At 62.4% G+C, this 113,798-nt stretch carries 102 protein-coding genes and 2 pseudogenes (1 of these 104 running past the window's edge); 58 read left to right on the top strand and 46 right to left on the bottom strand.

Annotated features, from left to right (window positions below; genetic code table 11):
* On the bottom strand, positions 1–256 hold the beginning of the coding sequence (locus tag CNQ84_RS14640; RefSeq protein ID WP_096005585.1) for an AraC family transcriptional regulator. The gene continues 539 nt to the left of window position 1, outside the view; 256 of the gene's 795 nt are visible here — the first part of the coding sequence; it begins with the start codon at positions 254–256; its stop codon lies off the left edge, out of view.
* A 94-nt stretch (positions 257–350) separates the two neighbouring features.
* On the opposite strand from CNQ84_RS14640, the gene CNQ84_RS14635 reads away from it, so the two are divergent.
* Positions 351–1,337: a bile acid:sodium symporter family protein gene (locus CNQ84_RS14635; RefSeq protein ID WP_096005584.1), complete on the top strand. Its 987-nt coding sequence runs from the start codon at positions 351–353 to the stop codon at positions 1,335–1,337.
* 9 nt (positions 1,338–1,346) lie between these two features.
* On the opposite strand, the gene CNQ84_RS14630 is transcribed toward CNQ84_RS14635, so the two are convergent.
* Complete coding sequence (locus tag CNQ84_RS14630; RefSeq protein ID WP_245841413.1) at positions 1,347–1,832, bottom strand: Lrp/AsnC family transcriptional regulator; 486 nt, start codon at positions 1,830–1,832, stop codon at positions 1,347–1,349.
* A 141-nt stretch (positions 1,833–1,973) separates the two neighbouring features.
* On the opposite strand from CNQ84_RS14630, the gene CNQ84_RS14625 reads away from it, so the two are divergent.
* From CNQ84_RS14625 to CNQ84_RS14575, 11 genes are all read left to right on the top strand, one after another.
* Entirely contained in the window at positions 1,974–2,585 is a 612-nt protein-coding gene (locus CNQ84_RS14625) for a LysE family translocator (protein ID WP_096005582.1), read from the top strand.
* Positions 2,586–2,704: 119 nt separating this feature from the next.
* On the top strand, positions 2,705–3,550 hold the full coding sequence (gene yghU, locus CNQ84_RS14620) for a glutathione-dependent disulfide-bond oxidoreductase (RefSeq protein WP_096005581.1): 846 nt from the start codon (positions 2,705–2,707) through the stop codon (positions 3,548–3,550).
* 219 nt (positions 3,551–3,769) lie between these two features.
* Positions 3,770–4,987, top strand: coding sequence for a zinc metallochaperone GTPase ZigA (zigA, locus tag CNQ84_RS14615; RefSeq protein ID WP_096005580.1), 1,218 nt, complete (start codon positions 3,770–3,772; stop codon positions 4,985–4,987).
* Positions 4,987–5,886, top strand: a complete 900-nt coding sequence (gene folE2, locus CNQ84_RS14610) for a GTP cyclohydrolase FolE2 (protein WP_096005579.1) — start codon at positions 4,987–4,989, stop codon at positions 5,884–5,886. The genes zigA and folE2 overlap by 1 nt, the downstream gene beginning before the upstream one ends.
* Entirely contained in the window at positions 5,886–6,548 is a 663-nt protein-coding gene (locus CNQ84_RS14605; RefSeq protein WP_217350107.1) for a DUF1826 domain-containing protein, read from the top strand. Before folE2 ends, CNQ84_RS14605 begins: the two co-directional genes overlap by 1 nt.
* 88 nt (positions 6,549–6,636) lie before the next feature.
* Positions 6,637–10,155 (top strand): type I restriction-modification system endonuclease, encoded by a 3,519-nt coding sequence (gene hsdR, locus CNQ84_RS14600; RefSeq protein WP_096005578.1) that lies wholly within the window; start codon positions 6,637–6,639, stop codon positions 10,153–10,155.
* A 65-nt stretch (positions 10,156–10,220) separates the two neighbouring features.
* On the top strand, positions 10,221–11,405 hold the full coding sequence (locus CNQ84_RS14595) for an AAA family ATPase (protein ID WP_096005577.1): 1,185 nt from the start codon (positions 10,221–10,223) through the stop codon (positions 11,403–11,405).
* 6 nt (positions 11,406–11,411) lie between these two features.
* The gene (locus tag CNQ84_RS14590) at positions 11,412–11,942 is read left to right on the top strand and encodes a hypothetical protein (protein WP_096005576.1); all 531 of its coding nucleotides are present in this window, start codon (positions 11,412–11,414) and stop codon (positions 11,940–11,942) included.
* Between the two features lie 182 nt (positions 11,943–12,124).
* On the top strand, positions 12,125–13,249 hold the full coding sequence (fic, locus tag CNQ84_RS14585) for a protein adenylyltransferase Fic (RefSeq protein WP_096005575.1): 1,125 nt from the start codon (positions 12,125–12,127) through the stop codon (positions 13,247–13,249).
* 7 nt (positions 13,250–13,256) lie between these two features.
* Complete coding sequence (locus CNQ84_RS14580) at positions 13,257–14,834, top strand: class I SAM-dependent DNA methyltransferase (RefSeq protein ID WP_096005574.1); 1,578 nt, start codon at positions 13,257–13,259, stop codon at positions 14,832–14,834.
* Positions 14,827–16,254 carry a restriction endonuclease subunit S gene (locus tag CNQ84_RS14575; protein WP_096005573.1) on the top strand — a complete coding sequence of 476 codons (1,428 nt, stop codon included), beginning with the start codon at positions 14,827–14,829 and terminating at the stop codon, positions 16,252–16,254. The genes CNQ84_RS14580 and CNQ84_RS14575 overlap by 8 nt, the downstream gene beginning before the upstream one ends.
* Before the next feature lie 418 nt (positions 16,255–16,672).
* Here CNQ84_RS14575 and CNQ84_RS14570 read toward each other — a convergent pair whose 3' ends face one another.
* Together CNQ84_RS14570 and CNQ84_RS14565 are read right to left on the bottom strand one after the other, a co-directional pair.
* Positions 16,673–17,080, bottom strand: a complete 408-nt coding sequence (locus tag CNQ84_RS14570; RefSeq protein WP_096005572.1) for a PIN-like domain-containing protein — start codon at positions 17,078–17,080, stop codon at positions 16,673–16,675.
* Positions 17,077–17,664: a DUF433 domain-containing protein gene (locus CNQ84_RS14565; protein WP_245841428.1), complete on the bottom strand. Its 588-nt coding sequence runs from the start codon at positions 17,662–17,664 to the stop codon at positions 17,077–17,079. The genes CNQ84_RS14570 and CNQ84_RS14565 overlap by 4 nt, the downstream gene beginning before the upstream one ends.
* Positions 17,665–18,153: 489 nt before the next feature.
* Between CNQ84_RS14565 and CNQ84_RS14560 the strand changes: the two genes are divergently transcribed.
* The 4 genes and pseudogenes from CNQ84_RS14560 (at position 18,154) to CNQ84_RS20785 (ending at position 21,015) form a co-directional block, all read left to right on the top strand.
* Positions 18,154–18,780 carry a hypothetical protein gene (locus CNQ84_RS14560; RefSeq protein ID WP_096005571.1) on the top strand — a complete coding sequence of 209 codons (627 nt, stop codon included), beginning with the start codon at positions 18,154–18,156 and terminating at the stop codon, positions 18,778–18,780.
* Positions 18,781–18,896: 116 nt separating this feature from the next.
* A complete protein-coding gene (locus tag CNQ84_RS14555; protein WP_096005570.1) occupies positions 18,897–19,883 on the top strand; it encodes a cation diffusion facilitator family transporter in 987 nt (328 codons plus the stop codon).
* 70 nt (positions 19,884–19,953) lie between these two features.
* Positions 19,954–20,358 (top strand): annotated as a pseudogene (locus tag CNQ84_RS20790) (DUF1810 domain-containing protein); the annotation flags it as partial.
* 54 nt (positions 20,359–20,412) lie between these two features.
* Entirely contained in the window at positions 20,413–21,015 is a 603-nt protein-coding gene (locus tag CNQ84_RS20785; protein WP_165771305.1) for a class I SAM-dependent methyltransferase, read from the top strand.
* 82 nt (positions 21,016–21,097) lie between these two features.
* Here CNQ84_RS20785 and CNQ84_RS14545 read toward each other — a convergent pair whose 3' ends face one another.
* The 6 genes and pseudogenes from CNQ84_RS14545 to ccoG all read right to left on the bottom strand — a co-directional run bounded on the left by CNQ84_RS14545 (position 21,098) and on the right by ccoG (position 27,051).
* The gene (locus CNQ84_RS14545) at positions 21,098–23,209 is read right to left on the bottom strand and encodes a TonB-dependent copper receptor (protein WP_096005568.1); all 2,112 of its coding nucleotides are present in this window, start codon (positions 23,207–23,209) and stop codon (positions 21,098–21,100) included.
* A gap of 106 nt (positions 23,210–23,315) precedes the next feature.
* The gene (locus tag CNQ84_RS14540; protein ID WP_165771303.1) at positions 23,316–23,723 is read right to left on the bottom strand and encodes a DUF2946 domain-containing protein; all 408 of its coding nucleotides are present in this window, start codon (positions 23,721–23,723) and stop codon (positions 23,316–23,318) included.
* A gap of 65 nt (positions 23,724–23,788) precedes the next feature.
* The gene (locus CNQ84_RS20520) at positions 23,789–23,935 is read right to left on the bottom strand and encodes a hypothetical protein (protein ID WP_165771302.1); all 147 of its coding nucleotides are present in this window, start codon (positions 23,933–23,935) and stop codon (positions 23,789–23,791) included.
* A gap of 19 nt (positions 23,936–23,954) precedes the next feature.
* Positions 23,955–24,167 (bottom strand): annotated as a pseudogene (locus tag CNQ84_RS14535) (cytochrome C oxidase Cbb3); the annotation flags it as partial.
* A 28-nt stretch (positions 24,168–24,195) separates the two neighbouring features.
* Positions 24,196–25,605 carry a GntR family transcriptional regulator MpaR gene (mapR, locus tag CNQ84_RS14530; RefSeq protein WP_096005566.1) on the bottom strand — a complete coding sequence of 470 codons (1,410 nt, stop codon included), beginning with the start codon at positions 25,603–25,605 and terminating at the stop codon, positions 24,196–24,198.
* 63 nt (positions 25,606–25,668) lie between these two features.
* Positions 25,669–27,051: a cytochrome c oxidase accessory protein CcoG gene (ccoG, locus tag CNQ84_RS14525; RefSeq protein ID WP_096005565.1), complete on the bottom strand. Its 1,383-nt coding sequence runs from the start codon at positions 27,049–27,051 to the stop codon at positions 25,669–25,671.
* A gap of 284 nt (positions 27,052–27,335) precedes the next feature.
* Here ccoG and CNQ84_RS14520 point away from each other — a divergent pair, with 284 nt between their 5' ends.
* Genes CNQ84_RS14520 through CNQ84_RS14505 form a run of 4 tightly spaced genes read left to right on the top strand, consistent with a single transcriptional unit; the run spans position 27,336 to position 30,574 of the window.
* Entirely contained in the window at positions 27,336–29,006 is a 1,671-nt protein-coding gene (locus CNQ84_RS14520; RefSeq protein WP_096005564.1) for a nitrite/sulfite reductase, read from the top strand.
* Positions 29,003–29,521 carry a DUF934 domain-containing protein gene (locus tag CNQ84_RS14515; protein WP_096005563.1) on the top strand — a complete coding sequence of 173 codons (519 nt, stop codon included), beginning with the start codon at positions 29,003–29,005 and terminating at the stop codon, positions 29,519–29,521. Before CNQ84_RS14520 ends, CNQ84_RS14515 begins: the two co-directional genes overlap by 4 nt.
* On the top strand, positions 29,515–29,865 hold the full coding sequence (locus CNQ84_RS14510) for a CidA/LrgA family protein (RefSeq protein WP_096005562.1): 351 nt from the start codon (positions 29,515–29,517) through the stop codon (positions 29,863–29,865). Before CNQ84_RS14515 ends, CNQ84_RS14510 begins: the two co-directional genes overlap by 7 nt.
* A complete protein-coding gene (locus tag CNQ84_RS14505; protein WP_096005561.1) occupies positions 29,858–30,574 on the top strand; it encodes an LrgB family protein in 717 nt (238 codons plus the stop codon). The genes CNQ84_RS14510 and CNQ84_RS14505 overlap by 8 nt, the downstream gene beginning before the upstream one ends.
* A 7-nt stretch (positions 30,575–30,581) precedes the next feature.
* Here CNQ84_RS14505 and ubiM read toward each other — a convergent pair whose 3' ends face one another.
* Positions 30,582–31,754, bottom strand: coding sequence for a 5-demethoxyubiquinol-8 5-hydroxylase UbiM (gene ubiM / locus CNQ84_RS14500; RefSeq protein WP_096005560.1), 1,173 nt, complete (start codon positions 31,752–31,754; stop codon positions 30,582–30,584).
* 236 nt (positions 31,755–31,990) lie between these two features.
* Here ubiM and CNQ84_RS14495 point away from each other — a divergent pair, with 236 nt between their 5' ends.
* Entirely contained in the window at positions 31,991–32,629 is a 639-nt protein-coding gene (locus CNQ84_RS14495) for an isochorismatase family protein (protein WP_096005559.1), read from the top strand.
* Here CNQ84_RS14495 and trhP read toward each other — a convergent pair.
* Positions 32,626–33,909 (bottom strand): prephenate-dependent tRNA uridine(34) hydroxylase TrhP, encoded by a 1,284-nt coding sequence (gene trhP / locus CNQ84_RS14490; RefSeq protein WP_096005558.1) that lies wholly within the window; start codon positions 33,907–33,909, stop codon positions 32,626–32,628. The genes CNQ84_RS14495 and trhP overlap by 4 nt on opposite strands.
* Positions 33,910–34,042: 133 nt before the next feature.
* Here trhP and CNQ84_RS14485 point away from each other — a divergent pair, with 133 nt between their 5' ends.
* Complete coding sequence (locus CNQ84_RS14485; protein WP_096005557.1) at positions 34,043–34,897, top strand: LysR family transcriptional regulator; 855 nt, start codon at positions 34,043–34,045, stop codon at positions 34,895–34,897.
* A 4-nt stretch (positions 34,898–34,901) separates the two neighbouring features.
* Here the strand turns inward: CNQ84_RS14485 and CNQ84_RS14480 are convergent, their stop codons facing one another.
* The 3 genes from CNQ84_RS14480 to CNQ84_RS14470 form a co-directional block, all read right to left on the bottom strand.
* Positions 34,902–36,062, bottom strand: a complete 1,161-nt coding sequence (locus CNQ84_RS14480; RefSeq protein ID WP_096005556.1) for an HPP family protein — start codon at positions 36,060–36,062, stop codon at positions 34,902–34,904.
* 362 nt (positions 36,063–36,424) lie between these two features.
* Entirely contained in the window at positions 36,425–37,651 is a 1,227-nt protein-coding gene (locus tag CNQ84_RS14475) for an acyl-CoA dehydrogenase family protein (protein WP_096005555.1), read from the bottom strand.
* A gap of 122 nt (positions 37,652–37,773) precedes the next feature.
* Positions 37,774–38,208, bottom strand: coding sequence for a hypothetical protein (locus CNQ84_RS14470; RefSeq protein WP_096005554.1), 435 nt, complete (start codon positions 38,206–38,208; stop codon positions 37,774–37,776).
* A gap of 125 nt (positions 38,209–38,333) precedes the next feature.
* Here CNQ84_RS14470 and moaD point away from each other — a divergent pair, with 125 nt between their 5' ends.
* The 6 genes from moaD (at position 38,334) to ubiT (ending at position 42,886) form a co-directional block, all read left to right on the top strand.
* A complete protein-coding gene (moaD, locus tag CNQ84_RS14465; RefSeq protein ID WP_096005553.1) occupies positions 38,334–38,582 on the top strand; it encodes a molybdopterin converting factor subunit 1 in 249 nt (82 codons plus the stop codon).
* A gap of 100 nt (positions 38,583–38,682) precedes the next feature.
* Positions 38,683–39,234 carry a molybdenum cofactor biosynthesis protein B gene (gene moaB, locus CNQ84_RS14460; protein ID WP_096005552.1) on the top strand — a complete coding sequence of 184 codons (552 nt, stop codon included), beginning with the start codon at positions 38,683–38,685 and terminating at the stop codon, positions 39,232–39,234.
* Positions 39,231–40,463, top strand: coding sequence for a molybdopterin molybdotransferase MoeA (locus tag CNQ84_RS14455; RefSeq protein WP_096005628.1), 1,233 nt, complete (start codon positions 39,231–39,233; stop codon positions 40,461–40,463). Before moaB ends, CNQ84_RS14455 begins: the two co-directional genes overlap by 4 nt.
* A 71-nt stretch (positions 40,464–40,534) precedes the next feature.
* Positions 40,535–41,530 carry a ubiquinone anaerobic biosynthesis protein UbiU gene (ubiU, locus tag CNQ84_RS14450; protein ID WP_096005551.1) on the top strand — a complete coding sequence of 332 codons (996 nt, stop codon included), beginning with the start codon at positions 40,535–40,537 and terminating at the stop codon, positions 41,528–41,530.
* Positions 41,531–41,537: 7 nt separating this feature from the next.
* Positions 41,538–42,425: a U32 family peptidase gene (locus CNQ84_RS14445; protein WP_096005550.1), complete on the top strand. Its 888-nt coding sequence runs from the start codon at positions 41,538–41,540 to the stop codon at positions 42,423–42,425.
* Positions 42,422–42,886 (top strand): ubiquinone anaerobic biosynthesis accessory factor UbiT, encoded by a 465-nt coding sequence (ubiT, locus tag CNQ84_RS14440; protein WP_096005549.1) that lies wholly within the window; start codon positions 42,422–42,424, stop codon positions 42,884–42,886. The genes CNQ84_RS14445 and ubiT overlap by 4 nt, the downstream gene beginning before the upstream one ends.
* A gap of 126 nt (positions 42,887–43,012) precedes the next feature.
* On the opposite strand, the gene CNQ84_RS14435 is transcribed toward ubiT, so the two are convergent.
* The 3 genes from CNQ84_RS14435 to CNQ84_RS14425 all read right to left on the bottom strand — a co-directional run bounded on the left by CNQ84_RS14435 (position 43,013) and on the right by CNQ84_RS14425 (position 45,957).
* Positions 43,013–43,378: a putative zinc-binding protein gene (locus CNQ84_RS14435; protein WP_096005548.1), complete on the bottom strand. Its 366-nt coding sequence runs from the start codon at positions 43,376–43,378 to the stop codon at positions 43,013–43,015.
* Positions 43,379–43,519: 141 nt separating this feature from the next.
* Positions 43,520–44,158, bottom strand: a complete 639-nt coding sequence (narL, locus tag CNQ84_RS14430) for a two-component system response regulator NarL (protein ID WP_096005547.1) — start codon at positions 44,156–44,158, stop codon at positions 43,520–43,522.
* Positions 44,155–45,957, bottom strand: coding sequence for a HAMP domain-containing protein (locus CNQ84_RS14425; RefSeq protein ID WP_096005546.1), 1,803 nt, complete (start codon positions 45,955–45,957; stop codon positions 44,155–44,157). Before CNQ84_RS14425 ends, narL begins: the two co-directional genes overlap by 4 nt.
* Before the next feature lie 231 nt (positions 45,958–46,188).
* On the opposite strand from CNQ84_RS14425, the gene CNQ84_RS14420 reads away from it, so the two are divergent.
* From CNQ84_RS14420 to CNQ84_RS14350, 15 genes are all read left to right on the top strand, one after another.
* Entirely contained in the window at positions 46,189–47,451 is a 1,263-nt protein-coding gene (locus tag CNQ84_RS14420) for an MFS transporter (protein ID WP_096005545.1), read from the top strand.
* A 19-nt stretch (positions 47,452–47,470) separates the two neighbouring features.
* Positions 47,471–48,883: a NarK family nitrate/nitrite MFS transporter gene (locus tag CNQ84_RS14415; RefSeq protein ID WP_096005544.1), complete on the top strand. Its 1,413-nt coding sequence runs from the start codon at positions 47,471–47,473 to the stop codon at positions 48,881–48,883.
* Positions 48,884–48,950: 67 nt separating this feature from the next.
* Positions 48,951–52,706 carry a nitrate reductase subunit alpha gene (locus tag CNQ84_RS14410; RefSeq protein ID WP_096005543.1) on the top strand — a complete coding sequence of 1,252 codons (3,756 nt, stop codon included), beginning with the start codon at positions 48,951–48,953 and terminating at the stop codon, positions 52,704–52,706.
* Between the two features lie 11 nt (positions 52,707–52,717).
* A complete protein-coding gene (gene narH, locus CNQ84_RS14405; protein ID WP_096005542.1) occupies positions 52,718–54,256 on the top strand; it encodes a nitrate reductase subunit beta in 1,539 nt (512 codons plus the stop codon).
* A gap of 2 nt (positions 54,257–54,258) precedes the next feature.
* A complete protein-coding gene (gene narJ, locus CNQ84_RS14400) occupies positions 54,259–55,014 on the top strand; it encodes a nitrate reductase molybdenum cofactor assembly chaperone (protein WP_096005541.1) in 756 nt (251 codons plus the stop codon).
* Positions 55,007–55,702, top strand: a complete 696-nt coding sequence (gene narI / locus CNQ84_RS14395; RefSeq protein WP_096005540.1) for a respiratory nitrate reductase subunit gamma — start codon at positions 55,007–55,009, stop codon at positions 55,700–55,702. The genes narJ and narI overlap by 8 nt, the downstream gene beginning before the upstream one ends.
* Positions 55,703–55,749: 47 nt before the next feature.
* A complete protein-coding gene (locus tag CNQ84_RS14390) occupies positions 55,750–56,703 on the top strand; it encodes a peptidylprolyl isomerase (protein ID WP_096005539.1) in 954 nt (317 codons plus the stop codon).
* Between the two features lie 26 nt (positions 56,704–56,729).
* Positions 56,730–57,719 carry a GTP 3',8-cyclase MoaA gene (gene moaA, locus CNQ84_RS14385; RefSeq protein WP_096005538.1) on the top strand — a complete coding sequence of 330 codons (990 nt, stop codon included), beginning with the start codon at positions 56,730–56,732 and terminating at the stop codon, positions 57,717–57,719.
* 816 nt (positions 57,720–58,535) lie between these two features.
* The gene (locus tag CNQ84_RS14380) at positions 58,536–60,560 is read left to right on the top strand and encodes a ribonucleoside triphosphate reductase (protein ID WP_096005537.1); all 2,025 of its coding nucleotides are present in this window, start codon (positions 58,536–58,538) and stop codon (positions 60,558–60,560) included.
* 32 nt (positions 60,561–60,592) lie between these two features.
* Positions 60,593–60,742, top strand: coding sequence for an anaerobic ribonucleoside-triphosphate reductase (gene nrdD / locus CNQ84_RS20935; protein ID WP_096005536.1), 150 nt, complete (start codon positions 60,593–60,595; stop codon positions 60,740–60,742).
* 190 nt (positions 60,743–60,932) lie between these two features.
* Complete coding sequence (locus tag CNQ84_RS14370; protein WP_096005535.1) at positions 60,933–61,652, top strand: anaerobic ribonucleoside-triphosphate reductase activating protein; 720 nt, start codon at positions 60,933–60,935, stop codon at positions 61,650–61,652.
* Between the two features lie 151 nt (positions 61,653–61,803).
* Positions 61,804–64,947, top strand: coding sequence for a TonB-dependent receptor domain-containing protein (locus CNQ84_RS14365; RefSeq protein ID WP_096005534.1), 3,144 nt, complete (start codon positions 61,804–61,806; stop codon positions 64,945–64,947).
* 62 nt (positions 64,948–65,009) lie between these two features.
* Complete coding sequence (locus CNQ84_RS14360; RefSeq protein ID WP_133065907.1) at positions 65,010–65,969, top strand: Slam-dependent surface lipoprotein; 960 nt, start codon at positions 65,010–65,012, stop codon at positions 65,967–65,969.
* Positions 65,970–66,122: 153 nt separating this feature from the next.
* Positions 66,123–67,601, top strand: coding sequence for a surface lipoprotein assembly modifier (locus CNQ84_RS14355; RefSeq protein ID WP_165771301.1), 1,479 nt, complete (start codon positions 66,123–66,125; stop codon positions 67,599–67,601).
* Between the two features lie 235 nt (positions 67,602–67,836).
* Complete coding sequence (locus CNQ84_RS14350; protein ID WP_096005531.1) at positions 67,837–68,613, top strand: Crp/Fnr family transcriptional regulator; 777 nt, start codon at positions 67,837–67,839, stop codon at positions 68,611–68,613.
* Positions 68,614–68,622: 9 nt separating this feature from the next.
* Here CNQ84_RS14350 and CNQ84_RS14345 read toward each other — a convergent pair whose 3' ends face one another.
* The 8 genes from CNQ84_RS14345 to CNQ84_RS14310 form a co-directional block, all read right to left on the bottom strand.
* Positions 68,623–69,870, bottom strand: a complete 1,248-nt coding sequence (locus CNQ84_RS14345) for an NnrS family protein (protein WP_096005530.1) — start codon at positions 69,868–69,870, stop codon at positions 68,623–68,625.
* A complete protein-coding gene (locus CNQ84_RS14340) occupies positions 69,867–70,661 on the bottom strand; it encodes an ABC transporter ATP-binding protein (RefSeq protein ID WP_096005529.1) in 795 nt (264 codons plus the stop codon). The genes CNQ84_RS14345 and CNQ84_RS14340 overlap by 4 nt, the downstream gene beginning before the upstream one ends.
* A complete protein-coding gene (locus CNQ84_RS14335; RefSeq protein ID WP_096005528.1) occupies positions 70,658–71,464 on the bottom strand; it encodes an ABC transporter permease in 807 nt (268 codons plus the stop codon). The genes CNQ84_RS14340 and CNQ84_RS14335 overlap by 4 nt, the downstream gene beginning before the upstream one ends.
* The gene (locus tag CNQ84_RS14330) at positions 71,465–72,472 is read right to left on the bottom strand and encodes an ABC transporter substrate-binding protein (protein ID WP_112220871.1); all 1,008 of its coding nucleotides are present in this window, start codon (positions 72,470–72,472) and stop codon (positions 71,465–71,467) included. It abuts the gene before it with no gap.
* 158 nt (positions 72,473–72,630) lie between these two features.
* Positions 72,631–73,995, bottom strand: a complete 1,365-nt coding sequence (locus tag CNQ84_RS14325; protein WP_096005527.1) for a 4Fe-4S binding protein — start codon at positions 73,993–73,995, stop codon at positions 72,631–72,633.
* Positions 73,992–74,822, bottom strand: a complete 831-nt coding sequence (locus CNQ84_RS14320; RefSeq protein WP_096005526.1) for an FTR1 family iron permease — start codon at positions 74,820–74,822, stop codon at positions 73,992–73,994. Before CNQ84_RS14320 ends, CNQ84_RS14325 begins: the two co-directional genes overlap by 4 nt.
* Position 74,823: 1 nt before the next feature.
* Positions 74,824–75,168 carry a cupredoxin domain-containing protein gene (locus CNQ84_RS14315; protein ID WP_096005525.1) on the bottom strand — a complete coding sequence of 115 codons (345 nt, stop codon included), beginning with the start codon at positions 75,166–75,168 and terminating at the stop codon, positions 74,824–74,826.
* A 2-nt stretch (positions 75,169–75,170) separates the two neighbouring features.
* Positions 75,171–75,707 (bottom strand): iron transporter, encoded by a 537-nt coding sequence (locus CNQ84_RS14310; protein ID WP_096005524.1) that lies wholly within the window; start codon positions 75,705–75,707, stop codon positions 75,171–75,173.
* Positions 75,708–75,915: 208 nt separating this feature from the next.
* Between CNQ84_RS14310 and CNQ84_RS14305 the strand changes: the two genes are divergently transcribed.
* Positions 75,916–76,878, top strand: a complete 963-nt coding sequence (locus CNQ84_RS14305; RefSeq protein WP_245841418.1) for a cytochrome-c peroxidase — start codon at positions 75,916–75,918, stop codon at positions 76,876–76,878.
* A 19-nt stretch (positions 76,879–76,897) separates the two neighbouring features.
* On the opposite strand, the gene CNQ84_RS14300 is transcribed toward CNQ84_RS14305, so the two are convergent.
* On the bottom strand, positions 76,898–77,527 hold the full coding sequence (locus CNQ84_RS14300; protein WP_096005523.1) for a TetR/AcrR family transcriptional regulator: 630 nt from the start codon (positions 77,525–77,527) through the stop codon (positions 76,898–76,900).
* Between the two features lie 197 nt (positions 77,528–77,724).
* On the opposite strand from CNQ84_RS14300, the gene CNQ84_RS14295 reads away from it, so the two are divergent.
* Both CNQ84_RS14295 and CNQ84_RS14290 read left to right on the top strand, forming a co-directional pair.
* Positions 77,725–79,380, top strand: coding sequence for an AMP-binding protein (locus tag CNQ84_RS14295; protein ID WP_096005522.1), 1,656 nt, complete (start codon positions 77,725–77,727; stop codon positions 79,378–79,380).
* Between the two features lie 35 nt (positions 79,381–79,415).
* Positions 79,416–79,850, top strand: a complete 435-nt coding sequence (locus CNQ84_RS14290) for a nuclear transport factor 2 family protein (protein ID WP_096005625.1) — start codon at positions 79,416–79,418, stop codon at positions 79,848–79,850.
* A gap of 27 nt (positions 79,851–79,877) precedes the next feature.
* Here CNQ84_RS14290 and CNQ84_RS14285 read toward each other — a convergent pair whose 3' ends face one another.
* The 5 genes from CNQ84_RS14285 to CNQ84_RS14265 all read right to left on the bottom strand — a co-directional run bounded on the left by CNQ84_RS14285 (position 79,878) and on the right by CNQ84_RS14265 (position 89,810).
* Positions 79,878–81,737, bottom strand: a complete 1,860-nt coding sequence (locus tag CNQ84_RS14285; protein ID WP_096005521.1) for an Lnb N-terminal periplasmic domain-containing protein — start codon at positions 81,735–81,737, stop codon at positions 79,878–79,880.
* Between the two features lie 71 nt (positions 81,738–81,808).
* Complete coding sequence (locus CNQ84_RS14280) at positions 81,809–82,297, bottom strand: DUF3015 domain-containing protein (protein WP_096005520.1); 489 nt, start codon at positions 82,295–82,297, stop codon at positions 81,809–81,811.
* A 219-nt stretch (positions 82,298–82,516) separates the two neighbouring features.
* Positions 82,517–83,701 (bottom strand): MFS transporter, encoded by a 1,185-nt coding sequence (locus CNQ84_RS14275; protein WP_096005519.1) that lies wholly within the window; start codon positions 83,699–83,701, stop codon positions 82,517–82,519.
* A 167-nt stretch (positions 83,702–83,868) separates the two neighbouring features.
* Positions 83,869–88,104 carry a PAS domain-containing hybrid sensor histidine kinase/response regulator gene (locus CNQ84_RS14270; protein ID WP_096005518.1) on the bottom strand — a complete coding sequence of 1,412 codons (4,236 nt, stop codon included), beginning with the start codon at positions 88,102–88,104 and terminating at the stop codon, positions 83,869–83,871.
* Positions 88,104–89,810, bottom strand: coding sequence for a two-component system response regulator (locus tag CNQ84_RS14265; protein WP_096005517.1), 1,707 nt, complete (start codon positions 89,808–89,810; stop codon positions 88,104–88,106). Before CNQ84_RS14265 ends, CNQ84_RS14270 begins: the two co-directional genes overlap by 1 nt.
* 445 nt (positions 89,811–90,255) lie before the next feature.
* On the opposite strand from CNQ84_RS14265, the gene CNQ84_RS14260 reads away from it, so the two are divergent.
* From CNQ84_RS14260 to CNQ84_RS14220, 9 genes are read left to right on the top strand one after another with little or no spacing between them, the layout of a single operon-like run.
* Positions 90,256–91,365 carry a BMP family ABC transporter substrate-binding protein gene (locus tag CNQ84_RS14260; RefSeq protein ID WP_096005516.1) on the top strand — a complete coding sequence of 370 codons (1,110 nt, stop codon included), beginning with the start codon at positions 90,256–90,258 and terminating at the stop codon, positions 91,363–91,365.
* Between the two features lie 8 nt (positions 91,366–91,373).
* Complete coding sequence (locus CNQ84_RS14255) at positions 91,374–92,480, top strand: ABC transporter permease (RefSeq protein ID WP_096005515.1); 1,107 nt, start codon at positions 91,374–91,376, stop codon at positions 92,478–92,480.
* A complete protein-coding gene (locus CNQ84_RS14250) occupies positions 92,473–93,393 on the top strand; it encodes an ABC transporter permease (RefSeq protein ID WP_096005514.1) in 921 nt (306 codons plus the stop codon). The genes CNQ84_RS14255 and CNQ84_RS14250 overlap by 8 nt, the downstream gene beginning before the upstream one ends.
* Before the next feature lie 9 nt (positions 93,394–93,402).
* On the top strand, positions 93,403–94,410 hold the full coding sequence (locus CNQ84_RS14245) for a formamidase (protein ID WP_096005513.1): 1,008 nt from the start codon (positions 93,403–93,405) through the stop codon (positions 94,408–94,410).
* A 3-nt stretch (positions 94,411–94,413) separates the two neighbouring features.
* Entirely contained in the window at positions 94,414–95,103 is a 690-nt protein-coding gene (gene biuH / locus CNQ84_RS14240) for a biuret amidohydrolase (protein WP_096005512.1), read from the top strand.
* 2 nt (positions 95,104–95,105) lie between these two features.
* Entirely contained in the window at positions 95,106–96,647 is a 1,542-nt protein-coding gene (locus CNQ84_RS14235) for an ABC transporter ATP-binding protein (RefSeq protein ID WP_096005511.1), read from the top strand.
* The gene (locus tag CNQ84_RS14230; RefSeq protein ID WP_096005510.1) at positions 96,644–97,318 is read left to right on the top strand and encodes a cysteine hydrolase family protein; all 675 of its coding nucleotides are present in this window, start codon (positions 96,644–96,646) and stop codon (positions 97,316–97,318) included. Before CNQ84_RS14235 ends, CNQ84_RS14230 begins: the two co-directional genes overlap by 4 nt.
* Entirely contained in the window at positions 97,311–97,703 is a 393-nt protein-coding gene (gene hpxZ, locus CNQ84_RS14225) for an oxalurate catabolism protein HpxZ (protein ID WP_096005509.1), read from the top strand. The genes CNQ84_RS14230 and hpxZ overlap by 8 nt, the downstream gene beginning before the upstream one ends.
* Before the next feature lie 6 nt (positions 97,704–97,709).
* Positions 97,710–98,396 (top strand): GntR family transcriptional regulator, encoded by a 687-nt coding sequence (locus CNQ84_RS14220; RefSeq protein WP_096005508.1) that lies wholly within the window; start codon positions 97,710–97,712, stop codon positions 98,394–98,396.
* A 62-nt stretch (positions 98,397–98,458) separates the two neighbouring features.
* On the opposite strand, the gene atzD is transcribed toward CNQ84_RS14220, so the two are convergent.
* From atzD to CNQ84_RS14175, 9 genes are read right to left on the bottom strand one after another with little or no spacing between them, the layout of a single operon-like run.
* Entirely contained in the window at positions 98,459–99,553 is a 1,095-nt protein-coding gene (gene atzD / locus CNQ84_RS14215) for a cyanuric acid amidohydrolase (protein ID WP_096005507.1), read from the bottom strand.
* A gap of 23 nt (positions 99,554–99,576) precedes the next feature.
* Entirely contained in the window at positions 99,577–100,002 is a 426-nt protein-coding gene (locus tag CNQ84_RS14210; RefSeq protein WP_096005506.1) for a DUF3830 family protein, read from the bottom strand.
* A 14-nt stretch (positions 100,003–100,016) separates the two neighbouring features.
* Complete coding sequence (locus tag CNQ84_RS14205) at positions 100,017–100,616, bottom strand: LOG family protein (RefSeq protein WP_096005505.1); 600 nt, start codon at positions 100,614–100,616, stop codon at positions 100,017–100,019.
* A complete protein-coding gene (locus CNQ84_RS14200; RefSeq protein ID WP_096005504.1) occupies positions 100,613–101,395 on the bottom strand; it encodes an ABC transporter permease in 783 nt (260 codons plus the stop codon). Before CNQ84_RS14200 ends, CNQ84_RS14205 begins: the two co-directional genes overlap by 4 nt.
* Complete coding sequence (locus tag CNQ84_RS14195) at positions 101,392–102,261, bottom strand: ABC transporter ATP-binding protein (RefSeq protein ID WP_096005503.1); 870 nt, start codon at positions 102,259–102,261, stop codon at positions 101,392–101,394. The genes CNQ84_RS14200 and CNQ84_RS14195 overlap by 4 nt, the downstream gene beginning before the upstream one ends.
* 59 nt (positions 102,262–102,320) lie before the next feature.
* Complete coding sequence (gene allB / locus CNQ84_RS14190; RefSeq protein WP_096005502.1) at positions 102,321–103,769, bottom strand: allantoinase AllB; 1,449 nt, start codon at positions 103,767–103,769, stop codon at positions 102,321–102,323.
* A gap of 9 nt (positions 103,770–103,778) precedes the next feature.
* On the bottom strand, positions 103,779–104,570 hold the full coding sequence (locus CNQ84_RS14185; RefSeq protein ID WP_096005501.1) for an SDR family NAD(P)-dependent oxidoreductase: 792 nt from the start codon (positions 104,568–104,570) through the stop codon (positions 103,779–103,781).
* A gap of 16 nt (positions 104,571–104,586) precedes the next feature.
* Positions 104,587–105,630: an ABC transporter substrate-binding protein gene (locus tag CNQ84_RS14180; RefSeq protein WP_096005500.1), complete on the bottom strand. Its 1,044-nt coding sequence runs from the start codon at positions 105,628–105,630 to the stop codon at positions 104,587–104,589.
* Positions 105,631–105,632: 2 nt separating this feature from the next.
* Positions 105,633–106,430 (bottom strand): cysteine hydrolase family protein, encoded by a 798-nt coding sequence (locus CNQ84_RS14175; RefSeq protein ID WP_096005499.1) that lies wholly within the window; start codon positions 106,428–106,430, stop codon positions 105,633–105,635.
* Positions 106,431–106,722: 292 nt separating this feature from the next.
* Between CNQ84_RS14175 and CNQ84_RS14170 the strand changes: the two genes are divergently transcribed.
* The 3 genes from CNQ84_RS14170 (at position 106,723) to CNQ84_RS14160 (ending at position 108,925) form a co-directional block, all read left to right on the top strand.
* Positions 106,723–107,610 carry a LysR family transcriptional regulator gene (locus CNQ84_RS14170; RefSeq protein WP_096005498.1) on the top strand — a complete coding sequence of 296 codons (888 nt, stop codon included), beginning with the start codon at positions 106,723–106,725 and terminating at the stop codon, positions 107,608–107,610.
* A 65-nt stretch (positions 107,611–107,675) separates the two neighbouring features.
* Positions 107,676–108,491 carry a hydroxyethylthiazole kinase gene (gene thiM, locus CNQ84_RS14165; RefSeq protein WP_096005497.1) on the top strand — a complete coding sequence of 272 codons (816 nt, stop codon included), beginning with the start codon at positions 107,676–107,678 and terminating at the stop codon, positions 108,489–108,491.
* 26 nt (positions 108,492–108,517) lie between these two features.
* Positions 108,518–108,925: a PaaI family thioesterase gene (locus tag CNQ84_RS14160; RefSeq protein ID WP_096005496.1), complete on the top strand. Its 408-nt coding sequence runs from the start codon at positions 108,518–108,520 to the stop codon at positions 108,923–108,925.
* 1 nt (position 108,926) lies between these two features.
* Here CNQ84_RS14160 and arsJ read toward each other — a convergent pair whose 3' ends face one another.
* The 5 genes from arsJ to CNQ84_RS14135 are packed head-to-tail and all read right to left on the bottom strand — an operon-like array spanning position 108,927 to position 113,331.
* Positions 108,927–110,150 (bottom strand): organoarsenical effux MFS transporter ArsJ, encoded by a 1,224-nt coding sequence (arsJ, locus tag CNQ84_RS14155; protein WP_096005495.1) that lies wholly within the window; start codon positions 110,148–110,150, stop codon positions 108,927–108,929.
* 12 nt (positions 110,151–110,162) lie between these two features.
* Positions 110,163–111,167: an ArsJ-associated glyceraldehyde-3-phosphate dehydrogenase gene (locus tag CNQ84_RS14150; RefSeq protein ID WP_096005494.1), complete on the bottom strand. Its 1,005-nt coding sequence runs from the start codon at positions 111,165–111,167 to the stop codon at positions 110,163–110,165.
* 22 nt (positions 111,168–111,189) lie between these two features.
* A complete protein-coding gene (arsB, locus tag CNQ84_RS14145) occupies positions 111,190–112,212 on the bottom strand; it encodes an ACR3 family arsenite efflux transporter (protein ID WP_096005493.1) in 1,023 nt (340 codons plus the stop codon).
* A gap of 9 nt (positions 112,213–112,221) precedes the next feature.
* A complete protein-coding gene (gene arsH, locus CNQ84_RS14140; RefSeq protein ID WP_096005492.1) occupies positions 112,222–112,938 on the bottom strand; it encodes an arsenical resistance protein ArsH in 717 nt (238 codons plus the stop codon).
* A 21-nt stretch (positions 112,939–112,959) separates the two neighbouring features.
* Positions 112,960–113,331 (bottom strand): metalloregulator ArsR/SmtB family transcription factor, encoded by a 372-nt coding sequence (locus CNQ84_RS14135; RefSeq protein ID WP_096005491.1) that lies wholly within the window; start codon positions 113,329–113,331, stop codon positions 112,960–112,962.
* Between the last annotated feature and the right edge of the window lie 467 nt (positions 113,332–113,798).

Here is a 113,798-nt window from a genome sequence, read left to right as displayed (position 1 = left end):
GCGAGCTGATGACCGCGTGGGGCAGATCGGGCGGCACCAGAATCGCCCGCTGCGGCGGGGCCAGAAAACGCCCGCTGTGGGTATGCACCGACAGTACGCCGGAAATGGCGTAGGACAGCTGTGCCCACGGGTGGCTATGCCAGAGCGTGGTGGTGCCGCGTTGCAGTGATTCGCTGCGCGCATACAGCGGCCGCGGCAGGGCGGGCAGATCGGGTACGGCACGGTGATTCAGGCGCTTTTGTCCGTTTGTCGACATTGTGCTATCCAATCGCGTTAGTCGGTCGTTGGTCCAGACAGTAAACTCCCCTCCTGCACGTCGCAACATTGATAACGAAAAACGAGACATTGCCATGGCACGCCCACGCTTTTTACCTGACAACATGACCCTCTGCCTTATTGCTGTCGTCATTGCCGCCAGCCTGTTTCCCGTGCACGGGCAGGCTGCTGTCGCCTTTGATGGCCTGACCAATGCCGCCATCGCGCTGCTGTTCTTTATGCACGGTGCCAAGCTGTCGCGTGAGGCGATCATTGCCGGCATGACCCACTGGCGCCTGCATTTGCTGGTATTTGCCTGCACCTTCATCATGTTTCCGCTGCTGGGCGTATTGCTCAAACCGGCGCTGGTGCCGCTGGTAGGGGATGAACTCTATCTGGGTATCCTGTTCCTCTGCGCCCTGCCGGCCACCGTGCAGTCGGCGATTGCCTTTACCTCGATTGCCCGCGGCAACGTCGCTGCGGCGGTCTGCAGCGCGGCGACTTCCAGCCTGGTTGGGATTTTTGTCACGCCGCTGCTGGTGCTGCTGCTGATGGGCGCGCAGGCCGGTGAGTCCAACACCCTGGATGCGATCGGCAAGATTGTGGTGCAACTGCTGCTGCCGTTTATTGCCGGCCAGATTGCCCGTCGCTGGATCGGCGACTGGGTCGCACGCAACAAGGGCTGGCTCAAGAGCGTGGATCAGGGCTCGATTCTGCTGGTGGTGTTTGGTGCCTTCAGCCATGCGGTGGTCGAGGGGATCTGGCAAACCGTGCCGCTGACGGAGCTGCTGGGGCTGGTGGTTGCCTGCTGTCTGCTGCTGGCGCTGGTGCTGGGCCTGACCGCCTGGCTGGGTCGCCGTCTCGGCTTTAACGTCGAAGACCGCATCACCATCATTTTCGCCGGCTCCAAAAAGAGCCTGGCCACCGGCGTGCCGATGGCGCAGGTGCTGTTTGCCGGCGGTGCGCTGGGTACGCTGATCCTGCCGCTGATGCTGTTCCACCAGATTCAGCTGATGGTCTGCGCGGTGCTGGCCGAGCGTTACGGCCGGCGCGAAGAGAGCGGTATCGAAGACGTCGCCTGAGCGCGAGGGTCAGCTCAGGCCGCCCTGCGGCAGATGATCGAGCGGCAGCGCCGTCTGCGACTTGACGGTCGAGATGGCGAAGTTGCTGCGGATGTCGCTGACCGCAGGGAGCTTGAGCAGGGTGCTGAACAGAAAGTCCTCGTAGGACGCCAGATCTGGCAGCACCACCTGCAGCAGAAAGTCCGACTCGCCTGACACCACGTGGCAGGAAATCACTTCCGGCAAATCAATCACCGCGGCGCGAAAGGCGTTGGCCGACGCGTCGTGGTGTCGCTCGACCTTGACCCCGACAAACACCGTTAGCCCCAGGCCGCTTTTGCTGCGATCCAGTTCTGCGTGGTAGCCACGAATCACGCCTGCCTCTTCCAGCAGACGCACGCGGCGTAAACACGGCGAAGGAGACAGGCCGACTTCTTCGGCCAGTTGTACGTTGCTCAGTTTGGCATTGCGCTGCAGGGCGTCGAGGATGCGTCTGTCCAGGTTATCCAATTGCATTGGCATATTCTCAATTCATTTTGGCTTTCACTGGCAGTTTATGCCAATAAATAAAACTTTGGCGCACTAACTCGCAATGACCTGTATCGCCATTCGGCCCTAGGATAGTTGTTGAGATGACACGGCCGGAGCGCGCCTGAGATGACGGAATTGTGGATGTTTGTGGCTGCCCTGGCGGTGGCCTATCTGGTGCCGGGGCCGGACATGCTGTTGCTCTTGCAGACCGCTGCGAGCCATTCGCGGCTACAGAGCGCTGCAACCATTGCCGGGCTGGCGTTGGCCCGCGCAGCCCACGTGGCGCTGGCCGGGTTGGGGCTGGCGGCGCTGCTACAGGCGGCCCCCTGGGCCTTTAACGCGGTACGTCTGTTCGGCGCGGTGTATCTGATCTGGCTGGGCATCTCGATCTGGCGGGCGTCATCGCTGGTACCGGAGGACGCTTGCGCCAAGCGTTCGCGGAGCGCGCTCGCGGCGTTCCGGCGCGGGTTGCTGACCAACATCAGCAACCCCAAGGCGCTGCTGTTCTGTTCGGTGCTGCTGCCACAGTTCATTCACCCGCAGACCGGTAGCGTCGCGCTGCAGTTCACGCTCCTGGGCCTGATTGTGCTGCTGGTCGGCGTGTGCTTTGACCTGCTTTACGTCTCTGGCGGCAAGCTGATGGGGGGCATGTTGCGCGAGCGGCCGCGCCTGCAACAGCTGCAGCGCTGGGCATTTGGCGCGCTGCTGGTGGGTTTTGGTGCCCGGCTGATGTTTTAGTTCCGTGACAGTTCCGGGCATGGCTGCGCGAGAATTCGGCATTGACCTGCTGTGCCCGGCTCGACATGCTCTGTCGACTACCCTTTGCTGTCTGGTTTCAGAACACAGGAAGACATCGCATGAGTGACAACCGCTATACACCACCCAAGGTCTGGACCTGGGATAGCGAGAGCGGCGGCAAGTTCGCCAGCATCAATCGCCCGATTGCCGGCCCGACCCATGACAAGGATCGACCGATCGGCAAGCACCCGTTCCAGCTGTACTCACTGGCCACGCCCAACGGCGTCAAGGCCACCATCATGCTTGAAGAGCTGCTGGCGCTGGGTCACAGCGGCGCCGAGTACGACGCCTGGCTGGTACGCATCAACGAGGGCGACCAGTTCAGCAGCGGCTTTGTTGAGGTCAACCCCAACTCGAAGATTCCGGCGTTGATGGATCACGGCACCAACCCGCCGACCCGGGTGTTCGAGTCCGGCTCCATCCTGCTGTATCTGGCCGAAAAGTTTGGCGCGCTGCTGCCAACGGATCATGGCAAGCGCACCGAGGCGATGAACTGGCTGTTCTGGCAGATGGGCTCGGCGCCGTATCTGGGTGGCGGCTTTGGCCATTTCTACGCCTACGCGCCCGAGAAGTTCGAATACCCGATCAATCGCTTCGCCATGGAAGTGAAACGCCAGCTGGACGTGCTCAATCGCCATCTGGCCGACAACCGCTACATGGCGGGCGACGAATACAGCATCGCCGATATCGCGATCTACCCGTGGTACGGCCTGCTGGTGGAAGGCAGTTTGTATGAGGCCGCGGAGTTTCTGTCGGTACACGAATACGAACACGTGCGCCGCTGGGCCGCCGAGATTGCCGCACGGCCTGCCGTACAGCGTGGTCGACGGGTCAACCGCGTGTGGGGCGATGAAGCCCTGCAGGTGGCCGAACGGCACGACGCCAGCGATATTAGCGACGCCTGATCTGCATCGCGTTGCCGCACTCCAAACAGCCTCCGCAACGGAGGCTGTTTGCGTTCCTGCAGGTGTTTTTATTCCTCCCCTGGCCAATCCGGCGTGTCGGGTCCACATTGCCCGACCGGATTAATTGTTATAACGTAACGTCTTTGCGCAGCCTCAATTGAATCGCCCGTCAGAGTGCGGTGGTGAGGCGCGGCTCACGCCTGTCCAGAGGATTACCCGATGAATGATCTCGCCCGGTCTGCGTCCGCAGCCCGCAAACTTCCCGTAACAGTGCTGTCCGGCTTCCTTGGTGCCGGCAAGACCACACTGCTCAATCATCTGTTGAACAACCGCGAAGGCCGTCGGCTGGCAGTCATCGTCAATGACATGAGCGAAGTGAACATTGACGCTGCGCTGGTGCGCGATGGCACCGCTCAGCTGTCGCGTACCGACGAGAAACTGGTGGAGATGAGCAACGGCTGCATTTGCTGCACCCTGCGCGAGGACTTGCTGGAAGAGGTTTCCCGGTTGGCCGCAGAAGGGCGCTTTGACCAGTTGGTTATTGAGTCTACGGGCATTTCTGAGCCGCTGCCGGTGGCTGAGACTTTCACCTTTGAAGCGGAAGACGGCAAAAGCCTGAACGAAGTGGCTCAGCTAGACACCATGGTCACGGTGGTCGATGGCTTCAATTTCCTGCGTGATTACAGCTCGCAGGACAGTGTGCAGGAGCGTGGCGAGTCGCTGGGCGAAGAAGACGAGCGCAACGTGGTCGATCTGCTGATCGAGCAGGTCGAGTTCTGCGATGTCACCGTCGTCAACAAGACCGACCTGATCAGCGCGGAGGAGCGCGACCGCTTGATCGCCATTCTGGCCAGCCTCAACCCGCGCGCGCGCATCGAGATGGCCGAGTTTGGTCAGGTGCCGCTGGATCGGGTGCTGGATACCGGGCTGTTTGACTTTAGCGCTGCCTCCCAGGCTCCGGGCTGGTTGCAGGAGCTGCGCGGCAGCCACACGCCGGAAACTGAAGAGTACGGAATTTCCAGTTTTGTCTATCGCGCCCGTCGCCCCTTCCACCCGCAGCGTTTCTTCACCCTGGTCAACAGTGAGTGGCCGGGCGTGGTGCGTTCCAAGGGTTTCTTCTGGCTGGCCTGCGTGCCGGCCATGGCTGGGCAATGGTCGCAGGCGGGAGCCGTCGCACGGCACGGGCCGGCGGGTTACTGGTGGGCCGCGGTGGCACCCGAGCAGTGGCCGGATGATCCTGAGTCAGTTGCCTTGATCCGCAGCAAATGGGACGAGCAAGTGGGCGATGCCCGCCAGGAGTTGGTGCTGATTGGCATGCAGATGGACCAGAGCGCCCTGTGCGCGGCGCTGGACGCCTGCCTGCTGAACGACGAGGAAATGGCGCAGGGCCCTGCCGTTTGGGAGACGTGGCCGAATCCGTTCGAGGGTTGGGAGTAATGAGCAGCCTGACCTTGCCGGACGTGTCGCTGACCGACACCGCCGCCACCCCCGGTGCACTGCAGTGGGTGGGCATGCAGGGCATCGACCTGCCGCTGAGCCTGGCCCGGGACCAGGTGCAGGTGCATGCCCGCGCCGACGTGCAGGTGGACCTGCCCGACCCGGCCATCAAGGGGGTTCACATGTCGCGCCTGTACCGGCTGCTGGAGCGGCTGGTGCCGCCGGCGGTACTGACCCCGGCGCGGATACGCACGGCCTTGCAGGACATGGTCGATAGCCAGGCAGACTGCCGCAGCACCCGTGCGCGGATCGGGCTGCACTTTGATTTGCTGTGCCGGCGCCCGGCGTTGCTTAGCCCGGATCTGGCCGGCTGGAAGCGCTACCCCGTGCAGCTTGATGCCAGCCTGCAGCAAGGTCAGTTCAGCCTGGAGGTACAGGTACAGATTGGCTACGCCTCTACGTGTCCGTGCTCGGCTGCACTGGCACGTCAGCGCGTGGCGGAGGGTTTTGCCCAGGCCTTTGCCGATGGCGAGGCGCCAACGCCCGCGGCAGTCAGCGACTGGTTGGCGCGCCACGCCTCGCTGGCCACCCCACACAGCCAGCGTAGCGAAGCGCAAGTGACGGTAGCGCTGGATGCGTCAGACGCCGAGCTGCCGCTGCTGGCGCTGATCGATCAGGTGGAGGCGGCACTGGGCACGCCCCTGCAGACCGCCGTCAAACGTGCCGACGAGCAGGCCTTTGCCGAGCTTAACGGGCAAAACCTGATGTTCGTTGAAGACGCCGCACGGCGCATCCAGGCGGCTTTGCAAAAAGGACAGTGGCGTGAGCCCAGGGCGCAGGTATGCCACATGGAAAGCCTGCATCCGCACGATGCCGTGGCCTGGGCGGGAGGTGTCTGATGGGGAGCGTGATGCCGATACTCGCTGCGCAGGAGCAGAATGCTGTGGCTCACTGGGCAAGCGGCCCCGATCTCGCTGTGCTGGCCGAAGTGTTCGACGAGGCCATCACCATTGCCATCATGCAGCGCCAGCTGGGGCCAGCGCTGCGCGCCAGCATCACCGCCCAGTGCGCTGCGCAGCCTTGGCAACTGGCTTGGCGTGGCCCGGCGGATGCAACGCTGGAGCAGGCACTGATCCGCAGTATGCCCGCGCCGCAGCAGGCAGCTGAGCTGATTGCCGACGTGCGCCTGCTGGCCGAGGCGGTGGCCTGTTTGTTCGACGTTGATGCGGTGGGCATTCGCATGCGCCTGCTCGATGGCGCCATGTGCCCGCGCTTTCATTGCGACAACCTGCCGGTGCGCCTGGTAACCACCTACAGCGGCCCCGGCAGCGAGTGGCTACCCGAGCAGGCGCTGGATCGAGCCGGCCTGGGCAAGCCTGAACCGGGTAAACCGGAGGTCGTGCGTGACGCCGGCGCCATTCGGCAATTGGCTGAGGGGGATGTGTGCTTCCTTAAAGGCAGCGGCTGGGTGGGCAATGAAGACCGCGGCATCGTGCACCGCAGCCCGGCGGTGGTGGCAGGGCAAAAGCGCTTGATGCTGACGATTGATCCGCAGTTCTGAACGCGGCGCGCGAACCGAGCGGAGGGCGACAAACCGGGCCGGATGATGCAAAGTAGAGCGCGCGTCGAGAACAGGGAGCGTGAATACAATGCGGGCGGCTGAGCAATCCACCAATTTTGGCTTTCTGGCCGAACACGACCCGCTGTTGGTCGAACTGGCTGGCGCCGCTGAGCGTGCTTTTGCCAGCGACCCGAATACCACCCTGATCAAGCTCCGTCAGCTGGGCGAAGCGCTCGCCCAGCATCTGGCCGCGTTGGCCGGCATTGCCTTTGACGAACAAACCACTCAGGCTGACCTGCTCTACCGCATCCATCGCGAGTTGAAACTCGAGCCCGTTGTGCGCGAGCTGTTCCACACCCTGCGTATCGAAGGCAACAAGGCCACCCATCAATTCAAAACGCAGCACCGTGAAGCCATGAGCGGCTTGATTGTGGCGCGCAAGCTGGCGGTCTGGTTTCACCAGTCCTTTGGTAAGGCAGGCACAGGGTTCAAGCCCGGCCCCTTTGTTCCGCCAGCCGATCCAAGCGAGCAGCTGCGCAAGCTCCAGGCACAAATCAGCCAATTGCAGAGCGAACTGCAGCAAGCCAGCCTGGACCTCGGCTCAAGCCAGCAGTTGAACGAGCTGATCGCCAAAGAGAAAGACGAATACGAAGCCCTCGCCCACGCCATGGACGAGGAATCGCGCGCCCTGGCCGAGCAGGCAGCGGCACACGAGCAGGCGCTGCAAAAACAGCAACACGAATACGAAACCAAACTCAAGGCGTTGCAGGCGCAACTTGCCGCCCAGGACGACCAGACCCAGTCCGCGCAACGTCAGACCCTTAACCGCCACACCCAAGCTGCAACACAGCACATCGTGCTGGATGAAGCACTGACCCGCATCCTGATCGACCAGCAGCTGCAGGAGGCCGGCTGGCAGGCCGACAGCGAAGCGCTGACCTGGAAAAACGGCATCCGCCCGGAGAAGGGCAAGAACATCGCCATCGCCGAGTGGCCAACGCGCTGTAAGGGCGAAAAAGGCCGCGCCGATTACGTTCTGTTTGCCGGTCTTACGCCAATTGCGGTGGTTGAGGCCAAGAAGGAAAACACCAACGTTTCGGGCAAAATCCCCCAGGCCGAGCGCTACAGCAAAGGCTTTGAGGTGATGCCGCCACTGACCGGCGCCTGGGAAGAGGCAGGCCGCACCATCGCCTGGGCAGATGAAGCAGAGGGCCATTACAAAGTGCCCTTCGTCTACTCCTGCAACGGCCGTCCTTTCGTACCGCAGCTGGCAGAACAGTCCGGCATCTGGTTCCGCGACGTGCGTCACCCGGCCAACACGCGCCGCGCCCTGCAGGAATTTCATACGCCCGCCGGCCTGCAGGACCTGCTCAAGCGCAGCAAGGAAGACGCCCAGCAAAAGCTGCAGGCCGAACCCTTTGGCTACCTGAAACTGCGCAACTACCAGCAGCAGGCGATCGGTGCGGTTGAGACCGCCCTGGCCAAAGACATTCGCGCCGCCCTGCTGGCCATGGCCACCGGGACCGGCAAAACCCGCACCATAATCGGCTTGATGTACCGCTTTTTGAAAGCCGAGCGTTTCAAACGCATCCTGTTTCTGGTGGATCGCACCTCGCTCGGGCAACAGGCCATCGACGCCTTTCACGATGCGCCGCTGGAGCAAAGCAGCACCCTGTCGCAGATTTATAACGTCGCCGAGCTGGGCGACATGGCCGCCGAAGCCGAAACCCGCATTCAGGTCGCGACCGTGCAGGCGATGGTCAAGCGCATCTTCATGAGCGATAACCCGCCGCCGATTGACCAGTTCGACTGCATCATCATTGACGAAGCCCACCGCGGCTACACCCTCGATCAGGAAATGACCGAAGGGGAAATCGCCACCCGCGACGCCAGTCAGTACCTGTCCAGTTACCGCCGGGTGCTCGACTACTTCGACGCCGTGAAGATCGCCCTGACCGCCACGCCGGCCAAACACACCAGCGACATTTTCGGCAAACCGGTTTACACCTACTCCTATCGCGAAGCCGTCGCCGATGACTGGCTGATCGACCACGAGCCGCCCATCCGCTACCAGACCCTGCTCAGCGAAAACGGCATCAATTTCGCCAAGGGCGAACAGGTCAGCGCCATCAACACCCAGACCGGCGAAGTGGAAAGCGCCGAGCTGGAAGACGAACTCAACTTCGAGGTCGACGCCTTTAACCGCCGGGTCATCAACGAGAACTTCAACCGCGTCATCTGCGAGCAACTGGTGCAGGAGCTTGACCCGTACGGCGAAGAGAAAACCCTGATTTTCTGCGCCACCGACCTGCATGCCGACATGGTCAAGCGGCTGCTGGACGACGCCTTCAAGGCCCTCTACAACGGCGAATACAACCAGGCGGCGGTGGCCAAGATCACCGGCCAGAGCGACAAGGTCGAGCAGCTGATCCGCCAGTACAAGAACGAGCGCTATCCCAACATCGCCATAACCGTTGACCTGCTGACCACCGGCATCGACGTGCCGCGCATCTGCAATCTGGTGTTCATGCGGCGGGTCAAGTCACGCATCCTTTACGAGCAGATGATCGGCCGCGCCACCCGCCGCTGCGACGAAATCGGCAAAACCGTATTCCGTATCTTCGACCCGGTAGACATCTACGCCGCGCTGAGCGACGTCAACACCATGAAGCCGCTGGTCAAAGACCCGAGCATCACACTGGAACAGCTGGTCACAGAGCTGACCGACCCCGAACAGCTCGAACGCGCGCTTAACGCTCCGGGCGACGCACCCAATGAGAGCCAGGCCGACGTTGTGCTCAGCCAGCTCAGCCAGAAGGTCATGCGCGTATTGCGCAAAGCCGAGAAAAAGGCGGAAACCAACGCCCCGCTGAAACACAAGCTGGATGAACTGCAGGACCTCTGGGGGGTAGAACCGAAGAGCCTGCACCGCCACCTGCACAGCCTGGGCCCGACACAGGCCGCCCAGTTCATCAGCCAGCACAGCGGCTTGCTGAATCAATTGGCGCAGGTAAACGACCTGCTCGGCAGCGAACGCCAGCCGATCCTCTCCGAGCACCACGACGAAATCCGCGAGCGCAGCCAGAGCTACGGCGCACACAGCAAGCCCGAAGACTATCTCGACAGTTTCAACGCCTTCATCCGCGAGCAGCTCAACCAGAGCGCGGCGCTGTCAGTCGTAGTCAACCGCCCCGGCGACCTCACCCGCGAGCAACTCAAGGAAGTGCGCCTGTTGCTCGACGGCGCCGGTTACACCGAAGCCAACCTGCAAAGCGCCGTGCGCAACCAGACCAACCAGGACATCGCCGCCAGCATCATCGGTCATATTCGCCGCGCCGCCATCGGCGAACCGCTGCTGCCCTTTGAGCAGCGCGTCGCCCAGGCCATGCAACGCATCTATCAGAGCCACAACTGGCTGCCGGCGCAACGCAAATGGCTGGAGCGGTTGTCAAAACAGCTGGTGCACGAGGTCATCATCGACCGCGACTTCGTCAACAACCGCTTTGCCGAACACGGCGGCGCCAGGCAGCTCGACAAGGTACTCAACAGTCAACTCGATACCGTGCTGGAAGAACTGAACGAGGCAATGTGGCCGCACGTGGGCTAATCTCTGCTTGATACATACAACCCATAAGCGCAGAATCAACAAAATTTCGTTGAATCGCCAAGAATATGATAAAGAATCTGAGTTTCAGGAACTTCTACAGTTTTGCCGGTGAAGCCATCATCGACTTCGGGCTGGGCAAAAAGCCCACCCCATCCGGTTACGACATCACCGTTGGGAGTGAGCGCTACAACAAGACAGTCGCTGTAGTTGGCGCAAACGGTTCAGGCAAAACCCAGTTTGTGAAGCCGCTAGCGTTCCTGCGCTGGTTCGTAACCGAGTCCTTTCTGGGGGTCGCCCCTGATCGCAATTTGCCATTCTATCCCCATAAATTACACAGCACCGAATCCAGTCACTTTGAGCTGGAGTTTATGCACCAGGGCGTGGATTACCGTTACCAGTTGGAGTTGACCAATACAGCCGTTATTGCTGAGGCGCTCTATGAAAAAACCAGCACGCAGTTCAGCTACGTGTTCAAGCGAGAAAAAACCGCTCATGGTTATAGCTTCAAGCAAAAAGGCTTTCCCTTTGCCAAGGCTCAGGCAGAGAAGCTGCGCAGTACCGCTTCACTCATCGCCGCAGCCCACAGTTATGACGTAGCCGAAGCTCGTCCTTTTATCGAGTTTTTCAATTACATTGAATCGAACGTCATCAGCTCAGGACGCGTGCATTTTCAGCACGGGGCGGTTATTGAGGCGGCAGAGCAGTTCCAGCAGGATCCAGAACTCCAGAAGCAGATGTCGAAAGCAATAAGTCAGTTCGATCTCGGCTTGAGTGGAGTGAGAATCCGCGAGTTGACTCGGATCGATGAGACTGGCAAGGAAGAAAAGCTCTTTGTTCCTTTCGGCCTGCATCAGACGGCAGATGGAGGCAGTTTTGAGCTGCCCTTTTTTGAGGAGTCCAGCGGCACCCAGTCGGCCTTTGTTCTGCTTGAGCCCATACTGAGAACCTTGCGCCAGGGTGGTGTAGCGGTAATTGACGAGTTGGACAATGACCTGCACCCGCATCTTGTGCCGCGACTGTTGGAATGGTTCGAGTTTGACCACAGTAACCCGCATCAAGCGCAACTGATCTTTACCTGCCACACCCCCGAGGTGCTTAACCTGCTACAAAAGCATCAGGTGTATCTGGTCGAGAAACGCAATCAGGCCAGTGAAGCCTGGCGTTTGGACGATATGACCGGGCTGCGCGCCGACGATAATCTGTACGCCAAGTACATGACTGGCGCCCTCGGTGCCGTCCCGACTTTGTGATCCGCCATGGCCAGGAAGCGAAATCACCACAAGCAGCAGCGCCTAGTCAGCAAAACGACCCTGCTGATTGTCGGCGAGGGGGCTGATGACCAAGCCTTTATCAAGCACATGAACCAGCAGATAAATGCTGATAACGACGGCATAAAACCGACCATAGAAAAACAATCCGGCGGCTCGCCAGGCAATATCATCACCAACGCCACAAGAAAGTATGACCACCTGCCGTTTGACCAGAGATATATTGTCCTGGATTCCGATATACCCTTGACCCAGCAAGATCGCGACAAGGCCAGGAAGCATGGCTACCACATCATTGAATGGACCCCGGTGTGCCTTGAAGGCGCACTATTGGAGGTGCTGGGTGAAAGGGTCGCCAACAACGCGCAGGCTGCGGCATTGAAAGCTCGGTTACATCCGTTGCTGGATGGTCCTCACACCGACAGCAAGTCGTACCGACAGCGTTTCTCCAGGGGCGTGCTTGATGCAGCCACAAACACCTCCGTTGTAGCGGTCAGGGAAGCCCTGGGGAAGCGCTGATCCGGCCGGCACCGCCCTCATGTTGAAATAACAGCGAGCGCTATTTTATCAACAGCCTTAACTTGAAATAGCGTGCGAGATTTCGTGTCGAAAATACACAAAAATATCGACACGTTTGCTTGTTGTGTCGATAGCATCGACATACACTGCTCAACCTGTCGACATAACCCGGCTGACTGAACATGACCTGGCACCCCGAGCACCCCTATAACACCCTGCCACTGCTACCACCCGATCCGCAGGCACTAGAAAGCATCCCGGTGCTGAAGGCCTGCATCGGTGCCCGGGCCGCGCTGGCTGAGCTCAAGCAGGCCGGTGAGCTGCTGCCCAACCAGACCCTGCTGATCAACCTGCTGCCCTTGCTCGAAGCCAAAGACAGCTCGGAAATAGAGAACATCGTCACCACGATGGATCGGCTGTTCCAATTTGCCCAGGAAGACAGCGCTGCCGATGCCGCGACCAAAGAGGCGCTGCGCTACCGCACGGCGCTGTACCAGGGCTACCGGCAGTTGCAGCAGCGCCCGCTGTGCGTGACCACCGCGACCGACATCTGCAGCACCCTCAAGGGGCAAGACATGACCGTGCGCAAGATACCGGGCACCGTCATCGCCAACCAGACCAGCGGCGAGGTGGTTTATACCCCACCGGTGGGCGAGGCCGTCATACGTAACCTGCTCGCCAATTGGGAGCAGTTTCTGCACGCGTCGGATGACACCGACCCGCTGATCAAAATGGCCGTGAGTCATTACCAGTTCGAGGCCATCCACCCTTTTCTCGACGGCAACGGCCGCACCGGGCGCATCGTCAACGTGCTCTACCTGATAGAACAGCAGCTGCTTACGCTGCCCATCCTCTATCTGAGCCGCTATATCGTGCAGCACAAGCAGGACTATTACCGCCTGCTCACTCAGGTAACCCGCGATGCCGACTGGCAGGCCTGGATTGTCTTTATGCTCAAGGGCGTGGAGGGAACCTCAATCTGGACCTGTGCCAAGATTGCCGCCATTCGCCAGTTGATGGAGCACACCAGCGACCATGTGCGCAACGCCCTGCCAAAAATCTATAGCCATGAGCTGCTGCAGCTGATCTTCGAGCAGCCCTATTGCCGTATCAGTGACTTGGTCGAGCGACAGATCGCCAAGCGCCAAACCGCGTCGGTTTACCTCAAGCAGCTCTGCGACGTCGGCGTGCTAAGCGAAATAGCCGCCGGCAAGGAAAAGCTCTTCGTGCACCCCAAGCTGGTGACACTGATGACCTACGACAGCAATGCGTTTGCGGCCTACCCGCAAACCCACACCCCCGACTGAGACCACCATGACCAACAACGACATCGTGCAGAAACTCTGGAACCTCTGCGACGTACTGCGCGACGACGGCATCAACTACAGCGACTACGTCACCGAACTGGTGCTGCTGCTGTTTATCAAGATGGTGCACGAGAACACCGAAGCCGGGCTGCTGGAGAAGCACCCGCTGCCCGCCGGCTGCCGCTGGACCGATCTGAACGGCAAATCCGGCATCAACCTGCTGAACGACTACAAGCGTATTCTGCTCAGCCTCTCCACCGGCAAAGACGCCGACGGCAATCTGGTGCACCAAGACCCGCTGATCAGCGCCATTTACGCCGACGCCCAAACCCGTCTGCGCGAACCACGCCACCTGGAACAGATGATCCGCACCCTCGACCAGATCGACTGGTTCAGCGCCCAGAAAGATGGCCTGGGTGATCTCTACGAAGGGCTGCTGGAAAAGAACGCCAGCGAAACCAAGTCCGGCGCCGGCCAGTACTTCACCCCGCGCGCGCTGATCAACAGCATGGTGCGCTGCATCAAGCCGCAACCCGGCGAAGTGATTCAGGACCCGGCCGCCGGCACAGCCGGCTTTCTGGTAGCCGCTGACCAGTACATGCGCGAGCAGACAGACAACTATCTGGACCTCAGCGCCAAAGACGCCGCCTTTCAGAAAAACCAGGCCTTCGTGGGCATTGAACTGGTGCCCAACACCCGCCGCCTGTCGCTGATGAACTGCCTGCTGCACGGCATGGAAGGTGATGACGAAGGCGTAGTGCATCTGGGTAACGCCCTGGGCGAAGCCGGCAAAAGCCTGCCCCGCGCCGACATCATCCTTGCCAACCCGCCCTTCGGCACCAGCAAGGGCGGCGAAGCCTCGAACACCCGTGACGATCTGACCTTCAAGACCAGCAACAAACAACTGGCCTTTCTGCAGCACATCTACCGCAATCTCAAGCCCGGCGGCCGCGCCGCCGTGGTGCTGCCAGACAACGTGCTGTTTGAAGCCGGCATTGGCACCGAGGTGCGCCGCGACCTGATGCACAAATGCAACTTGCACACCATTTTGCGCCTGCCCACCGGCATCTTTTACGCCCAGGGCGTAAAGACCAACGTACTGTTCTTCCAAAAAGGCAGCGCCACCGACCCGTTGCAGGCAGAAAACTGCACCCAGCGCACCTGGGTGTTTGACTTGCGCAGCAATATGCCCAGCTTCGGCAAACGCTCCCCCTTCGGCGACACCCACCTCAAACCCTTTGAAGACGCCTACGGCAGCGACCCGAACGGCAACAGCCCGCGCGCCGAGAATGTCGACGGTGTTGGTGAGCTCAGTCGCTTCCGCGTATTTACCCGCGAGCAGATTGCCGAACGTGGCGATTCGTTGGATATCAGTTGGCTCAAGGATGGCGATAGCCTGGATGCCAGCGAACTGCCGGCGCCGGAAGTGTTGGCCGGTGAAGCCATGAGCGAGCTGACCGAGGCGCTGCGCGAGCTGGAGCAGTTGATGCAGGCGCTGGGTGCCGGGGATGAGGCTGAGCAGCAGAAAAGAATGCTGGCGGAGGTGATGGGGCTTTCGGTGGTTCAGGAGACTGGAGATGAGTGAATTGCCCGAAAGCTGGGTTCAGACCACCTTGGGACAGGTTGTGAACTACGCCCATAACGAAACAGTTGATCCAGCTGAGATGCAACCAGAAGCCTGGCTTCTTGAACTTGAGGATATTGAGTGCGATACGGGCAAGGTACTGGAGCGAAAAACCGTTGGAGCGCGCGCGCCGAAAAGCACGAAGAATCGTTTTTATGCAGGTGATGTGCTTTATGGAAAGCTGCGGCCCTATCTGAACAAAGTGGTCAGGGCTGATAAGGATGGGTTTTGCTCCAGCGAAATCATTGCCATTTCGCCCGGCCCCATCGACGCGAATTACCTTTTCTATTCAATGCGCGCCCCGTGCTTCATTGAGTATGTGAGCAGTGTTTCGCATGGGATGCGGATGCCGCGCTTGGGAACTCAGCAAGCAAAAGAGGCACCATTTACTTTACCTCCAGCCGCCGAACAAACCCGCATCGCCGCCAAACTCGACGAGCTGCTGGCTCAGGTCGACACCCTGAAAGCCCGCATCGACGGCATCCCCGCCCTGCTCAAACGCTTCCGCCAATCCGTACTTGCTGCGGCGGTTTCGGGGAGGTTGACGGAGGAGTGGCGGAGCATGAGCCCAGAGCGACGAGCAGAGCAAACCATTAAAACCCTCAAAGCTGCTCGCCCTGCTAAAGAGCAAGAGCACACTCCTGTTTTTTTTGAAGAGCTGCCACACATACCTGAAAACTGGGAATGGGCCAGCCTTGGCTTTTTAGTTTCACCTGATGAGGCACTTTGCTATGGCGTTGTGCAGCCGGGCACTGACGATCCAGATGGGGTTTATCTAATCCGAGCAGGCGATCTCAAGTCAGGTTCTGTTGACACATCACAACTGCGGAAGATCTCTGTAGACACGCATAACGAATACCGGCGCTCACAAGTTAAGGGTGGGGAAATCCTCGTCACTGTCGTTGGGGCTGGAATTGGAGAGACAGCGATTATTCCAGCCGAGTGCGCAGGGTTTAACATTGCAAGAGCGGTCGCGAAACTTCCAATTCGTGAAGTTTCCGCCAAATACGTTTATCTATGGCTCTCCACAAGTTTGGCTTTAAGCTGGATGAAAGGCTCTTCAAGAGAGGTGGCACGACCAACTCTTAATCTTGAGCAACTCAGAGCACTACCAGTCCCGATTCCTGATGGCAGCGAACAAACCGAAATCGTCCGCCGCGTCGAGCAGCTATTCGCCTTTGCCGATCAGTTGGAAGCCCGTGTTGCCGCTGCGCAGGAGCGGATCGACAAACTGACCCAAAGCATTCTGGCCAAGGCGTTTCGCGGTGAACTGGTGCCGCAGGACCCGAACGACGAGCCCGCCAGCGTGCTGCTGGAGCGTATCAAGGCCCAGCGCGCCGCTGCGCCCAAGGCCAAGCGCGGGCGCAAGGCAAAAGCCTGACCCGCCGCCTTCCGGAAAGGTCGAGCTCCCGCTCGACCAGCGGCCCGCCCTTCAGCATCAACGCGCGCGTATCGCCAATCGGGCTAGCTGTTCTCAAGCCCGCAATCCCATAACGCATTTGAGGTCTTGAACAGAAAGTGTCGCCGCGCCAGTGAACGTGAATGCGTGGGAGAGGGTTAAGAAGGAATGGAATTGAAGATTTTTCACCTGTAGAAAGCGAAAAGCCCCGGTGCAACTCACCGAGGCTATAGCGCCGACCGGGCACCCCCAATCCACTTGTCTCGAAGCATAAGCCACGCTAATAAAATCGCGCAACCTGCGTGAGCGCCAACCTGTTCTGGATCGGCTTGGCCAGCGAGCAGATGTAACCGTCGTAGCGGAAATGCCCTACCTAGGCGGGAGCAGGGATGTTAGCTGGCTATACTTGCAGCACCTCGAACTTGCCGGGAGGGGAATAGCGCCAAGCTACCTTGAACACGCCGCCACCGCTGATGCGCTCTGCTTGTCCTGTGATGGCAGGCCACCATCGCACCAGATTATGCGCTACATCCCAATAGGGCGCGTTTTGCCACTGTCTAGCAAGGATAAATACAGCCAATTCTGACTCGCGGATTGCGCGTTTTTCCATATTCCCCTTACTGAACTTGTCTTTGGATACCAGCACCCAGTTACCCTCTGTCTTGAGCTGCTGAACAAGTTCGATGTCGGAAGTGTTGGGCGCGAATTTCTCTTTTAGCCCGACAACCTGGTGGTTGTCGATTTTGCTTAGTTCATTTAGTGCCTTGGCTAAGGCTGGCGGCAAATTGTTGTCCAGTAAAAATTTCACGCGGCATCCTTGCGCTCGAATTTCAGGGCGGCCTCTACCTCGGCGGCTGTTAGCTCGTAAATGCTTGCAACCCGCCGAATGCTCTGACCTTCTGCTTGATACGCCGCAGCAACGGTCTCGGTATCGATACCCGACTTGGCCAGAATAGGCTTGCCAAAGTGCCGTGCCGGGTCCAAAACTACGGATTTATTACTCTTTAGCGGGTACCAGCGTAGTGCTTCGCCTTCGCGGTCGTAGTCAATGCCGGCGTATAGCGAGTCGCTTATCACCTGCTTGAAAGCGTATTGCCGCTTTACCAAGTCAATTAGTGCCTCATCGCCCGTTTCTTCCATGACGCTAGCAAAAATGGTCCTTCCATCTGTCTGAAAACGTCTGCAGGTAAAGGGGTATGGTTGATCAAACCACTCTCTGGCATGTGCTGCTGCTGCGCGAATCGCCTGCAGGCTAACGTTGTACTGACGAAATGCATGTACAAAACGAATCTCTAGCAAGTCGTGAAAGCTAAGGGTCTTTTCTTCCAGGCCAGCTAGTGCGGGTTGCCATAACCCGGAGTGCAGCTTTCCGGCAGCACGATAGCCAAACACCCAGCGATTTATCTGGTCTACCGGGATGTCCGTGTAGGTTGCCGCTTCAGGCAGGCTATAAAGCCCGATGCCCAGCAGTGAGCTAATGGTGTCTGAGTCTTTCATAGCAGTGTCGAGGTGCATGGCCTTCCTTGGCTCCGAGGTGTGTTGCTGATAGCTCAGAAATGTAGCATGAATGCTTCTTGTGGGCACCCGATAGCCAGGGCTACTGCACCCTGTGGCTCAACGCGCCAACACTCGCTCACAGTGATGGTGTGTTTAGGCAGCGAATATTCACCCAACCTGCTCTGGGCAGCTCAGTCGGTGCTGATGCTGACGGACTCGCTTTCGCTGGCGATTGGGGGGCTTTTGCTGCCTTGCCGGCTCGCCCGCCTCACAGCAACACTCCTTAGGGCTCCTTGTGCATCCACTCGGTTGTCGAAAGCGCCGTTAGTTGGTCTACTAACGCTCAACGTTCCAGTCGTTCAGCTACCACCCTTGAGTCACCCCATGAGCGCCTACCAGACCAGCACACTGCTACTCGACGGTATCGCCTTCCAGGTGATCTCCGGCGGCGCCTTCTCGCCTGACGAGCACGGCATTTGCCCCTACCATGCCGATACCTGGACGCCCAGCGGCAGTGTCGTCACTTACGCTGTGATCGACGGCCAGTTGATGCTGCAAAGCGTCTACACCAATCATGCACCGGCTGGCGCTGACGACTCCGCAAGGCCGCGTTCTATTGATAATGCCAATACGCTCGACCCGTTCGGGAGCGCGCCTGATGGCAGTTGGGCGAGCACGCAGAGCCTTTGGCCCAGCTGCAAGCGTAGAGCCGAAGACCGCATCCCGCCGCCGATCAACGGCGTAGAGCCCACGCGCCTGTCCGATGATTATTGGCATTACGCGGATATCAATTTGCCGCTCGAGCACAGCGGCGAGCTGCACGTTGACCGCCTGCCGCCGCTGACCGGCGATGAGAACCCGGATTCTATCGACGACCTGCTCAAAGCCATCATCGACAGCGGTAACGGCGTCAGCGGATATCGTCTGCAGTTTGAGCACGGCAAGCTGGTGAAGCAAACCGCCGAGCCCAATGAGCAGCTGGATTTTTTGTTGTCCTTCGGCCGCCCCTGACCGAAGGTTAAAGGAGCCAGCGCCGCTTGACCTTGTAGCAACTTCAGGGTTTTCAATGGGGCAACTGGCACAGGCCAGCCATAGTTAGACTCGATTGAGCCAGCGGAGCACCTGCCATGTCTGCACACCAGCACGGCCACCATGACCACAGCCACAGCCACAGCCACAGCCACAGCCACAGCCACAGCCACAGCCATAGCCACAGCCATAGCCATAGCCATAGCCATGGCAGCGGCAAGGTATTGCTGTTTGCCCTGATCTTTACCGGAGCCTTTGCCCTGGTTGAGGTCGTTGCCGGTTTGCTGGCCAACTCGCTGGCGTTGCTGTCCGACGCGGGCCACATGCTGACGGACTCGCTGTCACTGGCGGTCGGGGCGTTTGCTGCCTGGCTGGCCAGCAGGCCAGCCTCAAGGCAACATTCCTTTGGGCTGCAACGGGCCGAGGTGCTGGGCGCGCTGTTCAATGTCATTTTTATGTTTGTGGTGGTCGCCTTTATTGCCTGGGAGGCGGCAGAGCGTCTGTTTGATACGCCGGAGGTAGATGGCGGAGCGGTGCTGCTGGTTGGCGGGCTGGGGTTGCTGGTCAATGTCATCGTCGCCTGGGTGCTGATGCGCGGCGAGCAGAACATGAACGTGCGCGGGGCGCTGCTGCACGTGATGGGCGATCTGCTGGGCTCGGTGGCCGCCGTCGCTGCGGGCCTGATCATCTATCTGGGCGGCCCGTCGATCATGGACCCGCTGCTATCGCTGCTGGTCTGCGTGCTGATTCTGGTCTCAGCCGTGCGGCTGCTGCGCGCCGTCACCCGGGTGTTGATGGAGGGTGTACCGCCGGGCATCGAGCCGGCCGAGGTGCGCCGGGCGCTGGGCGAGATCGACGGCGTGCGGGCGGTGCACGACCTGCACATCTGGAGCCTGTCTTCCAACAATCATGCACTGGCAGCCCATGTCGACATCGACTCGCTGGCGCAATGGCCGCGCGTTTTGCCGCAGATTCAGCAACTGCTGCGCGAACGCTTTGGTATTACCCACAGCACCCTGCAGCCGGAGGATGCTGCGCTGGCAGGGCGCTGCGAGTTGGATGCCGGTTGCGCGGCACCTGTTTAATCCCCTTGCCGCGCGGCGGGGCGGCGCGTACAACGTCTCCAAACGCTTGTAATCGCCCTGTGAGAGACTCATGACTGACCCCCACAACCTGCAACGCTTCCTCGATGCTCAGGCCGATGGCTACGCCGCTGCGCTGGCTGAACTGCAGGCCGGGCGCAAAACCTCGCACTGGATGTGGTTTGTGTTTCCACAGTTGGCCGGGCTGGGGCGCAGCAGTACCGCGCAGTTCTACGCCATTGCTGACCTGACCGAAGCACGCGCCTATCTGGCGCACCCGGTTTTGGGCGCAAGGCTTGAGGCCTGCGCCCGGGCCCTGCTGGCCTGGCCTGAGCGCTCTGCCTGGCAGATTCTCGGCTCCCCCGATGACCTCAAGTTGCGCTCCAGCATGACGCTGTTTGCCCAGGCTGCGCCCGACAACCCGCTGTTCAGCGAGGTGCTGGCGGTGTTCTGCGCCGGTGAGCCGGATGCGCGCACCCTGCAGCTGCTGGGGGTGGCCGACAGCTCGACAAGCGCAGCGGACGACGAGGCAATGCAGCTGGCCAGCCGCACGCTGGGGCACTACCAGACCAACGCCGAGCGCTTTCGCGAAGGCACGCAGGATCACGATGTCAGCCAGAACATAGACGCGTTGCTGCGGCATATTCAGGCGCCGGCGCCCTGGCAGATTCTTGATCTGGGCTGCGGGCCGGGGCGCGATCTGCGCACCTTTCGCGCCCTGGGGCATAACGCCGTCGGGCTCGATGGCGCCGAAGCCTTTGTGCAGATGGCGCGTGAGGCCAGCGGCTGTGAGGTGTGGCATCAGGATTTTCTGGCGCTGGACCTGCCGGCGGCGCGTTTTGACGGCGTCTTTGCCAACGCCTGTCTGTTCCATATCCCCAGCCACTTGCTGCCCGGTGCCTTGGCGCAATTGCATCAGACGCTGAAACCCGGAGGCGTGCTGTTCAGCTCCAACCCGCGTGGGGAGGATCAGGAAGGCTGGAGCGGCGAACGCTACGGCGCCTACTACCGACTGGAGACCTGGCGTGCGCTGCTGCAGGCGGCGGGCTTTGTCGAACTGGAGCACTATTACCGCCCATCCGGCCTGCCGCGCGAGCAGCAGCCCTGGCTGGCGAGTGTCTGGCGACGGGGCTGAAACGACACCGCCCGGCACTGGCCGGGCGGTGTGTTGGCGCTCTTATGTTCTGATAAATGGTGGACACGCCTGTTTCCAGACCCTAGAAGTCAAAGTCCACCTTGGCCCACAGCGAGCGCCCCGGTTCGTTGATAGCGATGGAGTCGGCGGGATAGCCGAATGCCGAGTTACCCGCCAGGTTGAGGTGCTCGGCGTAGGCCTTGTCGAACAGGTTGTCGACGCCCACGCTGAGTTTGAGCTGCTCACTCAGGCGGTAGGCGCCGTTGAGCGAAAACACCCCAAAGCCGCCGCTCTTGCCGATGTCCTGGCCAACCACGTTGCCGGCCCCTTCATCTACCCGGTTCTGCTCGGCGACGACGCGCCACAGGGCGCCTGCGCTCCAGTCGTTGTGCGCATAGCTCAGGCCCAGGCGGGCTTCCAGCGGCGGCATCTGCGGCAGCGGCTCGCCGTCGCTGCGGTTTACACCCCAGGCGTAGGCCAGGGTGGCGTCGGCGTTCCAGCGCTCGGTCAGGTCATAGGCCACGCCCATTTCCGCACCGGCGATGCGCGCATCGACGTTGTAGGCCTGGCTGCGGCGCATGCCCATCATGGTCGAGTAGCGGAACAGGATGAAGTCATCCACCTGCCCGGCGTAGGCTGAGGCCCAGGCTTGCAGGCGCGCGTCCTGATACTGGATGCCCACGTCCAGCTGGGTGGTCTTCTCCGGCTCTATGCCGTCGAAGGCGTTCAGCTCCCCGGTAGGTGCCAGGCTGGCGGAGAACAGCTCCCAGTAATCCGGGAAGCGCGCGGCGTGACCCAGGCCGGCGTACAGGGTGGCGGGGCTGCCGGACAGGTCGTGCTCGTAGCGCAAAAAGCCGCTGGGCAGGGTGTCGCTGCGGGTCTGGCCGGCGGTCGGGTTGGGGGTGGCCATACCCATCATACTGCGGATGCTCTGGCGGTAGTCTTTGGTTTCTGCGCGGTCCAGGCGGGCGCCACCAATCCAGCGGGTGGTATCGCTGCGGTACCAGGTGGCCTCGCTGAACAGCCCGACGTTGCGCATCACGGCGTCCTTCTCCCAGGCAAACTCGTCCGCATCGGTGTAGCCGGTCATCTTGCTGTAGCTGGATGAACGGGCGCGGTGTTCGCTGCGTTGGGCGTCGACGCCGGTCACCAGTTCGACCTTGTCCAGCTCAAAGGTCAGCGCCAGGCGGCCACCGAGCGTGCGGCGATCAACCTGCGATGCCATGGGCATGGGCATCATGCTGGTCGGGTCAGGTGCGCGCAGGCGGAAGTTGTCCATGATGTGGTCGGCGTAGTTGTAGTAAAGCTGCGCCTCCAGTTTGTCGATGGCGCCGAGGTTGCTCTTCTCAAACCGCAGGCCAAGGCTTTCACGCAGAAACTGGCTGCCGTCCATGCCGCGGCCGGCGTAGCGCGCCTCGCCGTCGCCCTTGCCGGCGGTGAATTCCAGCAGGGTGTCGGCATCCGGCGTCCAACCCAGGGCCATGTCGCCGTTCCACTTGCTCCAGCGCGAGGGCACAGTGTCGCCGTTGCCGTCGTCATAGTCGTCGGACCTGGCGTCGTTGCCGGTAAAGCGCAGGTAGCCGATCTGGTTGCCGATGGCAGCGTCCAGGGTCTTGTCAAAGCGACCGTTGCTGCCGCCCAGCACACTGGCATGGATACGGCTGCCGGGCTCATAAAACTGCTCCGGCTCACGCTCAAACAGCACGGTGCCGGCTGAGGCCCCCGGCCCCCAGCGCACGCTTTGCGGGCCCTTGATCACGGTCAGGCGGTCGTAGGTTTCTGGCGAGATGTAGGAGCTGGGCGCGTCCATGCGGTTGGGGCAGGCGCCGATCATCTGGCCGCCGTTGGCCAGCAGGTTGATGCGCGAGCCGAACATGCCGCGCAGCACCGGGTCGCCGTTGCTGCCGCCAGCGCGGATGGCAGAAAAGCCCGGGATGGTCTTCAGGTAGTCAGTGGCGTCGCTGGCAGGCACCGGCTGACGGGCATCTTTGGGGTCGGCAATGATGGTCAGCGGTGAGCTTTGCTGGACTGCCGTTACCACCACGGGCGCGAGCTGCAGTACATCGTCGCTGCTGTCATGCAGATGCTCTTCGTGGCTTTGGGCAGTGGCTCCCAGGCTGGTAAACAGCAGGGCGAAGGCAGCTTGCCAGCGCAGGCTGGTGCTGGTTCGGGTAAAGCGGTTGGCGTGTTGCATTGTTGTCATCCACACAATGGCCATGGCGGCGCAGGCGGCGCCGGGCCGAAATCAGGAGAAGGTGAGGTGCAGGTGACGCAACGCACGGCCGGTGGCCGCGGTGGGCTCAGACGGCGCGTGGCGCAGCGTCGAGCGGGGAGGGTGATGCGCGAGGGTTGATGGAGGGCCAGCTGTAGCGTGGCGGTGGCCGGGCCCACTGGCCGCTGGGCGGGGCGCTGACCGGGCTGGCCGGCAGGTAGTCGAGCGACCAGCCATGCATGGCCACTGCGGTGCCGTGGCCGAGCGATGAGCACAGCGGGCAGCTGGCCTGCATGTCGTTCATCTGGTGCTGCTGGTGGTCGTCCAGATCGACGCCAAGGCTGTCGCTGCCGAGGTTACAGAACACCACGCCAGCGCCACTCAGATGCTGCCCGCTCATCTGGCCCTGATGGAAACCGCAGGTCAGCAGACTCACCAGGGTGCACAGATAGAGCACCAGGGCGAGTGAGAGGCGGTTATCGCGGGTCAGATTCATGCGCGCAATTCTAGCACTGCGCGCGAGATTCGGCGCCATGCGGCTGGTTGCCGCATGACTTTTGCTCAGGCGTCGAAGCGGTCAGGCTCTTCGGCAAATGGCAGCTGGGCGGCCTGGTCCAGCTCATCGCCGGGGTGGTTGGCCAGGCAGGTTTGTACGGCGATATACAAGCCCAGCAGGGTCAGCAATCCCGAGAGTTCTGCAATCAGCATTGGTATTCCCTCCGTTATATCAATGGGCGACAGCCAGCTGAGCGGCTGCTGCCTGTTCCGCCTTTGCCTGCCGCACGGTACGCCAGGTGTTCCAGGCCATGCACAGCATGCCGGTGAGGAAGAAGGCGCCACCAATGACGCGGACCACATAGCCCGGATGGCTGGCCTCCAGCGCTTCAACAAAGCTGTAGGTCGGTGTGCCGTCCACGTTCACGGCCCGCCACATCTGGCCGCAAAAAGCAGGTCAGATAGCGTTGCGCTCAGAACGCGGCGAGCAACCGCCCTAGCGTTGCCATGGCCTGTTCACAGCGCTCATCCCACGGCGTGCCGTAGTTCAGCCGCGCGCAGTTGCGGTACTGCCGGTTGGCCGAAAAGATCGGCCCCGGCGCGAGACTGATGCCTTGGGCCAGCGCGTGCTGGAACAATTGTAGCGAATCGACTCGCTCGGGAAATTCAAACCACAGAAAGTACCCGCCATTGGGGCGGCTAACCCGGGTCTCGTGGGGGAAGTGTCGCGCAGCCGAAGCCAACATGGCGCGCTGCTGGCTCTCCAATGCATGGCGCAACTTGCGCAGGTGGCGGTCGTAGCCGCCGTGCTGCAGGTAGTCGGCCAGCGCGGCCTGGGCGGGTACCGAGGGGGAAATGGTGGTCATCAGTTTGAGCCGGCTGACCTGCTCGGCAAAGCGCCCAGCCGCGACCCAGCCGACGCGGTAGCCGGGCGCCAGGCATTTGGAAAACGAGCCGCAGTGCATGACCAGCCCGTCGGTATCGAAGCTTTTAACCGGTTTTGGCGGCTTGGCGCTGAAGTACAGCTCGGCGTAAACGTCATCCTCGATCATCGGCACCTGATGCTGCTTGAGCAGGGCATAGAGCTGCTTCTTCTTGGCGTCGCTCATGCTGGCGCCCAGCGGGTTCTGCAGGCTGCTCATAAACCAGCAGGCCTTGATCGGAAAGCGCTGCAGGCTGTCGGCCAAACTCTCCAGGTCTATGCCTTCGCGTGGGTGCACCGGAATCTCGACCACCTTGAGTTGCAGTCGCTCCAGCACCTGCAGGGTGGCGTAAAAGGTCGGGCTCTCGATCGCGACCAGGTCGCCGGGCTGGGTGACCGACTGCAGGCAGAGGTTGAGTGCTTCCATGGCGCCATTGGTGATCACCAGTTCGTCCATCGGCAGCAGCATGCCACTGACCATATAGCGCAGGGCGATCTGGCGGCGCAGGTCGGGGTTGCCGGCTGTCATGTCGGCAATCACCGAGTGGGGTTTCATGTCGCGGACGCTGCTGGCCAGCGAGCGCGACAGCCGCGCCAGCGGGAACAGGTCCGGGCTCGGGAAGGCCGAGCCGAAGGCGACCATCTCCGGGTCCTTGAGCGAGCCGAGCACCGAGAACACCAGCTCGCTGACGTCCACATCGACGCTGCTGGAGGCGTAGGGACTGATATTCGGCTCGCTCAGCTGACGCCGCGCCAGCGCGTGGACGAAGTAGCCCGAGCGGGGTCTGGCCTGAATCAGGCCGCGGTCTTCCAGCAGATAGTAGGCCTGGAACACGGTCGATGGACTGACCCCGTAGGTGCTGCTGGCATGCCGCACCGAAGGGATTTTTTCGCCCGGGGCGATGACCCCGGTGCGGATCAGCTCGGCGATGTCGTCGGCCAGCTTTTCGTAGCGTTTCATCCCGTTCTGCGACTCTGAAGGTGGAGTCCGCCACTGTAGGCCATCACGCGCGCGCATGCGATATCAGCGCACGGCTGGAGAGACGAAGGTGCTCTCGTCGCTGACTCGGCTGGCCGGGTCGTTCAGATCCTGCACGACGAATTCCAGCGGCTCGCTGCCAGCGGCGGTTGTTGCATCGCGGCGACTGACCCGCACGGCCACGGTGCCGGTCTCGCCCGCAGGGACCTGCAGGTTGCCGAGGCCCTGGGTATTGAACCGCTCGGCGTCCGCCAGGCTGAGGCTGTACTCGCGTGGCTGCTGGGTCTTGTTCAGCACCTTGAGTGTGTAGATGTTGTCGATTTCGCCATTGCTGTTGGCGCGGAATACGCTGCGGTCACGGCTGATGTCCAGATCGATCAGCGGGCGGGTCTGCAGGCCCCAGACCAGGCCGCCGATCATCAGCAGCAGGGCAATGGCGTAGCCGACCAGACGCGGGCGCAACCAGTGCGTCTTGCCGCCAGCCAGCGCACGTTCGGAGGTGTAGCGAATCAGTCCGCGCTGGTAACCCATCTGATCCATGATGCCATTGCAGGCGTCGATGCAGGCGCCGCAGCTGATGCAGTCGATTTGCAGACCGTCGCGGATGTCGATACCGGTCGGGCAGACTTGTACGCAGACGGTGCAGTCGATGCAGTCGCCCAAACCGCTAGCTGCCGGGTCAGTGTTTTTCTTGCGTGGGCCGCGTGCTTCACCGCGCGCCGCGTCGTAGGTCACCAGCAGCGTGTCGGCATCAAACATCGCGCTCTGGAAACGCGAGTACGGGCACATGTGCACGCACACCTGCTCGCGCAGCCAGCCGGCGTTGAAGTAGGTGGCGGCGGTAAAGCACAGCAGCCAGAACGCGGTAGTCGCGCCAACCTGCCAACTCAGCAGGTCGCTCACCAGCTCGCGTACCGGGGTGAAATAACCGATGAAACCAATTGCCGTGGCCAGGCTGATGGCGAGCCACAGGCCGTGCTTGGCGCTGCGGCGCAGCAGCTTGTTGAGCGACCAGGGCGCGGCGTCGAGGCGAATGCGCTGATGACGTTCACCCTCGGTGACCTTCTCGACCCACATGAATATCCAGGTCCAGACGCTCTGCGGGCAGCTGTAACCGCACCACACCCGGCCGGCGACCACGGTGATAAAAAACAGGCCGAAGGCGGCAATCATCAAAATCGCTGACAGCAGGGTGAAATCCTGCGGCCAGAAGGTCGCACCGAAGATGTGGAACTGCTTGCTGTCCAGATCCCACAGCACGGCTTGCTGACCGTTCCAGTCGATCCAGGCGGTACCGAAGAACAGTAGCATCAGCGCACTCGCGCCGAGCAGCCGCAGGTTGCGGTACAGACCCTTGAAACTGCGGGTGTGAATCGGGCCGCCCTGTTGGGCAGGTGTCAGATCTTTCAGGGGGATGTGGCTGGTCATGGCATCACGGCTCTTGGATTTTCAGGCTGTGGCGATGATGCGGGGATGGCTGATCTGGTAACAGATTCAGATTGGACGCAAAAAACCATATCAGATGGCGCGAAAAGGTCGCTCAGAGCGCTGGCCTGAAGATGGATTGCACGCAGCCTGCAGTGCTCGGCTGATATGGTTTTTTTTGCCGGATCTGAGGCTGGTACGGCTCAGGCGGCCTGCGCATAGTGGCCGCCTTGTTGAGTCGGTGCGGTAGATCCGCTGTGTGCGGCTGCTGCGCCTTGGAGGTGAGCATGTACCACTACGATGAGTACGACCGGGCGCTGGTCGCCGAGCGGGTCGCCCAGTTTCGTGATCAGGTCAGTCGGCGTCTGAGCGGTGAGCTGAGCGAGGAGGAGTTTCTGCCGCTGCGTCTGCAGAACGGTCTCTACCTGCAGCGCCACGCCTACATGCTGCGGGTGGCGATTCCCTACGGCACCTTGTCGGCCGATCAGTTGCGCACGCTGGCGAGTGTCGCCCGGGATTTTGACCGCGGCTACGGCCACTTCACCACGCGCCAGAACATTCAGTTCAACTGGATCGAGCTGGAGCAGGTGGGCGACATTCTGGCTCGGTTGGCGGCGGTCGACATGCATGCGATTCAGACCTCCGGCAACTGCGTGCGCAACATCAGCACTGACGCCTTTGCTGGCGTGGCCGCTGACGAGCTGCTCGACCCGCGGCCGTTGGCCGAGATTCTGCGCCAGTGGTCGACGGTCAATCCCGAGTTTCTCTACCTGCCGCGCAAGTTCAAGATCGCCCTGTGCTCGGCCAGCGAAGACCGCGCGGCGGTGATGATGCATGACATCGGGCTGTACCTGTACCGCGATGGCGCAGGGGAGATGCTGTTCGACGTGATGGTCGGCGGTGGTCTGGGCCGCACGCCAATTCTGTCGCAGCCGATCCGCAAGGCGCTGCCCTGGCAGCATTTGCTGTCCTACGTGGAGGCGGTGCTGCGGGTCTACAACCGCCACGGTCGGCGGGACAACAAGTACAAGGCGCGCATCAAGATTCTGGTCAAGGCACTGGGGATCGAGGCCTTTGCCCGCGAAGTCGAGGCCGAATGGGAGCACATCAAGAACGGCCCAGCCGAGCTGACTCGCGAAGAGTACGAGCGCGTTGCGGCCAGCTTTCAGCCGTCGGAGTATCCGCTACAACCGGCGGTCGATCTGGCATTCGGCAGTGCGCTGGCGCGCGACGCCGAGTTTGCCCGCTGGGTGCAGCGCAACACTCTGGCGCACAAGCAGCCGGGCTATGTGTCGGTCACGCTGTCGACCAAGCCCGGCGCCGACATGCCGCCCGGTGACGTGACTGCAGAGCAGATGGAGCAGGTGGCGCTGATGGCCGAACGCTTTGGCTTCGGCGAGATTCGGGTCGCCCACGAACAGAATCTGGTGCTGCCGGATGTCGCCAAGGCAGACCTGTACGCGCTCTGGCAGCAGGCCTGCGCATTTGGTCTGGCGACACCCAATATCGGCCTGCTGACCGATGTGATTGCCTGCCCCGGCGGCGATTACTGTTCGCTGGCCAACGCCAAGTCCATCCCGGTGGCACAGGCTATTCAGCAGCGCTTTGCCGACCCCGAGCTGCTGCAGGATCTGGGCGAAATCAGCTTGAACATCTCGGGCTGCATGAACGCCTGTGGTCATCATCACATTGGCAATATCGGCATTCTTGGCGTCGATAAAAACGGCAGCGAGTGGTACCAGCTCACCATCGGTGGGGCGCAGGGCAAGCAGAGCGCGTTGGGCAAGGTGATCGGTCCGGCCTTCAGTGCCGAGGACGTGCCCGAGGTGATTGCTCAACTGGCCGAGGTGTACCGCGAGCAGCGGCAGGGCACGGAGCGCTTTGTCGATACCGTCGCGCGTATCGGCCTCGCTCCGTTCAAGGCGCGGGTGTATCCGGCGCAGGAGGTGCGCGCATGAACAATCTGATAAGGCTGACTGAGCATGGGCCGGAGTTGATCCGCGATGACGGCTGGTCGCTGGCGCTGACGGAGGGAGAGACGGTTGCCGGACCGCGGATTCTCAGTCTGGACGGATGGCTGCAATGCCAGCCCGCGGCGGTGCTCGGCGGTCTTGTGCCCAGCGCGGACGCGGTCTGCCTGCAACCCGATGACGAGGCCGAGCGGCTGCAACCCTATCTGGCGGTGTTGCCGCTGATTGCCGTGCTGTTCCCGAGCTTTCGCGACGGCCGTGGCTACAGCCAGGCTTACCTGCTGCGCACCCGCATCGGCTGGACCGGCGAACTGCGCGCGGTGGGGGATGTGCTGCGTGATCAGCTCAGCCACATGCGCCAGTGCGGCTTTGATGCCTTTGCCGTGCGCGAGGACAAGTCTGTCGAGGATGCCATCAAGGGGCTGAGCGGCATGAGCGTGCTCTATGGGCGCTCGGCGATTGAGCCGCGGCCGCTGTTTCGTCGACGGACCAGCGAATGCTGAAGGGGTTGCTCTTGCTGGTGGTGATGCAGGCGGTTGGTGCGTTACTGCAGGCTGTCTGGTTGCCTATGCTGCCCGCGCCGGTCATCGGTTTGCTGCTGCTGTTGGCGTTGCTGGTGCTGCTGGGTCGGATTCCTGAGTGGCTGGAGCAGGCGAGCGCGGCATTGCTCGGCTATCTACCACTGATGCTGGCGATTCCGGCGACCGGTATTCTGCTCGGCGGTGATGTGCTGCTGGCGCAATTGCCTGCGATTGGCGCGGGGTTGGTCGTGTCGCTGCTGCTGTGCATTCCGCTGTGCGGCGTGCTGATGCAGCGGCTGATGACCGGGAGGCGTGAGTATGACTGACGCGCTGCTGCAGGTGGTCCATGCGCCACTGACCGCCATCGCGCTGACGCTGGCGGCTTTTGTGTTTGCGCTCTGGCTCTACCGGCGCACCGGCTGGCTGGTGCTGCAGCCGGTATTGATCACCATGCTGCTGATCATTGCCGGTATCCGCCTGTTGCAGCTGGATTATGCCGCCTACCGTGAAGCTGTTGTGCCCATCGCCTGGTTGCTGGGGCCCACCACGGTCGCGCTGGCGGTGCCCTTGTATCGGAATTTGCGGCGTATTCGCGCCAATCTCTGGCCGGTGCTGGTGACACTGCTGGTCGGTGGCGGCGCCAGCGTGGCTTTGACCTTGCTGGCCGCCTGGTTACTGGGGGCAGACCTGCCGGTGCTGATGACCCTGGCGACCAAATCGGTAACCATGCCGATTGCCATGCCGCTGGCCGAGCAACTGGGCGGGCTGGCGGCGCTGGCCGCGGTGCTGGTGATGTTGACCGGTGTATTGGGCACCGTCATGTTGCCGCCGTTGCTGGAGCTCGCTGGGGTCAATCACCCGGCGGCGCGGGGCATGGCCTACGGCATGAATGCGCATGCGGTGGGCACGGCCCGGGCGCTGGAGGAGGGCGATGAATGTGCGGCCTTTTCTGCGCTGGCGATGGGCGCGCTGGGGGTGCTGACCGCCTTGCTGCTGCCTGCCGCGGTGCTGGGATGGCAGCTGATCAGCGGCTGACCGGCCCTCAGCTGCCGGCGGTCAGGTGGCGCGCGATGCCGCGTTTGAGCGGGTTGAGCTGCTGCGCCGCGCGCAGGGCCGCGCCGCGCAACAGGCGCATGGGCAGGCGGTCATTGGTGTAGCAGCCAACCAGCAGGTTGGTGGCCTGGTAGAGCGGCCAGGTGGCCAGGCGCTGCTGGCGCTCATAGCGGTTCAGCAGGGCAATGGAGCCGATATCGCGGTTGCGCCTATGGGCGTCGAGCAGCAGCGTACTCAGGCGCTGCACACTGCCCAGGCCGAAGTTGAAACCATGCGCGGTGACCGGGTGCATGCCGACGGCGGCGTCGCCGATCAGGGCGCTGCGATGTGCGGTCAGGTGGCTGGCGTAGGCACCCACCAGCGGATAGACATGCCGCTCGCTGACCAGCGTCATGCCACCGAGTCGGTCGGCAAAACGGTGTTCCATTTCGGTAGCAAACTCGGTGGCGCTCATCTGCTGCAGCCGCTCGATATCCCGAGGCGGCAGGGTGACCACCACCGAGGATTGGCGACCATTGAGTGGCAGCAGCGCCAGGGTCTGACCGTAGCCAAACCATTCCCAGGCGACCTGCTGGTGGTCGGCGTCGTGCTGCATGCGGCAGACCAGCATACTTTTACCGAAGTCCTTCATCTGCGCACCGATGCCCAGCAGGCGTCGGGTCTCGGAAAAGCGGCTGTCTGCGGCCACCAGCAGGCTGCACTCCAGGGTGCTGCTGTCATCCAGCGCCAGCTCAATGCCGCCGCTATGCTGGCGCAGGTGGCGCAAGCGGGTGCCGGCGCGCACGGTGGCAGTGCCGGCGGCCTGCAGGCTGTCCCAGGCGGCCTGGCGGATGGCGCGATTGGCGACCAGGTGGCCGAGGTGATCGCTGCCGGCGTGGCGCGCCTGGATCTGCAGGGCGAACGGCGAGGGGCCGTTGAACACCTGGGCGTCGCGCAGCAATGCGACATCGTCGGCGGGCAAACGGTCCCAGATATCCAGCTGCTGCAGTAACCTGCGCGAGGCGTGGGTCAGGGCGATCTCGCGGCCGTCAAAGGCGGGGGCAGCCAGCGCAGACTCGGGCTGACGCTCGATCAGCGTGACCGCAAGGCCGCTGTCGGCCAGTGACCGGGCCAGACACAGGCCGCTGGGGCCAGCGCCGATGATGGCGATATCGCAGTGCATGACAGTCGCTCCTTCGAGGATGGAGAACGCAGTCTAGACACTTTGCTGCCCTGTTTAATTGTCCTGGGTCAGTGGTTGCCCCGAGTCGGTGCAGGCGGTGATGAGAGCGCTGCGCGGTGCGAGCCGTGTCGATGCCGCGTCGGCCGGACCTTTAGGGCTGAAACAGACCAAAAGGTACAAAACTTGCTGTAGTCAGTGCCGCGCTGTTCCCTTACCTCCGTCAAGTGGATGCCCCTATGAGCAAGCCCCTGGTCCGCTGGGACCTCAACCCGCGCCGCACCGCGGTGGTCGTCGTCGATATGCAGAAGGTCTTCTGCGAGCCGGACGGCGCTCTCTACGTGCCGAACACCGCCAAGATCATTCAGCCCATTCAGGCACTGGTCGATGCCGCCCGTGGCGTCGATGTGCCGGTGATTTACCTGCGTCACATCGTGCGTGGCGACGGCAGTGATACCGGCCGTATGCGCGATCTGTACCCCAACGTGGACGAGATTCTGGCCCGCAGCGAGCCGAACGTGGAGGTCATCGACGCGCTGGCGCCGCAGCCGGGCGACGTGGTCATCGACAAGCTGTTCTACAGCGGCTTTCACGGCACCGACCTGGACACCGTGCTGCGCGCCCGCGACGTGGACACCATCATCATCTGCGGCACGGTGACCAACGTCTGCTGCGAAACCACCATCCGCGACGGCGTGCATCGGGAATACAAGGTGATCGCCCTGAGCGACGCCAACGCGGCGATGGACTACCCGGATCTGGGCTTCGGCGCCATCAGTGCCGAGGAGATTCAACGTATCTCGCTCAGCACCATTGCCTATGAGTTTGGCGAGGTAACGACCACCGAGGATGTGATCATGCGCCTGACGACGGGTTAAGCCGGCAGCCAGCGCAACAGCAGAGCCCGGCTCAGGGCGGCCAGCGGCGGGCGCGGAATACGCACCCGGTGGCCGTTGCCCGGCGCCACCTCAATGGCGTTGCCATTACGATCCTGCAGGGTTTCCAGTACAAAACTGTGGTTGCCCTGCGGGGTCATCAGCTCCAGCTGGTCGCCGATGGCAAAGCGGTTTTTCACCTCGATCTCGATCCAGTCGCGATCTTCCCCGGCCAGTTCACCGACGAACTGGTGACGGCTCATGCGCGAGGCGCCCTGTTCGTAGTTCTGATACACCCCGGGTGGGTGACGGCGGTAGAAGCCTTCGGTGTAGCCACGGTTGGCGAGGCTTTCCAGGTCGTCCATCAGGCCCAGATTGAACGGGCGTCCGGCGACCGCGTCGTCGATCGCCTGGCGGTAGACCTGCACCGTGCGGGCAACATAGAAATGCGATTTGGTGCGTCCCTCGATCTTCAGTGAGTCCACACCCATCTGCACGAAGCGCTCGACGTGCTGCACTGCGCGCAGGTCTTTGGAGTTCATGATGTAGGTGCCGTGCTCATCTTCCTCAATGGCCATCGGCTCGTCGGGTTTGTCGTGCTGGGTGATGATCTGCACCGGCTGTGCAACCGGCTCGATATTGCCTTCGGCAGTTTCGACCGCGGGTTTTACGTCATATTGCCAGCGGCAGGCGTTGGTGCAGGCGCCCTGGTTGGCGTCGCGGTGGTTGAAGTAGCCGGACAGCAGGCAGCGCCCGGAGTAGGCGATACAGAGCGCGCCGTGGACGAATACCTCAAGGCCGACATCCGGGCAGCGCTGACGGATCTCTTCAACCTCCTCCAGTGACAGCTCGCGCGACAGAATGATGCGCTCCAGCCCCAGCTGCTGCCAGAACTTGACCGTCGCCCAGTTCACCGCGTTGGCCTGCACCGAGAGGTGTACCGGCAGCTCCGGCCAGCGCTCGCGCACCAGCATGATCAGCCCCGGGTCCGACATGATCAGCGCATCCGGCCCCATGGCGACCACGGGTTCCAGGTCGCGCAGGTAGGTAGCGACCTTGCTGTTGTGCGCTGCAATATTGCTGGCCAGATAGAACTTTTTTCCGAGTGCGTGGGCTTCTCGGATGCCCTCGGCCATGACTTCCGGGTTGTGAAAGTCGTTCTCGCGCACGCGCAGGCTGTAGCGCGGCTGACCGGCGTAAACCGCGTCGGCGCCATAGGCGAAGGCGTAGCGCATGGCCTTGAGGGTGCCGGCGGGGGCCAGCAGTTCGGGGGCATTGGGCATGATTGGGACCTGCGAAAAAAGGCCGCAGCTTAGTGGCTTGGTCTGTCTGACGTATTGACCGAGATCATGGCTTCCCTTGGCCGCTGCCGGTGGATGACGCACAATGCCGGCTTCCTTGGGATGAGCCCGACTTATGGATATCAGCCTCGCCAGAACCTTTCTTGAAGTTGTCCGCAGCGGCAGCCTGATTGCCGCCTCCGAGCAGTTGCACGTCACTCAGGCGGCGGTGACGGCGCGTATTCAGAGCCTGGAGTCGCAGCTCAACTGCCGCCTGTTTGTGCGCAACCGGGGCGGCGCGCGACTGACGGCCGATGGCGAGCTGTTTGTCACCTACGCCAATCAGCTGGTGCAGACCTGGGAGGCAGCGCAGCGGGATTTGCCGTTGGCCAGCGGTATCGACAATGTGCTGCATCTGGGCTGCGAAACCAGTCTCTATAACCCGCTGATGCTGCATTGGGTGCGCTTGCTGCGCACGGAGCTGGGTGCTCAAGCGGTGCGTGCCGAGGTGGGCGAGGGCGCGTTGCTGCAGCGCCGGCTGGAGCAGGGCACGCTGGATGCTGCGCTGGTGTTCCAGCCGAGTTACTGGCCGGGGCTGCAGGTCGAGGAGCTGTTGGAAGAGAAGCTGATTCAGGTATGCCTGCCGAGCCAGCCCGAGCCCTATATCTACATCGACTGGGGGGACGCCTTTCGCCAGCAGCATGATCGTGCCCTGCCGGACAAGGCCAAGGCTGAACTGACCTTCAATCTGGGGCCGATGGCCCTGCAGTACCTGCTCAGCTGCGGCGGCAGTGGTTATTTTCGTACCCGGGTGGTGCAGAGCTATCTGGACAGTGGACAGCTGCAGCGGGTGCCCCGGGCACCGGAATTCAGCTTCCCGACCTGGCTGGTCTACTCTCGCGAGCGTGACAGTGCGGTACTGCAGCAGGCGATCACGCTACTGCGTCAGGCCGCGGCGGACAGCCATGACTGGTCGCAGCGCTGGGATTAGGCCTTCAATCAGCGCCTGCCCGGATAGTCATCAACATGCTGCGTTGCAGCGCGGCGATCAGGTCGGTTTGGGTCACCATGCCGACCAGCCTGCCCTGCTCAACAACCGGCAAACAATGCAGCCCCTGACTGGAGAGCATCGGCACCAGCTGGGTGATGTGCAGGTCGGGTACTACGGCAATCACTGGCGAGGTCATGACCTCGCTCAGGGGCGATTTTTCGCCGCCGCCGCGGCGCAGCAGCCGGAAGCTGCCGCTGCGCCCGACAAAGTTGGCCAGGTCGGTCAGGCTGACGATCCCCACCAGCGCCTGCTCGGCATCCAGCACTGGCAGTACTCGCAAACGGTGCGTGTGCAACAGGTCCAGCGCTTCGCGCACCCGCGTCTCGGGTGTAGCGCAGCGCAGGTCGCGGGACATGATGTCGCGCACGTGGATGGCGCCCATGCTGCGGCGCAAGGCTGAGGCCTCAACCTTGTCGATCAGTTGCGTCAGGTCTTCGCGGGTCAGGTCGACAAAGCCGCCAAAGTCATTCAGCGCGGCATCCAGATCAGCATCGGTAAACCCCACGCGCATCTCTGGCGTGCGGTCGCTGGTGTGGTGCAGGTCGACCTGCGGTTGCGGTCGCTTCGGATATCGCACGCCGGTCAGATTGTTGTACAGCAGGGCGGTTGCCAGGAGCGTTACGGCATTGAGCATGACCGGCAGGACGGCCTTCTCGCCCAGCGCCTGGAGGGCCGGCCCGGCCAGCACCACGCACAGCGCCACTGCGCCCCCCGGTGGGTGCAGGCAACGCAGCGCGAACATGACCAGTAACGATAGCGCGACAGCCACGGCAGCCATCTCGATGCTATGGCCTCCCAACTGGGCGACGAGGGTAGCCACGAGGGCGGAGATCAGGTAGCTGCCAAAGATTGACCAGGGTTGGGCCAGCGCCCCGGAAGGGACTGCGAAGAGCAAAATGGCGGAGGCCCCCAGTGGGCCGATCAGCAGCACGGCGACTGCCGGACCAAAGACCAGTTGGCATAGCCAGACGCTGAAAAACAGTCCGAGCGCGGCTCCGCAGGCGGCACGTACCCACTCGCGGGGACGGGTGTGTAGTTGCCGGCCCGGAAGAACAGTCAGGCGGCGCGGGGCGTGGTGGGTAGTCACGTCGGTGGTGTCGGTCATGGTATCGCTTGTTTAAAGGTGAAAACGGGGTATTGCGCAGAGGGTCAGCGCGATTTGCGCTCGGCGTCGTCGGGCGTCGACTCGATAAAGCACCGCAGGCAGCAGAGGATGCCGCCCCACAGCAGCGTGAGTAGGACCACCAGCAGGATCATGACGCGGTACGCGGAGCTGCCGACGCGACCACGCAACGCCCTACGCCGTGAGGCGTGCGGGCGGTGCAGAGAGGAGGGTGGTCGGCGGTGATCATGGCGGCTCTGACAACAGGGATGGCTCAGGAGGTGAGCTGCGTCAGTTTGTCGCCGTCCTTGATTAAGGTCAAATCAATAATAATTTTCTATGAAATAGATTTAATTTGATTAAGATCAGGTTGGTGGGGTCAGCCAGGCCGCGCTGCTGCCCCGTTGCTCGCTGCCGATGCGCAGCTCCGCCCGTGCCACACTGCGCAGGTGCACCTCGTCTGGACCGTCGGCCAGGCGCAGCGTACGGCCGGTTGTGTATAGGTCGGCCAGCGGGGTATCCGGGCTGAGCCCCATGGCACCGAAGACCTGGATCGCGCGATCGGCCACGCGGCAAAGCATGCGTGGTACCACCACCTTGATCATGGCGATTTCCCGTCGTGCGCCGCGGGCGCCAACATGATCGAGCAGCCAGGCGGTTTTCAGCACAAGCAGGCGTGCCTGCTCGATGTCGATACGTGACTCGGCGATAGCATCGCCAACATTGGCGTGCTGGCTCAGATAGCGGCCGAAGGTCTGGCGTTCCTGGGCGCGCTCGCGCATCAACTCCAGCGCGAGCTCGGCCATGCCGATGGCGCGCATGCAATGGTGAACGCGGCCCGGGCCAAGGCGCGCCTGTGCCATGGCAAAACCGCCGCCTTCTTCGCCCAACAGGTTGCTGCAGGGCACACGTACGTTGCGTAGAACAATTTCGGCATGACCTTCCGGGGAGTGATGGTTGAGTACGCTGATGTTTCGCACCACGCTGACCCCCTCGCTGTCCATTGGCACCAGCAGCATGCTCTGCTGGCGGTGGGCGTCGGCATCGGGATCGGTCTTGCCCATGACAATCATCACTTTGCAGTCCGGATGGTTGCCATTGGTGATAAACCATTTGCGCCCGTTGACCACATATTGGTCGCCTTCGCGGCGAATCAGAGTCTGGATGTTGCGGGCGTCCGAAGAGGCAACATCCGGTTCGGTCATGGCAAAGGCCGAGCGGATCTCGCCCGCCAGCAGTGGATGCAGCCATTGTTGCTGTTGTGCCGAGCTGCCGAACAAATGCAGCAGCTCCATGTTGCCGGTATCCGGGGCGTTGCAGTTGAATACCTCGGAGGCCCAGGGCAGGCGGCCCATGATTTCGGCCAGCGGCGCGTAGTCCAGGTTGCTGAGGCCGGACTCGGCTGGCAGAAACAGGTTCCACAGGCCCTCTTCGCGGGCCAAGGCCTTGAGGTCGGGCATAAAAGAGGCCGGTGGTGGCGCCTGGCGGGTTTCCTGCAGCCACTGAGCGTGCCGCGGCAGTACGTGGGCGTCGATAAAGTCCTGCAGCTGTCGGCCTAAGGCCTGACTGCGTTCGCTGGCTTGAAAGTCCATGGACAGCTCCTTCACTTGGATTGATAACAGACCCTACGCCTGTCTTTGTTGCTTGATAAGCAAGCTCGATGATGGCGATTGCCGTTCATCAGGCTGGCTGCTAATTGACCGCCATCAAGGCGTTACAGCAGCACCATGGCCTTGGCCAGAAACAACAGCAACAGCATGTGACACAGCACGCTTAGATGAATGCGCCTGGAAATCTGTGGCCGCATTCGGCCAGTGCGCAGCAGCACTACCACGCCGACAAAATGCAGCAGAATGATCACCGCCACGGCGATTTTCAGTGCCAGGAGGGTGGCAAAGTGGCTGGCCAGCGGGTCGGCCAAAACACCGCGGTAGCGCCAGGCTAGAGCCAGGCCGGCGCTGTACAGCACCAGCACCACCCAGTGCATCACTTGCCGGGCACGCTGCCCCAGTGCTGTGGTCAATTGTTGACGCGGCGCATCATCAAGGCTCTGCGCCGCGCGGCTGAGTATCATGACCTCGAAGAAAACGCCGCCGACAAAAAAAGCAGCGGCGCTGAGGTGGGCAAACTTGAGCAACAGATAGGTCATGCTTGAGTGCCTGTACGCGAGCTTTCGGCCAGTCTAGTCGAGCAGCGCGGGCCGGCCCTGACACAGATCAAGTCTCTGCCGTCCAGCTAGCCCTAGCATCCAGTGATTTATCGGGAGAAAAAGCGATGCTTGAGGTTCATTACTTTGCCAGCCTGCGCGAGCGCTTTGGGCGCGAGCATGAACAGTTGGACTGGAATCCTGAGATGACCAATCTCGATGCCGTGCGCCGCCACCTGTTGCAACGCGGTGGCGAGTGGACGGCGCTGGCGGCGCGCAACCTGATGTGCGCGCGTAACCGCGAGCTGTGTTCGTTGCAAACGGCGATCAGCGATGGTGACGAGGTGGCGTTCTTTCCACCGGTAACCGGTGGGTGACAGCCTGTCGCACCCCCTGCGGTGTACCTCTACGGGGGAATGGGCAACGACCGGGCAGGGGCGCAGGCTGTAGGGTAATTACCCGTTACAGGAGAGCCCTATGGCACATCTGTCCCGCTCTGAATTCATTCCCCTCAACCTGGCCGTACTAACGATCAGCGATACCCGTAGCCTGGCTGATGACGCGTCAGGAGACGCTTTGGTTGCCGGCTTGCAGGCGGCAGGGCATCACCTGCAGGCGCGGGCGCTGGTGGTCGATGATATCTGGCAAATCCGCGCCATGGTGTGTCAGTGGATCGCCGATGCTCAGGTACAGGTTGTGTTGATGACCGGTGGCACCGGGTTTACCGCGCGGGATAACACGCCGCAGGCAGTTGCCCCGCTACTGGACAAACAGGTGGATGGTTTTGGTGAACTGTTCCGCCACTTGTCGCTAGAGGAGATCGGCACCTCCACAGTGCAGTCGCGTGCCCTGGCCGGGATCAGCAACGGCACACTGGTGTGCTGCCTGCCGGGGTCCCCGGGCGCTTGCCGTACTGGCTGGCAGGGCATTTTGCGTGAGCAGCTGGATAGCCGTACGCGCCCCTGCAACTTTGTGGCACACCTGACGCCGGTGGTAACACCGGTGCCGCAATGTGGCAGTCGGTCATGAGCGCCTGCGACTGCGCTACCGGACAGCTGCAGCCGGTGGATCAGGCCATTGCCGCGCTGTTGGCTCAGGCGCCGCCGCTGCCGGCGGTCGAGCAGGTATCGATCCATGACTGTGCCGGTCGAGTGCTGGCCGAGGTGGCACACGCGCCTCGACCGATGCCCGCCTGGGACAACAGCGCGATGGACGGTTATGCCTTGCGTGCCGCCGACCTGCCCGCGGAGGGAGGCTGGTTGCCGCTGGCGGGGCGAGTTGCCGCCGGCGATACCCGAGGGCAACGACTCAGGGCCGGGCATGCCAGTCGTATCTTCACCGGTGCGCCATTGCCGCACGGCGCCGACACCGTTGTTGCCCAGGAACAGGCTCGGGTTGAAGGGGATCGCGTCTGGCTTGAGGGCGCTCCGCTGGGCAACCACGTGCGTCGGCGTGGTGAGGAGTTCTCGGCCGGTGACCCGCTGCTGGCTGCCGGACAGCGTTTGCGTCCGCAAGACGTCGGCCTGCTGGCCAGCCTTGGTATTGCCAATGTGCCGGTTTATCGGCCCCTGCGCGTGGCGCTGTTGAGCAGTGGCAACGAGCTGCGCGATCCGGGTGAGGAGCTTGCGCCGGGGCAAATATACAATGCCAACTACTTCAGTCTCAGTGCGCTGTTGCGGGGATGGGGCTGCGAGGTAGATGACGGCGGCGTGCTGGCCGACGAGCTTCTAGCCAGCCGTGACGCCCTGAGTGTGGTGGCCGCCGAATGGGACCTGATCATGACCTCCGGTGGCGTTTCGGTTGGCGAGGAGGATCACCTGAAGCAGGCGGTCCGCGATCTGGGGCAGTTGCATCTGTGGCGACTGGCGATTCAGCCGGGCAAGCCCTTTGCCTTCGGCTATGTGGCCGGCACTCCCTGGCTAGGCCTGCCCGGCAACCCGATGGCGGCGCTGTTGACCGCCATGGTGGTCGCTCGTCCCTTTATCCTGCGTGCCCAGGGACGAGAGCAGATACTGCCGCAAACTGTGCCGGTTGCCGCCGGCTTCGACTGGCCGAAGGCCAATCGGCGGCGGCAATACCTGCGCGCCAATTTGCGCTACGCCGAAGGGGGGCTGTGCGCCGTCCCTGTTACGCGTCAGGGCTCCGCCATGCTCACCGGGGCCTGCCTGGCCGAAGGGTTGATCATCGTCGAGGTCAATCGCACGCTGCGTGAGGGCGAGACGGTGGAGTTTCTGCCGTTCAGCGAGCTACTGAGCTGATTGATGCGCATCAAGGTGGCGGGCTTTGGCAGACCGTAGTCTGCCGGCAGATTGCAACCGAGGGGCACAGAATGAAACTGGTCTGTCCGGCGGGCTCACTGCCTGCACTCAAGGCGGCGGTGAGCGAAGGGGCCGACGCTATCTATGTCGGTTTTCGTGATGACACCAATGCACGTCATTTCAACGGCCTGAATCTGGATGACCGGCAGCTGGACGAGGCTCTGCAACTGATTCGCCAGCGCGGGCGCCAGTTGTATATAGCGGTCAACACCTACGCCCAGCCGCAGGGCTGGGAGCGCTGGCAGCGCGCGGTGGATCGTGCCGCCGACCTGGGAGTGGACGCGCTGATTGCAGCAGACCCCGGTGTGCTGGCTTACGCCAGTCAGCAACACCCTGATCTCAACTTGCACCTCTCGGTGCAGGGCTCGGCGACCAACGCGCAGGCGCTGGCGTTTTACCAGCAGCGCTACAACATTCGGCGCGCCGTACTGCCGCGGGTGCTGTCTCTGGCGCAAGTGCGGCAGGTGGCGCAGAGCAGCAGTGTGCCGCTTGAGGTGTTCGCCTTCGGCAGCCTGTGCATCATGGCCGAGGGGCGGTGCCACCTTTCCTCCTATGTGACCGGCGAATCGCCCAACCTGTGCGGCGTCTGCTCGCCCGCCAAGGCGGTGCGCTGGCAGCAGGAAGCGGACGGCCTCAGCTCGCGGCTCGGCGGCGTGTTGATCGATCGCTACCGGCGCGATGAGCCAGCCGGCTATCCGACGCTGTGTAAGGGGCGCTTTGTGGTTGACGGACAGCGTTATCACGCACTGGAGGAGCCGACCAGTCTCAACACCCTGGATCTGCTGCCCGACTTGCAGCGTATCGGTGTCTGCGCGGTGAAGATCGAGGGGCGGCAGCGCAGCCCTGCCTATGTCCAACAGGTGACCCGGGTCTGGCGTCAGGCATTGGATGGTCTGCTTGCCGGGCGCGACGTCGGTGACCAGGCCGGCACCTGGCAGCAGACACTTTCGCGGCTTTCCGAAGGCAGTCAGACCACTCTGGGTGCCTATCATCGATCCTGGCAGTGAGGTGTTCATGAAACTGACGCTCGGGCCTGTGCTGTTCTACTGGAGCCGGCCACATTTGCTGCAATTTTATGCCGACATGATTGAGCAGCCGCTGCAAACCATCTATTTGGGCGAGACCGTGTGTTCCAAGCGGCGAGCCTTGTCGCTGGATGACTGGCTGGGACTGGCTCGCGAGCTGCGCCAGCAGCGCGAGGTGGAGGTGGTGCTGTCGGGGCTGGCGCTGGTAGAGGCGGCCTCTGAACTGTCTGCGCTCAAGCGTTTGTGCGACAACGGTGAGCTGATGGTGGAGGCCAATGATATGGGGGCGGTACAACTGCTCGCCGAGCGACAGCAGCCATTTGTTGCCGGTCCGGCGCTTAATCTCTACAACGCGCACAGCCTGCGCGAGCTGCAGCAATGTGGCATGCAACGCTGGGTGCCACCGGTAGAGTGTTCCGGACGGCTATTGCAGGACTGTTTGCAACAACTGGATGATCTTCAGGTGCCGCGGCCCGAGGTGGAGCTGTTTGCCTACGGACACATGCCGCTGGCCTACTCGGCGCGTTGTTTCACTGCGCGCGCGGAAAACCGCCCCAAGGACGATTGCCAGTTCTGCTGCCAGAATTTCGCTGAAGGGTTGCTGATGGAGAGTCAGGAGGGCGAGCCGTTGTTTACGCTCAATGGTATCCAGACAATGTCGGCGAAGGTCTGTGACCTGCTGCCCGATTATCCTGCGCTGCAGGCTAGCGGTGTTGACCGTCTGCGTCTGAGCCCCCGGGCCGAGGACATGGCGGCAGTGATCGCGCGCTACGCGGCGGTCTGTGGTGGCGCACAGCCACCGGCCAGCAGTGAAGGGTGTAATGGCTATTGGTACGGACAGCCCGGCATGCTCTACGTTCAGCAGGTGTCGTCATGAAGCGGGTGATAGCGGTTGAGTTGGCCGACCGGCTGTTGCGGCTGGGACGCCATGTGCCCTTCGCGCTGCAGCGGCGGGTGATCGAATTGGCTACCGCACGGCTACTGGCCGAGCCGTTGACTCGAGGTGAGTTTGGGCTGTTGCAGGGGCACTGGCTGCAGCTGGAAGTGGAAGACCTGGGCCTGAGCTGGTTTGTCACCTGCGTCGGTCGGCGTTTGCGCGTAGCGCCGGAGGCCGTGGCTGATGTGCGTGTGCGTGGTAACTGGCGCGAGTTTGTGCTGCTGGCCAGCCGCGAAGAAGATCCCGACACGCTGTTCTTCCGCCGTCGCCTGGTTATCGAGGGCGATACCGATATGGGGCTGGGACTGAAGAACCTGCTCGACAGCCTGGACCCTGAGCACCTCCCGCCCAGACTTTGGCGCGGTCTGCAGCGCGCCGGTCAGCTGCTGCAGCAGGTTTAGGCGGCTGGCGCGGTCTCAGACCGGCGAGAAGAAAGGCGTGGCAAGGGACCCTGGTTCGCTCAGTAGTCAGGTCGGGTGGACATCGCGCGGCATTGTCGGCGGTGTGCGAGCACGAAGCTGAACACGTCATACCCGGATAATCAGCTCCACCACCTCGGCATACATCTGCTCAAGGGTGTCGGCCGTGACGCTTTCGCCGTAACGCTTTTTCAGGCCGTGCTCGGTCAGTACCAAGTGTTCGGCTGGGCTGACGCCGTGCTGTGACAGACAGCCGTTGACGCAATGCAGCGGGCAACCATCGATGGCCAGAATCGGCCGGCCACTGGTGGCCTTGCGCACCAGCGGTTTTACATTGCCGCCAACGCCGGCGATACAGGACATTTCCGCCTTGCCCTCGCGGTCCAGGCGTACTGCCAGATCATTGGCCATCTGAGCGAGGTTGGAGCAGCCCGAGCAAGAATAGACTAGCGGCAGACGGTTACTGTGTGACATGAGCATTTCTCCATGCCCTGACTGTGCGACAGCCAGCGGCGGCAGGTGAGTGTCAGGCTCTGCCTTCCATGGTAAAACCCGGGTAGTCGGGCGGCGATCCCTCTGCGGGAGTACCTCTTTGAGGGGCGTCCGACAGGGGCTTCAGGACACATTTTCGAGTGCCCAGACGGCGGCTTCGACCCGTGAGCGCAGCCCCAGCTTGTGTAGCAGGTGTTTGACGTGAACCTTAACGGTGCCCTCGGTGATACCGAGCTTGTTGCCGATCATTTTGTTGCTTAGCCCGCCGGCAATCATTTTCAGCACCTGACGCTCGCGGTCGGTCAGGTCGGCGCTGCTCGCAGAGCGCGGCGCTCGCAAGGCCTGGGCCAACACGCGGGCCAGTGTCGGGCTGACTACCAGTTCACCCAACAGCACCTCGCGCAGTCGATGAATAAGCTGTTCCGGCTCCATGTCCTTGAGCAAGTAGCCGTCCGCACCCAGGCGCATGGCGTCGCGCACGTCCTCTTCGGCGTCTGACACGGTGAACAGCAGTACCTTGCCCCGGTAACCCTGGGCGCGTAGCCGTTTGAGGGTTTCCAGGCCATTCATGGTTGGCATGTTGTTGTCCAGCAGCACCAGATCCGGATTCAGGCGGGCGGCCTCGCTACAGGCCTCCTCGCCATTGCCGGCATCCCCACACACCAGTAAGTCGTTTTCCAGCTCGATCAACTGGCGTAGGCCATGTCGCATCATCGGATGGTCGTCCACCAGCAGCAGGGTGGCGGGAATGGAAGCGCTCATTGGGTGATCTCCTCATGATGCTGGCGCAGAAATTCTGGGCAGAAACTTAGTTGAATGCGGGTGCCCTGGCCGTCAAGTGAGCTGATGTGCAGCTCGCCATTCAGGCTGCGGGCGCGCTCTTGCATGATGCTCATGCCGTGGTGTTGGCGGATGTCGAAAGCGGGTGTTATACCTACGCCGTTGTCTTCTATCTGCAGGGTCATACGATCACCGCGCTGACGAAGCTGGACCGTCGCGTGGCTGGCCTGGGCATGCCGAACGCAGTTGGACAGGGCTTCACGGGTAATCTGCAGCAAGTGAATCTGTTCGCTGGCTGACAGAGCAAAGGCCAGTGGTTCGCTGTCGAATTGCACTTGTATCTGTCCCCGGTCAGCGAATTCACGCGTGGTTTCAGCCAGCGCCTGCTCCAGTCCGCCTTCGTGGATTTTCAAGCGGAAGGTCGTCAGCAGCTCACGTAATTGACGGTAGGCGTTGTTGAGACCCTCGCGCAGCTCTTCGCTGACCTGTACCAATTGCTCAGGATCGCTCTCTCGGCGAATCAGGGTTTGCAGGCGACTTACCTGCATCTTCATGTAGGACAGGGCCTGGGCGAGGGAGTCATGCAGTTCTCGGGCAATGATGGTGCGCTCGTCAAACAGCAGCAGACGGTTGTCCTTCTCGCGCTGGCGCTCCAGCGACAGCGCAGTCCCGATCAGATCGGCCAAGGCCTGAATCAGCTCGCGCTCCCAAGAGCGCGGCGTGTGCCCGTCAAGATAGTGGGCGCTGAGCTCTCCCAAGCTGCGGCCCTGGGAGCGAATCGGAAAGGTGAGTCCGCTGGCACTTTGGTGACGCTCGCAGGTGGCGCAGTTGTTACGAGTGCAGATTTCTCGGTTGTCGTCGCCTTGCATGGCGATCAAATGCTCGACGGGTTGCTTGATGTCTCCCTTCAGGCACAGGTTCAGTCGAAGCCCCGGCAGTCGTTGCTGGAAGTCGCCGACCAATTCATCCAGGCGGTCGGCATTGAGCGGTGTACTGGCAACGCTGCTGCTGCTGCGATACAGCAGCGCCAAGGCGTCATTGGCCTGCTCGAGGCTGAGGGTCTTTTCTGCTACGCGATCGGCCAAGGTGCGGTGCGACTCCTCGATTGTATTAGCCATGGCATTGAAGCTCTGGGCCAGTTGCCCCAGCTCGTCTGGTGAGCGGTAGCTGACCCTGGCCCGCAGGTCCCCTGCGCGAAAGCGTTCGGCCGCCCGCACAATATCCTGAATCGGTTCTAGAACACTGCTGTGCAAGCCAAACATGCTGATCAGCAACACCACGGCGGTAATCAATAGGGCTGCACCCTGGATGCTTTGCTGCCAACCTTGCCGTCGCTCGCTTTGCTGTTGCAGCTGCGAGATAAAATGCTCTATGCGCATCATGAAAGGCTCGGTGCCCTCGGCAAAGGCCTCGCGGTCGCGCTGTTTTAGGGCCGGCAGCAGTTGTTGCTGCCAGTGGCTGCGTATCTGCTGGAACTCCCGACCAGCGGGCGAGGTGCTGTCCACCGCGACCATGTGTTGCAGGGCCCGATTGTCCAACCGTGCTCGCATGTCTTGCGCCAATTGGTCCAGGGTTGCGTCGTCGGCACCGGCCTCAAGCTGCCAATTTATGCGATAGGTGGTCATGCGCAGTGAGCCGGCCACGTTCATGGCGGCGGCGTCATCTTCGCTGATCAGCGCAATGATCACAGCGCTGCAGGCGCTGGCAAAGGCCAACGTCGCAACCAGGATCACTGCAAGTCCGGCCCGGGCCGGCAGCGATGTTCTGAACCACTGCAGCATTGCACTACCTCCAAATAGTCCGACCGTGCAGCCATATCGTTATGCGCTATCAGGTGTCCCGGTCATCTCATTGTTTATTAAAGGTTTTTGTTGATATTCCGAGCTATCACTTTGGTGGTATGTGGCGACATCCTAGCCGCGATGCCTTGCCTCATTCCTTGACGGGGATCAATCACTTGCCGGCACCTGCATCTAGTCTAGGGCACAGATCGACAGTGGCAGGGGATAGTTATGGCAAGTCAGAAAATGCAACAAGTGCTGGTGCTTGGCATGAGCACCTTCGCGTTCACCATCTGCTTCATGATCTGGATGATGTTTGCGGTTCTGGGGGTGCCGATAAAGGAGTTGCTGGCGCTGAACGAAACGCAGTTTGGCCTGCTGGCGTCCACCCCGGTGCTGACCGGCTCGCTGTCGCGCCTGCCACTGGGCATGCTGACTGACCGCTACGGCGGACGTATCGTATTTTTTGTGCTGATGCTGGTGTGTGTGCTGCCGATTTACCTGATCGGTGAAGCGAGTCAGTACTGGCAGTTCCTGGTGCTAGGGCTGTTTGTCGGTCTGGCCGGTGGTTCTTTCTCGGTGGGTATCGCCTACGTTGCCAAATGGTTCGAGAAAGATCGCCAGGGCCTGGCCATGGGGATTTTTGGCGCCGGTAATGCGGGCTCTGCGCTGACCAAGTTTATCGCCCCCGGCATTATCGCTGCGGCCAGCTGGCAGATGGTGCCCAAAGTGTACTCGGCCATCATGTTCGTCACTGCGTTGCTGTTCTGGTTTCTCAGCTACGACAACAAGGCACACCGAGTGCCCAGCAGCGTGTCTCTTGGTGAGCAATTGCAAACCCTGAAAGACCCTCGGGTCTGGCGCTATTGCCAGTACTACTCGATCGTCTTCGGCGGCTACGTGGCGCTGGCCCTTTGGATGACCAAGTACTACGTGCAGGAATACGGCTTCTCGCTGCAGAGCGCCGCTCTGCTGGCGGCCTGCTTCTCCCTGCCGGGTGGCGTCCTGCGCGCGGTGGGCGGCTGGATGTCGGACAAGTGGGGCGCTCACAGTGTGACCTGGTGGGTGATGTGGGTTAGCTGGATTTGTCTGTTCATCCTGTCCTACCCACAAACCGAGATGACCATCACCACCGTAGACGGACCGCGCTCTTTCCACCTTGGGCTGAACGTCTGGGTGTTCACCGCATTGATGTTTGTCATGGGCATCGCCTGGGCCTTCGGCAAGGCCTCAGTCTTCAAATATATCTCCAATGATTTTCCTGATCGCATGGGCGCGGTGTCCGGCATCGTCGGCCTGGCCGGTGGTTTGGGAGGCTTTCTTCTGCCGATCTTGTTTGGCGCGCTGGTGGATCTGACCGGCGTGCGCAGCTCCTGCTTCATGTTGATGTACGGCGTGGTCTGGGTATCGCTGATCTGGATGTACTTCAGCGAGGTGCGCAAGACCCCGTTGCTGGGCCAGAGCGCAGTCCGTTCCAGCCAACCCCTTTCCTGACCTTGTGAGGAGACACATCATGTCTGCCAATAATCCAACTCTGGGGCAACCGCCCCGCCCAGGCCCGGTCATTGCCGACTGGCGCCCTGAGGACCCGCAGTTTTGGGGCAGCGTCGGCAAGCGGGTGGCCACCCGCAACCTGTGGATTTCGATCCCGGCGCTGTTTCTCGCCTTTGCCGTGTGGATGGTCTGGAGCACCGTCATCGTGCGTCTTAATGCCATCGGTTTCAGCTTAACCACCGATGAGCTTTTCTGGCTGGCGGCGCTGCCGGGCTTGTCCGGCGCGATGTTGCGAGTGGTTTACTCGTTTATGGTGCCGGTCTTTGGTGGCCGCCGCTGGACCGCTATCAGCACCGCGTCGCTGCTGGCGCCGGCGCTGTGGATGGGCGTGGCCGTGCAGAACCCGGAAACGCCCTACAGCGTGTTCGTGATCATTGCGCTGCTGTGCGGTTTTGGTGGTGGCAACTTCGCTTCCAGCATGTCCAACATTAGCTTCTTCTACCCCAAGGCGCAGCAGGGTACTGCCCTTGGGTTGAACGCTGGACTAGGTAACCTTGGGGTCTCGGCGATGCAGTTTCTGGTGCCGCTGGTGATTGGTTTCGGGTTGTTTGGCGCGGTTGGCGGTAAGCCCCAGGAGCTGGCTGATGGCTCCCAGTTGTGGCTGCAGAACGCCGGCCTGGTCTGGGTGCCGCTGATCGCCCTGGCAACGCTGGCCGCGTGGTTTGGCATGAATGACCTGAGCGCTGCCAGCGCCTCGTTCCGCGAACAGGCGGTGATTTTCAAGCGCAAGCACAACTGGCTGATGTGCTGGTTGTACCTGGCAACCTTCGGTTCCTTTATCGGTTTTGCCGCTGCTTTTCCTCTGCTGATCAATACGTCTTTCCCCGGCGTATCGGCGCTCAAGTTTGCCTTCCTGGGACCGCTAGTTGGCGCTCTGGTACGACCGCTGGGCGGCTGGATTGCCGACAAGCTTGGTGGTGCTCGCGTCACACTGTGGAACTTCGCGGTGATGGTGGCTGCAGTCTTCGGCGTCATCGCCTTCCTGCCGCAGAATGGCCAGGGCGGCAATTTTTACGGCTTCCTCGGCATGTTCATGCTGCTGTTTGTCACCACTGGCATCGGCAATGGTTCCACCTTCCGCATGATTCCGGTGATTTTCCGCACGCTGCATGAGCGCTGGAGTGCAGATCAGGACGCTGAGGGCCGTGAGCAGGCATTGCGTGAGGCGGGCAAGGAGTCCGCTGCCGTTCTGGGTTTCACCTCGGCGGTGGGGGCCTTTGGTGCCTTCTTTATTCCCAAATCCTTTGGCAGTTCGATCTCGGTCACAGGCGGTCCGGAGGTCGCCCTGTATGTATTCGTCGGCTACTACATCAGCTGCATCCTGGTGACCTGGTGGTGGTACTCGCGAAAAGGTGCAGAGACACCCTGCTGAGAATCGCGTCGCACCCATGAATTGAGGGCGCGGTCACCGGCTGCGTCCAGCCTGAGAGGAAAACACTATGAGCCATATACTCGACCAGCTGCGTTTCTTCAATCGCAAGCAAGGTGAGTTCGCCGACGGTCATGGCGAGACCCGCAAGGAGTCACGTGACTGGGAGAATGTCTACCGCGCACGGTGGCAGTACGACAAGATCGTACGCTCCACCCACGGGGTGAATTGCACCGGGTCTTGCTCCTGGAAGATTTACGTGAAGAACGGCCTGATTACCTGGGAGACCCAGCAGACCGACTACCCGCGTACCCGCAACGATTTGCCCAACCACGAGCCGCGTGGCTGCCCGCGGGGTGCCAGCTACAGTTGGTACATCTACAGCGCCAATCGGCTCAAGTACCCCAAGGTTCGCAAGCCGTTGCTCAAACTGTGGCGTGAAGCACGCCAGAACCTGGCGCCAGTGGACGCCTGGGCCAGCATCGTCAGCGACCCGGCCAAGGCGCAAAGCTACAAGAGCAAGCGTGGCCTGGGTGGCTTTGTGCGCTCCAGCTGGCAGGAAGTCAACGAGATCATCGCTGCGGCCAACGTCTACACCGTCAAGCAGTTTGGTCCGGACCGGGTGGTTGGTTTCTCGCCCATTCCCGCCATGTCGATGGTCAGTTACGCCGCCGGTGCTCGTTACCTGTCGCTGATCGGTGGCGTGTGCTTGAGTTTTTATGACTGGTACTGCGATCTGCCGCCGGCCTCACCGCAAGTATGGGGTGAGCAGACCGACGTGCCGGAGTCCGCCGACTGGTACAACTCCAATTACATTATTGCCTGGGGCTCCAACGTGCCGCAGACCCGCACCCCGGATGCGCACTTCTTTACCGAAGTGCGTTACAAGGGCACCAAGACCGTTGCCGTTACGCCTGACTACGCCGAGGTTGCCAAGCTCACCGACCTGTGGCTCAACCCCAAGCAGGGCACCGACGCGGCCTTGGCACAGGCCTTTGCCCACGTGATCTTCAAGGAGTTTCACCTGGAGCAGCCAAGCGTCTATTTCACCGACTACGCCAAGCGCTATACCGACCTGCCGATGCTGGTGCTGCTCAACGAGAAAGATGGCAGCTACCGTGCCGACCGTTTTCTACGGGCCAGTGATCTGACCGGCAACCTCGGTCAGGACAACAACCCCGAGTGGAAAACCATTGCAGTGGATGCTGATGGTGAGCTGGTGTCGCCGCAGGGCGCCATCGGCTATCGCTGGGGCGAGAAAGGTAAGTGGAACATTGAGGCGAAAGAAGGCGGCGCCGGTCGTGAAGTCGATCTCAAGCTCAGCCTGATTGACACTGGTGACAGTGCAGAGGTGGCTTTCCCCTACTTTGGTGGTCAGACCCACGAGTACTTCACCGCCGTTGAGGGTGATGACATTCAACTGCGTCGCGTGCCGGTGCGCAGTATTGCTCTGGCCGACGGCAGTGCTGCCAAGGTAGCCAGCGTGTTCGATCTGATGGCTGCCAATCTGGCTATTGATCGCGGCCTGGGCGGTCAGAACGTGGCGTCCAGCTACGACGATGCCCGTACCCCTGGCACGCCGGCCTGGCAAGAGCAGATCACCGGTGTGGCCCGTGAGAAAGCCATTCAGGTGGCGCGCGAGTTCGCCACCAATGCTGACAAGACCCATGGCCGTTCCATGATCATTGTCGGCGCGGCGATGAACCACTGGTACCACATGGACATGAATTACCGTGGCCTGATCAACATGCTGATGCTCTGCGGCTGCGTTGGTCAGACCGGCGGCGGCTGGGCGCATTATGTGGGGCAGGAGAAGCTGCGCCCGCAGTGCGGCTGGTTGCCGTTGGCCTTTGGTCTGGACTGGAGCCGGCCGCCCCGTCAGATGAATGGCACCAGCTTCTTCTACAACCACAGCTCGCAGTGGCGCCACGAGAAAATGAGCATCCACGAGGTGCTGTCGCCGCTGGCTGACAAATCGCAGTTCCCCGAGCACATGCTCGACTACAACATCCGTGCTGAGCGTGCCGGCTGGCTGCCGAGTGCGCCCCAGCTCAATCGCAATCCGCTGCAGGTAACGCGCGATGCCGAGGCGGCAGGCATGTCGCCGGTCGATTACGTACTCAAGTCGCTACAAGATGGCAGCCTGCGCTTTGCCTGCGAGCAGCCGGACAATCCGGACAACTTCCCGCGCAACATGTTTATCTGGCGCTCCAACCTGCTGGGCAGCTCCGGCAAGGGGCACGAGTACATGCTCAAGTACTTGCTGGGCACCAAGAACGGCGTGCTCAACGAAGATCTGGGCAAGCGCGGCGGCTTCAAGCCGACCGAGGCCGACTGGGTAGACGAGGGGGCCATCGGCAAGCTGGATCTGGTCACCACGCTGGACTTCCGCATGTCGTCGACCTGTGTGTACTCCGACATCGTGCTGCCGACTGCGACCTGGTACGAGAAGGACGACATGAATACCTCGGACATGCACCCCTTCATCCACCCGCTGTCGGCGGCTATCGATCCTGCCTGGGAGGCGCGGTCGGACTGGGAGATATACAAGGGCATTGCCAAGGCGTTCTCCGCCATGGCTGAAGGGCAACTGGGGGTTGAGCAGGACCTGGTCACCTTACCACTGTTGCACGACTCCCCCGGTGAACTGGCTCAGCCGTTTGGCGGCACTGACTGGAAAACCGCCGGCGAGGCTCCACAACCGGGCAAGAACTGCCCGAATATGATGGTGGTTGAGCGTGATTACCCCAGCATCTACAAGAAATTCACCTCCCTTGGCCCGCTGCTGGACAAGCTCGGCAACGGCGGCAAGGGCATCAACTGGAATACCCAGCACGAGGTGGATTTCCTTGGCGAGCTGAACTATCGCGTGCGCGACGAGGGGGTCAGTGAGGGCCGGCCGAAGATCGAAAGCGCGATCGACGCCGCAGAGGTGATTCTGTCGCTGGCACCGGAAACCAATGGCCATGTTGCCGTCAAGGCCTGGGCGGCGCTGTCGGAGTTTACCGGCCGCGACCACAGCCATCTGGCACTGCCCAAGCAACATGAGGCCATCCGCTTCCGTGATATTCAGGCGCAGCCGCGCAAGATCATCTCCAGCCCGACCTGGTCCGGCCTGGAAGACGAAAAGGTCAGCTACAACGCGGGCTACACCAATGTGCACGAGCTGATCCCGTGGCGCACTATCACGGGCCGTCAGCAGTTCTACCAGGATCACCCCTGGATGCTGGCCTTTGGTGAAGGCATGCAAAGCTATCGACCGCCGGTCAACACCCGCTCCACCGGCTACGTGAAGGGCAAAATGTCCAATGGCAACCCGGAGATTTGCCTGAACTGGATTACTCCGCATCAGAAATGGGGCATCCACAGTACCTACACCGACAATCTGATCATGCTCACCCTCAGCCGCGGCGGGCCGATTGTCTGGCTCTCCGAGATCGATGCTCGAAAAGTCGGTATCGAAGACAACGACTGGGTTGAGTGCTTCAACGCCAACGGCGCACTGACCGCTCGTGCGGTTGTTAGCCAGCGCGTCAAGGAGGGCATGATCATGATGTATCACGCCCAGGAGCGCATTGTGAACGTGCCTGGCTCGGAAGCGACCAAGACCCGTGGCGGGCACCACAACTCGGTTACCCGGGTGGTGCTCAAGCCTACCCACATGATCGGTGGTTATGCCCAGTTGGCTTACGGCTTCAACTATTACGGCACGGTCGGCTGCAACCGCGATGAATTCGTTGTGGTGCGCAAGATGAACAAGGTGGACTGGCTTGACGGCCCCAACGGCGATGACCTGCCGCGTCCCCTGCCGACTGATATTGAGTGAGGAGAGCTGACATGAAAATTCGTTCACAAGTCGGCATGGTACTGAATCTGGACAAATGTATCGGCTGCCATACCTGCTCGGTTACCTGCAAAAACGTCTGGACCAGCCGTGAAGGCATGGAGTACGCCTGGTTCAACAACGTCGAAACCAAACCCGGGATCGGCTATCCGAAAGAATGGGAAAACCAGGACAAGTGGAAGGGCGGCTGGGTGCGTAACCGCGACGGCTCGATCAACCCGAAGATCGGTGGCAAGTTTCGCGTACTGGCCAACATCTTTTCCAACCCGGATCTGCCGAGCATCGACGACTACTACGAGCCGTTTGATTTCGATTACCAGCATCTGCACACCGCGCCCATTTCCGAGCATCAGCCGGTAGCACGGCCGCGTTCGGTGATCTCAGGGAAGCGCATGGAGAAGATCGAGTGGGGGCCCAACTGGGAGGAAATTCTCGGTACCGAGTTTGCTAAGCGGCGCAAGGACAAGAACTTCGACCAGATCCAGGCAGACATCTACGGTGAGTACGAAAACACCTTCATGATGTACCTGCCGCGGCTGTGTGAGCACTGCCTCAATCCGGCCTGTGCTGCGTCCTGCCCGAGCGGTGCCATCTACAAGCGTGAAGAAGATGGCATCGTGCTGATTGATCAGGAGAAGTGTCGGGGCTGGCGCATGTGCATCAGTGGTTGCCCGTACAAGAAGATCTACTTTAACTGGAAGAGCGGCAAATCCGAGAAATGCATCTTCTGCTATCCGCGCATCGAGGCGGGCATGCCGACTGTGTGTTCGGAAACCTGCGTCGGGCGTATCCGGTATTTGGGCGTGTTGCTCTACGACGCCGACCGTATCCAGGAAGTGGCTAGCGCGCCGAGCGAGCAGGACCTGTACCAGAAGCAGCTGGAGATTTTCCTCGATCCCAATGATCCCGAGGTGATTGCCCAGGCGCTGAGCGATGGCGTGCCGATGTCGGTGATCGAGGCGGCCCAGCAGTCGCCGGTCTACAAGCTAGCGGTGGACTGGCAGCTGGCGCTACCGCTGCACCCTGAGTACCGCACCCTGCCGATGGTCTGGTATGTCCCGCCGCTGTCGCCGATCCAGAACGCGGCCAGCAATGGCAGCGTCAGCATGGACGGTGTACTGCCCGATGTCGACAGCCTGCGTATTCCGCTGCGCTACCTTGCCAACCTGCTGACTGCCGGTGACGAGAAGCCGGTCAAGCTGGCGCTCAAGCGGCTGCTGGCGATGCGTGCCTACAAGCGCGCCGAACAGCTCGACGGCGTACAGGACATGCAGGTGCTGGAAAGCGTTGGTCTGACTCGCGCCCAAGTAGAAGACATGTACCGCTATCTGGCGATCGCCAACTATGAAGACCGCTACGTCATTCCGACGGCGCACCGTGAAGAAGCCATGAGCGATGCCTTTGCTGAGCGTTCTGGATGCGGCTTCAGCTTTGGCAGTGGCTGCAGCGGTGCCTCGGATACCAACATGTTTGGCGCCAAGAAGGCCAACCGCCGTGACGTGCTGAAAACCGTCCAGTTGTGGGAGGACTGAAAATGCAGATTCTCAAGGTGATTTCTTTGCTGATGGACTATCCGGATGCGCGCCTGCAGCAGGGGCGTGAGGAGCTGACCGACGCCATCAGCCGGGCCCGTGAAATCAGCCCTGCGCAGCGTGCCGCGCTACGCGACCTGCTGGAGCACCTGGTCAGCGGCGACATCATGGATGTACAGGAAACCTACACCGGACTGTTCGACCGCGGACGCGCCTTGTCATTGCTGCTGTTTGAGCATGTACACGGCGAATCCCGCGACCGCGGCCAGGCCATGGTTGACCTGATGGCGCAGTACGAGGCGGCAGGCTTTGCCATCGGTGTGCGCGAGTTGCCTGACTACATCCCATTGTATCTGGAGTACCTGGCCAGCCTGGATGACCTGGACGCACGCGAAGGCCTGGCCGACGTGGCGCACCTGCTGGCCCTGCTGGCGGCCCGTCTGGAAGACCGCGAAAGCCGCTACGCTGCCTGTTTTCGTGCGTTGCTGCAGATTGCCGGCGAGCAGCCGGCAACAGCGGTCGACGAACTACGCGAGCAGGTCGCCGGTGAGGTTCGCGACGACAGTCTGGAAGCGCTGGACCGGGTCTGGGAAGAAGAGGCCGTAGACTTCCTGCAGGCTGAACAGCAAGACCGCTGTCCCAGCCAGACGACTCAGCCAGGCAAACCCCGCGAGGAAGTGCCAGTGCCGCTGCACTGGACCGACTTCAACCAGCAACAGCCGGACGCCATGCCGGCCCGTGAGGTGCACAATGGGTAATCTCAACTTTCTTGCGTTTGGGGTATATCCCTATGTCGCCCTGGCGATCTGTCTGATCGGCAGTTGGGCACGCTTTGACCTGTCTCAGTACAGCTGGAAAGCAGGGTCCAGCCAACTATTCAACCGTACGCCGGCCGAGCAGCGTTACATGCGTATCGCCAGCAACCTGTTCCACGTTGGCGTGCTGTTCGTGTTGGCCGGGCACTTTGTCGGTCTGCTGACGCCTGAGGCGCTTTACCACCACGTTATCAGCACCGAGGCCAAGCAACTGCTGGCGATGGTGTCCGGTGGCCTATTTGGTGTGCTTTGCCTGATCGGGCTGCTGATGTTGATCAAACGTCGTCTGACCGATGCCCGTGTTCGGGCTAACTCCAGTACCTCGGACATCATGATCCTGTTCGTCCTGCTGGCTCAGTTGCTGCTTGGTCTCGGCACCATTGTTGCTTCGACGCACCATATGGATGGTTCGGTCATGGTCATGCTGGCCAACTGGGCCCAGTACACGGTCACTCTGCAGCCAGAACTGGCCGCCGCCAGCATCGCGCCGGTCGGCTGGGTTTACAAGCTGCATGTGTTCCTTGGTCTGACCCTGTTTGTGTTATTCCCCTTTACTCGCCTTGTGCACTTTGTCAGTGCGCCGGTGTGGTATCTGGGCCGGCGTTATCAGATTGTCCGGCAAAAAGGCTAAACCGCAGTGGGACGGGTGCCTCGCACCCGCCCCCCAGGAGGTGTGTGATGGGATGTGGATGTGGTGGGAACGGTGATGGCGGCTGCGGCGGCGACGCCAAGGCAGATAACCCCAACCAGGCGCCCGGTGTGCAGGAAATCGTGCCGGACCCGGTGCTGCTTGAAGCGCTGGCCGAAGCTGATGTCGAGACGTCGGCGGAGCTGATTGCCAGTAGCGAGCAGGAATGGCCGCGTATCAAGGTCAACGGCGTCGGCATTGCCCAGGAAGATATCGCCCGGGAGCTGCAGTATCACCCGGCATCAACTCGTCAGGAGGCGGTTTTTCTCGCCAGTCAGGCGCTGGTCTTGCGTGAGCTGCTGCGCCAGCGCGCCAATGCACTGAATATCAACGTCAAGGCCATGGACGGGGAAAGCGAAGAAGAAGCCGTGACGCGGGTGCTGATTGAACGAGAGGTGGTCATGCCGAGCGCCGATCAGGCAACCTGCCGCCAGTACTTTGAGAATAATCGGCAGCGTTTCGCCAGCGCACCGCTGCTGGCCGCGCGACACATCTTGCTCGGGTGTCCGGCCGATGACGCCGAAGAGCGCAGCCGTCAGCGCGAGGTGGCGGAGCAGTTGATCGCGCAGTTGCAGGACAATCCGGCACGTTTTGCCGAGCTGGCCATGGGCCGCTCAGATTGCCCATCGAAGGCGCAGAACGGCAGCCTCGGCCAGATCAGTCAGGGGCAAACCGTGCCCGAGTTCGAACGCCAGCTGTTTCGCCTGCAGCCCGGCCTTGCTCCGCAGCCACTGGAAAGTCGCTATGGCTTTCACGTGGTATTTGTCGATCAGCGTATCGAGGGGCAGTTACTGCCGTTTGAAGCCGTACACAAGGGCATCCAGGCTGAGCTAGACCAGCGTGTCTGGCAGGTCGCGGTGGCGCAGTATCTGAAAAACCTGGTGGGTGAGGCGCAGATTCAGGGCATTGCTCTTGATGGCGCTGACGGCCCGCTGATGCAGTAACCGGCGTACGCGCCTGAGGAGAAGTCATGAACAGCCTGCTGCACGATGGCGTAGGGCGGAGTATTGACTACCTGCGTCTGTCAGTCACCGATCGCTGTGATTTCCGCTGCGTCTATTGTATGGCTGAGGACATGAGCTTTCTGCCCCGCCAACAGGTCCTGACGCTGGAAGAGCTGGAGCGTATTGCGCGGATCTTCGTGGCTCAGGGCGTGCGCAAGATTCGCCTGACCGGTGGCGAGCCTCTGGTGCGGCCCGGTGTGGTTGGCCTGTGCGAGCGTATTGCCGCGTTGCCCGGCCTGCGCGAACTGGTGATGACAACCAATGGGTCGCAGCTCGGCAAACTGGCGCAGCCTCTTGCCGACGCCGGGGTCAAACGACTGAATATCAGCCTCGATAGCTTGCAGGCGGAGCGCTTTGCCGCCATCACCCGCAGCGGTCGCTTGGGCCAAGTGCTCGCGGGTATCGACGCGGCGCGCGAGGCGGGCTTTGAACGGCTGAAGCTAAACGTGGTGGTGATGCACGGGCGCAACGCCGACGAGGTGCCCGCGCTGGTCGACTTCGCTTTGGGCCGCGGGCTGGACATCAGCTTTATCGAGGAGATGCCGCTGGGGCAGGTGGGGCGCGAACGTGGGGAAAGCTACTGCTCCAGCGAGTGGGTGCGCCAGCGTATCGCCGAGCACTATTCGCTCATCGACAGCGCTGAGCACAGCGGTGGTCCGGCGCGCTACGTGCGCGTGCAGGGCCATGCGCACAGCCGCATTGGATTTATTTCGCCCCACAGCCACAACTTCTGCGCCACCTGCAATCGCGTCCGCGTCACGGTTGAGGGGCGTTTGCTGCTCTGTCTGGGTCACGAGAACGCGATTGATCTGTGCAGCTTGCTGCGCCGTTACCCGCTGGCCGACCAGCCGGTGCTCGACGCCATTCATCAGGCGTTGCAGCACAAACCGTTGCGGCATGAGTTTACTGTGGGCGACGTGCAGGTCCTGCGCTTTATGAATGCAACCGGAGGCTGACGAGGCAACGCAAAACACTGAGCGTCGCGGATTTTGATTTAGGGCAAGGCAAGTGTTCCCGGCCCGGGGCGTCAATGGTATCGGCGTCACGCTGAACGTATGTGATGCTGCTTCAGGCAGGACCTGTGACCAGACAGACCCTCACGCTCTCCATTGGTCTGGCTCTCAGGCCTTCACCGCTCTGGTCTGCTCATGGGCCGAGCGGTTTTTTTTGCACGCAAAGCGGCTTGTGCTGCTGGACGGCTTCTGTGCGGGCGCGGCAGGCTGGACCACTGCGGTGGGGCGTCTGCTACGGGAGGGCCTAGTACAGATTTTTCTTGTAGTCCTCGCGCAACCCCCTTTGTTCAGCCCGACCGGGCGTACTGCGGCGCTGTCTTGCAGCAGCGCCAGCGGCAGCGACAAGTGCTGCTGGTCGGCTAACTGCAACAGACCCTAGCGTTGGGCGTGGCTGTCCAGCTGCTCTATCACCTTCAGGTCGCGCGCTGCAGCCCGTTTGCCGGCAACGGCCTGACCTGCTCGGGTGTGCTGGGTACGTCGCTCATGTCTCCGCCTGTGCAGTGCTGGGCACAACCGCCTCAGGGTGGATACCAGGCATCTAAAGCGCAATGCATTAATGTAAGTGATTCTTATTGTGCATGGGGCTGGCTCAGCCCTGACCCGCGCCGGTCTGGGCCGGCATGGTTGCCAAGCGGCTCCAAAAAACCTGCCGTCAATTGATCTCGATCAAGATGTCACCGCCATTTGTATCGGCAGAATGCGCCCATGTTGTGTTTGTGTTTTTGTTTTTCTACTACATGGTGTGTTACGGAGGCGTGAATGGATATGCGGACGCAGAGCTGGCCACGGTGGCTGAACAAGCGCGATGGCAGTCGGGTAGCCTTTGATTCAGGCAAGATCGAGCGGGCCATCGAACGTGCTGGTGCGGCCACCGGGGAGCTGGGCGTCGCACAGGCGCATATCCTCACCCGCGCGGTCATGCCGCTGTTGCCCGAAGGGCCGGAATTGACGGTGGAGCAGATTCAGGACTGTGTCGAGCGCGTGTTGATGGAGGCCGGTTACTACCCCACCGCTCGCGCCTATATTGTCTATCGCGAACGCCACGGACGGTTGCGGCGGGAGCGGCGCAGCCTGGTGGATGTGGCTGCCTCGATGAATGAGTATTTGCGCCGTGAAGACTGGCGTGTGCAGGCCAACGCCAATCAGGGCTATTCCCTTGGCGGCCTGATTCTCAATGTGTCAGGCAAGGTGGTTGCCAATTACTGGTTGGATGAGGTGTATAGCCCGGAAATTGGCGCGGCTCACCGCGAGGCCGATCTGCATATTCATGACCTCGACATGCTGGCCGGATACTGCGCCGGCTGGTCGCTCCGTACCTTGCTGCATGAAGGCTTCAACGGCGTGCCGGGGCGTATCGAAGCCGGCCCGCCGAAGCACCTGTCCAGCGCGCTCGGGCAGATGGTCAACTTTCTGGGTACGCTGCAGAACGAATGGGCCGGCGCGCAGGCGTTCAGCTCCTTTGATACCTATCTGGCCCCCTTTGTGCGTCAGGACGGCCTGAGCTACCCGCAGGTGCGTCAGCTATTGCAGGAGTTTATCTACAACCTGAATGTGCCCTCGCGCTGGGGCACCCAGACGCCGTTCACCAATCTGACCTTCGACTGGGTCTGTCCGCAGGATCTGCGTGAGCAGGTGCCGGTGATTGGTGGTGAGGAAATGCCCTTCTGCTATGGCGACCTGCAGCACGAGATGGACCTGATCAACCGCGCCTATATCGATGTGATGATGGCCGGCGATGCTCGGGGGCGGGTGTTCACCTTTCCGATTCCGACCTACAACATCACCCATGATTTCCCCTGGGACAGCGATAACGCCACACGGTTGTTCGAGATGACCGCGCGCTACGGGCTGCCATATTTCCAGAACTTCCTCAACTCCGACATGCAACCCAATCAGGTGCGCTCGATGTGCTGCCGCCTGCAACTGGACGTGCGCGAGCTGCTCAAGCGCGGCAACGGCCTGTTTGGCTCGGCAGAGCAGACCGGCTCGCTGGGGGTAGTGACCATCAACTGCGCGCGGCTGGGGCACGTGCACGCAGGTGATCTACCGGCGCTGCTGGCGCGGCTGGACCAGTTGCTGGATCTGGCCTTTGAGAGCCTGGAGGTCAAGCGCAAGGTCATTCAGCATCATATGGATGCCGGCCTGTATCCCTACACCAAGCGTTACCTGGGCACCCTGCGCAATCACTTTTCGACCATTGGCGTTAATGGCGTGCACGAGATGCTGCGCAACTTCACTGCCGATCGTGAGGGCATGCACACCGAGGCGGGCGCCGAGCTGGCCTTGCAGGTGCTGGACCATGTGCGCGCACGATTGGTCGACTACCAGGAGCGCAGCGGCCATCTCTACAACCTGGAGGCCACACCGGCAGAAGGCACCACCTACCGCTTTGCCAAGGAAGATCTAAAGCGTTATCCCGGTATCCTGCAGGCCGGCTGCGCCGACGCGCCCTACTACACCAACTCCTCGCAGCTGCCGGTAGGCTTTACCGATGACCCCTTCGAGGCGCTGTCGCTGCAAGACGCGGCCCAGTGCAAATACACCGGCGGCACCGTATTGCACCTGTACATGGGTGAGCGCATCTCCTCGGCGGCGGCCTGTCGACAGTTGGTGCGCGCCGCGCTGTCGCGCTTCCGCCTGCCGTACCTGACCGTTACCCCGACGTTCTCAATCTGCCCGGTCCATGGCTACCTGGCCGGCGAGCACGAATTCTGTCCGCGTTGTGACGAAGCGTTGCTGCAAAAACAGCAAGCCAGTACCTGTTGCGGCGCCTGCGGCGGATAAACCACCAGTCATACACAGCAAGGAGCAACACCATGAGTAAAAGCGCCACTCTGCCCACCGAGCAACGTCAGCGTTGCGAAGTCTGGACCCGCGTCATGGGTTACCACCGTCCGGTGTCAGCCTTCAACCCGGGCAAGCAGTCCGAGCATCGCGAACGGCAACATTTCAGCGAACCACGCTGACCTGCCGCCGCAACCGGCCTGTGTGCCGGTTGCGGCCCTCCTGTCGCCAGGCGTCGTCGCTTATCTGGCGCGCACTCAAGAAAAGCGCCGGGAATTGTTTTTGCCCTTCAGAGAGGCGCTGAACATCCTGAGCCTTTCGTTGTTTGATTGGCGCCTGCATGAAACGTCAAAAGACCCTATTGGAAAGTCCATGAAGCCCTGTTCTGGCCAGACCGCTGACAGCCTGCGTATCGGCGGCCTGCAACCCATGACCACCCTGGATTACCCCGACCACCTGTCCTGCGTGTTGTTTTGTCAGGGGTGTGCCTGGCAGTGCCGCTACTGCCACAATCCCGAGCTGATTGCCCCGCGCGGTGACGCACCGCATTCATGGCGCAGCGTGCTGGATTTTTTGCAGCAACGCCAGGGGTTGCTCGACGCTGTGGTCTTCAGCGGCGGCGAAGCCACCCTGCAACCCGGCCTGCCGCAGGCCATGCAAGCGGTGCGGGCGCTCGGCTTCAAGGTTGCGCTGCACAGCGCCGGCATTAAGCCAGCGGCGCTGGCGCGGGTACTGCCCTGGTGTGACTGGGTGGGGTTTGACGTCAAGGGGCTGCAAGAGCAGGTTGAACTGATCACCGGCACCCCGCGCAGCGGCCAGGCTAATTGGCAGAGCCTGCAACTGCTGCACGCCAGCGGCGTTGATTATGAGTGCCGCACCACCGTGCACTGGCAGCTGTTTGACTGCGACGCGCTGCTGCGCCTGGCACACCGACTGGCAGGGCAAGGCGTGCGTCGTTTTGCCGTCCAGTTGGCCCGCCCCGCGCGCATGCTGGACCCCTCCCTGGGGCCCAGCATCACGCCACCTGAAGCTGCCAGCCTCTGGCCGCAGCTGCACGCGCTGTTTGAGCGTTTCGAGCTGCGCCAAGCCTGAGCGCGTAGGCCCTCCGCCCGCAAAAAAATTCCCACATCTTGATAATTATCATGAGTGGATCGCTTTTTCTTGCAGATAATAATCATTCCTATTTGTATTGTGCCGGGCATGGGGCCTGGTGATTGGAAAGGGTTAGCAAGGGGAGCAAACAATGGAGTTCAAGCCAAACAAGCTGGCGCTGGTGGTCTCGGCGTTGTCGGTGCTCGGGACTTTTACCGCCCAGGCGCAGGAGCAGGCCGCGGCTACGGCCAGCGCAGAAGATGTCGTCGAACTTCAGCCCATCAATATCGAGGGCAAGACTGACCTGGATGCCCAGGCCCAGGATGAGGTCTACACCGAGAACGTCACCAGCGTCTATCAGAGCCGCGAAGAGCTCCAGCGCTTTCAGACCGCCAACCCCGGTGATGTGTTCAAGGGCATGAACGGGGTGTACAGCATGGATACCCGCAGCAGTCAGGCCATCACCCCGAACATCCGCGGCATCAGCGGCGAAGGGCGGGTGCCGCTGACCATCGATGGTACTGAGCAATCCACCAACGTCTGGCTGCATATGTTTGGTGCGGGCAATCGCAACTATGTTGATCCCGCGTTGTTTCGCAGTATCGAGGTAGAGAAAGGCCCTTCACTCAGCCGAGGTATCCGCAGTGGCGTGGGCGGTGCGGTGAATATTCGCACCATTGAGCCGGGCGACATTATTCCCGATGGGGATAGCTGGGGTATCGAAGCCAACCTGCGCGGCTCGGGTAACACCAGCAAGCCCCGGTTTGATGCGAACTCCATGTATGGGCAGGATTGGCGCAACGTCCCTGGTGCAACCGTGGCAGGTGATGGCCTGACGGTTCACGTGCCGGTGCCGCAGGCGCGCAGCAGGGGGGATGGCGAGCTATTCAATCTGGATGATCACGCGCAGATGCTGGCCATCGCCGGTCGCCATGAGTTTGTGGACATTCTGCTGTCACGCAGCGAGCGCACCACCGGCAACTACTACGCCGGCAAACATGGCGCCGACCGCTACGCCGGCCACGATGTGTGGGACGACACCAGTACCGACCGTTACATCCCCAACCTGACCAAGCTCTACTCCGCCGGCAGCGAGGTGTTTAACACCGCCAGCGAAACCGACACGACCTTGTTCAAGAACAACTGGTACCTGCCCCATGAGCAGCGCTTGGGCCTGCAGTTTATGCGCACCGATATGCTGTTTGGTGAAACAACGCCGGGAGCGTCAGTGCTGGCCTGGGGCTATCTGGAGGCGGCTGACAGAAGCAACCCTGATCGTGACAGGTCAGATGACCGCTGGGTATATGAAACACCACGCTCGGAACAGCGTCTCGACAACTACAAATTGAGCTATGACATCAAGCCGGCTGACTCAGACTGGTTGAATCTGGAGGCCAGTCTGTGGCGCACGGAACTGGAAGGTACGCGCTATCAGACCGGCGCGTCCCCCTACGCCGTTGACGTGGATCAGGCCACCCAGCAACAGCTTAGGATGTGGAGCCTGCTCATGGAGCATGGTTATCTCCCGCCAGGGACGCCCGCACCGGAGCACAATGGCACCATTTACTCCAACGGCCGGCAATGGACCAGCCATGATCGTACCGGGCTTGATCTGAGCAACCAGATGCAGCTCACCGACACCCTGCAACTGACCTTTGGCGGTAGCTACCAAAAGGAAAAGCTGGATGACCGTGTAGAGCAAAGCCTGACCACCACCAACGGACTGGCACCCGATGGCTCCCAGCTCAGTGTCGGCACCGATTTGCTGGGCCCGCGTTCTGGCGAGCGCGAGGAATACTCGGCCATGTTCAACTTCGCCTGGCAGCCAAGGCCCTGGCTGACGTTGACTGCTGGCACCCGTTATCTGCACTACACCGGAAAGGATACCGGTACGGCCAAGCGCCGACGCCAGCAGGCGGCATTCTATGCTGCGCAGCGACGCCGGGTCGGCCTAGAGCTGAAATATGGCGAGCTGTTGAATGCCTCGGAGCTGGAGACCTATCACGACCTGGACGAAGCGTTTAAGCAAGCACTGTCAGTTCTTACTCCAGAAGATTATATAAATGCAGCTAACGGAGTGGTCTCCCCTGAGTATGCGGCGTCTACCGCTGCACAAAACGCTCGTGCAGAGTTTTTGGGAGAACTGGGCATTAGTCGCGGTGTTGGAACAAGTGCGCTTTACTGGAACAGGGTGGTAGTCCTGCCCGTGGTGGATGGCAAGGCCGACTCCTCGCAAAACCCCTTTGCCAACGGCGAGCTCAATGTCAGCGAGATGGTGGATGACCCGGGTAACCCGGGCACCATGGTTGCCAGGGTAGTCGCTACTAATAATGACTTTGATGGTACCGAAATATATGAGCAGCTGGACACCGGCCAGGCCTGGGAAATGCCCGAGGAGCAGTCCGGCGATGCCTTCAGCCCGGTTTTAAGCGCCACCGCCAGAATCACCCCTTATGGCACTGCCTTTCTGCGTTTTGCCCAGACCACCCGCTTTCCGAGTATCCAGGAGCTGACCTCCAGCGCCATCGTGGACGGTGCCGGCACTCTGGGTAATCTGGCCGTGAACGGTGCCAGCAAGCCGGAGCGCAGCACTAACTGGGAGGTGGGCTACAGCCACGATCTGACGCAGTTCTTCCCCGGTCTGGCCCTGGCTGATGCCCGGCTCAGTTACTACAACACCGAGATCAAGGACTTTATTGATCGCGGCTATCTTTACGACGTTATCCAGTTTGATCGCAAGAAAACCAGCGGTCTTGAGCTGCAGTCGCGATTCGATAGTGGCCGCCACTTCGGCAGCCTGGGGGCAACCTACCGTCTGAAGCAGCAGCTGTGCGACAAGGACTACGCCTCCAGCATGGACCCTTTCTATAACCGAATTCCCGAGTGTATGACCGGCGGCTTCCCCGGTACCTACAGCGGTAACAGCTTGCAGCCCGAATACTCGGTTGATTTGGGCCTGGGTACCCGTCTGCTCAATGATCGCCTGGAGCTGGGGGTGCGCAGCGTGTACCACGCCGGTGCCAGCAACGACGACCTTGATGACCTGCTGGCCTCTGAGGCCGGGCCGGATGGTTACCAGGCGCACGACGTGTGGTTCAGAGGGGGGCTGGATACCTTTCTGTGGCGCTCTGTATGGCTGCACGATCTGTACGCCAACTTTGAAGTAAACCGCCAGTTGAGCCTGAACCTCGGCGTTACCAACATCACCGATGAATATTATCTGGACCCCATGTCCAAGAACCTGCTGCCGGGCCCGGGCCGTACCCTGACGGCGGGGCTGCGAGTGAATTTCTAACTTTTTTGCTGGTTTTTCGTAAAAAACCAGTCGTTGTCAAACGTAATCAAGGGGATAGAGAAATGAAAAAATCAACATTGGCATTGACCGTAATGGCGCTGCTTGGGAGCGGTGCAGTCGTGGCCGCGCCAGCTGGCGGTACCTCCAACAGCTCAGGGGTGGATGTGGGCGCTTCCAACCACTTTATGTTCGGTGGCGGCAACTCCGGCCTGAAACTCAATGGCAGTGCAATGGGCTATATCGATATTGCCGGTGGGCCGGTCAATGGCTCCAACGCGGCCATCAGTGCGCGTGGTGATGGCACCATTATGACGCCGTCTGATCTGGGGCTATTCGGCTCAAGCAAGATTGCCCAGGTCTGGAATGACACCGCCTCTGTCAGTGGCGGTAGCGACACCGCGAACGTTGCCATTAACAGCGTGCGGCAGATTACCCCGCCGTTCTTTGCGCCGCAGTTTGGCGGGCTGGTTATTGGGCAGGTTGGGGCCACTAGCTCCGGCTCGCCGGCTGACCCGGTAGTGCCGCTCTCTGTGGGCAGCGGTGTGTATTTTGGCGAGTGGGCCCCGGCAGTGGCCAGCCCGGTGGATGACAGTACCGACCTGAATATGAGCAGCGCCAACCGTACCGTCTGGTACGTGGGTGATAATGCGGTCACCAGTACGCCGAATATGGTTAATGCCCAGTACAATGTGGTGGGGATTCGCCAGACCGGCGAGGGTACCAACCTGCCGACCGCGCATGAGCTGTACACCGGCACACTGACGGCCAATTATGGCCCGGGTACCAACACGCTGACCGGCTCGATTGATCGTGGCCTGGAGACAGTGAGCTTTGACAGCGTTGCTATCAACTCTACCGGGGGCTTCACTGGTAGCGGTAGTGACGCCGTCGGCACTGGCTCTATTGACGGCCACTTCTACAACGGCGCCCATGAGCTGGCGGGTATCTACACCACCACCAATGCGTCTGATGGCGTCGCCTTTGGCGGTAGCCACAACGGCAGCGGCACCATCACACCCTGAGGTTTGACCACTCTCCACTGGCGGCCACCAGTGAAGAGCGTCAAACAGGGCGATGCCGGATGAGTCTCGTTCGGTATCGCTTGGGAGTGCTACCTGTGGAGGCCGGTTCGCCGGTCTCCATTCTAAATTGCCATCATGCTGAGTGAAACCCCTATGCCTTGCTGTTTCATCGCCGTTGCGCTGATGCTGCTGGCCTGCCTTGCCGTGCCTGCGGTACAGGCCGATGACGATGACACGCGTTTTTTGCAGGATCAGACGCGCCGCAGCATCGAGCAGCAAGCCCAGGCCGAAGAGGCGCTGGCGCCGCCGCCGGGCACCCTGATGTACGAGGGGCGCCGCTATCAGGTGCCCACCGCACTGGAGCCGCTTACGCTGGCTATCTATGTGGCCATCAATACCAACCAATGGACCCAACTGCCGGACTTTATTGCCCGGTATCGCCAGTTGGCCGGGCACCGGCCTGCGCTGGTGGCCATGGCCGAGAGCCTGTTGGCGCGCTTTCAGGGCGACTACCTGCGGGCGCTGCAGCGCATGGAGCAGGCCAGTGCGCTGGAACCGCAGGACGCGCGAATTCTGCTGGAACTGGCCCGCCTGTGGTTTGAGGATTATCAAGAGCAGCGCGCCCTGGCCGGGTTTGACCGGGCGCTAGCCGCCGGCCTGCCGCCGCAGGCTGAGTTACTGGTGCAGCAATACCAGCAGGCCATTGACCTGCGCACGGGCTGGCACGGCAGCGCGGCTCTGGGCTGGGGTTATAACGACAACATCAACCAGGCCAACGGCTACCATCGCTGCCTTAGCGCCTTTGCTGGTATCTGCCTGTTTGAGCGCCGCATGCCTGAGCCCATCAGCTCGCAGATGATGAACTACGAGCTGTCGTTGCAGCGGCGCTTCAATCTGGGCGGCAACCACAACCTGCAACTACGCCCGCTCAGCTATGGCAATTACTACCCCCAGACCAACCCCAATGCCAGCGCCAGGCTGCAGGACTACAGCAGCAACCTGGCCATCCTGCAGGCGGGTTATCAGTACCTGGATGCGGGCAATAGCCTGACTCTGACGCCCTACCTGGAGCACTCCTACCGCAACCGCGCCAGCGAGTACCTGGCGCACGGGCTGCAGGCCGAGTGGCGTCACAGTCTGGGCCGCCGTTGGCAACTGGGCACCAGCCTGGATGCCAAGCGCTATGAATACAGCAGTCGGGGGCAACTGCTGGGCGCTGATTACGAGCAGTTCCAGTGGGGGCTGTTTGCTTCTTATTCTCCCAACACGCTGACCAGCCTGTACGGCGGGCTAAACCTGACGCGCAAACGCTACCCGTCAGACCAGGCCAGCAGCCAGGACTGGGCGCTGCGCGCCGGGGTGTACAAGGGCTTTGCCGGTAGCGCCGGGCTGTTTGTCAATGCGCTGGGTATTTACCGGCAAAGCCGTAACGAGGCCTATGACTTATTTCTTGGCGAGCGCCGCCAGGATCGCCAGCAGGTGTACATCCTCAGCGCCGGTGCTCGCGGCTGGCAGCTGGCCGGCATGACCCCGGAACTGCGGCTGCGCCACAGCATCAATCGCAGCAACCTGGAATGGGCATTTGGTTACCACCAGACCGAGGTCAGCCTGATGTTGCGCCGCCGCTTTTGATGTTCCTTCTGGCGTGGCGCTTGCGGCGTTGGTGGGGCGACATGCCATGCTCCTGCGGCTGGTGCGGTGTCTCTCCTGATGGGGATGGTGTGGTTTTAGCTGCAAATGACAAATGTCAACTTCACATCAGGTGAAATAGGAGTAGTATTGCGAACTTGATAACTATTCTCATTTGTTGGCATGAAAGGTGGCAGTTGTGTCCGGGTGGCGGGCGGTTGCTGCCGAAGGGGGCATCATGAGATCAGCCACACTGGCGCAGTTGCTGGCCCACACACCCCTGTTTACCAAGGTGCCGCGCGCAAGTATCGAGGCGCTGGCGGAGGGTGCTTCGCGCTTGCGTCTGGGCAACGGGCAACACTTGTTTCATATGGGCGATCGCGCCGAAAGTTTCTTCCTGGTGCAAAGCGGCTCTGTGGTGCTGTATCGCCCTAGCTACACCGGCGAGGCCAAGGTGTTCCGCAATATGGAAGCGGGCGACTTGCTGGCTGAGACGGTGATGTTTGTCGACCCCTGTCGCTATCCTCTGTCGGCGCGCGCAGGCAGCGAGGCCAGTGTTTTTCGTCTGCCTCGCTCGCGGCTGCTGACCCTGTGTCGGGAATCGCCAGATTTCAGTCAGGCTATGCTGGAAGGGATGGCGGTGCGTATTGTGCAGTCAATCAATCGGGTTGACCTCTTGACCATCGGCAATGCCGCCCAGCGCCTGGTGGCTTATCTGATGGACCTCTATACTCAGCAGCGCAGCGCCTGGCTCACCTTGCCGGCCAGCCACAGCGTGCTGGCGCGTCAGCTGAACATTACCCCGGAAACCTTTTCGCGCCAGATGGGCGTATTTCGTCGTTCGGGCTTTGTTGGGGGGCGCAACACCGAGGTGGTGTTGCTGGATATCGATGGCCTGTGCGCCGCCGTGGGTCTGCCGCCAGCAGCGCCGCTGGAGTGCGCTGCGGCGGCGGACAGCCTGGGCAGCAGCTTGTTTGACTGTTGCAACTATGGGCGCCAGAGCCTGGGTAAGTAGGTCGGGAAGTTAACACCCGCCCTCCCGCGCGTTATGTTCCAGCGGTGCTGCGCAACCGGTTTTGCCGTCAGCGCGTGGGGCGATCAGGCCACCACGAGCGGCCACCAGATACGCGACAAAACACCCAGCCCAGACGAGCCCGGCTGCACTGAACAGGGCTCTGATCGGCAGGCCGGGCACGCCGGCCAGGGCGCGCAACACCGCGGCGATGATCAGGCCTAGGGCACATAGCGGCAGCCAGGGCCGCCGGTCCAGCCATAGCCCGGCATGAATCCGACCAACCACCGCCATCACAGCGAGGATGCTCAGGGCGGCGGCGCCACTGGTCAGCAGGTGCCGGCCGGCGGAGGTGGTCAACGGAGCGCCCAGCCAGCTGGCGCCCATGGCCGCATAGCCTAGGGCGATCAGCCAGTAGCCTGCATATAGCAACAGCGCCCAGCGGGTGAACAGCGCCCGGCCTATATGCCAGTCGTTGAGTACGTTCAGCATGGCGGCAGCAGCAGCCAGGGCAGTCCAGCCAGTAATCGAGTTATGGCCCAGCCAGAGTTCAACGGCGCTGCATAGGCCTATGCAGAACAGCGCCAAATAGCTACGCGGCGGGCGGGGCAGGTAGCTGTTGATGGGCGGTGGCGCACCGGGGCGGCCTTCCTCGATCAGACCGTTGACCAGATTGACTGAGATACGGCGGGTGGCGATGACAATCAGCATCATCAGCACGCCACTGGCGGCGCGCAGCCAGGCCATCGGGTCGCCTCCCAGGCTGTTGGCAAGCAGGCTGGCGAGCTGCAGCAGGGCGAGGCTGGCCACCACCCAGGCAAAGCTCAGATGCATGCGCCCGGCGTGCTGCCATAGGCGGGGTAGCAGGTGCCAGAGTAGCAACAGCCAGAACAGCAGGTTGACTAATGCTACCGGCAGCAGAGCCAGGCTGGCGGGCCAGAATGGGCTGAGCAGGTAAAGCACACGGGCCAGCAACCAGAGCAGCGCCAGACGCACCAGCACCGTGCGGGGCAGGTTGGCGGTCTCGGTAAACTCCGGTACGGCTGTCAGCAAAAAACCGGCAATCGCCGCGCCAGCAAAACCGAACAGCAGCTCATGCACATGCCAGAGCACCATGCCACCCGGCGGCTGCCAGTTGATCCAACCGTTCAGTAAGGTCAGCCAGAACAGCATCAGGCAACAGGCGCTGGCGGCGCTAAGCAGAAAAAATGGTCGGTAACCACACTGCAGCAGCGCCTCAAGGCGAGCCTGCCAGCTCATACTTTGCACCCCGTGTGGGTGGCGCCGTGATCGTGACTCTCGGCGATGGCCAGGGTGCCGGCCTGCAGCCCAAAGGCAATACGCACTTCGGTGTTTTCCATCAATTGGCCAGTGGTTTGGTGAATCCAGGCTTCGCTGCGCTCTGCCTGCGGCAGGGTCAGTTCAAACTCGCGCACCACGCGGCCGGGCTCTGGAGCCATGAGCAGGATACGGTCGGCCAGGCGCACCGCCTCCATCAGGTCGTGGGTAATCAGCAGCACGGCGCAGCCGCGCTGGGCGATCTGCTCGCGTAGCAGGGCGTAAAGCTCCAGCTTGAGGCCCACATCCAATGCAGAAAAGGGTTCGTCGAGCAGCAGCAGGTCAGGGGACACCGCCAGCGCGCGGCCGAGCGAGATGCGGCTTTGCATACCACCGGAAAGCTGGTGTGGGTATTTGTCCAGGTCGTCCAGGGCGAGCCCCAGCCGCTGGCCCAGGCTGTCGGCCTGGCGCTGGCGGGCGGGCTTGGGTACGCCAAGTGCTTTGAGCCCCAGCGCGAGGTTGTCGCGGGCGGTCAGCCAGGGCATCAGGTTGGGTTGCTGGAACATGTAGCCGAGCCCGCGAAAGTCGTTCTGCATGACCATGCGACTGGGCTCAAGCAGGCCAGCAACGGCTTGCAGCAGAGTGCTTTTGCCGCAGCCCGAAGGGCCGACCAGGGCCAGGCTCTGGCCGGCAAACAGGTCAAAGCCAACATCGTGCAGGACTTCCTGTAGGCCAAAGCGGTGATGCAGGTGGCGAACGTGCAGGGCATTCATTGTTCGGTCTCCAGGCGCCAGCGTTCAACCCGTCGCTTGAGTGGCTCCAGCAGCAGATACTCGGCGGCCAGCAGCAGTGCCAGTACAGCGACCACCCAGGCCAGGGAGCTGGCGGTGTCGAGCTGACTGCGTGATACCGCCAACGCCGCGCCCACGCCATCGGTGGTGCTCAGTAGCTCGGCCATCACCACCACTTTCCAGGAGGTGCCGAGCGCGGTAATCCAGGCAGGAATCAGATAAGACATGACATGCGGCAGATACAGGTCGGTCAGTTGCATGCGCCAGGGCAGGCGGTAGGCTTGGGCCACCCGGCGTAGCTGGTTGTCTAGCGTGCGTGCGCCCTGCATGGCGCCGGCAAAGACAATCGGGAAGCAGGCGATGAAGACGGTGAATACCGGGGTGGTGTCGCCCATGCCAAACCACAGCATGGCCAGCACCAGCCAGGCGATGGGCGGCATGCCCAGCAGCAGGGTAATCAGCGGGCGGGACAGCATGGCGGCGGTCAGTGAGCGGCCGGCCAATAGGCCCAGCGCGCTGCCGATCAGCAGTGATGCGCCCAGCCCCTGCAGGGTACGACGGGTGGAGATGATCAGCTCCGGTTGCGCCAGGCCGCTGTCCAGCATGTGCCATAACTGCGCCAGGGTGGCCTGTGGGCCGGGCAGTACCAGCGGGCCGTTGAGCTGGGCGCCCCATTCCCACAGGGCGCAGAACAGCAGCAGGCTGGCGATGGCGCCCCAGCCGCTCCAGAGGTAGGTGAGGATGGCAGCCAATGCGGACTGCACGCGATACCAGGGGCCTTTCATCTAGTGCGCTGCCGCTGACCCGCCGTAAAAGGCGTCTGTCGGCAGTTGGCCACCTACCGAGGCGCTCTGGCGTTCCAACAGCAACTGGAAGAAGGCTTCCAATTCAGGGCGAGCGGCCTGGGCGCTAGCGTAGTGGCGTGGTTGTACAGCCAGGGCATCGGCTACCGCTTCGGGGCTGAGCAGCCTGATGCGCTGGGCCACGCGCCGGCCACATACCTGCGGCTGCTCATAGCAGCGCTCGGCGGCGGCGCGGTAGGCCTGTTCTACCTGCTGCACCAGTGCAGGGTTGTCGCGGCTGGCGCCCAGTACGGCGATACCGGCCTGCGGAATGCGCGGCTCAGTGTCCATCAGCTCGCCCCACAGGGCTTGCAAGTTGACGCTGCGGTGCAGCTCAGGGGCAACCACCGATACCGGGAAGGAGCCGCTCTTGCGCAACACCAGCGCTACCGCCGGGTCGGCCAGCAGGGCATGATCAATGCGGCGGGTCAGCAGCAGGGCCACGGCGTCCAGCGGGGTACTGGTGTAGCGCAGTTGGAAATCCTTGCTCGGTTCCAAGCCCTCTTTCTCGGCCAGTAGGCCAAACACGATATCCGGCATGTCGGCGCGGAAGGGAATAGCAATTTCCTCTCCTTTGAAGTCGGCCAGCCGGGTGCGGCCCGGCTCGCGGGACACCATCCACAATGCACCCCAGGTCGAGACGTTCAGCAATTGCAAGGGAACGCCGCGGTTGTACAGGTTGGCGGCGACATTGGTGGGCACGGCGACAAAATCGACCTCGCCCTGCAGCACCAGCGCGCGCAGCTGGTCCGGGTTAGTCCATTGGATAAACTCCACCTCCTGCGCCAGCTCGTCGAGGGCGCCGCTATCGAGCATCTCAATCAGCGGATAGGACACTGACGCCGGCGGGCCGGCAAACACCAGACGTTGCATCTGGGGATCGGCCTGGCTCAGGGTGGTCTTGCCGCATAGCAGCATGGCCAGCAGCACAGAGATCAGAAAATGAGGCATGCACCCTCCAGCGCAGTCAATCGGTCGGGGCCTTAGCATAATGATGGCTTGCTGAGATACGAATGATAATTGTCAATAAATCAGTGTTTTTTCACCGTTTCATCAACAGCCCTGACAGTGTTCTAGCCCGTCATGGGAGGCATCAGTATCGGCTGTGTTCACCAGACCCAGAATTGCAGGTACCAGAGAAAAGCCAGAGCGGTGTTGCTTGCTAGCAGGGCCAGCAGGGGCACCGCGCGGCGCACGGGTGGTAAGCGCTTACAGATCCGCCAGCCAAGCCACAGACTCCAGCACAGCGCGCCCAGCAGCAAGGCCGCCCGTGCACTGGGCACCCAGGCCAGCAGCAGGCCTTCGTAGCGCAATAGCTTGACCGTGGTGGAGGACAGCCCGAGAAACAGGCCGGCAGCGCCAATCGGAAGAAGGCACAGGGCCAGTTGCTCTGCCAGCGGGCTGCCGCCACCGGCCAGGCGTGCCGCGCCAGACAGCAGACCCTGCAGCAGCCCGCCCAGCAGCAGCGCCGTGGAGCCTAGGTACAGGCAGATGCTAAAGCCGTCGAGCCAGCTGAAGGCATCGTTGACCTCGGGGTAATGTGTCAGCAGCCACCAGGGGGCGCCAGTGTGCAGCGGCCAGAAGATGTCGTGATTGATCAGCCATTCCGCCAGCCGCTGTTTGAGCAGGACAAACCAGGGACTAAGAGTCCATTGGAAGGCGCCTAACGCCAGCCCGATAACGCCGTACAGCAGTAAGCGGACATCCCAGCGATGGCTGCCGTCTGCGCCCAGTTCGATGATCTCGCTATTGCACGAGCGGGCGATCAGTTGGACCGCATCACGCTGCCCGCTGCAGCGTCCGCAGGCGTGACAGGCCGAAGCGCTGCGCATGCGCCGAATGTCTATTAGCGGTGCGCAGTTGGGGGTAGGCAGGTGCGGCTGTGGATTTGCCTGCCAGCGTGTCTCGTTGACCGCGTAGTGCACCGGAGCTAGCTTGGCCAGCAGGGCAAAGACGCCACTTACCGGGCACAAATGGCGACACCAGACACGTTTGCCTCGACCATAGAGCAGCCCCGTCAGCATGGCTGCCAAGGTGGAGCCGCCCAAAATCAGCAGTGCAGCCTGGGCGTAGTCGTAGACACTGATTAGCTGGCCGTACAGAGTAGTCAGCAGAAAACCCACGGTTGGCCAGCCGCCCCAGCGCATCCAGCGTGGCACGCCCTTGCCGCGCCCGTAGTGGCTGGCCCACTCGCTAAGTGAACCTTCCGGGCACAGCAGGCCGCACCAGAGGCGGCCAAACAGCAGGATGGACAGCAGCACAAAGGGCCACCAGATACCCCAAAACACGAACTGTGCCAGCAGGGTCAGGTTGTCCAGCATGTGCGCGTTGTTGTCTGGCAGCGGCAACAGTGCCGGCACTACCAGCAAGGTCGCATACGCGGCCACGACCAGCCATTGCAGACGGCGGATCAGACGGGCATGACGGCGCAGCCAGTGACCAATCAGGGTCAGACGGGACGTTGCGGTAGTCATACCGATAGCTGGCCAGCGTAGCGCACACGCCTTGCGTGACAGCCCCACCAGGCCAGCAGCCAGTAGCTTGCAAGCATAAGCAGGCCCGGCAGAGGGGGATGGGCACGGTAGCCGGTCAGGCTGGCAAACAGCGCGCCGGCACGAGAGCTGTCGTCCAGCAGGGTGCTGCTGTCCCACATCGCATTGCCCAGCCAGTCATAGGCAGCAGCGGGCAATTCCAGCCCCATCAGCAAGCTGCTGGCGCGGTCGACGGCACTCATCAGCATCGCTCCGCCAAGCAGGGTCAGCAACAGAGTGCTGAGCTGGAAAAAACGTCGCCAATTCAACAGGCGACTGCCGCGTTGCAGTATGGCAAAGCTGAGTACGCCAACCAGCAAGCCGGTCAGCGCGCCGGTGAGCATGCCGGCACTGCCACTGCTGGCCGCAGCGCCATAGAGAAACAGGGCAATTTCGCTGCCTTCACGGGCAATCGCCAAGGTCGCTAGTAGAGCTACAGCCCCCGGATGGCTGGGCGCGCTGCGGCTTTGTGGCGTGGCATTGCTACCCGCCATCCAGATCACCATTTGCAGTACCAACGCGCTGGCCACTGCGGCCATGGCCACTTGAAACCACTCGCCCGCCGGACCGCTTAGCGAGGTACCAGCCAGTAACATCAGGGCAGCCAGCAGCAGGGCCAGTCCAGTGCCCGCCAGGACGCCAAGCCAAAGAGCTCGCTTGCCCTGGGGCCGGTGGCGTGCGGGTAAACGTTGCAGCCAGGCATACAGCAGCCCGATGACCAGTAGTGCTTCGACGCTTTCGCGCCATACAATCAACAGAGCCTGTGTCATGTCAGTGTGCTTCTATTATCCCTTCGGGCATATCCAGGTGAAATTCGTCAAAGAAGCTGTACCGGCCGGGGCGTAGAGGGTGGATGACCACGAATGAGCTAACGCCCGGCCCCAGCACCTTTTCTACCCGCAAGGCCAGGCTTTCAAACTCCACCGGGCCGTTACCTCGATTGTGCAGGTTGATCTTGAACCGCTGCCCTGCGGCTACTTGGATGACCGCTGGGTCAAAGGCACCGTCGCGGATTTCCAGCTCAACCGTGGGTAGTCCTCCGGCCAGCACGGCATTGGCGAAAAGTGAAAGCAGCAACGCAGCTACCGGAGTGGACAACGGCAGGGCACCGGCCATGTTCAGTAGCCGCCTTTCTTGCCGGTGCCAGCGTAAACAAAACTGTAGGTCAGCTCGCAGGGTTGGAACCAGGGAGCAACCCCTGTTTCGCGGTCGGTGTGACGGCCAAAGCTGTGATCATGGCCGGTGTCAGGTGGTGATACCTGTAGGGTCAGCTGATAACGCCCCGGGCCGTCCAGTTTGACGTTGTCGCCATAATGCGGCCCGTCGCTGGCGACCATGGCGTGAAAATCGCCGCTGATCAACTGCTCGCTGTCGTCACGCTGCAGGTGGTAGGCAATGCGCAGGTAAGGCACAAAGCTGCCTTCCTGAAAGCCATTGCGGTTGTCTTCCAGGGCGCTGATGTCGGCTTCCAGGTGTACATCGGACTCGGCTGCCGGACGCATCATGCCAGCCGGCTCCATCTCAATCGGTTGCAGGTATACCGCGCCCACCTCCATGCCACCACAGTGCTGCGGCGCGCCGATCGGATACTCGGCGGCGTGCAGGGCGCCGGCGCAGGTTAGCAGGCAAAACGGAATCAGTTTGAACAGGTGCATACAGGGCTCCATGGAGACAGAGAGAATGTCGATCAGCCTAGCGCTGTGGCTGAAAATGAAAACGATTCGCGCTAATTGTGCGGCGAATTAGCCATCGCGTATTTGACCTGGGTCAGTAAGCTGTTGCCGTCATTTATCCATGATCTTTATATTGTTAATGGGCAGGCAGCCGAGGTGGCATATGAAGATCCGTGTATTGCTCCTGTGTATGGCCGGCATCGCACCGGCGATGGCGATGACGCCGAACAACGAACCTATCCAACCCATTCTGCCCGCGCAGATAACCGACCCGGCCAAGGTTGAGCTGGGCAAACAGCTGTTTTTTGACCCGCGTCTGTCGCGCTCGGGTTTCATTTCCTGCAACTCCTGTCACAACCTGAGCATGGGCGGCAGCGACAACCTGCAAACCTCCATTGGGCACAACTGGCAGCAGGGCCCGATCAACTCGCCGACGGTACTTAACTCCAGCCTGAACGTGGCGCAGTTCTGGGACGGCCGCGCCGCAGACCTCAAGGAGCAGGCTGCCGGACCGATTGCCAACCCGGGCGAGATGGCGTTTACCCACACCCTGGCGGTCGATACCCTGCGCTCGATTCCGCAGTACAGCGAGGCGTTTGCCCGGGTCTACGGTGTGCAGCAGATCACCATCGACGAGGTGACCGATGCCATCGCCGAGTTCGAGGAAACCCTGGTCACGCCCTTCTCGCGCTTTGATCGCTGGTTGCTGGGTGACACTCAGGCGATGACGGAGGACGAGCTGCGCGGCTATCAGCTATTCAAGGACACCGGTTGCGTGGCCTGTCATAACGGCCCGGCTGCCGGTGGCAACAGCTTTCAGAAAATGGGGCTGGTCAGCGCCTATGAAACCGCCAACCCGGCCGAGGGGGTTGCCGGGCTGACTGGCCAGGACGCGGATCGCTTCAAGTTCAAGGTGCCGACCCTGCGCAATGTCGAGTTGACCTACCCCTACTTCCACGATGGCGCCTACTGGACGCTGGAAGAGGCGGTTGACGTGATGGCGCGGCTGCAGCTGGGGCGCCAGCTGGGCGACGAGGATATTGCCAGTATTACTGCCTTCCTCAAGACCTTGACCGGCCAGCAACCCAGCTTTGCGTTGCCGATTCTGCCGCCGTCCAACAACGCTACGCCACGGCCGAAACCCTTCGAGTAGAGCGCTCCGCTGATGCGGGTTACGGCGCTGGCGGTGTGCAGCTGGCAGCCAGCGCAGCAAAGCCCTGCAGGGTGCGGTCAACAAAGCGCTCGTCGCTGTGTTCGGCTGCGCCCGGCAGCAGGCCGTGGATGACCAGCGAGGTCAGCCCATGGGTGTAGGACCAGGCGGCGACCGATGCCTTGCGCACCTCCGCGCTGTCCAGCTCCTGGCCGAGCGTATCGGCCACCATGCGCTTGAGCTCACCGAAAGCGGCCAGCCGTTCGCGCTGCAAGACCGGAATCATCGTCTCGTCGGTGAACTCAGGGCCGAACATCAATTGATAGAGCGCCGGATTACTGCGCGCAAAGTGCAGATACGCGAGGCTGCCGGCGCGCAGCTTGTCCAGCCCGGAGCCGTTGCTGTAGGCGCGTTGCAGTGCACCAGCCAGCTCGGAGAACCCTTGCGCGGCAAGCTGGCCGACCAGCTCGTTGCGGTTCTGGAAATGGTGATAGGCCGCGGTCGCGCTCACACCCACGCGCTCCGACACTGCACGCAATGACAGCTTGGTTGGTCCTACCTCTTCCAGCAAGGCGCGGGCTGCTGCCAGCAGCTGCGGTGCCAGGTTACCGACGTGGTAGGTGTCGCGTGCGCGTTTCGCGGGCTTTGCCATAAGCGGGTTCTCTGCGAGCGGTCAGGTTGAGCAGGCCGGCATCTTAACATGAGCAAGTATCTTGACATTGATAAGATTGCTCCGTACTTTCCTTTCAGCTGTTGAGCGAGACGACTACCAAGAGCCGCCGCGGCAGCGTCCGATCTTATCTTAACGCTGATAAGTTTGCGGCGCGCCGCACTTCAAGGAGCCTGTGCATGACCGAAAGCCGTTTGTGGGAGCGCCGCTATCCACCCGCACTGCAGAACTATCAGTTGGCGCCCGAGCTGCTGCAGGGCAACCTGGCGCAATGGCCGGCGCTGTTGGCTGAGCGCTACGGCGATAGCCCGGCCTTCACCCTGGTACTACCCAACGGCCTGACTGCCGATCTGTCCTTTCGCCAGGTACATGCGTTGTCGGACCAGTTTGCTGCCTGGCTGATCGATGAGCAGAAGATGCAGGTGGGGGAGGTGGTCGCGATTCAGCTGCCGAACAGCCTGCATTACCCGATCGCGGTGCTGGGCGCGTGGAAGGCCGGGTTGATCGTGACCAATGTGAACCCGCTGTATACCGAGCGCGAGGTTCGCAATCAATTGGCTGACAGCGGCGCGCGCTTGCTGATTGCCTGTGACCTGTTCGTTGAGCGCGCTGCGCCGGTGGTGCAGGCGTTAGGTATTGCCCTGCTGACGACCAGCCTGGGTGACTTCTTCCCGCCGGAGGTTGGGCGGGCAATTGCTGCGCAGGCGGGTGTGGATGTGGCCGGTTTGCCCCGTGTTGTCGATGCATTGGCCGCCGGAGCGGCGCTACCGCTGCCTGCCTATCGCGCCAACCCGGTAGCGCTCTATCAGTACACCGGCGGTACCACCGGGCGCAGCAAGGGCGCGGTGCTGACCCACGCCAATCTGCAGGCGGTGTTGCAGATGGCCGAGGACTACATCACCGGTTTCGGCATGCCTTTCGCGCCGGGTGATGTGATTCTCACGGTGCCGCCGCTGTATCACATCTTCGCCTTCAACTTTAACTTCCTGCTGTTCTACCGCAGCGGTGGGCGCAATCTGCTGGTGCCCAATCCGCGCCCGTTGAGCAACCTGCAGCCCGCGTTTGAGCAGTTTGCCGTGCAGTGGATGACCGGTGTCGACACCTTGTTTGCCGGCCTGCTGGCAGAGCCCTGGTTTCTGGCCAAACCGCCGGCGCTCAAGGCCGCGGTCTCCGGTGGCACGGCCCTGCGCCCAACCACCCAGGCGCGCTGGCTGGCTACCGCGGGGCAGATACTGGAAGGCTACGGGCTGACCGAAAGCAGCTGCTTTGTCGCCTTTAATCCGCCGGGTGAGCACTGCCGGCCCGGCACCGTAGGGTTGCCGCTGCCCGGGTGCGATGTACTGATTCGCGATGCCGCTGGCAACGCCTGCACAGTGGGTGAGCCGGGCGAGCTGCTGATTCGCGGCCCGCATGTGGTAGGCAGCTACCTGAATCGCCCGGATGAAAACCGAGAGGCGTTCTGCGATGGCTGGTTCAACACGGGTGACATCGCCGTGATGGACGAGCATGGCTATCTGCGCATTGTTGATCGCAAGAAGGACCTGATTCTGGTGTCGGGCTTCAACGTCTACCCAAACGAAGTGGAAGACGTGCTGGCCGAGCATCCGGATGTGGCTGAGGTCGCGGTGGTCGGGGTGCCCGATGACAGCACCGGTGAGGCGATTCGCGCCTTCGTTGCCCTGCGCAGTCCGGGCGTGTCGGCGGAGCAGCTGATCCTGCATTGCCGCGAACGGCTGACCGCCTACAAGGTGCCGCGGCAGATTCTGTTTGGCGAGCAACTGCCCAAGTCGCCTGTTGGCAAGATACTGCGCGCTGAGTTGCGCGCTGAACAATGACGGCCGCGCTGGCCACCTACAAGAAGGAAAACACCATGTCAGATCTGCAACTTCAACCGGCTGCAGCTGCCACGCTTGAGCATTGGCACCAGATGGTCGAGCGCAAGGACCTGGGCGAGCTGATCAGCCTGCTGGACGCCAAGGCCGTCTTTCGCTCGCCGATGGCGCACTCGCCGTACCCGGGCGCCGAGGTGGTTTCGACCATTCTCAATACGGTGCTGCAGGTGTTCGAGAACTTTACCTATCATCGCCAGCTGGCGACCGGCGACGGCCTCAACGTGGTGCTGGAGTTCAGTGCTGAAGTGCATGGCCGTCAGCTCAAGGGTATCGACATGATTCGCTTCAACGAGGCGGGCAAGATCGTCGAGTTTGAGGTGATGGTGCGGCCGCTGAGCGGCTTGCAGGCGCTGGGCCAGGAAATGGGCAGCCGGCTGGCCAGCTATCTGGCGGCAGCCAAGGCCAAAGCCTGATACAGCGGGGCCGTGTGGCCCCGCTGCTCAGTAGTAGTACCAGCGCAGTTGCAGGGCGAACTCGGTCTGCGCTGCGCTGAACTGACTGAACTCTCGCGAAGCCTGCAGGCGTACGCCGAGATTGCGGACCAGCTCCCACTGCTGGGCCAGGTTCAGGCTGCGGCGCACCTCGCCGTTGTCGAAATAATCGGCCTGCGCCTCCAGCAGCAGATTACCCATCGGGTTACGCCAGAGCAGGCCGGCATCAAACCCGGCCGCAGCACTCAGCGGTGCATCAAAGTCGCGGTGATGCTCCAGACGCAGCGTTGCCATGCTGTAGCCCAGTACATTGTTCCACGGCTGCCAGGCAAAGCCGCCGCCGCCGTTGAGGTGCGGTACCAGACGGCGCTGCCCGTCTTCGCCGGCCACCCGCTCCCAGCCGGCTTCAACCTGCCAGGACCAGGGCTTGAGCAGGGCGCTGCGTGGCGTCAGCGAGCGAATGTTGACCAGGCCAAACTCTTCCAGCTGCCAGTGGTTGCCTTCGTACTGGCGCAGCTTGATGTCACCCAGCTCGATCTGCGCACCCAGCGGGAAGCCGGCCAGATTGTCGGCCAAGTCGTGGTAGGCCATGCGCAGGCCGTATTCGGCAAAGGCGCGGCCCTCGCGGCTGCCGGCGGCGAGTTGCCAGGTTCGCGACTCGTGGCCATATTCCGGGTAGGTCGGTGTCTCGATGGCCAGCGCCGGCGGCGGGTTGCGGTTGATTGCCTGCAGTATCTGGTAGCTGCGCGCGGCGTTGGCGCTGTCGCGCTGCTGGCCGGCGGCCTCGTAACGCACCAGACGGTAGGCGGCTTCCTGAATCAATGCGCGCCGCGCAACCGGCAGCGCCTGGTATGCGTCGTCCTGCAGCACGGCCTCGTCGTCGGCCAGCTGACGTACCCAGCGTAGCTCGTCAGCGTCCAGCGGTGCGGCGCGGGCCAGTAGCTCGCGCTCACGCGAGGGGCGGTAGTTGACGTCGCTGATCATGCCTGCCTCGCGCACGGCGCGCACGGTATCGGCAGGGATCGCGGTCAGCGGAAACTGCTCGGTCAGGCGCAAGCCGGGTCGAGCGACTTCCAGCAGCTCGAGCAGGCGATAGGAGCAGTTCTCGTCGAAGAAGAAGTAGTCAAAGATGACCTGACGCAGCTCCCAGACATGCTCGACCATACGCGCGGTTTCTTCCGGGCTCAGGTCCAGCTGGTACTCCCACAGGTCGCGGTTTTCCAGACGACTGTATTCGCCGATCTTGTCACGGTAGGGCAGCAGCGAAAACTGTCCCGGGTAGCCGCCGGCCAGCCCTTTCCAGGCGTACAGCATGCTGTTGTCCATGCTCTCGACCATGGCGCCAAAGTTGAGGGCGTAGGTCAGCAGGCTGGTGCCGCTGGCCTGAGTGTCGGGCGAATCAATGCGCAGCAGGGTGTGGCCGAACATCGAGGAGGGGCTGTTCAGGTAGGCATCCGGGAACACCAGCACGGTCGCGTGCGGATTGATGTCCTCATACCACTCTCGGTACTCGCTGCACTCGGGTGTCGGTAGCCCGGTCAGCTGCAACTGCTCGCTTAGCCAGCGGGTGCGCGATGGATAGCGGCACTGGGCGTGCTGGTTGGGATCGTCTCCAACGGGAGCGTACAGCGCTTGCAGGGTGGCCTGCAGCTCACTGCTCGGGTTGCTGGCGCCATCGGCAGCCAGAAAGAAACTGTCGTCATCGACATAGCTGCGCCACCCGCTGAAGCGACCGGGCTGGTAGTGCCCAAGGTTCAGCCAGTGGCGCTCTGTCGCCAGGGCCTGCAGCTGACTGTCGGTCACCGTGGGTGCAGCATGCACACCAAGGCTGATGCTGCCGAGCAGCAGGGGGATCAGGCGTTTGAGCATGGGAGGGGATAGCAGCAGAGGGAGGAAAAACAGAGCCGGCAAGTGCCGGCTCCGGGATCAGCCGTGACTGATTATGCCTGTTCTGCGTACTTGGCCAGGATCGGGTCCTTGCTCATCAGGCTCAGGGTAGTGGCGTGAACCTGCTCGGCGGTCACGTCGGCACTCGGGAAGATCTCGCTGAAGTGCGCGTGGGTCACCGCAGCAAAGTGGTCGCGGTCTTCAACGTCGATACCCAGTACGACGGCGTAGGTGGTCAGCGCTTCGCCTTCACCGCGGGCAACGTCTTCAGACAGCTCGCTCATGATGCTGCTCAGGACCAGCATGGGCTTGCCGTTGTAGGCCAGACGACCGCTGGTGTCACAGCCGTTGGTGCCGGAGGTCATACCGAAGGTGGCGTTACCGGAGGTGCCGTTGGTGATGGAGGCAATCAGGTGTGAAGGCAGGCCGCTTTGACCTTCAAACAGCATGTTGCCCCAACCGCAACCGGGGCCGCCCGGTGCAACAGCAAAGACATTCATGGAGGCAGCAGCGAGGACAGTACCAATCAGGATCCGTTTCATGATGGGAGTTTCCATTTTTTTAGGTGGAGCCGGGAATCTAACAAGGCTGATACCTGTGTTGCAATTAGATGACAGCTGCGCGGCCGCTGGATGTCGACTGGTTGGCTGAAATACCGCGCAACTTGGCCGATAGACGGCTCTGTTCCGGTCATTGCAGAGTGAAATGGCACCAGCGATAGGTTGCTGCTGGACGATAGCCGTTCGTCGTTTTGCTGTGTGCTAAGACGTTGCCCGGTTACCCATCAGCATGGCCGCTGCAGCGAGCAGTAGCGGGGCAAGTGAAACCCAGAGTACCAAGTCCCAGCCGTGGGCGGTCAGCAGGCCGCCGGAGGAGAAGGAGCCGATAGCCATGGTGCTGAACACGATAAAGTCGTTGAGTGCCTGGACTCTGGTTCGCTCTTGCGGCCTGTGGCACTCCAGCACCATGGCCGAAGCGCCGACGAATCCGAAGTTCCAGCCTACTCCCAGCAGGATCAGCATCAACCAGAAGTGCGCCACGTCGACGCCGGCCAGACCGACCAGCGTTGAAGCGCCGGTCAGCAGTAACCCGAAGCTGACAATGCGGCTGGCGCCAAAGCGCGTGATCAGTCGGCCGGTAAAGAAGCTTGGGGCGTACATGGCGATCACGTGCCATTGCAGGCCCAGGTTGGCGTTCTCCTGTGAATGTCCGTGCATGTGCATGGCCAGCGGTGCGGCGGTCATCAAAAAGTTCATCAGCATGTAGGAGACCGCGCCGCAGGTCACGGCCATCACAAAGCGTGGCTGGCGCACCAGCTCGGCCAGGCGTCGTCCGCCACCGGCCACTTCTTCGGCGGTTGGCAGTGGCAGCCGGACGCCAGCCAGCACCAGCGCCGCGAGCGCTGCGACCAGCGCTTGGGCGATGAAGGTGATTACGAAGGTGTGTGGTGGCCACAGGTACATGGTGCCGGTGACAAGCTGTGGGCCAATGACGCCTGCGGCCACGCCGCCAGCCATGACCAGCGACAAGGCTCGTGGACGCATGGCCGGTGCAACGCAGTCGGCGGCAGCAAAGCGGAACGACAGCACCACGGCGGCGTAGGCGCCGCCGAAGAAGGTGGCGACGCAAAACAACCAGAATGCCCCCCAGAATACCGACAGCGCCGCGATCAGGCCGCCGGCCACACCGCAGGCACTGCCCCAGAGAAAGGCCGCGCGGCGACCATAGCGGCGGGCGATGACCCCACTGGGCGGTATGCAGGCCGCCATGCCGACGACAAACAGCGAGATTGGCAGGGTCGACAGGGCCGAATCCGGTGCCAGTTGGGCGCCGATGATGGCGCCGATGGCGTAGATCACTGCGGCGTTGGCGCCGGCCAGCGCCTGGGCAATGGCCAGACGGGCTACGTTGCTGCGCGCCAGGCGCGGGTCAAAATCGGCGGTCATGCGGGCTGTCCATTTAGTCGCTGAGACTCAGGCGGTACGGTGGTGTTGCCGGGAGACTATAGGGGTAGTGGCGCTGGCTGTCTTTCGATTAAATGCCAACCTATCAATAGAAGCGGCCAAAAGGGGCGAGCATGCTGGAGTGGCTGCGGAGCGACAGAGCTACGTCCTTATTGCAGCCGCTGCTCCAGCGCCGTTACCTCTGCTTGCAGGCGTTGCACGCTGCGATCCAGTTCGGCGTACAGCTCGTCGATCCAGCCGGGCTCGGCCAGCGCGCTATCCGGGGCTTTCTGAAAGGCTTCCTCCAGCTCTGCGCAGCGGCGTGACAGGGCGCCTGCGCCCATGGTGCCGGAGCTGCCCTTGAGGGTATGCAAGTGCTGCAGAATGGCGTCGATGTTTGCCGCATCGGCGAACTCTTGCAGCTCGGCCACCAGCTTGCGCGTCTGCGCGGGAAATACCGAGAGCATCGAGCGCAGCAGGGTGAGTTTGCCGCCAAAGCGGCTAAGCAGAGCGTCGGGTGACTCCTGCCCGGCGTCGGTGGACGCTGGCGATGTTGGTTGCGCGGGTTGGTCGCTGCAGTGACGCAGGATGACGGTGACCAGCTTTTCCAGATCCACCGGTTTGCCGACATGGTCGTCCATGCCAGCCTGCAGGCAGGCGTCCTTGTCGGTTTGTGAGGCGTTGGCGGTCATGGCGATGATCGGCAGCGTCGAGCGGTTGCCGGCGGCGCGGATACGGCGGGTGGCCTCCAGGCCGTCGATGTCGGGCATCTGTATGTCCATCAGCACTGCGTCAAAGGCCGGTTCGCTCAGGGCCTGTCTCACGCCCTCAAGCCCGCCCTCGGCGAGGGCAACCTCGGCGCCTTCTCCGGCCAACAACTCGCTGGCCACCTGGCGGTTAAGGGCGTTGTCTTCGACCACCAGCAGGCGCAGTCCCTGTAGCCGGCGAGGTGCTTGCTCAATGCGGGGGGCGGGCTCGTCTGGGTCATTCTGCTCGGCGCGCAATAGGCTGGAGACCAGCTGCTGCGCGGTGATCGGCTTGGTCAGGAAACTGGCGAAGGGGGCGTGGCCGGTGCTGTGCTGCTCTGCCAGGACCTCGCGGCCGTGGGCGGTGACCATGATGATGGTGAATTGAGGCACGCGATCGCGCACCGCATCCTGAATCAGTCGTGCGGCTTCCAGCCCGTCCATTTCAGGCATGCGCCAGTCCATCAGCACGGCGTCGTAGGGCGGTTGTTTTTGCAGCACACGGCCAATCGCCTCGGCGCCGCTGCGCGCAACGTCAGCCTGCCAGCCCAGCTCGATGACCATCTGCTGCAGCATCTGCAGTGCGATGGGGTTGTCGTCGACCACCAGCAGGTGCTGGTCGCGCAGTTGTTCGCGGGCGCTGTCCTGCACGCTGCGCGGGCTGGCAATGGCCAGCTCCAGGTCAAACCAGAAGCGGCTGCCTTGGCCCGGCTGGCTTTCAACCTGCAGCTCGCCGCCCATCAGTTCTACCAGGCGCTTGCAGATCACCAGCCCCAGCCCGGTACCGCCAAAGCGTCTGGTGGTTGAGGCCTCGGCTTGGGTAAAGCCGTCAAAGATATGCTGTTGCTGCTCTTGGCTGATGCCAATGCCGGTATCGCTGACCGCGATACGCAGCTGCACATGGTCGTGCGTGCGGCCGAGCTGCTGAAGGCTGACAATGACCTGGCCGTGCTCGGTGAACTTCAGCGCGTTGCCCGACAGGTTGATCAGTACCTGCTGCAGGCGCAGGCTGTCGCCATGCACTACGGTCGGCAGGCTGCTGTCGATGTCAAACAGCACCTCCAGATCCTTCTCGCCCTGGTTGCCCGCCAGGACAACGGCCAGATCGCGCAGCAGCGGCTCGAGCTCAAAGTCGTGCAAGTCCAGATCCAGTTTGCCGGCTTCGATCTTGGAGTAGTCGAGGATGTCGTTGAGCAGCCCCAGCAGCGAGTGGGCTGCGCCCAGGGCCTTGAGTACGTAGTCGAGCTGGCGCGGATTCAGGCCCGTGCCCTGTACCAGTTTGAGCATACCCAGCACGGCATTCATCGGCGTGCGGATTTCATGGCTCATGTTGGCCAAAAAGGCGCTCTTGGCCTCGTTGGCGGCATCAGCCTGCTCTTTGGCTTCGCGCAGGTGAGCCTGTTGCTCAAGCTGCTCGGTGATGTCGCGGTTGATGCCGATGACCGATACCGGCTGGCCGTCGGCATCGCGTTCAACCTGCGCTTTGGCCTGAATGTGCAGCACCTTGCCACTGCTCTTGATGACGCGAAACTCCATGTCGAAGTCTGCCTCGCCTCGTACTGCCTGCTGCAGCCGGTGTTCCAGTGCGTCGGCGTCTTCGGGGAGCAGGCGCGCGCGCCAGTGGGCGTAGGTCAGGCCTTGTTCGTACTCGGCGCGGGAGTAGTCGTACAGCTCCAGCATGCGGTCATTCCACTGCAGCTGGCCACTGTCGGGGGTCCAGGACCAGATGCCCAGTTCGGCGACCTCGGCTGCCAGTTCCAGCTGGTCGCGGGCCGCCATGGTCTCACGGCTCAGGCGCAGTTCCTCGGACATGTCCAGCGCGATACCCAGGTAGCCAACCAAACCGCTGTCGGCGTCGCGCATGGCGGTCACCACCAGGGTTACGGTGGTACGGCTGCCGTCCTGGCGTACGTAGGTCCATTGGCGGCTCTCGGCGCCTTCGCGCTCCGGTTTGTGGACAAACACCCGGAAGCCTTCAATCGGCTCACCATACTCGCGACTCAGCTCGCGGCTGCGCGCCTCGATTTCTTCCGGTGCGTGAATAATCGCCGGTGTCTGCACTCCGATCATCTGTTCGGCGCGATAACCCAAGAGGTTCTCCGCACCTCGGTTGAAGAGCTGAATCACGCCCTGGGTGTCGGTGGCGATGATGGAGACTTCCGAGGCTGACTGCAGCACGTTGTTGAGCAGCACGTTGAGCTCGCGCAGTTCGCGGGTGCGCTCGCTGACCTGGCCTTCCAGGTTGGCGTTGAGTTCCAGAATGCGGGTTTCGGCGGCTTTTTGCGCCGAGATGTCGCGCAGCGTGCTGGAGATACCGCTGAGCTGGCCGCTGTTGTCCAGCAAGGGTGCTACCGAGCAAGACACATCAATCAGGTGGCCGTCGCGGTGGCGGCGGCGCGCCTGGAAGTGGTTTACCTGCTCGCCACGGGCGATGCGTAGCTGAATCGCCTGCTCCTCAGCGGTGCTCTGGGATGGCACGATCAGCTCCAGCAGCGAGCGGCCCACCGCCTGGTCCGCGCTGTAGCCGAAGATCTGTTCGGCGCCGCGGTTCCAGCTGACTACGTGGCCGTCCAGTGACTGGCCGATGATCGCGTCTGCCGAGCTGTTAACGATCGCCGCCAGCCGCGCCTGCTGGCTTTGCAGCTGGCGGTGGCGGTAGCGGTTGAGCTGCAGGGCGCTGGTCAGGGCTGCCAGCAGCAGACTGGCCAGTACGCCGGCGCTGGCGATCAGCCAGGGCGAGATCACCCCTTGAGCCGCGACAAAGGTAGGGCCGGCGCTTAACTCGATTTGCCAGTGACGACCGTAGACTTCGCGCTCAACACGCTGCAGCAGGCGCGGGTCGAGGCCCGCAGCCGGCGGATTACCGTGGTAGAAGGCAACCGGCTCACTGGCGTCGGTCACGTCGCTGAGGTGGATTTGCAGGCCCTGGCCTTCGAGTTGCAGCTGCAGGCCACTGAGTACCTCTTCGGTCAGCAGCGGGGCGTAGCTCCAGCCATAGCCTTCACGCAGACGGGCCTCGACGGTGTCCGGGGTGGCGGCGGTGCGGTAGATCGGCAGCAGGATAAGAAAGGATTGCAGCGGCTTGCCGGTGGCCTGCACCAGCGTGATCGGACCGGTCAGGCGGACTTCACCGCTGGTCAGCGCGGCCAGTGCAGCAGTGCGTCTGTTGGTTTCCGAGGCGATATCCAGGCCGATCGCCTGGCGGTTGCGATCCACCGGCTCGACGTACTCGATGATGTAGCGCTCATCGTCGTGCGGCGTTAACTGGCGCACGCTGAAGTCCGGCACGCCGTCGGCGCGGGCGCGGGCGATAAAGTCCGCTTCCTGTTCCATGGGCACCCGGCGAATGAAACCGAAGCCGCGCGCGCCCGGAAACTCGATGTCTTCGTCGCGGGTGCGAGCATAGTTGATGAACTGCTCCCGGCTGATGCCCCACTCGCCGCCGGTCAAAATTGCGCCGCGGGCGCCGCGCAGGCCGTATTGATACAGCTCGATGCGGGTGGTCACGGCCTTGGCGGCGCGTTCGGTAGCGGCGCTGAGCGCGTCATCGACGTGGCGCGTGTTGGCGCGTTCGAGCAACCAGCTGGCCAGCAGGGTACAGGCCAGGCCGGCGGCCAGGACCACCAGTGCTGTGCGATTGGAGGAGCGGGGGGTTGGCATCAACAGACCTGGTCGTCTCCGCGGGCGTTGGGTGGGCTTAGCTGTTGGCGCACCTGCTCAAAGGACATTGGCCGACAGTAATGATAGCCTTGCATCAACTCACAGCCCAAGGCCAGCAGCGCCTCGGCCTGGTCGGCGGACTCGACACCTTCAGCCACCAGCTCCAGCTCCAGGGCGTGGCCCATGCGCACAATGGCTTCGACGATGGCGGCATCGCTGCGATCACTCAGCATGTCGCGAATAAAGCTCTGATCAATCTTCAGTACGTCGATCGGTAGCTTTTTCAGGTAGCTCAGGCTGGAGTAGCCGGTGCCAAAGTCGTCGATGGCGATGCGCACCCCCATGCGCTTGAGCTCGGTCAGCAGGGTGTGGGTGCGCTCCATATCATGCGCCACCACACCTTCGGTAATTTCCAGCTCCAGCAGTTCGCCCGGCAGCCCAGTGTCCAGCAGGACCTCCTTGATCATCGACAGGAAGGATTCCTCGCGGAACTGCACCGCAGAGATGTTGACGCCCACGATCATGCGTTGCCCCGCGAGCTGCAGAGCACGGGCATCGGCGCAGGCCTGCAGCAGAACCTGCTTGCCAACCGGGATGATCAGCCCGGTCTCCTCGGCCAGCGGAATAAACTCGGCGGGGGACACCAACCGGTCACCGCGCCGCCAGCGCACCAGTGCCTCCATGCCGCAGCTGGTGCCATGCACAGCGTCATAGCGCGGTTGGTAGACCACGGTCAGCACACCGCTACTCAATGCCTCGCGCAGGTGCACCTCAAGCAGGTGGCGGGCGCGGGCGTTGACCTCCAGGTGGTGGGAGAAAAAGCGATAGCGGCCGCGCCCATTCTGCTTGGCCTGGTACATGGCTGCCTCGGCGTGTCGGAACAACACGTCGAGCGTACTGCCGTCGCCGGGGTATACGCTGATGCCGGCGCTGCAGGTCAGCTGCAGGCGATGACCGTCAATCTCAAGCGGCTGGGCGATGACATTCAGCAGGGCGTCGATGCGGTCGCCCAGGGCTTCGGAGTGGTCCAGTTCGGGAATCAGCAGCACAAACTCGTCGCCACTGTGACGGCTCAGGGTGTCGGTTACTTCGCAGTGACGCTGCAGCCGGCGCGCAATCTCGATCAGAATCTGATCGCCCATGCGGTGATCGATGGAGTCGTTGATGCCCTTGAAGTTATCCAGGTCAAGCAAGACCAACGCGGCCTGGTTGCCGGTCTCGCGTGCGCTTTGCAGGGTCTGCTCGGCGCGGTCGCGCAGCAGGGCCCGGTTAGGCAGGGCCGTCAGGTCGTCATAGTAGGCCAGACGGTTGGCCTCGGCGCGCAGGGCCAGGTGGGCCCGGGCGTGGGCATGCACAACCGGCAGGCTCAGTGGCTTCTGGATGAAATCGATACCGCCGTACTCCAGCGCCAGGATCTCGTAATCGGTCTGGGTGTGGGCGGTGACGAACACGATGGCCGCGTCGCAGATGCGCGGTGTGGCCTTGATGGCCTTGCACAGCTGAAAACCGTTCATACCCGGCATCTGAATGTCGAGCAGGATCAGATCCGGGCGATGGGCGTTGGCCAGCGCCAAAGCCGTTTCCCCGTCGTGGGCAATATGGATGTCTCCAAGGTCGGCAACAGCCTCCTGCAGCAGCAGGACGTCATTGGGCTGGTCGTCGACGATCAGGATGACAGGTACAGGGGTAAATCCGTTTTCACGCATGCACTGAATCCGTTGTCGCTGGTTGCGCCGCAATGGGTAGTGTCTTGGTCTGGAGACAGGGCGCGCAACTGGTCTTTAGATGCTTAACCTTAGCTGAGCCGTGCTGGTCTGTCGAAGCAAAACGCCATCGTTCGGTGGCGGCAGACTAGCCTCGTCTGGCCATCATCTGGTGACTGCGCGGCTGGCGCTGGCTGCGCCGGCGTCAAGCTGTTGTCTGGCGGCTAATTGCTAGCATTTGGTGCGCCCATTGCTAACTCGCACCAGGGCTGTGCAGAAACTGTCCCGTCATCGCGCCGCAGGGCGCAGAACTGGGTTTTAGAGCGGTGGCACGATCAATGCTTAGTGGTGTGCACATTGGTATACAAGCTGGTATTCAAATGTGCGCAGGCGCTCAGGTGTCGGTGCGCAGTGGATTGGCAGCGTCATCTTTATCAAGGAGCTATCCATGTCGAGCATTGACCGTCGTACCCTTCTCAAGCTGGTGGGCCTGATTGGCGCCACCGCCGCCATGCCGTTCAGTCTGGCGCGCGCTGCTGATCGCCCGCTGGTGGTGGGTTTCATTTATGTTGGCGCCCGTGACGACTTTGGCTACAACCAGGCGCACGCCGAGGCGGCCGCCATCATCAAGACGCTGCCGAATGTGGTGGTGATTGAAGAAGAGAACGTGCCTGAGACGGTGGCGGTGCAGAAGTCGATGGAAGCGATGATCCGTCAGGACGGCGCTACCCTGATTTTCCCGACCTCCTTCGGTTACTTCGACCCCCATGTCATCAAGATGGCCGAGCGCTTTCCGGATGTGCACTTCGCCCACTGCGGCGGCCTGTGGACCGAAGGCGTGCACCCGACCAATGCCGGCAGCTTCTTTGGTTACATCGACGAAGGCCAGTATCTGAACGGCGTGGTTGCCGGCTTTGCCAGCAAGACCAAGAAGCTCGGTTTTATCGCCGCCAAGCCGGTACCGCAGGTGCTGCGTAACATCAACGCCTTTACCCTGGGCGCGCGCTCGGTTGACCCGGAGATTACGACCACCGTGATCTTTACCGGTGACTGGTCCTTGCCGATCAAGGAAGCCGAAGCGGCCAACAGCCTGATCGACCAAAGCTGTGACGTGCTGACCTGCCACGTCGATGGCCCCAAGGTCATCGTGGAGACTGCCGAGAAACGCGGCGCCATGACCTGTGGCTATCACGCCGATCAATCCGCGCTGGCGCCCAACGGCTACCTGACCGGTGCCGAGTGGAACTGGGAAACCCCGTACCGCGCCCACGTGGCAACGTCGCAGGCAGGTCAGCCGATGATCAACTTCCTGCGGGGCGGCCTGAAGGAAGGCTTCGTCAAGACCTCGCCCTACGGGCCGCTGGTCAGCGATGAGGCCAAGGCACGCGCTGACGCTGTCAAAGCGGAGATGCTGGCCGGTGGGTACGCCATCTTCCGCGGCCCGCTGAAGGACAATCAGGGCAATGAGGTGATCGCCGCCGGCACGGCGCTGGGGCAGACCGATGTCGTGCTGGAGAGCATGGACTATCTGGTCGAAGGCGTACGCGGCCAGATTTGAGGTGGCTGATGAAACCTCGCAATGCGGTCTATCGGGCCGGGGGACTGTTACTCCCTGGTCTGCCAACCCTGCTCGCTGCGCTGACGACCTTTGTACTGTTCATGCTGTTTCTGGTGGTGCAGGGCAAGCCTGCCTGGCAGGCCTGTCAGCTGGTGGTGCAAGGGGCATTCGGCTCGGCCTTCGCCTGGGAAAACACCCTGCAACGTGCCGCGCCGCTGATGCTGGCGGCGCTCTGCGTGGCGCTGCCGGCGCGGGCCGGCTTGATCATTATCGGCGGTGAAGGTGCGCTGGTGCTGGGTGGGCTGGCCGCAGCGGTAACGCCGCTCTGGCTGCCGGGCTTGCCGGTGGTGCCCTTGCTGCTGTGCATGGCGCTGTCGGCGATGGTGGTCGGTGGGTTCTGGATCGGTCTGAACGGCTGGATGCGCCAGAAACGCGGCCTGAATGAAACCATCGGCAGCCTGCTGCTTTCCTACGTTGCCATCGCGATCTTCAATCAGTTGGTTGAAGGCCCGCTGCGCGACCCGGCCAGCCTTAACAAGCCCTCGACCATTCCGCTGGATGACAGCGTGATGATCGGCCCGATCAGTGACGCCTTTCAGGTGCACTGGGGGCTGGTGGTGGGGGTTATCGCCTGCTTACTTGCTCAGGTATTGGTGCGCAACAGCGTTACCGGTTTCTCGCTGCAGGTAGTCGGTGGCAACGTCCGCACCGCACGCATGATCGGCCTGCCGGTTGACCGGCTGGTGATTCTGACCTGTGTGCTGGGCGGCGCTTGCGCCGGCCTAGCCGGCATGTTTGAAGTGGCGGCCGTGCAGGGCAGTGCCAACGCGGCAATTATCGCCGGCTACGGTGCCAGCGGCATTCTGGTCGCCTTTGCGGCGCGGCAGAACCCGCTGGCAATCATTGTCTGCGCCATCCTGCTGGGCGGCATCGAGGCCAGTGGCAGTCTGCTGCAGCGCCGACTCGGCCTGCCGAACGCCACCACACTGATCCTGGAGGGGATTCTGTTTACCAGCCTGCTGGCCTGGGAAGCCTTGACCCCGCGCATCGTCGCCTGGCGCTTGCGTCTGAATGAGCGTGCCGAACAGACGCAGGGGGCGTTGCAACATGGCTGATCTTGATCTGGCGACGTTCTTTCTGGCCCTGCTGGCCGGTGCAATCCGGGTCGGTACACCGTTCATTTTTGTCAGCCTCGGCGAGTGCCTGACGGAGAAGAGCGGGCGCATCAACCTGGGTCTGGAAGGCATTCTGGTCAGTGGCGCGATGGCGGGGTACGCCGTGGCTTACCTGAGCGGTTCGGCCTGGACGGGCGTGTTGGCCGCCGGCGGCACCGGTTTGCTGCTCGGGTTGTTGCATGGGGCCATCTGTTCTTTGCCGCGGGTTAACGACATCGCGGTGGGTATCGCGCTGATGGTGCTGGGCACTGGCCTGGCCTTCTTCCTCGGCAAAAACTTTATCCAGCCACAGGCCCCGTCTTTGGTGGCCATCGGGCTGGGTGACTGGAGCGATGACGAGCGGGTGCGCTCGGCGCTCAGTATCAACGTGTTGTTCTTTATCGGCGTGGCACTGGCCTTTGCGCTTCATTGGGGCCTGCGTAGTACGCGCTGGGGTCTGATGCTGCGGCTGGTGGGTGACCATGCCGAATCGGCCCGTGCGCTGGGCTATCGCCCGGTGCTGGTGCGCATCGCGGCAACCGCTGCCGGTGGCTTTTTGGCCGGTATCGGCGGCGCCTACCTGTCGCTGTATTACCCGGGCAGCTGGAACGAAGGGCTGTCGAGCGGGCAGGGGATCATGGCGGTTGCGCTGGTGATCTTTGCCCGCTGGCAACCCATGCGCTGCCTGTGGGCGGCGCTGCTGTTCGGCGCTGCCGGGGCCATCGGCCCGGCGTTACAGTCGGTCGGCATCAGTACCGGCTACTACCTGTTTGCTGCTGCGCCCTACGCGCTCACGCTGGCAGTGATGTTCATCACCTGCCGGCCCAATCAAACCCTGAGCGGCGCCCCCGGCGAGCTCAGTCTGACTCGATAGGAGATACCCATGTCCAGTGGTCTTGGTGGTCTTAACAAGTCGCCGAACGGTGTTGTCATCGGTCTGGCGCAACTGGCATTGCCTGATCCGCATACCCGCGCCGAACTCTGGGAGCAGACCCAGAAAGTCGTTGCCATGGTTGGCAAGGCGCGGCGCAGTGTGGCCGGAATGGATCTGATCGTCTTCCCGGAATACTCGCTGCACGGCCTGTCGATGGATACCTCCGACGACATCATGTGCACCCTCGATGGCCCGGAAGTCAGCGCCCTGCGTCAGGCCTGCGTCGATAACGCAATCTGGGGCTGCTTCTCGATCATGGAAGCCAACCCCAACGGCAACCCCTACAACAGCGGCATTATCGTCAACGACCAGGGCGAGATTCAGTTGTATTACCGCAAGCTGCATCCGTGGGTCCCGGTCGAGCCGTGGGAGCCGGGTAATCTTGGGATTCCGGTCTGTGACGGACCCAAGGGCAGCAAGCTGGCGCTGATCATCTGCCACGACGGCATGTTCCCCGAGATGGCCCGAGAATGTGCTTACAAGGGCGCGGAAATCATGATCCGCACCGCCGGCTACACCGCACCTATCCGTCATTCCTGGCAGATCACCAACCAGGCCAACAGCTTCTGCAACCTGATGCAGACCGCCAGCGTGTGCATGTGCGGCTCCGACGGCACCTTCGACTCCATGGGCGAGGCGATGTTTGTCGACTTTGACGGCACGCCGATGGCGGTAGGGGGCGGCCGCGCCGACGAGATTGTCAGCTGCGAAATGCGCCCGGACCTGGTACGCGAAGCGCGCATTCACTGGGGCGTGGAAAACAACATCTATCAGTTCGGCCACCGCGGTTACACGGCGGTCAAGGGCGGCGCGCAGGACGCACCCTACAGCTACATGCACGACCTGGTCGCCGGCCAATACCGGCTGCCCTGGGAAGACCAGGTGGTCCACACCGACGGTACCTCCTGCGGCTTCGACACGCCCGAACGCACCTATCAACCGGCTGAGGAGCACTGAGCCATGACCGAACGCTATCTTGAGTCTGCGCCCTATCCCTGGCCCTACAACGGCAACCTGACGCCGGAAAATACGGCGTTGATCGTGATCGATATGCAGACCGATTTTTGCGGCAAGGGCGGCTACGTCGACTCGATGGGCTATGACCTGTCGCTGACCCGTGCCCCGATCGAGCCGATCAGCCGGGTATTGGAGGTGCTGCGTGAGCAGGGCTTCTGGATCATTCACACCCGTGAAGGCCACCGCCCGGACCTGTCTGATCTGCCGGCCAACAAACGCTGGCGGTCGCAGCGCATTGGCGCCGGTATCGGTGACACCGGCCCCTGCGGGCGCATCCTGGTGCGCGGCGAGCCCGGCTGGGAAATCATCCCCGAGCTGGCGCCGCTGGACGGCGAGATCATCATCGACAAGCCCGGCAAGGGCTCGTTCTGCGCCACGGATCTGGAGCTGATCTTGCGTACCCGGGGCATCGAAAACATCATTCTGGCCGGCATCACGACAGACGTATGCGTGCATACCACCATGCGCGAGGCGAATGACCGCGGCTTCGAGTGCATCCTGTTGGAAGACTGCTGCGGCGCGACCGACCACGCCAACCACCTGGCGGCCTTGAGCATGGTCAAGATGCAGGGCGGCGTGTTCGGCGCGATTGGCGACTCGACCATGCTGATCGACTGCCTCAAGCGGAGCTGAGCATGCGAGCCCTGAGTCTGGAAACCATCGGCGCCGGCAAGGTCTTCGGCAATTTTCGCGCGCTGGACAACGTCTCCATGCGTGTGCGCCCCGGCACGGTACACGCGCTGCTGGGTGAAAACGGTGCCGGCAAGAGCACGCTGGTCAAGGGTATCGTTGGCTATGGTCCGCTGGATGAGGGCAGTGTGCTGGTGGGCGGCAAGGAACAAAGTATCCAGTCGCCGCGTGACTCCCACTCCCTCGGCATCGGCATGGTCTACCAGCACTTTACCGTGGCGCCGGGGCTCAGCGTGGCGGAAAACCTGGTGCTGTCACGGGGCGAACTGCCGTGGGCCATCGACTGGAAGCAGGAACGCGCAGCGCTCGATGCCTTTATGGCCAGAATGCCGTTCAAGCTGGATATCGAGCGGGCAGTCAGTTCGCTCGCGGCGGGCGAGAAGCAGAAGCTGGAGATTCTCAAGCAGCTGTATCTGGATCGCCGTTTCATCATTCTTGACGAGCCGACCTCGGTACTGACCCCGCAGGAGGCCGAAGAAGTGCTCGGCCTGATGCAGCAACTGGCCCATGCCGGCGAGCTGTCTGTGCTGATGATTACCCACAAGTTCGGCGAAGTGATGCGTTTTGCCGACGATGTCACTGTACTGCGGCGCGGGCAGCTGGTCGGCAGCAAGGCGGTAGCCGATACCGATGAGGCCGAGCTGTCGGCCTGGATGATGGGCGAGAGCCGCGAGCAAAGCACGGCACTGGAGCGGGTAGAGCATCTGGCCGAGCGTACGCCGGGTCTGGAAGTCAGCAACCTGAAGGTGGCCAATGATCGCGGCACGCTGGCGGTGCGCGGGGTATCACTGTCGGTTTTGCCGGGCGAGATTGTCGGTATTGCCGGGATTTCCGGTAACGGCCAGCGTGAATTGACCGAAGCCCTGCTGGGCCAGCGACCGGCCAGCGCCGGCGAGGTGCGTGTCAACGGCCGCCCCTACAGCGCCAGTCGCGCCGAGATGCAGCGCGAGAAAGTCTACAGTCTGCCGGAAGAGCCGCTGCGCAACGCCTGCATTGCCGGCCTTAGCGTGGCGGAAAATCTGGCGCTGCGCGACTACGATCATGCACCGCTGTGCCGCAGCGGCTGGTTGATCAATCGCAAGGCGATCCGTGAGCGAGCGCGTGAGCTGATCGGCCGCTTTCAGGTGCGCCCGAACGACCCGGATCGGCCAATCGGCACGCTGTCCGGCGGTAATGTTCAGCGTGCCGTGCTGGCGCGGGAGCTGACCGAGGACGTGGCTGTGCTGATTGTCTCCAACCCGGTATTCGGGCTGGATTTCGCCTCGGTCGAACTGATTCATCGGCGCCTGCTGGAGGCGCGCAACCGCGGCGCGGCGGTGCTGCTGCTGAGTGAAGATCTGGACGAACTGCTGGAGCTGTCGGACCGCATCCTGGTTATCCACGATGGCGAAATCAATCACCAGACAGTGCCGGCCGAGGCTGAACGGCAGGTGCTCGGCCGCTATATGGCCGGTACCGAACACAGTGCACAGCAGGTGGCAGGATGATCGAGGTAACCGCAGTACCCGATAACTTCAGCTTCGACCCGCAGCGCACCGCGCTGGTGGTTATCGACATGCAGCGCGACTTTATCGAACCGGGCGGCTTTGGCGCCGCGCTCGGCAATGACGTCACCCCGCTCGCGGCCATCATCCCGGCGGTGCAGCAATTGCTGGCGCTGGCGCGTGAGGCCGGGCTGCTGGTGATTCACACCCGGGAGTCGCACCTGCCGGACTTGTCAGACTGTCCGCCGGCCAAGCGCGCTGGCGGGCCGCCGGGCATGCAGATTGGTGATGTAGGCCCGATGGGGCGAATTCTGGTGCGCGGCGAGCCCGGCAACCAGATTCTGGAGGCCGTCGCGCCGCTGGCGGATGAGTGGGTGATCGATAAGCCCGGCAAGGGCATGTTCTATGCCACGGGCCTGCATGAGCGTCTGCAGCAGCAGGGCATCGACAGCCTGATCTTTGCTGGCGTGACCACCGAGGTTTGCGTGCAGACCAGCATGCGCGAGGCCAACGATCGCGGTTATCGCTGTCTGCTGATCGACGAAGCCACCGAAAGCTATTTCCCCGAATTCAAACAGGCCACGCTGGCCATGATTGCCGCCCAGGGCGGGATCGTTGGCCGCGTTGCGCACCTGCAGCAGCTGCAGGCAAGTCTTGGAGTGCGTCATGACTGATATCAACCTGCCCGAGGTCGTCAAACAGGTAACCGAGGCGTTTATCGACTACGAGCGGGCGTTGCTGGTCAACGAGATGGAAACGCTCGATCAGTACTTCTGGGACAGCGAACACACCGTGCGTTACGGCGTGGCCGAGAACCTGTATGGCGCGCAGGACATTGCCGCCTATCGGCGGGTGTGTGTGCCGGTCGGCCCCGGACGAGAGCTGTACAACACGGTGATCAGCACTTTTGGTGAGGACTACGCCACAGTCAGTACCCAGTTCCGTGATGGCGAAACCGCGCGCGTTGGCCGGCAGATGCAGACCTGGGCGCGGATCGACGGGCGCTGGCAGGTCGTCGCAGCGCATGTCAGTATCGACCTGTCTTCTCTTCAGGAATGAGCGCAGATGGCGCAATCGCAGGCTGTTTCCCTGGCCGATCAGGTCTACCAGCGGGTCAAGCAGGATATCTTTGATTTCGTCCTGCTGCCCCACGACCGTTTCAGCGAAAACCAGATAGCAGAGCGCTACGAGGTGTCACGTACGCCCGTACGCGAAGCGCTGTATCGGTTGGAGCGCGAGGGTTATCTGGAAGTCGGCCTGCGCCGCGGCTGGTCGGTCAAGCCGCTGGATTTCGAGCGTATCGACGAGCTCTACGAGGTGCGCATCAGTCTGGAATGCGCGGCACTGGACCGGCTGTGTGCTGCTGAAGACTTGCGTCAGGTGCTGGAACCCTTGATGAGCGTGTGGGTGGTAGCGCCGGACGAGCGGCAAGCGGGTATGCAGGTCATGGCGGAGCTGGATGAGCAGTTTCACTTCGAGCTGCTGCGTCTGGCCGGGAACCGCGAGGCCGCGCGCATTCATCAGGAAGTCTGCGAGCGCATCCGCATCGTGCGGCGTCTGGATTTCTATCAGGCGCAGCGCATCGAAAAGACCTACGAAGAACACGCCGACATCCTCAAGGCGCTCGCCGCCCGGCGGCGCGATGAGGCCAGGCGTCTGCTGCGCGCGCACATCGAACACAGCCGCCAGGAAGTGCACAAGATCAGCCTGTCGATGCTGGAAGCGGCACGGCGTACCTACCGCGGCGATTAAGCTGCAGCCAAGAGCAACAGGAAAGCCCCGCCGATGCGAGGCTTGGTGTTTCAGCCCCGCGTTCAGGTGCGCAGAATCAGTGCCAGCGGGCCGCCGCCGTTGGGGCCTTGATGCTCTGCACCGCCGGAAACGAACAGCCGGGTATCACCCAGCCGACCGGCCAGCACACCACCGACCAGCGAGCGCGCGTGGCGCGAGCCGTTGATGTCGCTGTCATCACTCATGACGTGGCGGTTGCCGCGAATCTCGCCGGAGGCCGAAGGCTCGGCCTTGACCAGCAGGCCGGCAAGGTTGTCGGCGGTGATGGTCAGCTGCGCGCCACCGGGCATGCTGGCCAGCGCGCGGTCGATAGCGGCGGTATCCAGGGCGTCTTCCATCACCGCGTGACCAATGCGGTAGGCCGGGTCCCAGCCGGCGGCGTTGCCCAGCACCAGCACTTCATTGCGCAGCAACTCGATACCGGCAGACGTGCTGGCACGGGTGGAGTAGAGCGACCAGTCGCTGCAGATTTTCTCGTTGCTGAGCTGTTCTTCCATCAGGTCGCCCAGGGCCACGGCCACGCCCAGCGCCGAGGCGCCGCGCGAATAGCCCATCGACTCGTAGGTGTCGTAACAGGCGGTGGTGTGCCCCCGGCTGGCGGCTTCGCTGATACGTGAAGCGGTCAGCAGCGGACATTTGATCTGCACAAAATGCACGTCGTCCTCGTGCCGGATACCGGCGCTGGCCATCGCCCGCGTCACGGCATCGCGGGTTTCATTGACTTGCTCCAGGCGGCCAATTTCTTCCGGCTTGAAGTCGCGGGTAAAGGCGACGCCAGCGGCGAGACCCGGCAGGCTGTAGTCGGCATTCTGCTCGCTGGCGTCGACTTCGAATACCAGCCAGTGCGGACTCAGGCCGCCTTCGGTGCCGCCGGACATGACGAAGGCGATGCGCTCCTCGACCTTGGCCTCGGACAGGGTCAGCTGCTGGGCAAAGAAACGGCGCAGGGTGCTGGTGGCAAAGGCACGGGTGAAGTCGTTGACGCAGCCATTGCCTTCGGTCTTGCCAAGCACGGCAATGACGCGGGTGGGATCGATCTGGCCTTGGCTGATGGCTTGGGCCAGGGTAGAGATATCGTCCGGCGCGCTGGCGCTCAGACGGGTGACGCGCGTTTTCATGATGGGTACCTTATTCGAGAGTGTCAGTCGAGTTCGAAGCTGATGTCCTGGGCGCCTTCCCAGAGGGTTTTCAGACCGAGGGCGCGGAGGTTTTCCCGGCCTTCGATGATGGTCAGAAAGTGGTTGCCGGCCAGTTGTCCGAGCTTGCTGGAGAAGCTGCAGGCGCCGTAGGCCATGATGATCTCGGTCTCGCTGTAACCACCGGGATAAAACAGCACGTCGCCGACCGAGGGGTGGCTGGTGTGGTTTTCGAAGCCGATAAGCTGCTCGCCGTTTTTGAGCTGATAGTCGCCCAGCGGCACCCAGGCGCCTTCACCGCTCCAGCGTACGTGGATCAGCTTCTGGTGATAGGGCAGCAGCTTGAGAAAGGCGGCCACGGTGTCGGGGGCGTCGGGGTGGCACTCGGCAATAAAGTCGAAGCCGCCGGCGCTGATCTTGATGCGGGTCATGGGGTTTCCTTGGGTCAGGAGCCGGGCTGGCCGATCCATTTGGTGACGGTGGGGGCTTGCCATTGGTCGATCTGCTCAAGCGCTTTGAGCGGGTCGGCTTCAAGAATCAGCATGTCGCAGTGCTCGATCTTCATGAAGCCTTCAGTCGTGGCGTGCAGCAGCAAGGCGCGCAGCGGGGCAAAAAAATCGCGCACGTTGAGGCAGGCCAGCGCCTTCTGGTGCTCGGCCAGCTGGGTCAGAGTGGCGACCTCAAACAGCTCTTCCAGCGTGCCCAGGCCGCCGGGCAGGGCGACAAAGGCATCGGCCAGCTCGGCCATGCGTGCCTTGCGCTCACGCATGCCGGAGACCACCTCGTGCCGGGTCAGGCCCGGATGCAGGTGGCCGCGCTCACGCAGGCGTTCGGTGATCACGCCGATCACCTCGCCGCCGGCGGCCAGGGCGGCATCGGCCACCACGCCCATCAGGCCCTTGGTGGTGCCGCCGTAGACCATGGTCTGACCGCGCTCGGCAATCGCCTGCCCGAGCTTTTTGGCTTGTTCGATATAGTCCTCATGGCTGCCGAAGTTGGAGCCGGAGAACACGGCAATACTGTTGATTGATGGGTTGCGGTTCATGCGGCCTCCGAGCCTTTGCCACGTTGGGTCCAGCTGGTGAAACGGTTCTCAAGCAGAGCAGAGACGGAGTACAGGGCGACGCCCAGGGCAGCCAGAATGAACAGCCCGGCAAACACCAAGGGGACGTCAAAGTTGCCGCTGGCAATCATCATCACGTTGCCGATGCCCTTGTTGGAGGCCACGGTTTCCGCCAGTACGGTGCCGATGAAGGCCGAGGTCAGGGCGATCTTCAGCGAGGCGAACAGATAGGGCAGGGTGCGCGGCAGACCGACGTTCCAGAGAATGTCGCGCTTCTTGGCGCCGAGTACGCGCAGCACGTCTTCCAGCTCCGGCTCGGTGGTCGCCAGACCGGTTGCCACGTTGACTACCACCGGGAAGATGCCGATGACCATCGAGGTCAGAATCGCCGGGATGGTGCCCGAGCCAAACCAGACCACGAAGATCGGCACCACTGCGACCTTGGGAATGCTGGAAAAGCCGACCAGCAATGGATAGGCGATATCGTAGGCGACCCGGGAGGAGCCGATGATCACGCCAATCAGCAGGCCGATGAACACACCGAGAAAGAAGCCGATGAGGGTGGTCATCAGCGTCTGCTGGGTGTGTGGCCAGAGGATCGGCATCTTGTCGATCAGCACGGCGGCGATCTGGCTGGGTACCGGTAGCACCAGCTCGGAAACACCGAGCAGACGGCAGAGCACTTCCCAGAGCAGGAAGAAACCGATCATCGCGGAGAACGACAGCAGGTTGCGCCGCCAGCGCGGCAGGGGCTTGTTCATACGGACACCTCTTCAAGCGGACGACTGGCTGCGGGAGTCTGCGAGCTGCCGGGCGCGCGCGCCTCGGCGATGCTCATGCGCAGTTGCTGCACCAGGGTGGTGAAGTCCGGCTGGTAGCTGGATTCCAGCGTGCGCGGCCGGGCGAAGGTCACGCGCTGGTCTTCGATGATGCGGCCGGGGCGTGAACTCATGACGCAGATGCGGCTGGCCAGATAGGCCGACTCGCGCAGGTCGTGGGTCACCAGCAACACGGTCGGGCGGCGGTTGATCCACAGGTCTTGCATGGTGTCCCACAGCTCTTCGCGGGTGAACTGGTCTAGCGCTCCGAAGGGCTCGTCGAGCAGCAGGATGTCGGGCTCATGCACCAGCGCCCGGCACAGGGACGCGCGCTGCAGCATGCCGCCGGACAACTGCCAGGGGCGCTTGTTGCCAAAACCGGCCAGGCCGACCTGCTCCAGCAGCGCCTCGGCGCGTTCGCGGAACTCGCCCTTGCGCTTGCGCCGATAGTCCTGGCGGAACGGCTCGACGATCTTCAGCGGGATCATTACGTTATCCAGAATGCTCAGCCACGGCAGCATGGTCGGGTTCTGGAAGGCCAGGCCCAGGCGCTTGGCGTGGCTGCCGATGGCGCCCACTTCACGGCCACCGACAATCGCGGCACCGGCGGTCGGCTCCAGCAGGCCGGCGACCAGTTTGAGAATGGTGGACTTGCCGCAGCCGCTGGGGCCGACCAGGGCAACAAAATCGCCCTTGTCGATGCGCAGGGTGGTGTTGTCCAGCGCCACGACATTACCGCCGTAACGCACGGTCACGTCGGACAGCTCGATCATCGGACGTTGGGCACTGGCTGATGGGGTGTCACTCATGGCTTGCTCCTGTTGCACGGCCCCGGCGTCGTGCGCCGGGGCTGTCATGGGCCAGCGGCTCACCGCCGCGGCTCCGCGGTCGGGCGCACGCCTTCAGGTGTGCTCAGGATTGCGTCCGTGTAGTGCTCGGTGTTCTGCGGACGCGGCGTCGGCATCTGCTGAATGGCCTTGACCGAGCGCCCCCAGCCGGCGGTCTCGGTGACCAGCTCGCCGTTGCGCATGACAAACTTGCCGCGCACCAGCGTGTGCAGCGGGTAGCCCTTGACCGGGCGGCCATGCCAGGGCGAAATCTTGCTGGTGCTGTGCAGCTGGTTCTCCGAGAGGATGCCGCTGCGCTGCATATCGACAATGGCGATATCGGCATCGGCGCCGGGGGTGATCACGCCTTTCTTGCCGTAGATGCCCCAGGCCTTGGCCGGGCTGACCGAACTCCAGCGCACGTAATCCATCAGGCTGGCGCGTTCGCGGTTCACCTCGGTGAGCATCAGCGCCATCTGCGTCTCGATGCCGGGGAAGCCGCAATCACACTCCCAGATGTTCTCGCGGGTCTTTTCTTCCGGGGCGTGCGGCGCGTGGTCGGTGGCGATCATGTCGATGGTGCCGTCCATCAGCGCATCCCACAGCGGCTGGTTGTGGCGGGGTTCGCGGATCGGCGGGTTCAGGCGCAGGATGCCGCCCAGCCGGTCGCTATGGTCGGTGTTGAGCAGCAGGTACTGCGGGCAGGTCTCAACGGTCACGTCCACGCCGCGGCGCTTGGCTTCACGAATCAGAAACAGCGAGTCGGCGGCGCTGTGGTGGGCGATGTGTACACGCGCGCCGGTCCACTCGGCCAGGGTCAGCACGCGGCCGATGGCCTCGATCTCGGCCACCACCGGGCGCGCGGCGAGGTGCGCCAGGGCGTCGATACGCCCGGCGTCCTGCATGCGCTTCTGACGACGGGAGAGAATGGACGAGTTTTCCGCGTGTACCACGGTACGAATACCCAGTGGCGCCAGCTTCTCGAAGCCTTCCAGCAGCGCGCCGTCGGTGGGTGCCGGCAGGTTGCCGAAGGTATTGCCGACAAACGCCTTGAAGCTGGTACAGCCGGCGTCGACCAGCTCTTCCAGGTGGCCGACGGTGTCGTCCCCCAGCAGGCCGTGAATACCGTAATCAACGTAGGACGACTCGGCGGCTTTCTGCTTCATGCGCAGGGCTTCGATGGTGCCGGTCGGCGGGTTGGTGTTGGGCATGTCGAACACGGTGGTCACGCCTCCGCAGGCGGCAGCCGCCGAACCGGTCTTCCAGGTTTCCTTATGGGCGTAGCCCGGATCGCGGAAGTGCACATGGCTGTCGATGGCGCCCGGCAGCAGGAACAGGCCATCAGCCTGTAGGACTTCGCGGGCAGAGGGCATCAGTTCATCGCGGCCGACGGCGACAATCTTCTCGCCGTCAATCGCGACCGAGGCTTCGATAATCTGGTGGTCTGATACCACGCGGGCGCCGCGGATCAGCAGGTCAACTTGGTTCATAGGGTTCTCCTAAAGCATGGCCCAGCCGCCATCGACCGGGAGGTCGACGCCGGTGATCTGGCGGGAAACGTCGCTGCCGAGAAACAGGCAGGCATTGGCAACATCCTGGTCGGTGGAGACGCGCTTGAGCGCGTAGTCGGCGGCGTGGCGCGTGGCGGCTTCTTCCGGGCTGATATCCAGCTGGGCGGCCATGTTGGCGCACACCTTGTCGCGAAAGCGCGGGCCGTCAACCATGCCGGGGGCGACGCAGTTGACGTTGATACCGTGCGGGCCGGCCTCCAGCGCAAAGCTCTTGGTAATACCGCGCAGGCCCCACTTGGAGGCGGAATAGGCCATGCGGCCGGCGCGGCCGCGCATGCCGAAGGTGCCGCCAACGTTGACGATCTTGCCGCTGCCCTGTTCGATCATGGCGGGCATGACCGCGCGCATGGTGTTGAAACAGCCGGTCATGTTGAGCTGAACGATCTCGTCGAACTCGCTCTGGGTGGTCTCCCAGCCGGTCTTGCCGATCGGGCCGGAGCCGCCCGCCACGTTGACCAGCACGTCGATGCGGCCGAAGCAGTCCAGTGCCGCCGCCGCAAGGGCCTCGGCATCGGTACTGTGGGTCATGTCGCAGCGCACTACTTCTACCTCGCGGCCCAGTTCCGCCACTTCCCGGGCGACTGGGGCGATGGCGTCCAGATCGCGCCCGGCCAGCACCAGTCGGGCACCTTCGCGGGCGAAGGCCAGGGTGACGGCGCGGCCCATGCCCTTGGCCGGGCCGGTGATGACAACGACTTTGTCCTGCAGATCAAGGTTCATCAATGTCTCCCGTTGCTCAGAGTTCGCTCGGGCGGTCAGCCCGTGCCGGCAGGAAGCTGCGGTCGAAAATCTGGGTCGGGGCCGGCGCGTTCTCCAACTGGTTGGCCTTGACCACGATGTCGATGTTCTTTTGCAGGCGATCGTCGTTGACGTCACCCAGGCCGATGTCGGCAATTTCCGGGTGGCTCATGTCGTTGCGTACGGTGGTCAGCATCTTGTCGGTTTCCACTTCGCGGTTGAGCAGCGGCTCACGGCGCATCAGCGCGTCGATCGCTTCCTCGGGGTTGGCTACCGCGTCCTGAATGGCCTGGTTGATGGCGGCCACAAAGCCACGCACGGCGTCTGGATGCTCGGCGATAAACTCCTGGGAGAAGAAGATCGAGTTGGAGTACAGGTCCATGCCGTGATCGCCGTAGCGGATAAAGCGCAGTTGCTCATCCGGGTTGATGCCCATGCCCTTGGCGCTGAAGCTGATGGTGGTGATGTAGCCGAAGGCGGCGTCGATCTGGCCGCGCATCAGCAGTTGCTCACGCAGGTTGGGCGCCATGTTGTTGATGGTGACCTTGGACTGGTCGATACCGGTCATCTCGGCGAAGGCCGGGAACAGCTTCAGTGCCGCGTCGTTGGCCGGTGCGCCGACGATCTTGCCTTCCAGATCCTGCGGTTCAGTGATCGGGCTGTCGCTTTTCACCGCGATGACGAACGGCGGGGTGTTGTAGATCATGTAGACGCCCACAGGCGCGCGCTCAGGCTGGGTCGAGGCCAGCTGGATCAGCGCATTGGTGTCGCCAAAGCCGGCATCGTAGACGCCGGAGGCGACCTTCGGAATGGACGCGGCCGAGCCTTCACCCTGGTCGATGGTGACGTTGAGGTCGTGCTCCTTGAAGTAGCCCTTGTCTTCGGCGAGGAAGAACCAGGCCTGGGCACCTTCGTATTTCCAGTTGAGTACCAGATCGATATCGGTTGCGGCCTGCGCGCTGGCAGAGGCCAGCAGGCCGAGTCCGAGACTGAGGGCGGTGAGGGTGTTGGCCAGGCGTGGCCGACGAGCTTTCGATGACATGGTCATGACTCCTGTTGCATTGAGGTGAGAGCGGTATTGAGCGCAGCGGCCGTGGCGACAAAGCCGTGGCACTGGGCGACGAGAAAATGAATGGCGCGGCTGACATAGGCCGGGGAGGGCGTTGAGCAGGCGTCGCGCAGCAGCACGCAGTCGTAGCCGAGGAAGGCCGCATCCTGCAGGGACGAAAACACGCAGCGGTCGGTATTGATGCCGGCGAACAGCAGGCTGGTGATGCCCTGCGCGCGCAGGATGCTGTCCAGCTCGTTATCCCAGAAGCCGCTGAGGCGGTGCTTGTACACCTGGATATCGGCGGGCTCGATCTTCAGCTCGCTGACCACCTCCGCGCCCCAGGTTCCCTGCACCAGTGCCGGGCCGTGATCGATTGGCGAATGCTCGCCGTAGCCCACGCCGCTGGCGCTGCGCTTGCCGACGAAATGCACTACCGGCGGCAGGTTCAGCCGGTCAGCGCGGATGCCCCAGTTGAGCCAGATAACCCGGCCACCGGCAGCGCGCCAGGCCGGCAGCAGGCGTCGCAGACGCGGGATGGGGCGCCGTGTTGCCTGCATGCTGGCCCCTTTTTGGGCAAACCAGCCTTCGGGGTGGCAGAAGTCGTTCTGCATATCCACCACCACCAGTGCGCTGGTGCCGATATCCAGCTCCAGGTTGCCCTGGTCGCTGGTGAACAGCAGCGGCCTTGGCCTGTGGGCTGGACGCAGCAGGCTGGTAACACCGTAATGCTGGTGCCAGGCGTTGTCGGGGTGGGGCCCGTAGGCCACGGGAGTGCCGGGAGTCTTTTTCATGCTGGCAGACGATGCAGCGCACATGCCATGAGTGACTATCAAATGTCGCTTTTTCGCGTGCGTTGCGTTGCCGATACGGCAACGGATATGCTGGCGCAAGGATGCCATCTGGCCCTCGGCAAATCGCTTGCGTGCAGGGGTTGGTGCTTTGGCCGCCGGGTTCGCGCGCCGCCACGTCTGTAGCGGAGCGGTGGCTGCGCCGGGTGCGCGGCCTTTGCACCGCCCGCGGGCAGGTTTCTGCACCGCTGCGGTGCTCGACGGGGCCGTGCTGGTCCGCATGACAGGAGCTGATATGAATCATCTGCGCTTTCTGCACTACCTGGATGAAGTGGCCAGAGTGGGCTCGATCCGTCAGGCTGCCGAGCGTCTGCACGTCGCGCCGTCGGCGGTGAATCGCCGTATTCAGGACCTGGAAGACGAACTGGGTACACCACTGTTCGAGCGTCTGCCGAGGGGCATGCGGCTGACGGCGGCCGGCGAGCTGTTTGTGCATTACATCCGCAGCCGGGCTGCGCATCTGGAGCAGGTGCGCTCCGAGATCGAGGACCTGCAGGGGCTGCGCCGCGGCCGGGTGCGGATCGTCGTCAGTCAGGCCGCCGCGGGCAGCTACCTGCCGGAACGCATCGCCGGCTTTCGGCAGCAGCATCCGCTGGTGGAGTTTCAGGTGCAGGTGGGCGATCACCACCGGGCGCTGGATGCGCTGCGCACCTTTGAGTCTGACCTGGCGTTCATCTTCCATCTGACGCCGGAGGCGGATATCGAGCGCTTGTACGATGTCGCCCAACCGCTGTGCGTGGTCATGCATCGCAGTCATCCGCTGGCGGCGGAGCCGGGGCGGGTCAGCCTGCGCCAGTGCCTGGACTATCCGGTGGTGCTGCCCGGCCGGGACACTGCCGGCCGTCAGCTGCTGGATACCTATCTGGCCCGGCGCTCGATCAAGCTGCGGGCGCTGATCGAGAGCAACAGCTTCGAGTTTCTGCTGGGTTACCTGCGCTACGAGCAGGCGCTGAGTTTTCAGATACAGATTGGTGTGCCCAGCGTGGGTGGCGAGCTGGTCAGTCGGGAGATTGCTGACCGTGGCTTTCCGTCGGCCAATATGGTGCTGGCTTGCCTGCAGAATCGGCAGTTGCCGGTGGTGGCGTATGCCTTTGCCGAGTACCTGCGCAACTCGGCCGTGTGAGGCGGCGGATTGCCGGGCGAGCCGGTGGTAGAGTGCAGCCTGACAGTCAGGGCCGGAGAGAAGGCATGAGCCTGCAGAATACGCAGCTGAACGACAGCTGGACCTTGTATCAACGCCTGCGCGAACAGACCCCGCTGGTGCAGTGCATTACCAATTACGTGGCGATGAACATGACCGCCAACGTACTGCTGGCTGCCGGCGCGTCGCCGGCGATGGTGCACTGCGCCGAGGAATCCGGTGAGTTTGCGGCGCTGGCATCAGCCTTGAGTATCAATATGGGCACGCCCTCGCCGCAGTGGGCTGAAGGTATGCACGCGGCCATCGCCGGCGCTCAGGCGGCCGGGGTGCCCTGGGTGCTTGATCCGGTGGCGCACGCGGCAACCGGGTTTCGCCGCCAGCTGGTGACCGCGCTTTTGGCCCGGCGGCCAACGGCCATTCGCGGCAATGCCTCGGAGATCATCGCGCTGGCCGGTGCCAGTGGGCAGGGCCGGGGCATGGATAGCGGCGACAGCGTAGAGAGCGCTGCCGAGGCCGCCCGTCAGCTGGCGCGCGCGCAGGGTTGTGTGGTGCTGGTGACCGGTGAGGTCGACCTGGCGACCGATGGCCAGCGCAGCCAGCGCATCGAGGGCGGCAGTGCACTGATGCCGCAGGTGACTGCCATGGGCTGCGCACTCAGTGCCCTGCTTGCCGGTTTTATTGGCGTTGCGCCGGGGCAAACGCTGGCTGCTGCGGTGGCCGCCGCCCAGGTGTTTGCGGCTGCCGGTCTTAAGGCCGAGCAGCATGCCCAAGGCCCCGGCAGCTTCCTGCCAGCCTTTCTTGATGCGTTGCACTTGCTGCAACTGAGTGATCTGCAGCGCTGCCCGGTCAGCGAACAGCCCTGATACCGCAGTCTGATGACGGAGTAGCGATGGTTTCCAAGGACGAGTTGCAGCGGTTTTTCGATGCGGAGTTTCCGCACTCCCGCTTTGATATCGAATCGCTGGGCGAGCGCATGGCGGTGATCCGCAAGCCCATCACTGGCGCGCACCTGCGCCCGGGCGGCACGGTGTCGGGTCCGGTGCTGATGGAAGTCGCGGACGCCGCCCTGTACGTGGCGTTGCTGGGCACCTTGGGGCTGGTGGCGCTGGCGGTGACCACCAACCTGAACATCAACTTTATGCGTAAGCCGCGTGCGGACCGCGACGTCATCGCCGAATGCCGCCTGCTGAAAGTGGGCAAGACCATGGTGATTGGCGAGGTCTCGCTGTATTCCGACGGCGAGCCTGAGCCGGTCGCCCACGCCACCGGCACGTATGCGATTCCGCCGGCGCGTTGATTCACCCGGCGCTCGACGACACCTGACGCGGCAACCCCAGCGAAATCAACGCGGCCAGCAGCACAAAGGCACTGGAGATCCACAGGCAGGCGCCCAGGCCGTATTGCTGGTAAACCCAGCCGGACAGCAGGGTGCCGATCAGCCGCCCCATGGCGTTGGACATATAGTAGAAGCCGACATCCAGCGACACACCATCGCCCTTGGCGTAGCTGACGATCAGGTAGCTGTGCAGCGACGAGTTGATGGCGAAAATCACGCCAAACAGCAGCAGGCCGCCAATCAGCACTGCGCTGGCGTTCTGTGGCGTGAGGTGCATGCCCACGGCAATCGCAGCGGGCAGCAGGGCCAGCAGCAATGCCCAGCCGGCAGCGCTGCGCCCGCCCGGCACCTGCTGCCGGCCGGTCAGCCGTGGCGCTATCGACTGCACCAGCCCGTAGCCGATCACCCAACTGGCCATAAAGCCACCGACCAGCCAGAAGTCCCAGCCCAGCGCGCTGCTCAGGTACACCGGCAGGGCGATCACAAACCACACATCACGGGCACCGAACAGAAACAGCCGCGCTGCGGAGAGCAGGTTGATGGCGCGGCTCTTGGACAGCAGCTCCCGGAATTTGGGCTTGCCGCTGGCGCGCCCCAAGTCCTGCTTCAGCAGGCGCAGACTGATCAGCCACACCACCGCCAGCGCCATGGCCATCGCCAGCACCGCGCCGGTAAAGCCGAGCAGCACCAGCAGCGCACCACCCAGGAAAAAGCCGACGCCCTTCAGGGCATTTTTGGAGCCGGTGAGAATGGCCACCCACTTGTACAGCGTGCCTTGCTGCTGCTCAGGCACCAGCAGCTTGATGGCGCTCTTGGCGCTCATCTTGTTCAGGTCCTTGGCGATGCCGGACAGCGCCTGCGCCGCCATCACCCAGGGTACGCTGAGGACGCTGGCCGGTAGTGTCAGCATCAGCAGCGCCACCACTTGCAGCGCCAATCCCAGATTCATGGTGCGGTTCAGGCCGATGCGCGCGCCCAGCCAGCCGCCGATCAGGTTGGTGACCACGCCGAATATCTCGTAGAACAGAAACAGCGCGGCAATCTCCAGCGGCGTGTAGCCCAGACTGTGAAAATGCAGCACCACCAGCATGCGCAGCGCGCCGTCGGTCAGGGTAAAGGCCCAGTAGTTGGCGGTGACCACCAGATACTGGCGCACGGCAGCGGGCAGGCTGGACAGGGTGCGCATCTCACGAACTCCTCAGGCGTACTGGCCGACCAGCCGCGCCAACTCCACGGCGCGGTTGGCGTAACCCCACTCGTTGTCATACCAGGCGTACAGCTTGACCTGGGTCTGGTTGATCACCATGGTCGACAGCGCATCGATGATCGAGGAGCGCGGGTCGGTGCGGTAATCAATGGACACCAGCGGGCGTTCCTCATAACCGAGAATGCCGTGCAGCGGGCCGTCGGCCGCCTGCTTGAGCAGGGCGTTGACCTCGTCCACGCTGGTAGGCCGTTCAACCTCGAAGACGCAGTCGGTGAGCGAGGCATTGGCCAGCGGTACTCGCACCGCATGGCCGTTCAGGCGACCGCGCAGCTCGGGGAAGATCTCGGCAATCGCGGTGGCCGAGCCGGTGGTGGTGGGGATCAGGCTCATGCCGCTGGCGCGGGCTCGGCGCAGGTCCTTGTGCGGCTGGTCGAGAATGCTCTGGGTGTTGGTCAGGTCGTGGATGGTGGTGATCGAGCCGTGGCGAATGCCCAGCGCCTCCTGAATCACCTTGACCACCGGCGCCAGGCAGTTGGTGGTGCAGGAGGCTGCGGTGACAATGCGGTGCTGCTGCGGGTCGAAGCGGTCGTGGTTGACGCCCATGACGACATTCAGCGCCCCCGGCTCCTTGATCGGCGCGCAGGCCACCACGCGTTTGACGCCCTGATCCAGGTACGGCTGCAGGCTGGCGAGGGTCTTCATCTTGCCGCTGGCCTCGATGACCAGATCACAGTCGCTCCAGTCGGTATCGGCCAGCGCGCGATTGGCTGTCACCGCAATGGCCTTGCCGCTGATGATCAATTGCTCGCCGTTACTGCTCGCTTCGTGCTGCCAGCGGCCATGCACCGAATCGAAGTTGAGCAGGTGGGCGTGGGTTGCCGCGTCGCCCGCCGGATCATTGATGCGTACAAACTCCAGCTCCGGACAATCCCAGGCCGCGCGCAGCGCCAGCCGACCGATGCGACCAAAACCGTTGATACCTACCTTGATGCTCATAACGGACTCCTGCCTTGTGAGGTCACTCTGTGCTTGGGAACCAGTGACGGGTGCGGTTGGCGAAGGCCACCAGTGACAGCATGACCGGCACCTCGACCAGTACGCCGACCACCGTGGCCAGGGCCGCACCGGAGTGCAGCCCGAACAGCGAGATGGCGACTGCGACCGCCAGCTCAAAGAAATTGGAGGTGCCGATCATGCATGCCGGCGCTGCAATCGGGTGCGGCAGGCGCAGCTTCCAGGCGGCCAGATAAGCGACTGCAAAGATGCCGTAGGTCTGCACCAGCAGCGGAATGGCAATCAGCACGATGGTCACCGGCTGGCTCAGCAGGGTATCGGCCTGCAGGCCGAACAGCAGCGTTACGGTGCCCAGCAGCCCCAATATCGACCAGGGCTTGAGGCGCTGCAGCAGCTGCGGCAACTGCTCGGGCGCCCGGCGCTGCAGCCATTGACGGGTCAGTACGCCAGCGCCCAGCGGCAGCACCACATAGAGCAGGACCGACAGCAGCAGTGTCGCCCAGGGCACCTGAATATCGCTGACGCCCAGCAGCAGGCTGACCAGCGGTGCAAAGGCAAACACCATGATCAGATCGTTCACCGACACCTGCACCAGCGTGTAGTTGGGGTCGCCGCGGGTCAGCTGGCTCCAGACAAACACCATCGCGGTACAGGGCGCCACACCTAGCAGGATCATGCCGGCGATGTACTCGCCCGCGCTTTGCGGGTCCACCCAGTCGGCAAACAGCAGACGAAAGAACAGCCAGCCGAGCAGCGCCATGGTGAAGGGCTTGATCAGCCAGTTGACGATCAGCGTCAGCACCAGCCCGCGCGGACGTTTGCCGACATCGCGCACGGCGGCAAAGTCGATCTGCACCATCATCGGGTAAATCATCACCCAGATCAGCACCGCCACCAGCAGGTTGACGTGGGCAAACTCCAGCGCTGCGACACCGGCAAACAGGGGCGGAAACAGCGAGCCGAGCGCGACGCCAGCCGCGATGGCCAGCGCCACCCAGACACTCAACCAGCGCTCAAACAATCCCATACTGGCTCCTCAAATGCCCTGCTGATTGACGCGCGTAGACAGCTGCTCGGCGGACTCGCGCCGCTCGGAATAGCGGTCCACCAGATAGTCGCTGTGCTCGCGCAGCAACAAAGTGAATTTCACCAGTTCTTCCATGACATCCACCACCCGCTCATAGAAGGGCGAGGGGCGCATGCGCCCGGCCTCGTCAAACTCCAGAAAGGCCTTGGGCACCGACGACTGGTTGGGGATGGTGAACATGCGCATCCAGCGGCCCAGCGCACGCAGCTGGTTCACCACATTGAACGACTGCGACCCGCCACACACCTGCATGACCGCCAGCGTCTTGCCCTGGGTCGGGCGCACCGCGCCAATGCTCAGCGGCACCCAGTCGATCTGCGCCTTGAACACCGCCGTCATCGCCCCGTGACGCTCGGGCGAGCACCACACCTGGCCCTCGGACCACTGCATCAACTCGCGCAGTTCGACCACCTTGGGGTGGGTATCCGGTGCATCGTCCGGCAATGGCAGACCAGATGGATCAAAGATGCGGGCCTCGGCGCCAAAGTAGGTCAGTAGGCGAGCCGCTTCTTCGACCAGCAGCCGGCTGTAGGAGCGCTCACGGGCAGAGCCGTGCAGCAGCAGAATGCGCGGCGCATGCGTAGCGCGCAGCGGGCTGCGCAGGCGCTCCAGATCCGGGCGGGGCGCCAGGTCGATATCCAGATTGGGCAGGTCAGGGTGAGACATGCTGACTCCGATTGCAGCAATTCATGAGGTGGCCGGCGGGCAGCAGCGCGCCGCCCGCTCAGGACGATCGCCTATCTGCTCCAGCCGCTGATGATCCGGGCTCAGCCAGTGGCGATTGCTGTCCAGTGTGGTGCGCAGCAGTTGGATAACCCAGTCGGGCAGGTGAGGGTGCAAACGGTAATACACCCACTGCCCCTGCCGCCGATCCGCCAGCAATCCGCAAGTGCGCAATTGCGCCAGGTGGCGGGAAATCTTCGGCTGGCTCAGCTCCAGCGCCGACGTCAGCTCACAAACGCATAGCTCACCCTCGGCGGCAATCAGCAGCATCAGACGGGTGCGGGTCTCATCGGCCAGGCACTTGAAAACGGTGGGTGGGGTCAGGTGTTCGAGCATGGTGGTATGGGTTGGCTGTGTCTGTATATATGGTTTTTCGAATATAGTGCGTGTAAGGGGTGTGTGGCAATCGGATTTTGGCTCAATCGGATGGGGAGGGCAGGGGTGTGCGTAAAATATACGGAAATGTATATGTAATGTTGAGGTTTTCCTGGCGGGGCGGAGGATTCAGCCTAGGCGCCGGTCAGCAGGGGTTTCGGCACAGGTCGCCGGGGCCGTAGGTTGGGTGGTAGAGACGTTCGTGGGCGAAAAAAGGACGCCTTGTGGCGTCCTTTTTTATATTTTGATTTGGGGGATTTGAACCCGTTTTGGTGTTCTTGCATTACTTCTCAATATTTCGCTTTTCTTTTAATAACAGATAGATAGCTGGCTTGGTCATCTGCAATGCGCCGCAATGTTCCGCTATGTCTGCGACACTTTTTCGACATGCCGATTTTTTCGGGGTTGGCCGCCTCAAGTTCCAAGTG

The organism is Pseudomonas abyssi (assembly GCF_002307495.1).
In the GTDB taxonomy this organism is placed as follows: domain Bacteria; phylum Pseudomonadota; class Gammaproteobacteria; order Pseudomonadales; family Pseudomonadaceae; genus Halopseudomonas; species Halopseudomonas abyssi.
This window is presented reverse-complemented; position numbering and strand designations above follow the sequence as displayed.

Bases quoted from the DNA above. Each gene is read 5' to 3' on its own strand.
- CNQ84_RS14635 (WP_096005584.1), top strand. From the start codon at position 351: ATGGCACGCCCACGCTTTTTACCTGACAACATGACCCTCTGCCTTATT.
- allB (WP_096005502.1), bottom strand. From the start codon at position 103,769: ATGAACCAAGTTGACCTGCTGATCCGCGGCGCCCGCGTGGTATCAGAC.
- CNQ84_RS20520 (WP_165771302.1), bottom strand. From the start codon at position 23,935: ATGCTGATTGCAGAACTCTCGGGATTGCTGACCCTGCTGGGCTTGTAT.
- ubiU (WP_096005551.1), top strand. From the start codon at position 40,535: ATGAAACTGGTCTGTCCGGCGGGCTCACTGCCTGCACTCAAGGCGGCG.
- narI (WP_096005540.1), top strand. From the start codon at position 55,007: ATGGGTAATCTCAACTTTCTTGCGTTTGGGGTATATCCCTATGTCGCC.
- CNQ84_RS14420 (WP_096005545.1), top strand. From the start codon at position 46,189: ATGGCAAGTCAGAAAATGCAACAAGTGCTGGTGCTTGGCATGAGCACC.
- fic (WP_096005575.1), top strand. From the start codon at position 12,125: ATGACCTGGCACCCCGAGCACCCCTATAACACCCTGCCACTGCTACCA.
- CNQ84_RS14255 (WP_096005515.1), top strand. From the start codon at position 91,374: ATGAAACCTCGCAATGCGGTCTATCGGGCCGGGGGACTGTTACTCCCT.
- CNQ84_RS14510 (WP_096005562.1), top strand. From the start codon at position 29,515: ATGCTGAAGGGGTTGCTCTTGCTGGTGGTGATGCAGGCGGTTGGTGCG.
- CNQ84_RS14245 (WP_096005513.1), top strand. From the start codon at position 93,403: ATGTCCAGTGGTCTTGGTGGTCTTAACAAGTCGCCGAACGGTGTTGTC.
- narL (WP_096005547.1), bottom strand. From the start codon at position 44,158: ATGAGCGCTTCCATTCCCGCCACCCTGCTGCTGGTGGACGACCATCCG.
- arsH (WP_096005492.1), bottom strand. From the start codon at position 112,938: ATGTCTCACCCTGACCTGCCCAATCTGGATATCGACCTGGCGCCCCGC.
- CNQ84_RS14315 (WP_096005525.1), bottom strand. From the start codon at position 75,168: ATGGCCGGTGCCCTGCCGTTGTCCACTCCGGTAGCTGCGTTGCTGCTT.
- biuH (WP_096005512.1), top strand. From the start codon at position 94,414: ATGACCGAACGCTATCTTGAGTCTGCGCCCTATCCCTGGCCCTACAAC.
- CNQ84_RS14195 (WP_096005503.1), bottom strand. From the start codon at position 102,261: ATGAGTGACACCCCATCAGCCAGTGCCCAACGTCCGATGATCGAGCTG.
- narH (WP_096005542.1), top strand. From the start codon at position 52,718: ATGAAAATTCGTTCACAAGTCGGCATGGTACTGAATCTGGACAAATGT.
- mapR (WP_096005566.1), bottom strand. From the start codon at position 25,605: ATGAAACGCTACGAAAAGCTGGCCGACGACATCGCCGAGCTGATCCGC.
- CNQ84_RS14265 (WP_096005517.1), bottom strand. From the start codon at position 89,810: ATGCGTGAAAACGGATTTACCCCTGTACCTGTCATCCTGATCGTCGAC.
- CNQ84_RS14520 (WP_096005564.1), top strand. From the start codon at position 27,336: ATGTACCACTACGATGAGTACGACCGGGCGCTGGTCGCCGAGCGGGTC.
- CNQ84_RS14210 (WP_096005506.1), bottom strand. From the start codon at position 100,002: ATGACCCGCATCAAGATCAGCGCCGGCGGCTTCGACTTTATTGCCGAG.
- hsdR (WP_096005578.1), top strand. From the start codon at position 6,637: ATGCGGGCGGCTGAGCAATCCACCAATTTTGGCTTTCTGGCCGAACAC.
- CNQ84_RS14605 (WP_217350107.1), top strand. From the start codon at position 5,886: ATGGGGAGCGTGATGCCGATACTCGCTGCGCAGGAGCAGAATGCTGTG.
- CNQ84_RS14545 (WP_096005568.1), bottom strand. From the start codon at position 23,209: ATGCAACACGCCAACCGCTTTACCCGAACCAGCACCAGCCTGCGCTGG.
- CNQ84_RS14335 (WP_096005528.1), bottom strand. From the start codon at position 71,464: ATGAAAGGCCCCTGGTATCGCGTGCAGTCCGCATTGGCTGCCATCCTC.
- folE2 (WP_096005579.1), top strand. From the start codon at position 4,987: ATGAGCAGCCTGACCTTGCCGGACGTGTCGCTGACCGACACCGCCGCC.
- CNQ84_RS14370 (WP_096005535.1), top strand. From the start codon at position 60,933: ATGAAGCCCTGTTCTGGCCAGACCGCTGACAGCCTGCGTATCGGCGGC.
- CNQ84_RS14330 (WP_112220871.1), bottom strand. From the start codon at position 72,472: ATGCCTCATTTTCTGATCTCTGTGCTGCTGGCCATGCTGCTATGCGGC.
- CNQ84_RS14185 (WP_096005501.1), bottom strand. From the start codon at position 104,570: ATGAACCTTGATCTGCAGGACAAAGTCGTTGTCATCACCGGCCCGGCC.
- CNQ84_RS14170 (WP_096005498.1), top strand. From the start codon at position 106,723: ATGAATCATCTGCGCTTTCTGCACTACCTGGATGAAGTGGCCAGAGTG.
- CNQ84_RS14540 (WP_165771303.1), bottom strand. From the start codon at position 23,723: ATGAATCTGACCCGCGATAACCGCCTCTCACTCGCCCTGGTGCTCTAT.
- CNQ84_RS14270 (WP_096005518.1), bottom strand. From the start codon at position 88,104: ATGCCAACCCCCCGCTCCTCCAATCGCACAGCACTGGTGGTCCTGGCC.
- CNQ84_RS14425 (WP_096005546.1), bottom strand. From the start codon at position 45,957: ATGCTGCAGTGGTTCAGAACATCGCTGCCGGCCCGGGCCGGACTTGCA.
- CNQ84_RS14455 (WP_096005628.1), top strand. From the start codon at position 39,231: ATGAGCGCCTGCGACTGCGCTACCGGACAGCTGCAGCCGGTGGATCAG.
- CNQ84_RS14580 (WP_096005574.1), top strand. From the start codon at position 13,257: ATGACCAACAACGACATCGTGCAGAAACTCTGGAACCTCTGCGACGTA.
- CNQ84_RS14630 (WP_245841413.1), bottom strand. From the start codon at position 1,832: ATGCAATTGGATAACCTGGACAGACGCATCCTCGACGCCCTGCAGCGC.
- CNQ84_RS14590 (WP_096005576.1), top strand. From the start codon at position 11,412: ATGGCCAGGAAGCGAAATCACCACAAGCAGCAGCGCCTAGTCAGCAAA.
- arsB (WP_096005493.1), bottom strand. From the start codon at position 112,212: ATGGGATTGTTTGAGCGCTGGTTGAGTGTCTGGGTGGCGCTGGCCATC.
- ccoG (WP_096005565.1), bottom strand. From the start codon at position 27,051: ATGACCAGCCACATCCCCCTGAAAGATCTGACACCTGCCCAACAGGGC.
- CNQ84_RS14505 (WP_096005561.1), top strand. From the start codon at position 29,858: ATGACTGACGCGCTGCTGCAGGTGGTCCATGCGCCACTGACCGCCATC.
- moaB (WP_096005552.1), top strand. From the start codon at position 38,683: ATGGCACATCTGTCCCGCTCTGAATTCATTCCCCTCAACCTGGCCGTA.
- CNQ84_RS14135 (WP_096005491.1), bottom strand. From the start codon at position 113,331: ATGCTCGAACACCTGACCCCACCCACCGTTTTCAAGTGCCTGGCCGAT.
- CNQ84_RS14485 (WP_096005557.1), top strand. From the start codon at position 34,043: ATGGATATCAGCCTCGCCAGAACCTTTCTTGAAGTTGTCCGCAGCGGC.
- CNQ84_RS14200 (WP_096005504.1), bottom strand. From the start codon at position 101,395: ATGAACAAGCCCCTGCCGCGCTGGCGGCGCAACCTGCTGTCGTTCTCC.
- CNQ84_RS14410 (WP_096005543.1), top strand. From the start codon at position 48,951: ATGAGCCATATACTCGACCAGCTGCGTTTCTTCAATCGCAAGCAAGGT.
- CNQ84_RS14470 (WP_096005554.1), bottom strand. From the start codon at position 38,208: ATGACCTATCTGTTGCTCAAGTTTGCCCACCTCAGCGCCGCTGCTTTT.
- zigA (WP_096005580.1), top strand. From the start codon at position 3,770: ATGAATGATCTCGCCCGGTCTGCGTCCGCAGCCCGCAAACTTCCCGTA.
- CNQ84_RS14220 (WP_096005508.1), top strand. From the start codon at position 97,710: ATGGCGCAATCGCAGGCTGTTTCCCTGGCCGATCAGGTCTACCAGCGG.
- CNQ84_RS14150 (WP_096005494.1), bottom strand. From the start codon at position 111,167: ATGAGCATCAAGGTAGGTATCAACGGTTTTGGTCGCATCGGTCGGCTG.
- CNQ84_RS14180 (WP_096005500.1), bottom strand. From the start codon at position 105,630: ATGTCATCGAAAGCTCGTCGGCCACGCCTGGCCAACACCCTCACCGCC.
- CNQ84_RS14305 (WP_245841418.1), top strand. From the start codon at position 75,916: ATGGCCGGCATCGCACCGGCGATGGCGATGACGCCGAACAACGAACCT.
- CNQ84_RS14325 (WP_096005527.1), bottom strand. From the start codon at position 73,995: ATGACTACCGCAACGTCCCGTCTGACCCTGATTGGTCACTGGCTGCGC.
- CNQ84_RS14280 (WP_096005520.1), bottom strand. From the start codon at position 82,297: ATGAAACGGATCCTGATTGGTACTGTCCTCGCTGCTGCCTCCATGAAT.
- hpxZ (WP_096005509.1), top strand. From the start codon at position 97,311: ATGACTGATATCAACCTGCCCGAGGTCGTCAAACAGGTAACCGAGGCG.
- CNQ84_RS14175 (WP_096005499.1), bottom strand. From the start codon at position 106,430: ATGAAAAAGACTCCCGGCACTCCCGTGGCCTACGGGCCCCACCCCGAC.
- CNQ84_RS14445 (WP_096005550.1), top strand. From the start codon at position 41,538: ATGAAACTGACGCTCGGGCCTGTGCTGTTCTACTGGAGCCGGCCACAT.
- CNQ84_RS14625 (WP_096005582.1), top strand. From the start codon at position 1,974: ATGACGGAATTGTGGATGTTTGTGGCTGCCCTGGCGGTGGCCTATCTG.
- moaA (WP_096005538.1), top strand. From the start codon at position 56,730: ATGAACAGCCTGCTGCACGATGGCGTAGGGCGGAGTATTGACTACCTG.
- CNQ84_RS14380 (WP_096005537.1), top strand. From the start codon at position 58,536: ATGGATATGCGGACGCAGAGCTGGCCACGGTGGCTGAACAAGCGCGAT.
- thiM (WP_096005497.1), top strand. From the start codon at position 107,676: ATGAGCCTGCAGAATACGCAGCTGAACGACAGCTGGACCTTGTATCAA.
- ubiT (WP_096005549.1), top strand. From the start codon at position 42,422: ATGAAGCGGGTGATAGCGGTTGAGTTGGCCGACCGGCTGTTGCGGCTG.
- CNQ84_RS14345 (WP_096005530.1), bottom strand. From the start codon at position 69,870: ATGAGCTGGCAGGCTCGCCTTGAGGCGCTGCTGCAGTGTGGTTACCGA.
- CNQ84_RS14205 (WP_096005505.1), bottom strand. From the start codon at position 100,616: ATGAACCGCAACCCATCAATCAACAGTATTGCCGTGTTCTCCGGCTCC.
- CNQ84_RS14275 (WP_096005519.1), bottom strand. From the start codon at position 83,701: ATGACCGCCGATTTTGACCCGCGCCTGGCGCGCAGCAACGTAGCCCGT.
- CNQ84_RS14480 (WP_096005556.1), bottom strand. From the start codon at position 36,062: ATGACCGACACCACCGACGTGACTACCCACCACGCCCCGCGCCGCCTG.
- CNQ84_RS14285 (WP_096005521.1), bottom strand. From the start codon at position 81,737: ATGCTCAAACGCCTGATCCCCCTGCTGCTCGGCAGCATCAGCCTTGGT.
- CNQ84_RS14295 (WP_096005522.1), top strand. From the start codon at position 77,725: ATGACCGAAAGCCGTTTGTGGGAGCGCCGCTATCCACCCGCACTGCAG.
- CNQ84_RS14300 (WP_096005523.1), bottom strand. From the start codon at position 77,527: ATGGCAAAGCCCGCGAAACGCGCACGCGACACCTACCACGTCGGTAAC.
- narJ (WP_096005541.1), top strand. From the start codon at position 54,259: ATGCAGATTCTCAAGGTGATTTCTTTGCTGATGGACTATCCGGATGCG.
- trhP (WP_096005558.1), bottom strand. From the start codon at position 33,909: ATGCCCAATGCCCCCGAACTGCTGGCCCCCGCCGGCACCCTCAAGGCC.
- CNQ84_RS14320 (WP_096005526.1), bottom strand. From the start codon at position 74,822: ATGACACAGGCTCTGTTGATTGTATGGCGCGAAAGCGTCGAAGCACTA.
- CNQ84_RS14160 (WP_096005496.1), top strand. From the start codon at position 108,518: ATGGTTTCCAAGGACGAGTTGCAGCGGTTTTTCGATGCGGAGTTTCCG.
- CNQ84_RS14360 (WP_133065907.1), top strand. From the start codon at position 65,010: ATGAAAAAATCAACATTGGCATTGACCGTAATGGCGCTGCTTGGGAGC.
- CNQ84_RS20785 (WP_165771305.1), top strand. From the start codon at position 20,413: ATGCAGCTGGCCAGCCGCACGCTGGGGCACTACCAGACCAACGCCGAG.
- CNQ84_RS14595 (WP_096005577.1), top strand. From the start codon at position 10,221: ATGATAAAGAATCTGAGTTTCAGGAACTTCTACAGTTTTGCCGGTGAA.
- CNQ84_RS14495 (WP_096005559.1), top strand. From the start codon at position 31,991: ATGAGCAAGCCCCTGGTCCGCTGGGACCTCAACCCGCGCCGCACCGCG.
- arsJ (WP_096005495.1), bottom strand. From the start codon at position 110,150: ATGCGCACCCTGTCCAGCCTGCCCGCTGCCGTGCGCCAGTATCTGGTG.
- CNQ84_RS14350 (WP_096005531.1), top strand. From the start codon at position 67,837: ATGAGATCAGCCACACTGGCGCAGTTGCTGGCCCACACACCCCTGTTT.
- CNQ84_RS14475 (WP_096005555.1), bottom strand. From the start codon at position 37,651: ATGGACTTTCAAGCCAGCGAACGCAGTCAGGCCTTAGGCCGACAGCTG.
- CNQ84_RS14555 (WP_096005570.1), top strand. From the start codon at position 18,897: ATGTCTGCACACCAGCACGGCCACCATGACCACAGCCACAGCCACAGC.
- CNQ84_RS14365 (WP_096005534.1), top strand. From the start codon at position 61,804: ATGGAGTTCAAGCCAAACAAGCTGGCGCTGGTGGTCTCGGCGTTGTCG.
- CNQ84_RS14230 (WP_096005510.1), top strand. From the start codon at position 96,644: ATGATCGAGGTAACCGCAGTACCCGATAACTTCAGCTTCGACCCGCAG.
- CNQ84_RS14435 (WP_096005548.1), bottom strand. From the start codon at position 43,378: ATGTCACACAGTAACCGTCTGCCGCTAGTCTATTCTTGCTCGGGCTGC.
- CNQ84_RS14290 (WP_096005625.1), top strand. From the start codon at position 79,416: ATGTCAGATCTGCAACTTCAACCGGCTGCAGCTGCCACGCTTGAGCAT.
- CNQ84_RS14515 (WP_096005563.1), top strand. From the start codon at position 29,003: ATGAACAATCTGATAAGGCTGACTGAGCATGGGCCGGAGTTGATCCGC.
- CNQ84_RS14250 (WP_096005514.1), top strand. From the start codon at position 92,473: ATGGCTGATCTTGATCTGGCGACGTTCTTTCTGGCCCTGCTGGCCGGT.
- atzD (WP_096005507.1), bottom strand. From the start codon at position 99,553: ATGAAAACGCGCGTCACCCGTCTGAGCGCCAGCGCGCCGGACGATATC.
- nrdD (WP_096005536.1), top strand. From the start codon at position 60,593: ATGAGTAAAAGCGCCACTCTGCCCACCGAGCAACGTCAGCGTTGCGAA.
- CNQ84_RS14415 (WP_096005544.1), top strand. From the start codon at position 47,471: ATGTCTGCCAATAATCCAACTCTGGGGCAACCGCCCCGCCCAGGCCCG.
- CNQ84_RS14390 (WP_096005539.1), top strand. From the start codon at position 55,750: ATGGGATGTGGATGTGGTGGGAACGGTGATGGCGGCTGCGGCGGCGAC.
- yghU (WP_096005581.1), top strand. From the start codon at position 2,705: ATGAGTGACAACCGCTATACACCACCCAAGGTCTGGACCTGGGATAGC.
- CNQ84_RS14235 (WP_096005511.1), top strand. From the start codon at position 95,106: ATGCGAGCCCTGAGTCTGGAAACCATCGGCGCCGGCAAGGTCTTCGGC.
- CNQ84_RS14340 (WP_096005529.1), bottom strand. From the start codon at position 70,661: ATGAATGCCCTGCACGTTCGCCACCTGCATCACCGCTTTGGCCTACAG.
- CNQ84_RS14560 (WP_096005571.1), top strand. From the start codon at position 18,154: ATGAGCGCCTACCAGACCAGCACACTGCTACTCGACGGTATCGCCTTC.
- moaD (WP_096005553.1), top strand. From the start codon at position 38,334: ATGCTTGAGGTTCATTACTTTGCCAGCCTGCGCGAGCGCTTTGGGCGC.
- CNQ84_RS14260 (WP_096005516.1), top strand. From the start codon at position 90,256: ATGTCGAGCATTGACCGTCGTACCCTTCTCAAGCTGGTGGGCCTGATT.
- CNQ84_RS14310 (WP_096005524.1), bottom strand. From the start codon at position 75,707: ATGCACCTGTTCAAACTGATTCCGTTTTGCCTGCTAACCTGCGCCGGC.
- CNQ84_RS14575 (WP_096005573.1), top strand. From the start codon at position 14,827: ATGAGTGAATTGCCCGAAAGCTGGGTTCAGACCACCTTGGGACAGGTT.
- ubiM (WP_096005560.1), bottom strand. From the start codon at position 31,754: ATGCACTGCGATATCGCCATCATCGGCGCTGGCCCCAGCGGCCTGTGT.
- CNQ84_RS14355 (WP_165771301.1), top strand. From the start codon at position 66,123: ATGCCTTGCTGTTTCATCGCCGTTGCGCTGATGCTGCTGGCCTGCCTT.